This is a genomic window from Bartonella sp. CL266QHHD (assembly GCF_042195355.1).
Taxonomy (GTDB): domain Bacteria; phylum Pseudomonadota; class Alphaproteobacteria; order Rhizobiales; family Rhizobiaceae; genus Bartonella.
In genome coordinates, this window is the sequence record NZ_JBHIOD010000035.1 from 1 (window position 1) to 115,343 (window position 115,343).

Genomic DNA, 115,343 nt, shown 5'->3' on the forward strand with positions numbered 1-115,343 from the left:
TTCTTTGACCCTTGAGGGGCGTCCCGAAGTCATGGCGGATCAACCTCTTTTATTGCAAGGGTTTCGTGGGCAAATCAATGGGCCATGGAAAGCTTCCACTGTCACCCACCGCTATGAAAAACAAAGCGGATACACAACAGAAATCACCTTTGAGGCACCAAACAAGGGAAAAGAGGCAGGAGAAAAGGAAACCTCTGAGTGACAGAAAATCAAAGGGGCAACTTGACCGAATTCTTTAAATGCTTCTCTTTTTAATTAATGTGCTTAGGATACAGAAAAATTATCAGTCAATTTGACTAAAAGAGGTCATTACATCTTATAAATGCTGCTTCTCAAATAATGCGATTCCAACTCAAGGAGTTGATCATCTCAAATTGCGATTTTGAGTAGAAAAGAAAAAGGAGCTTTAAATACCCTTTTAAAGGTCTTTGATGACCCTTTGAGAACCCCTTTAAAACTCTTTGAAAAAAAATGAATTGGTACAAAAACTAGTGTCAAAATATACAAAACCCGCTGGCAAGCTACAGGCAAGCTACACTGCTGACAAACTACACACAATAAAAAAGTAATGGTAGCGGAGGAGGGATTTGAACCCCCGACACAAGGATTATGATTCCTCTGCTCTAACCTACTGAGCTACTCCGCCAAAATAAGCAATCATAATTGTCAATAATTACATCTTTTGCGGATATAAGGGGTAGAATAGTAAGATGTCAAGCATCGTTTTTAAGCTTTTCTCTTGTCATTCTATATTATCCTCGATATGTAAAAGTGTAATTTTATATGATAAAGTAAGGTAAGGCATGAAAATGGTGCCACGTGTAGCGGTTTTAGGATGCGGTCATTGGGGTGAAAATCATATACGGACACTCCACTCTCTCGGAGCTTTAGCAGCAGTTTCTGATATTGATAATGATCGTGCTGCTAGTTTTGCAACACTGTATGGTGTAGAGGTTGTTACACCAGATGATCTTTTTACTCATCGAGATATTGATGCGTTGGTATTAGCGTTGCCGCCACAATTGCATACGCAAAATGTGCTCCGTGCTGTTAAAAATGGTAAAGATGTTTTGGTGGAAAAACCAATAGCCTTGAATGTTTCTGATGCTAAACGCCAAGTTCAGGAGGCTGAGGCCTATGAGCGAGTTTTTATGGTGGGCCATATTTTACGTTTTCATCCGGCTTTTGAAAAAATGTGTGAATTGGTGAAAAACGGAGATGTGGGAGATGTGCGATATATTTATTCTCATAGATTAGGCTTTGGAAAATTTCACACACACAGTGATGCTTTATGGGATCTTGCCCCTCATGATCTCTCAATGATTTTGGCGTTGACAGGATGCGAACCTTCCGAAATTCGCGGTGAGGGGGCTGCTGTCGTTGATCAGATTTCTGATTTTTCTCATATTCATATGATTTTTCCAAATGGTGTGCGTAGTCATCTTTTTACTTCACGCTTAAGCTCTTATCGTGAGAGGCGTTTAATTGTTGTTGGAACAAAGGCTATACTCGTTTTTGATGATATGGAACCGTGGAGTCGTAAATTGGCAATGCACCATTTTGCTGTTTGGAAAGAAAATCAAGAGTGGGCTTTTAGCATGGATGAGCTGAATTATATTGATGTTTGTGAAGACTTGCCGCTTACTTGCGAATTACGGCATTTCCTTCATTGTATTGAAACGCGTCAATCACCTCGTACAAATGGTGATGATGCTATTGCTGTTTTACGGATTTTAACAGCTGCTGATGTCAATTATGATAGATAAAAGAGATAGGTAGCGCTTTTGCATTCTTGTGATGATCAATGGAGTTAATATGCAATTCATCGACCTTGGGGCGCAGCGTGCGCGTATTGAAGATAAAATTAATTCTGCAATTGCGCATGTAGTCGCTAGTGGTAAGTATATTTTGGGGCCAAAAGTAACAGAATTTGAAGAGAAATTGGCAGAATATCTTGGCGTTAAACATGTGATTGCATGTGCTAATGGAACAGATGCTTTGAAGATGCCTCTTATGGCTAAAAATATTGGTCTAGGGGATGCTGTTTTTTGTCCTAGTTTTACATTTTCAGCAACGGCTGAAGTGGTTGCTTTGGTGGGGGCTGAACCTGTTTTTGTCGATGTTTTACCTGATACATTCAATATTGATGTTGAAAAACTTTCTCACGCTATCGAAATGATAAAAAAAGAAGGACGTCTAAAGCCAAAGGCTATTATTGCTGTTGATTTATTTGGGCTTTCTGCTGACTATGTGCAAATTGCTCAAGTGGCTGCCAAGGAAAATCTTTTTGTAATTGAAGATGCTGCTCAATCTATGGGGGGGAGAAGCGGTAATACTATGTGTGGTGCTTTTGGTGATGTGGCTGCTACAAGTTTTTATCCTGCAAAACCATTAGGATGTTATGGCGATGGAGGCGCTATGATGACCAATGATGATCATTTTGCAAAACTTTTACGCTCTATTTTGTTTCATGGTAAAGGTGAAACGCAATATGACAATGTACGTATTGGTATGAATTCGCGCCTAGATAGCATTCAGGCTGCAATTTTACTAGAAAAGTTTGTGATCTTTGAAGATGAAATGGAAAAGCGTGTAGAAATTGCTCAACGCTATTCCAATGGCTTAAGAGATATTGTTACAGTTCCAGAAATAGGAGAAAATATTCGTTCTGCTTATGCACAATATACGATTAAGGTAAAAGAACGGGATAAATTAAAAGATTTTTTACAAAAAAATTCTATCCCTACAATGATTTATTATAAAACTCCTTTACATCAACAGCCAGCTTATAAACACTTCCCTTATGTAAAAGATTCCCTTTCTGTTTCAGAGTCTTTGGGAGAGTGTGTTTTAAGTTTACCAATGCATCCTTACTTGACACAAACGGATCAGGATATGATTATCAAAAAAATAAGAGATTTTTATCACTCTTGAGAGCGTATTTTTATCCTTAAAATTATGGTCAAATCTCTATTGGTGATCCATCTTAGAAGGTATTTTTTGTTAGAGTGTGTGACCAATGTCTTTGGTATTATTTGCTTTCTAGAACCTATGAAATGTTGTTCTTTAGAGCGGAGATATGATTAGAAAGTGAATCTGCTAGACAAGAAGATATTTTTTAACAGAACGGTATGGGCTAAAAAACTTTGTCCTTTAGCTTAGCAGAAAAGTCACGTTTAATAAAAAGGATTTGGGTTATGAAAGTTACAATGAACCTTTGTTGATTTTACTCTTCATTTAAGGTGTTTTAAAAGATAACTTATTTAACAGGGCTTTTGGAGAGAAAAGTTATTTTTTTGCGAATACGTGAGGCTAGGTCATTTTTGTTTTTTGATTTTTGAATCAATGTGTTGATGGGTGATGTATTCCCCTCTTGTAGCGCTATTTGAGCTGCCAATGTTGCTGCAAGTTCTTTTGTTTCTTCACGGAGTTCTTCCAGCAATTGGTGGTTAGCAGTCGGGTCAAGCTCATGAGTTTGGATTTTTTGTAAGCGTTGCTGATAGAGTGCGATTTTTTCACGCATCATTTTTCTTTCCTTTGAAAGTGTGTAGTGTGGCGATATTTTGTTTGATTGCTATCGCTTCTTTGGTGAGAGTATCTTTTGTGGGGAGGCATAGCCGATAAAATTGTTCTGTTACTTGGCTCAGTTGTATTTTTTGTTGGGCATATTTTTTTTGCAAAAATTCGTACTTTTGTTGGTTGTTTGCTAATTCTACAGCATGTTGTGCACGAAGAAAATCGTGATTTGCTTCTATTTCCGCGAGTGATAATGGCATTTTCGCACAAACATCTTTATATGCAAAATGAACGGCTTTCCGCCAAATAAAAGGAGATAAAAGCACCAGTAACCAAGAAGTGAAAGCAACTCCGAGTATAAAAAAAAGAAATGATTGAATAAGCATAATACCCCTTTTCAAATAAGAATACGTTTAAAACGGATTCCATGTCGGTTTAGGTGTTAATTTTAAATATCCTACATTGATACCAAGGCGTGCGCCGACTCCTGTACGTATTGGGATTAACAAGGTATTATGGTATTTTAGGACATGAAAACCAACACCTGCAATTAAATAGGCCGAACCTGAAATACCACCATAGCGTCTCCATAAATTATTTATGCCATTAAGATTGTAAACTAAGATCATTAAACGGGAGCCTTGGCCGCCAAAATCCCATCCTACTGAGGGACCTTGCCAAAAAACTTTATGTTGACCATAGCTTTTGGTAAAAACCCTTCCTTCGCCATAGGTTAATCCAGCAAAAAAGGCACCAGAAGCTTCTTCTCCTAAAATATAGGCATTGGGATAACCGTATTTTGAAAAAATATTTTGAATTGCAACAGCCAAACCACTGGCTGTTTTTCCAAAAAAAATATGACCAGAATCAATAATTTCTTGGAGTGAATAATGAGGCTCGTTTTGCTCTATTGGTTTTAGTTGAGCATGTGTGGTGTTTATGGTGATGAATAAAAGGAAGATTAAAGATATAATATTTTTGTACCAGTATTTGAGCAGAGAGAGAGCCATGGAGTTTTCTCCTTTTATTAGTGATAAACAAAAAGATAATATTAGAATTTTCATGCTATTCAAATAAAAAATAAGATATAAGGTTATTTAAATTCTTGAATTTATTTCTGATTTTTTAGCATGATTGTTAATATTTCCTATTATGCATCAGATGTTAAGAGTTTTTCTTTAAAATAAAGTTTGTTTTTTTGAATCTAGGAGTTTTCAATCATTATGACGTTAGATATTTCTTTGAAGCCTATGGATCTTGCTGCTTTGCTTTGTAGTCGTATTTGCCATGATTTGATTTCACCTGTGGGGGCTATTCAAAATGCAATGGAGCTTTATGATGAAGGAGGAGCTGAAGAAGATGCTTTACAATTGGTGCGTTTATCCGTTGCAAGTGCTGCTGCACGTCTACAATTTGCGCGATTGGCTTTTGGTTTTGCTGGTGCAAGTGGAGGACAAATAGATACACGGGCTGCAGAGCAGGTTGCTCAACAATATATGAAAGAAGAAAAAGCAACATTAAAATGGCAAGCTTCTTCTTTATTGTTAGAAAAAGATGAAGTTAAACTTTTGCTTAATTTATTATTGATTGCAAATGCAACAGTTTCTCGTGGTGGTGAAATTGTTGTTATGATTTTGCAAGAAGAAAATAAACGTTCTTTTCGATTTGAGGTTTTCGGTAGAACTCTCCGTATACCCCCTCATTTTCTTGCGTTATTCCGTGGAGAAGTTCAAGAAGAGCTTGTTGATGCACATGTCATCCAATTTTATTACACAATGTTACTTGCTCAGATGACAGAGATGAAAATAAATATTGATGAAAGTGATGGTTGTATTGTTTTAGAAAGTATAAAAAAGCTTTGAATAAGAGAGAAGCGCTTAAGCTGTGTTGGGAAAAGTGGCTTCGATTGAATTTATGAGCGATAAGGTTATATGTGTAAATTTGGTGTGGTTACTTCTTAAGCTTTAAGCGCTTTCTATATGAGATTTTTGGTGTGCGAGTTTTCTACTTTTAACAGAGAAAAGATCTCGGGAAAAAATCTCGGCCCGCTAGACTCCGAGATTTTACAATGTGCATGTTCACTGCTTAAGCGGTTTTTCGTACGTTCTCTTCAACTGGATCACGTAATACATAACCACGTCCCCAAACTGTATCAATGTAATTTACACTAGAAGAGACTGCTTCCAATTTTTTCCGCAATTTACAGATAAAAACATCGATAATCTTTAGTTCTGGTTCATCCATTCCACCATAGAGATGATTGAGAAACATTTCCTTGGTAAGGGTGGTACCTTTGCGTAAAGAGAGAAGCTCTAACATTTGGTACTCTTTACCGGTTAAATGAACAGGGCGCCCTGCAACTTCGACAGTTTTTGTGTCAAGGTTAACGGTGAGATCTCCGGTAACAATAACCGATTGTGCATGTCCTTTAGAACGACGAACAACTGCATGGATACGTGCAATGAGCTCATCTTTATGAAAAGGCTTCGTCATATAGTCGTCTGCTCCAAAGCCAAAACCACGAACCTTGTCTTCAATGGCATTCATACCAGAAAGGATTAAGACAGGAGTTTTTATTTTTGCCAATCTTAGAGTCCGCAAGACATCATACCCTGACATGTCAGGCAAATTCAGATCAAGCAAAATGATATCATAATCATAGAGTTTTCCTAAATCGATACCTTCTTCACCCAGATCAGTGATATAAACATTAAAGTTAGCCGACTTTAACATCAACTCAATACTTTGAGTAACTGCTCTATCATCTTCAATTAATAATACGCGCATTTTAGATCCCTCACTTTGCTCCTTCACGAATCATAAGGAGCATTTCTATTTTATATCAGTTAGCAAAACCACTGTTATAAAAACAATTCATTAAATCAAACACTTATGACAAAGTGTTTATGAACATTTCAGTAGTACGCGTAACAATCACTACTAAATTCCCCACTATCCATGATAGTGGTTAACAAAATATTTTTATTTTTGAAAGAGGCTACAAAATTATTTTAGAAAAATCCCATATTTTTTAACATAATAAACAAAGAAGGGCTTTTTCTATAAACTTTAACTTAAAAAAAATTGTAAAAGAGCGTTATAAATTACTTTTTTACAATTTCAGTGTTTATTTACTGAGCTTTAAACCTCTTCATTTATAATGGGGGGAAAAGTTAAAGAAATAGTTATTGCTCTTTAAAGCAGATTGTATTTTCAGATGCTTTAATGCAAGGCAAAAATTATTATAATTTCAAGTTAATAGACTGTTTTTGTCGGATAGACATATAACTAAAAGATATTTATTGGGTGTGAATGCGAGTTTTGAGTTGGCGCAATCAAGGAGTAGTGAGTATGAAGCCACGAGAAAATATGGTGCGATTGAGGATGTTTCAAGTGCGTGGAAAGCGCCGTGAAATTGCACAGCTTGAGATGATGATCGCAGAATTTGAACGAATGGTGTTAGAGTTGGAAGCACAGATTACTCATGAAGAACGTAAATCTGGAAACAATGATGTTCACCATTTTGCTTATTCTGCTTTTGCGCGTGCAGCGCGGCAAAGACGTGATAATCTGATCAATTCAATTCGTGATTTAGAACTTCAAAAAACAAACGCTGAAATTGCTCTCCATGAAGCTAATACAGAGCTGCAACGTGCACAGCTTTTGGAAGCACGAGAAAAGAAGATTGTTGCGGATGATAAGGATATTTTGATTGAATCTAATTCAATGGTTGGCTAATTCAATGGTTGGCTAATTCAATGGTTGGCTAATAAAAGCAATTATTGAAGAATCCATTCTTTCAGGTTTATCTTTTGGATATAGTATAAAACAGCCAAACTTTTATCAAGTTTGGCTGTTTTATAGATTGCTTTATGTTATCAAATCGTAATCAATGGCAACTTAATGCCTGTAGTGTTGAATCTTGGTCGTTCGTAATCCCGCTAAACCGTGTTCATCGATTAAACTTTGCCATGAAAGAAATTCTTCTACAGTCAAAGTATAACGATGGCACGCTTCGTCAAGACTTAACAATCCACCTCTGACAGCCGCAACAACTTCAGCTTTGCGACGAATCACCCAGCGCCGTGTTGTTTGCGGCGGTAGGTCGGCAATTGTAAGCGGACTTCCATCTGGCCCAATAACATATTTCATTTGTGTTTTTATCAAGTTGCTCATTCGTATCCTCTACCTTTAGTCAAGGACTTGATTCGTTTATAGAGCATGAAATTTAAAAAAGAGCTAAAAGCGCTGAAAGAAAAAATTAATAAAGTGATTGGGTATGTAAAAAGAAGCTCAAGTTGAAGTGTGAAGAAGAGATTCTTGCAATATTTTACCGGATTTTTCAAAAGAGCAAAAAAGGATTTCTCCTAAACGATTACCATTATGCCTTATTTCCATCATTCTTTTTTTGTTTGCAGCAGCTCTTAAGAAAGTAATGCCTATGGTTGTGGAAAGGATAAAAAAATAATATAAAGACAATCAATCGTGTAAAAGTGCTGAAGAGCGTGCATCAGAATGTCAACATATGGGTAGCCATTAAACAGAGCAGTAAATAGAGAATGAATACATGTTTTTAAACAGTCTTGATTTACCAGGACAACCTGAAGATTCTCGCATTGTTGTTGCAATGTCGGGGGGGGTTGATTCATCGGTTGTTGCAGGTCTTTTGAAAAAGGAAGGATATAATGTTATTGGCATTACGTTGCAGCTTTATGATCATGGGGAAGCAACGCATCGGGTGGGGGCGTGTTGTGCAGGACAAGATATTGAGGATGCACGCCGCGTTGCAGAAACACTAGGAATTCCTCATTATGTTCTTGATTATGAAAAGCGCTTTCGCGAAGCTGTTATTGATCCTTTTGCAGAAAGTTATGCTCATGGAGAGACCCCAGTACCATGTATTGCATGTAATCAAACGGTTAAGTTTGCTGATTTATTAGCAACGGCACGCGAATTGGGGGCAGATGCTTTGGCTACGGGACATTATATTCGTTCGCGTTCCAACGGAGTGCATCGAGCACTCTTTCGTCCTCTCGATAATGATCGTGATCAGAGTTATTTTCTCTTTGCAACGACACAAGAACAGATTGATTATTTGCGTTTTCCACTTGGTGACCTTCCAAAAGCCCGCGTTCGTGAAATGGCAGCAGAAATGGGCTTTGTGGTTGCCAATAAGCATGATAGTCAGGATATTTGTTTTGTTCCACAAGGAAAATATTCAGATGTTATCGCAAAACTGCGTCCAGAAGCAGCTAATCCTGGCGTTATTGTCCATATTGATGGAAAGATTTTAGGTAAACATTCGGGAATTGTTAATTATACGGTTGGTCAACGTCGTGGTATTGGGGTGTCAACGGGTGAAGCGCTTTATGTGGTTTATCTCGATGTGGAAAATGCACGTGTTATTGTTGGACCGCGTGAAATGTTAGAAACGCATAAGCTTTTTTTACGTGATGTGAATTGGCTTGGTGATGAGTCGTTAGATAATTTCCCTTCTCAAGGTATTGAGGTGGCTGTAAAGGTGCGTTCAACGCGTCCTCCTCACCTTGCGCGCTTACATTATAAAGAAGGTATTTTTTCCGTTGATTTATTGGAATGTGAAAATGGTGTGGCACCAGGGCAAGCTTGCGTTCTTTATGATGGAAATGGTCATGAGGCGCGTATTCTTGGGGGAGGATTTGTAACACATTCAGAACGTGCAGCTGATACTGAAATGATGTTGAAGCGCGTTTTATGCAATCTCGAAACAAAAGATCCTGTTTCCTCAGAACTAAAAACAACAGCTTTATAAAGCATAGTAAATTGATTTATAATGATATTTTTTAATCTTAAACTTGAATGAGAGACTTCCGGAAGATTTTTTCATTGAAAGTTTGTTTTATGATTGAATCCATCAAAATTATATCTTTTGCACGTCATAAGTGGGTTAGGGTGTGGAAAGTGATGATAAAGAAAATGTAAAAATGTTTTTTATCAATGCTTTCAAAGGCTAGGGAACGGCAATATTATTGGAGACTGATAGATAACATACAACATTGGGTATGTTTTATAACTTGAAGTGTTATCATCTTTAGTGGTCAAAGTTGGTAAAATGAGCAAGTGCAATACCTGAGGCTGTGGCAACATTAAGGCTGTCAAAACCGTCAGTCATGGGAATACGTAAGGTGTTTGATTGTTGTAGTATATGGGGTGGTAAGCCATCGCCTTCTGTTCCAAAAATAAGTGCTATTCTTTTGGTTTTGTTGGCTTGCTTGAGAGTGTGTGAGGCAGAAGGGGAGAGTGCATAAAGATGAAAGTTTTCATCGTTTAGAGCAGCTATAATGTCATCTATATCAGCGTTTTGCGTATAGGGTACTTTTAAAGCAGCGCCGGCAGACACTCTTATTGATTTGCGATAAAGTGGATCGCATGAGGTTTTGTCGACAATAATGCCATTACTGGCAAAGGCTGCTGCATTACGAAAAATTGATCCCATATTATCGTGATTCGAGATACCACATAAAACAAGAATCAAAGCTTTTTCTGGAAGATGTTGTAAAAAACTTTGTAAGGATGGCAGTATTTTGCGTTTACCAATACCCAGAACACCACGATGAACATGGAAGCCGGTGATATTATCCATAACTTTTTGTGGAACGCAATAAATGGGACATAGAGGCTGTGTTTTTTCTAAAAGCGGTAGAAGTCCAGAGAGACGGTTTGCTACGATGAGCAGTGAGATGGCAGAAAACTCTTTCGAATGTAGTAATGCGGACAATGTTACTTTGCCTTCAGCAATAAATTGATGTTGCCGTCCAACAAGATCTTTTTCACGGATATTATGATAGGCTTTTAGGCGTGGATCATCTGTTTCATTGATTGTTGTGATATTCAAATGCATGCGAGATTTTTAGTGCTTTTTTCTTATGATTTCCAGATGTTAGAATTTGTTTTATTTAAAAAAAAGAGATAAAAAAACATTATTTTAAAACTTATGGTAGAATTTGTATTGACAATATGCAACCATAGGTATAATGTAAAAATACTGATACGGAATCATATATTTTTTCTCGTATCGGGTGCAGTGTCTTGGGTCCCCGCTATTTCCCAAGTTCTGTATGCCCTTAATTTCTAAGGGAAAAGAATCTGGGTCCCCAATGCCCAGATTCTTTTTTTTTGAGGGTAATCATTGTTCTTCTTTTTATATCTAAATTTTTTAGTAAATCATATTTTAAAATCCAGTTGACCTGTAAAGTTACCGTAGAGTGCTAAGATATTTTTTCTAAGGTGCAACGATGGCTTATAGATGGGGTATAATGCACATCATAAGACTGAAAAATAATGCATGATCATGATAGATTTGAGCAAAAACAAGTTTTTCGTTTATGAGAAGTGAGATGGCTTTAAGTTATTCAGAAAACGATTAATAATGAAGGTTATGTGTTTGATTGCTCTTGGGAAAGCTCTTTTTTCTATTATTTTTTCTCTTCTTTATTTATTGATGCTGTTCGTGTAACTGAGCAGTTTTTACGATAATAATGGTGAGCTGAGGCGTTTATTGTATGATGAAGCTTCTGTAATATTGAGGAAAGATCGTCGTTATGCCAAAAGTATAATGATATGGTTGAAAATATTAATTCCCTATTTCGTGAAGAAAAGGATGAGGTTCATGGATGTAAAAATCAATATACAAAGCTTGACTTTATACTCTATTTTTATTGCGTGTATTGTTTTTGCTTTGAAATATTGGACATATCACATCACAGGTTCGGTTGCACTTTATTCTGATGCATTGGAATCAATTGTTAATATCCTTGCGTCATTGGCAGCATGGTGGGCTGTTAAAGTGAGTATGAAGCCAGCAGATCATGATCATCCCTTTGGGCATCATAAAGCGGAATATTTTTCCGCAATTCTTGAAGGGGTACTCATTATTATTGCCGCAATTGTTATTTTAAGAGAAGCATGGATAGCTCTTTCTACCGTTAAATTGTTGCAGAAACCTGGAATATGGCTTGTTATTCATCTTATTGCAACTGTCATAAATTGTATGTGGGGAATGGTTCTTATTTGGCAGGGAAAACTCCATCGCTCACCGGCTCTTAAAGCTGATGGAGTGCATTTTATAACAGATGTTTTTACTTCGCTTGCAATTTTAATTGGTTTGATTGCCGGTTTTGTCGGGGGATGGGGAGCTTTAGATCCAATTTTAGCGATAATCGTTGCCGTTAATATTCTCTTACAGGGCTGGAAGGTGATTAGAAATGCTGTTCAGGGATTAATGGACGTTGGCGTTGAATTGAATGAAAGCATGCGGATTCGGGAACTGATTTCTGCAAATGCATCGGGTGCGCTTGAGGTCCATGATTTACGGACGCGTGTTGCTGGAAGGGTTACTTTTATAGAGTTTCATTTGGTTGTGCCTGCTGTAATGCAGGTAGGAGAAGCACATAAAATTTGTGATAAAATCGAAGCTGTTCTTCAAAAAGAATTTGATAATGTGCGTATTTCTATTCATGTCGAGCCTGAAGATGAGGCAAAATTGCCTCCCGGTACAACGGTAATCCCTTTTATATAAAAAGTTTTTTTCAAATTGTCTGTTATGTTATGAGGACTGTTTTTTTATGATGGGGTGATTCATACCTCTCGAAAATACAATGATGCTCTTTTGTTGATTTAATTTTTGCATCAATCAAGTATACAAGGTTAAACAGAGTATTTAAGGCAAGATTTATTCTATTTCGTTAAAACACTGTCATTTAAGGTGTGGTGAGATAAGGCATATAAAATTTGATCTATTAAGTGTTTTTAGAGTATGGAGTAAATATTCAAAATAGGACTTGCCGGTGTATTCTTTTGTAAGTGAATCTCATGAAATGGTTAGCAGCTTAAATCCATTTAAGAAAACGGATCGTTTACAGACTGTCGGGAGTAGATGTTTCGTTTCTTAGGGCGAGGAGGAGTGAAGCCTTCGTAATAAGTTTAATGAGATTTAATTATAAATTTTGTATAAAAGTTATGAATAGGGTTTTAAAGTTTGTGATCATAGATTAATCGTCATTATTGTTGCTAATAAATGTGTTGTTTTATCGATACAATGTGTTCTGTTTAGAGTGTTCTTTATTGCATGAAGGATGGGGGACTCATTAAAAGATGAAAAAACAAAAATCATGCTCATAACTCTACTCTTTAAAGGATATTATTGTCGTTACTGTAGAAAATTGTAAAGCTGAACTAAAGAATGATGCTAAAGATAGAAACTGGTTTTTAATTGATGCCTTCATATTTTCATTCCAATCTGGCATCAAAATTTTACAAGGACTCGTACAGTACTGGTGCATCCTAATCATAATATGCTGCTATATCAGGGCTATTTTAATTTATAGATAATAACAAAAAGCAAAGACTTTATAAGGAAAAAAAAGCTATAAAGTCAAAAATTTATATGCAATAAATTAGAGAGGTAGATCGAATTTTTATAGAATACTTTATGAAACAACCACCAAACATATCTGGCTTTACTTTTACTTATTTTTACAAACGTTCGTTTGTGTCTTTTGCGTTATATTCGTAAAGATCAGATTAGCGGTAATCTAAAGATAACTCTTGGTTGAGAATATGAAAGGAAAGCGTGATACTATAATAGAGTTTTTTCTGTCTTTATCGTTCAACCAGTAAAAGTGATTACAAATCCGTAATTTCTCCAAAAATGATTTTGTCATACTTATAAACAAAGTTAGATCAAAACGACTTTTTTCTCTTAAAACTGTAAACAAATATATTGTATCCGTATAGCTTGAACGAAGTTAGATGTTTACCTGAATAACGACAGTATATATTTTAAGAATAGAGAAGATATTTCATATCGCTATGATGTTATTCAAGAGCCCTTAAAACAATGATTCCTGGTGTTTTTTCAACATAATTCATAAAAGGAGAATCAACGACTTTTTCGTTTTCTTTTCGTGAAGAAGCATTTCTTAACATTGGCCCTTTATCTGTCATGATAAAGAAGCCCACATGTGTTACATCCAATCCAGCAAGTTTCGTATAAATACCAATGAAATCACCAGACTGTAAACGACCTATAACCTCCTCATTAATAAAGTTACTTGGAATATACGTTATTGTGCGTTTCACAACTGGCAACCCAGGTAGATAGCTTCCACCATCAGCTTTTTTATTGAGATATTTTTCTATTTTTACCGCATGGGGACTTATTTCAGCGGTAATATCAGTGGCGAGTTTATATTCTCTATAAGCCCAATCCGTAAAAAAATGTTTCCGATTTAAAAAATGAACATTACCGTTAATATAACGCGTTTTTATGACGTTATTTATGAATTCTGTTTGGGATGTTGATTTGCGCAATGCTTCAACATAATCCAGATAAGTGAAGCAATCTAAGCCTCTAAAATCAATAATCAGTTTTTCTGGTGTATTTTCTGAGCCATGTAACATATTTGCTTGGTAAGGTGTCCCTAAAAAAGCTTCAGAAAGAAAGTCAATTAGTGCCCCTTTTTCCTGATAATTTGTTTCTGAACGTTTTTTGAGAAGAGCATTTAATTTATTTAGAGTATAGGGATCTAGGTTTACGTTGGTTGTTTGTTGTGTTTTTATTTTATTTTCTACAGTACTCTCTTGTGAATCAGAATCCTGAACATCACATCCTGTTACCAACATTAATATGAGAATTAATAGGGATATTTTTCGCATTTTATACACCATTTTGAATTAAAAATTCATGACGAACTATTTCTAAAAGTGCTATTTTTTAAATGCTTATCATGATCATCGTTAGATTTAATGCTAGCATACAATCATTAAGAGTATCAATGAATATAAAGATAAAATCATGGTTTTTAAGGTTACACAAATTGCAAACGATATGAATCTTTTCTAAGATTATAGAATTAAAGGATTTTTCTCTATAATATACTTATTTTTTAATCAAAATTATTGTCAAATAAATATTTTTAAAAATATGATGAGCTTTTTACGTTGTTAAGCTATTCTGGTGTTGCTGCTTTAACTTTATAGCATATTCTGAGGGTAAGAAAATTTTTTAAGAGCTTATCTTTTAAAAGGTTTCAATTACTATAGGATATCTAACGTATCCAATGGAATTGAGATTCCTGAAAACGGTGGGATGAGAGGGGAAAATGATGTCTGATAAAATTCATCGTAATGTCTCTAAAACTATTGGAAATACTCTGTGTTTCATGAAATTTTGTTCATGAGTTTGTCGCACAAATATTTTGTTCGTATAATGCAAAAAAAATTTTTATTCTTTGACAATGAGATAGCAACTAAAGATACACCAATTAAAACGTAATTTTACAGTTTTATCTTGACTCTTACTTAAATTTTTACTTTGTTATTATTTTGTATGTGAAAAGTATACGGTATAGAATACTTTTAAAAGGAAAAGGGAGTTAAAAGATAGCGGGGGAGTCATTGTATGCGTAAAATAGTGTGTATGTTATGCAAGACCAAATGCTCAATCCGAAATTTGTTCAGCGTGGGCTCATTTTAGTGTTCATCACTTTATTGTTAGATATTCTTTGTATTGCGATCATTTGTCCTGTTTTGCCTGAATATTTTTCTCAATTAACTGGAAAAGAGGTTAGTACATCTTTTGTAGAAAGAGGAAAATTACTTGCAGCTTATTCAGTGATGCAGTTTTTGTTTGCTCCTGTTATTGGCAATCTCTCTGATCGTTATGGTCGTCGTCCTATTTTGCTTCTCTCTATTATCTGCTTTGCTCTTGATAATCTCATATGTGCTATAGCATGGAGCTATTCTATGTTATTTATCGGGCGTCTTTTGTCAGGGATAAGTGGCGCTAGTTTTGCAACTTGTACAGCTTATCTTGCGGATATATCTGATGATAAAACCCGTACACGCAATTTTGGTTTGTTAGGCATTGCATCCGCATTGGGGTTTATTTTAGGATCGTTTATTGGTGGTTTTTTAGGTCAGTTTGGTCCGCGTATTCCGTTTTATTTTGCTGTTGGTTTTTCACTCATTAATTTTATTTTTTCTTGGGTTATGCTTCCAGAAACCCTTTCTTTATGGAATAGGCGCTTTTTTGATATTAAGCGGGCAAATCCCTTAGGTGCTTTTTGGCACCTGAAACAATATCCGATGGTTCTTTGGGTGTTATTGGTCTTTTTTCTTTATTGGTTTGCGGAATCTGTATGGTTAAGCATTTGGGCGTTCATTGCAAAAGAACGCTATGATTGGAGTTCTTTTTCTATTGGACTCTCCTATAGTGTTTTTGGGATAGGCCAATTTATTGTAGTCGCTCTCTTTTTGCCTTATTTTTCTAAACGATGGAGTGATTGGCATATTGTTATAGTGGGGCTTTTGTTTGCCTCTGTTGCTATGCTGGGCTATACATTCGCGACGCAGGGGTGGATGGTTTATATGGTTTGTATGTGTACAATGCTTGAATATCTTGTTCATGCACCTATACGTGCGATTGCTTCAGCGCAGGTACCGACAAATGTACAAGGAGAACTGCAAGGAGCGATGACATCTGTTATTTCATTAAGTTTAACATTTGGTTCTGTTTTTTATGTGTTTCTTTTTGAATGTTTTACAGATAAAAATGCACTGTTTTATTTTTCAGGTGCTCCTTTTGTTGGAGGCTTTTTTCTTCTTGTCGTTGCGACAGTTATTTTTGCCTTGCGGGTACGTTAATTTGTTGAGAGAGGCCGGTACGTACTATTTTGCTAGAAGAATGCACAAGATAAACAAAATGTATCATTTTATAGGCAGAAAGTTTTTTGTGATATTTGTTTAACAAAGTGTTATATAAAATATCGATATATCCTTCTCATTTAGTGCAAATAATTTTTTTTATTTTGTGATATTGTTTGTATAGGGGAGTCCGTATTTTTTCTATTGCTTGCAAATTAATATCCAGTGCTAATGCAGCAGCATATTGAAAACAAAAGATTAAAACGTATCTGCGTTAGATGTATCAGTATTGTATGAACAATTCCAAATTTTATATGGCAAATTGGAAGTAAATATTGCTTATATTTGTTGGCATAACTTCTGGAATCGAAAGAAAACCTCATTTTGGAAGAATATAAAGTTGTAAAATTGAAAAGATGTTTTCTGTTTTGCTATTACTTTTTTATTTGGCTTTACAGTTTTCAAAACCATCTACGGCAATATCTTTTAAAAAGTAGAGATTTGTTGCATTGTTTCACACTTTAATTTCTTTATTCTTTAGGAGGAGTTATGCTTCTCATGCAAAATAGAATGCTTAAAATTGTATTTTCGAAGGTTAGACACTTTACTCTTTTTAAAAATAGTTTTTATCGATACACTTACCTTGCTTGGGGGGAGAAGCCAATGATTTTGATGGATACGACCTTAAGAGAAGAGGAAGGAGAAAAATTTAAGCTATTCAGTGCGCTCTTTTTAGTTTCAGAATGATAAATAATAATACAACTTCAATAAGTTGTAGGTATAAAAATAATATAATTGTGCGTAGGAAGATGATATAATTTAAAGGAGAGAAGTTAAAAGGTGAGGCTTTTTATTTTAAGATATTTTTTTATAATTCATAATGAGATCACAAAAATGCTGAAAGAGGTAGTGGCTATCTTGTGGTCCAGGAGAAGCTTCGGGGTGATATTGAACAGAAAAAACAGGTTTTCCAATGATTCGAATACCACAGTTTGAACCATCAAAGAGAGAAATATGTGTTTCTTGAACATGTTGTGGTAAAGAGGAAGAATCTACGGCAAAACCGTGATTCATCGATACAATCTCAACTTTTCCAGTGTTAAGGTCTTTAACTGGGTGGTTGGCACCATGATGTCCTTGGTGCATTTTCACGGTTTTTGCACCAACCGTAAGAGCGAGAAGTTGATGACCAAGACATATTCCAAAAATTGGCAAATTATGATCAATTAATGTTTTAATTGTTGGAATGGCATATTGAGCCGTAGCTGCGGGGTCTCCTGGTCCATTAGAAAGAAAAATGCCATCAGGGTTCATTGCCAGAATTTCTTTTGCAGTTGTGTGGGCAGGCACAACAGTAATGCGGGCTTTTTGTGTTGCCATAAGGCGAAGAATATTGCGCTTAATACCGTAGTCAATTGCAATGATATGAAGATTGTGCACATTGTTTGTACCGTATCCTTTATTCCAACTCCATGGTTTTTCATTCCATTGCATTGATGATTGAGATGTCACGTCTTTCGTAAGGTCAAGATTGACGAGACCGTGCCATTTTTGCGCACGTTTCTTTAAAGAAGGAATATCAAAGTTTCCATTAGCATCATGTGCAATGACAGCATTTTGTGCACCTTTTTCACGAATAAGAATTGTGAGTGCACGTGTATCAATACCACAAAGTGCAATAATTTTACGCGTTTTAAGCCATTGATGAAGATTTTCATTGGATCTATAATTTGAGGGATGTGTAATATCTGCTTTGAAAATAGCGCCAACAGCACCATGACAATTGAGAGGAGAGAGATCTTCAATATCTTCGCTATTTGCCCCTACATTTCCTATATGAGGAAAAGTAAAATTAACGATTTGTTGTGTGTATGATGGGTCGGTGAGGATTTCTTCATAGCCTGTGATGGCGGTGTTAAAACACACTTCAGCTTCAGCGATACCTGTAGCACCTGCTCCTTTGCCTTCAATAACGGTTCCATCTGCTAAGACTAAGAGGGCTGTCGGTTTTTTGATACTCCAAGGGTGGCTGGGTGAAGTTGCTTGTATCATAGTATGTATCCACAATTTATTCTCTGAAAGGTATAATGACCAACTTTACACAAAAATCATACCTTTAACAGATGCTGTGTATATTATTCTGGTAACGTTTCGCTTGAAATAGGCAGTATAAGTACATTCCATGAAGAGGTAAAGTCTTGTTTTAGCTTTTCGAAGATCGAGTCCTTAATTATTTTTTTATCTTCCATTGCAAGATGGATAAAGATTGGTTAAAAGGCATATTCTTCTTGAACAAAATTGGATAAATTTATGTTGCGTAACCAGATTGATGGGGCTCTTAGGGCTGCTTTGAAAGTGCAAGATAGTGCGCGTCTTGCTACACTTCGTTTAATGAATGCTGCAGTTAGGGATCGTGATATTCTTTATTATGATGAGGGGAAGCTAGAAGTGGATGATCAGCAGATACAGTCTGTTTTCACTAAAATGCTTCAACAGCGTGAAGAATTGATGCGAGCCTATAAAGAGTCTGGTTGCTTGGAATTGGCAGAGAGAGGACAAGCAGAAATAGAAGTTATTCGTGAATTTCTTCCCTATCAACTTAAGGAGATGGAAGTAGAACAGGTTCTTTGTGAAGCTTTGGCACAAACAAAGGCTGAAAAATTACGCGATATAGGTAAGGTGATGGCGTGGCTTAAGGAACGGTATGCGGGGCAAATGAATTTTTCTAAAGTGTGCAATAGTCTTCGTAAAAAATTGCAATAGATCTTGTTAATTCAATGGGATGGGAAAATATTTTTTATTGTGCGTCACCTTTATAAATCAGTAGGATTTTGATAAATATCATTCATTTTTTATATACATACTATTATCAAAAAAATATTTTTTTGAAATCAACGAAGTTTTTTTGGCTCTTATAGAGCAATAAACATTCTTTTATGTATTATATTTCTCTGTTCTTCAAAGCTGTTAGATCATTAAAAAACAAAAAGGTTATAGAGTTTTTACTTTTTAAAAAAGATCTATTATTTGCACTGTTAAAAATTTTAAAACAGGATGATTAAGTTAATTGATACAGATTTCCAATTTTGGGGAGTGTATTATTGTCTTTTTTTGCTGTTTCAAAGCATTTGTTTGATAAAGAGTTACCATATTTAGAGTAGTGATTATTCGGTAAGAAATTTAAATATAGATGGTTTTATCAATATGGCGTGTATCTTTTTAATTCAAGTGCTGGTTTTAATGATAAGAAAATCAGAATTTTAGAACGTTTTTTCTAGGGAAGAGATTTTTTAAGCTGAGTTTATGAAATAAAAGGATATTTTGAAAAGAAATCTTTGTTTTTAATGTGTTCTTGAGATAATTTTGAAATTCTTTTCTCTGATTAAATCCCTTATAAGCTATATAAAATCTATAAATTATGCAGAATAAAATGAGTAACCTCTATTTGTGGGGATACAGTGGTGAATCTGTTAAAAATAGTTCAGTTAGCAACAATGGCTTACCCGTTAACCGCAAACGGGAACGGCGTGCCCATAGTGCACCTTGTTGACCAATATGAATGTAATCGCGGGTTAATTTGTCATTGTTAAATAAATAATGTCCTAGAGGTACAGTTCCCAAATGCATCAAGGCTTGATTGTGTAGGAGGGTTTCTTGTGGAATTACAGTGCGTCCAAGGAGCCAAGGTTTATTATCTCCCATTAATATGATTTCGCGTAGCCAATAACGCGCACTTTCGGGGAGATGCTCTGCTTCTTCTGTTAATTTATCTCGCGTAATAAAACATTCGCGTTGTGGTTGAACTTGGAGGCAGGTACAATATTTCTTTAATCGAAGCGTCATCGAGCCCGATTCCATGAGCCAATCGCGAACGTTTTCTGGTATTGGAGGATTTTGATCAGAGAACCACTTTAGAGGCGGTAAGATGGAATCTTCAAGATCAGACATCGTTTTACTCCACAGCTAAAGTCTTATTCCATATGTTATGTTGGGTTAAATAGATAGCTCTATTGTAATACAAGGAGTATAAAAGCAGCAAGATTTTAACAGGAAGATATCAAAGGGAAAGTCGATTGCAAAGGTCTTTAAAAGAAGATATGCGGGAAGTATATATTATAGGATTATTTTCATTAAAAAAGCAAAATAAGGTATTATGTTTTATCCAAGGCGCTTTCACAATGCGTTACGGAAATTTCTTTATCGCATGAGAGCAATGGGAAAAATGTTTCGTACTTTAAAATTCGTTTGTAACGCATATAAAGAAGAGCTAAAAATTCATCTATGCAAGATGATATAAAGAGGAAGTTTTAAGAGGAATAAAATTTTATTTTATACTTTAGAAAGTGAAGAGATATTCAAATCTTTTGAATTGAGATGTAAAGGGGATCGTATTCTTTATAATCAAGAAGTTTATATTAATGCATATATTTTTGAAAAATTTAAAATATATTATATTATTAAAATTGTTAAAAATTACTTCACATAACATAATGTGTATTAATTCTATAATAAAGTTACATTAATATTATTTCATATTTATTTTATATACTATTTTCTTTCATAGATTAGAAAAAATTCTTTATCATTTTGTTCTTACCGTCTCTCTTTATTTCTTAAGATGCAAAAAAGCTCTTCGAGTTTTCTTGGTAAAAAGGGTATTGTTGATAGAGTGTATAGGTATTAGCATTATACGGTAGAATTTTTAATCATCGTTAGTGATTTTTGTAACCTTATGAATTGTTATTACAGTGAGATATGCTGGATTTGCGCACGTGGTACAAAAATCAGTTCGTATTTCGTTAAAATAACGCAACATATCTCTCCTGATATGCGTAAGTTTATATAGGTATGAAATGGTGCGTTATAAAGTTCTTTACTGCATTTCGTTTTATAATACGGTGATGGTGTATGCCTAAAATCGCAGCTTAAGCATCTCACCATCATATCAAAATTGGTAACAACAAGTTACAAGGAAATATTTCAAACTCTGCTAGTTGTTTCCTAGTTTTGTATTGAATCCCAAAAGGTGTAAAAAATAAATACTCTATGATCGAATTTTTTGTCCTATCCATATAAGAATACAGGCTCCTATAAAACCTGAAATAAGATAGCCAAGCCAACCAGCAAAACTTACACCTAAAAGACTAAAAAGAAAGCTTGCTAGCGCAGCGCCAATAATCCCTAAGATAATATTTAACAATATTCCTGTTTGGCTTTTCATAATATACTGTGCAGCCCAACCTGCAATCCCGCCGATAACAATAGCTGCAATCCAGCCGATGTTTGCATTTTCCATGATACCCTCCTTTGCCTGAATTTAAATTGTAACTAGAGTAAACTTTGTAAAAATCAAGGTTTATTCCTTTTTTACCCAGTGGAAAGGATATTGCTTTTAGATATTTTACTTATTACTTTCCTTTATATTAAAATAATATTCACATTTGTATCATAATAATACTTAATAAGTATAAATATATAATACATTTTAATTTATAAACAAATTAATTAATTTAGAAATACGAATAAAATAAGAAAATATTAGTGAAAATGTTTTAAGAACTCATAAAGTGTATTTATAAGCTTTTTAAAGCTCTCTCTTAAATTGAAAAAAACAACTGTGATTAAAGCAATAAGTAAAATGGATATTTAAAAGTTTGGAGCTTGCCAATTGATATCAATGATGTTTGAAATTAAAACTGCTTTGTTGACACGTTATAGCGTGGCTGTATAGGTTTAACCTCTACAGATCTTGATATAAATATTGCATTTTTGTGGGGTTTTGCATTCCTTATAGAGCATTTCTGTTTTGCTGCTACTGTGAAGCGATCCCCTTTTTACAAGGCGAGTTTAGGTTGGAACTATCATACTCTTGACCTACTCTTTATGTGTTTAACAGTCTTGGCTTTGAGATGGTTAGGCATTTTTATGTCTTTCTTCAAGAATTCTATTCTACATGCTGCTTTGTTTGTAATGTGCAAGCAAATGACTTTGAGCAATTCATCATGAATAGATTTTAAATGAAAGAAATTTACGATGAAGAAAGCTCATTTAAATTGTCAAATAATAAGATGTTTTGATTAAATCAATATCTTGACCATATTCAAAATTGAATAATCGATGTGATGTGTGTTTTATTCAAGTTATTTGAAAAGTTTAAGTTTTTTCTGTTTGTTCTTCAGCAGGGGTGCGTAGACGAGAACTTTGAAGAAGTCCCTGTTCTTCTAAAATGGGGTAGATCATTGAGGTCAAAAGAGAGTTGATTTGTTTGAGGTCGCGCACAGTGTCGAGATGAAGACTGGATGATTCTACATTTTTGAGATCCCCTTCACGCAGACGTTTAAAATGTTTTAAACTCATCTCTTTTTCTAAGTTTCGTAGTTGATCTTTTTTTTGTACCAATAGGTGTGCAGTATGTGTATCACGTGAGACGAGAACGTTAAATGCTATATGCGCGTTGGCTAGTACAATGGCGTGGAAACGAAGGAGATCACTCCAGCCCTCGCTGCTGAACTGTAAACCTTTTTGTTGTTTCTTTTTAACCAGCATCAGCATATTATGAATAATGATATCGCCTGCTTGGTCTAATTTTATACAGGCGCCTAGAAGTTCTTGCGTTTGAAGAGCTTCTTCGTCAGATAATTTTTGTCCCGCTAATCGTGCAAGATAAAGTTTGATGGCGATATGTTTTTTGTCCAATATGGTGTTGAGTTGGTTGAGTTCACGAATAATATTGGGATCAGGATTTTCATAAAGTCCCATGATTTTTTCTAGCATGATGTCTACAAGATCACAAATATGAATGACTTCACGCATGACATTTGAGAGAGCGAGAGTTGGGCGTTCAAGAACACTGTCATCAAGAGCTGTTTGATCGGATAAATTGAGCGTTTTGTTAGCTTGCATTTTTTTTGCACTTATATTCACGATCTGAGTGGTTAATTTTAAAACCCATTTTGAAAGTGGTATTCCAGCAAGGAGAATGAAAACATTAAAAATGATATGGGCGTTGATTACTTGAGTAGGGGCGTTATTGCCAAGCCATGTGATGGGAGGGTGAAAGGAGAGAAATAAGATAAGTATAAGGATTGAACCGGCCCCACGCATGAGTAAATTTCCTAAGGGAACGAGGCGGGTATTAGGAGAGGCGTTGCGCGTTAAAAGTGGTGCTATAAGAGAAGAGCCAAAGTTGACACCAAGAACCATGACAACACAGAGTTGCGTATGAATAAGATCGTAATTGGCAAAATTGACCAGCAAAATGATTCCTGCTATGGATGAATGTAAGAGGTAGGTTAAGCCAGCAGCCAACAAAAAAGAGGAAACAGGATCGGTTGAAAGATAACGAATGATGCTAGGCAAAATTTCGCTTTCACGTAAAGGTTCTGTCGCTGTACTTATCATCTCTAAAGATAAAATCAAAAGACCAATACCGATGACAATACGTCCTATTTGACGCCATTCACGTTTTTCTGTTGTCATGAAGATACAAGTGCCAATTAAAAGACACAAGGGCACAACAAGAGTGAGGTCATAGGTGAGAATTTTTACAACGATTGCTGACCCTAATTCTCCTCCACGTACAGCCATAAGTCCTGCTACTCCAGAGACAAAACCAGATTCAACGAAAGAACCAACGAGGAGCGTTATTGCTGTAGAGCTTTGTAAAATCATTGCTGTAAAAAGTCCAAAACTTACAGCAAACAATGGTTTTGAAATAACGTGGCACATTTTATATTTAAGTCTGTCACCATAGGCGCGTTCAATTCCTGTGCGCACCATGCGTGTGGCCCAGAGAAGTAAAGAAATAGCGCCGGCAAGATGAAGGAGTACCAATGAACCATTCATGATACTTTATTCTTTCTTTGTTGTTGTGAATGTGGTTACTTCAAAATTAATAAATTGAAGTTTATTGTTTTTATTTCACTTTTGCTTTTAATACTTGATTAAAATCATAACCGCTTGGATTTTGAAAAACCTTTAGACCAAAACAGGGCAGAATAGAATAAAGGTGATCAAAAATATCGCCTTGAATTTGTTCATAGTCTATCCAAACGGTGGTGTTCGTAAAGCAATAGATTTCTAAGGGTAAACCATTTTCTGTAGGAGGTAATTGCCTTGCCATATAGGTCATATTAGGGTTGATATTTAGATGCTGTTGTAGATAAGCAAAAACATAAGCACGAAAAGTTCCAATGTTGGTTAAACGGCGCGTATTGGCTAAGACATCATGATTTTTATCTAATTGAGCATTCCATTGATCAATTTCTGCTACTTTTTGCGTGAAATAATTTTCTAATAAATTAAATCGAGAAAGATATTTTTGTTCTTCTTCTGTGAGAAAATGGATACTTGATTGATCAATAAAAAGGGAGCGTTTGATGCGTCTGCCACCTGATTCTTGCATGCCACGCCAATTTTTAAAAGGGTCGGTCACAAGTTTACGGATAGGAACTGAGGTGATGGTGTTGTCGAAATTTTGAACTTTAACAGTATGCAAGGCAATTTCAATAACATCACCATCGGCACCGAGATTGGGGATTTCAATCCAATCTCCAACGCGAACCATATCAGTGGATGAAATTTGAATACCGGCAACGAGAGAAAGGAGCGTATCTTGAAAAATTAACATGAGAACCGCGGCCATTGCACCAAGACCGGAGAAGAGAATAAGAGGGGAGCGGTCAATCAATGTAGCAACCATTAAAATTGTTGCAACAGCAAAAAGTGCAATTTTAGCAATTTGAATATAACCTTTTATTGGTTTTAGTCGTGCTGTTGGTCGTTGTTCGTAAAGGATGTTAATGACATTGAGACAGGAAGAAATTGTCAGGACAACAAAAAAGATAATGAAGGCGTTGGCAACATTACCGATGACAGTGCTAAATGCATCGGGCAATGTTGGAATAAAATTAACACCAATTGAAAGAATAAAAGCTGAAGTGATATTTGCCATGTATTGAATAGCATTATTAATATCGATCGTTGTATTTTTGGGGAGAAAAGAAGAGAGTTTTTTTGCTCCGTGAATAAGTAATTTTCGTCCTAGAAAGTTCACTAAAAGGGCAGCTATAGTAAGAATAATAAGCCAAGAAATAGCCTCTAACCACGGATATTGAACAATAAATTCGATCACTTTTTTATTCTCCATTTCTAAAAATATATGCAGTTGAGGGTTTAAAATTTTACAACTGCTTAAGAGGAAGTATTGGAATTATGCTCTAAAGTCGTTAAATATGCAAAAAAGAATTTTCAAACTCTGTGAGAGATAATGCGTTTTCCGCCCGATTTCCTTAATGAACTGCGTACGAGACTCCCAATTTCAACAGTGATTGGGCAACGGGTGGATTTTGATCCTCGAAAAAGTAAGCCTTCACGGGGAGACTTTTGGTGTTGCTGTCCATTTCATGGTGAAAAAACGCCAAGTTTTCATTGTGATGATCATAAAGGGCGCTATTATTGTTTTGGTTGTGGTGTAAGTGGAGATATTTTTACCTTTTTGTGTGAGCTTGATGGATTGCACTTTTCAGAAAGTGTAGAGCGTTTGGCTGATTTTGCGGGAATGAAACTCCCTATTTTGGATTCACAAAGTCATAAACGTCAACTGGAAAAAGCTGACCTTTATGATGTGATGAAAATTGCTACAGATTTTTTCCAATATAATTTACGCGATAAAGAAGGTACGCAAGCACGTCGTTATCTGGATGCACGTGGTGTTACACCAGAGCTTGTAGAGCGTTTCCGCATTGGTTTTGCACCGGTAAGGCGTACAGCTTTGAAAGAAGCTTTGAGTGCACGGGGCATTTCAATAAAGCAAATGGAAGAATGTGGGCTTCTCTCAGTGCATGAGGAGAGCGCGGATTCTTATGACCGATTTAGAAATCGCATTATGTTTCCTATCGAAGATTTGCGCGGACGTGTGGTGGCTTTCGGAGGGCGTGCATTAGAGAAAGTGACACGAGCAAAATATCTCAATAGCCCTGAAACAGTGCTGTTTCATAAAGGAAATATACTTTATAACGCGGCAGCAGCTCGCAAAAATAGTCGCTTTGTTGGCGATGAAAAAATTCATTCACTTCTTGTTGTTGAGGGGTATATGGATGTCATTGCATTGACTAAAGCTGGTTTTGAAGGAGTCGTAGCGCCCTTAGGGACAGCATTAACGGAAGCGCAAATTGAGCTTTTATGGCAGATGGGGAAGGAGCCCATTTTGTGTTTTGATGGTGATGATGCTGGTTTAAAAGCTGCTTTTCGTGTTGCTGATCGTGTGTTGCCTCTTTTAAAGGCTGGGGTTTGTGTACGCTTTGTTTTGTTGCCACAAGGGAAAGATCCTGATGAAATTGTTTGTGCTGGTGGAGCACAGCTTTTTTCTTCTTTTTTGCAAAAGGCAATTCCTTTGAGTGAGCTTTTATGGTGGCGAGCTACCTATGGAAAGCATTTTGAAATTCCAGAGACACGAGCAGCGCTAGAAAAACAACTGAAACAACAAATTTTTACGATTAAGGATGAAGATGTCCGCCGTTATTATTTGCAAGATGTAAAAAAACGCCTTTTTGATTTTTTTCGTCCCTCTTTTTCGAAAAAAAAGGGGGGAGGGCGATATGATCAATCTTCACCAAATAGGACCTTTAAAGATCAAACCTTTTCTCTGTTAGCAAATTCTGAAATAGTACGAAATTCTTCGCAATCTATTCCTTTGCGTGAAGCAGTGATTTTACTCACTTTAGCTTACTATCCTGAGTTGTGGTATGAAAATTTTGAAATTCTTTCTGAGTTAGAATTAAAAAATACTCAATTGATAACTCTTCATCAAGCTATGTTGGAAATTCTTGGGGACCAACAGCTTCATGATAAAGAGACGATGGTTGCATTCTTAGAGAAAAGAGAACAAAAAGCTCTGTTAGAGCGTATGAAACATCTTGTGCAAAATATTGGTATGCGTATTATCCTTGGTGGAGCCCCTATAGAAGATGCACGTGCTATATTAAAACAAGCTGTCTACTTGCATCTTCAAGAACACCACCTACATAAGAGATTACAGGATATTGAAGAGCAACTTGTAGAAAATCCTAAGAGTGAGGTTTTTGATCTGCTTCGTGAGGTAAAAAATGAGCTGGAGCAGATGCAGGCAACAGAAGCGTTAATTGAAGGGTTTGGAAGTTGGTTGGATGAAAAAATAGACGGGAATACACAAGATACGATAAAATGATTCGCTTTTTTAATGCGAATCAGTCACTTAAATTTTAGATGAGGAACTTTATGTGGAGTGACATTTTTATAAAGATGACAATTAAATTTTAGAAAAAGCGGGTAAATTTTAGGAAAAGCGGGAAATTGGTTCTTACGATAGGGTACAGAGATTATCTCAGAAGGGCTGAGAGGTGTCGGGGAAACTTCTGGAGTTTTCCCGCGTTTTTGTCTGGATGTCGAGTTTGTCTGGATGTCAGGGCATATACAAAATGTATTCTTTCCAATAGTAATCTCTTAAAAGGAAGTATATATGAGTAACTATTGGTAGATTTTAGTGAGAACAAACAAACTGGTCACATGGAAACTATGGTTACATGGAAACTGTGAAGTGATCGAGTGGAGTTATGGTATGGCAACAAAGGTTAAACAGAAAGATAATGCAGAAGTAACAAGCCAAGCGAGTTTGGATAGTCCTCTTCTTGATTTTTCTGATGATGCCATCAAGAAAATGATTAAGCTTGCCAAAAAAAATGGTTACGTAACAATGGATGAACTCAATGCAGTTCTTCCTTCTGACGAGGTTACATCCGAACAAATTGAAGATATCTTGGCGATGTTCTCTGAGATGGGGGTTAATGTTGTGGATGATGAGGATGAAGTTGAGTCTGAAAATTATGAAGAAGAAGTTACGGTAGAGGGTGGTGATTTAGTAGAAGCCTCTAGCCACGCAATTGCAACGACAACGAATAAACGCGAAGTAACAGATCGTACGGATGATCCGGTGCGTATGTATTTGCGTGAGATGGGAGCTGTTGAGCTTCTTTCGCGGGAAGGCGAAATTGCCATTGCTAAGCGTATTGAAGCAGGGCGTGAGACAATGATTGCGGGACTTTGTGAGAGTCCTTTGACTTTTCAGGCTCTTATTATCTGGCGTGACGAGTTAAAAGAGCAGCGTATTCTTCTTCGTGAAATTATTGATCTTGAAACGACTTATGCTGGTCCAGAAGCAAAGCAGGCTCCTATTATTGAGCGAAGTGAAGTTGATAAGACGGTAGAAGAAAAAATGTCTTCTGGTATACGTAATATGGGGGAGAGCGCAGGAGAGAGAAATATTGAAGACGATGATGAAGAAGACGATGACGATGTTAACTTATCGCTTGCTGCAATGGAAAATGAGCTTTGTCCTCAAGTTATGGAAACATTGGATTTTATTGCTCAAACCTATGTGAAATTACGAAAATTACAAGATCAGCATGTTGAAAGCAGTTTGGCAGAGCGTAAAGAGGGGGCCCTTACTTCTTCTCAGAAGAAGAAATATATTCAATTAAAGGGTGAGTTGATTCAAGCAGTAAAATCTCTTTCTTTAAACCAAAATCGTATTGAAGCTTTGGTTGAACAGCTTTATGACATCAATAAGAGATTGATTCATAATGAAGGTAAACTGAAACGGATTGCCAATAGCTATGGCATTGGCCATGAGGACTTTTTAAAAGAATACCAAGGGCGTGAATTGGACGCAGATTGGATGAATTATATTGCTGCTTTGCCTACACCTGGTTGGAAAGAGTTTTCGGTGCGTGAAGCAAAAGAAATCCAAAAACTGCGAAGTGAGATACAAAATCTTGCGCAAGAAACGGCTATTTCGATTGGTGAATTTCGTCGGATTGTTATGCAGGTGCAGAAAGGTGAACGCGAATCAACTATTGCGAAAAAAGAGATGGTAGAATCTAATTTGCGTCTTGTTATTTCAATTGCAAAAAAATACACTAATCGTGGTTTGCAGTTTCTTGATCTTATTCAAGAAGGCAATATCGGTTTGATGAAGGCTGTGGATAAGTTTGAATATCGGCGCGGCTACAAGTTTTCAACTTATGCAACATGGTGGATTCGTCAGGCTATTACACGTTCAATTGCAGATCAGGCACGTACAATTCGTATCCCTGTTCATATGATTGAAACAATTAATAAAATCGTTCGTACCTCGCGTCAGATTCTCCATGAAATTGGACGAGAACCAACACCAGAAGAATTATCTAGCAAGCTTTCTATGCCGTTAGAAAAAGTACGAAAAGTTCTTAAAATTGCAAAAGAACCTATTTCTCTCGAAACGCCTGTTGGTGATGAAGATGATTCCCATTTGGGTGATTTTATTGAGGATAGGAATGCGTTATTACCAATTGATGCAGCTATCCAAGCTAATCTGCGAGATACGACAACACGCGTTCTTGCTTCATTAACACCGCGGGAAGAACGTGTTTTGCGGATGCGTTTTGGAATAGGGATGAATACAGATCACACGTTGGAAGAAGTAGGACAACAATTTTCAGTTACAAGAGAGCGTATTCGTCAGATTGAAGCAAAGGCACTTCGTAAATTGAAACATCCTAGCCGTTCACGAAAATTGCGCAGTTTTCTCGATTCTTAAATAAAGGAATTCTTGTGCATTTTAATAACTTCCTCTTTCTTCTTAATGAAGGGGGGGAGGTGCGTCATGTTGTACTTGGATACTTTCTTGAGAAAAACATGGGAAGAATTTGAATAATCTAGAAAGTTTGCGATGTTTAATGTTTTTCTTAGCTTTGGGGCTTTATACTTCTCTGTCTCAAAAGAATAGATATAGGGCAAAGGGTGTTTATGGAGTAGAGAGTAGGGGGGCTTTCAAGAAATGAACGATAAAAACATTACCTTGCGTATAGCGCAGCTCGTTTTTTAAGAAATTGGATCTATTAGGAATAAACTTATATTGCAACATACGGACTTTTTGATGAAAAATGTGTATTCTTTTGCGGGATTTTTCTATCATTTTAGGTGACTCATTTTATTCTTTGTCAGTTTATAAAGGGATGTTTCAATAGGTTATGTTCATTTATATGCGCTATTTTTGAATATTCTCTTTTTATTTAGATAGATTTTAAGAACATGGTTTAAAGTATACATTGAGTTGAATCTTTTTAAGAGACAGAAATAGATGAAATTATAGAAATTAAACGTTTTATTTTTATAGATCGTCTTAATTAAAAAAGGTGTGTCTGAGTTTATGAGTGGAGAACTCCCCTTTTGGAAAGTAAAAAAATTAGAAGAGATTTCCATTTCTGAGTGGGAGAGCCTTTGTGATGGCTGTGGCCGTTGTTGTCTCCATAAAGTTGAGGACGACGATACGGGTGACCTTTATGCAACCAGTATTGCTTGTCGCCTTTTAGATGGGGAAACTTGTAGGTGTCGAGATTATGCTCATCGTAAATCAATAGTACCAGATTGTATGTCGCTAGACATTACGACAGTTAAAACAGCGCGTTGGCTTCCAGAAAGTTGTGCTTATAGATTAATTTATGAGGGAAAAGATCTTCATTGGTGGCATCCATTAGTATCAGGAGATTGTCAGACGGTACATACAGCGCGTATTTCTGCACGCGGACAAATAGAGGTTTACGAAGACGAATTATTATCTGAGGAAGAATATCTTTATCACATTACTGGTCTTCTACGTGAAGGCCAGTAATGTAATTTTTATACAACTGTTTGTGACTTAATCGATCGCAAAGACTACAGTGACGCTCACGTTATAATTTAACTCACCACCTGCAAAATTTGTATTTGCGTAGCTGACATCTGCTGCTCTACTCATGAGACGTGGTGTTGGGTGATAGTAATCATCCTTTTCATTGATTTCAATAATTTTTCCTAATTTTAAATCGGCCGCTTGCGCTATCGTTTGCGCTTTTTCAATGGCTTCAGTAATGGCTTTTTTACGTGCTTCTTGATAAAATGGCTTTGTATCTGCGTTGGTAAAAGTAATGCCGTTAACTGAATTAACACCTAGTGACATCGCTTGATCAAAGATTTTACCAGCATTGGTAAGATCACGAATGCGTACGGTTAAAGAATTTGAAACATGATAGAGTTTTTCATTATTCTTTTTTTCGTGCTGTTTATCAGAGGTTGACTGATAAATGGATAAGCCTGATGTTTGCAAATCATTTGCTTGGATACCATTGTTTTTAAAAGCTTTTATAATATCATTGATGGATTGATTATTGGAAGCTAATGCCTTTTGGGCAGTTTTATCATAGGTAACAACGGCTAGATTAATAATTGCCATATCCGGTGCGGCTTGACTTTCTCCGATTGCTGTCACTGTAATTGTTGCATTTTTCATTTTATTTTCTTCAGCATAAACACGTACAGTCAACGATGTGGTTAAGAGTGTAAATGCTAATATAACTGTTTTAACCAGAGAACCCTTCAGTGGTTGAATTTTCTTTTCTATCATATCTATACCTTTATATTTGTCAGTTAATTATTCTCTCATTTTTAAGAGTTTTTGTAAAGAAATTAGAGCACTGAAAAAAAAACCAATAGAAAAGAGAAAAAGATGGGTTATAATCTTTGTCAGCTCTTGTATCATAGGGCATTTTAGTTTAGAGAGAAACAACCTATGTGGGGCCTGTAGCTCAATTGGTTAGAGCCAGCGGCTCATAACCGCTTGGTTGGGGGTTCGAGTCCCTCCGGGCCCACCAATAGGGAAATATCCAATAGAAAAATGGATCGCTTATATAAAAGTTTTGAGATTCTACCTTTTTCGTTTTTTTTTATTTATTTTCCTGTTTGTTCTAAAATCCTTTAGTCGTTGTTTGTTTCATTTTTTTTCTCTCAGTCACTTTAATATAAAGTGAGGGTATATTTTTTTAGTCTCATCAAAGAAGTTCTCTCATTTGCAACATTGTAGCATTTTGATTAACTGATATGTGTCGCTATTTACTTGCTTAATTCATATACTGTTTTGTACTTTTCCTGTGTGATGTGCTTCATAAAATAGAAGACTAAAAGCTTCATTAGATAAATTTATTTATACTTGTTCTGCAAATAAACAGATCTCAATAAAACAAATTTTAAAGATTGGACCTGTTCAGAACAAATGGCTCAAAAAACATTTAGTGTAAATTTGCTTTTTTCTAAGTGATGTTAATGTCTTTTAGACGTTCGAATAGCATCATCGTGATGAAAGGTTGTATATAAGAGAATGTGATCTATAGGCGTTCATATGTATCATGGGGTCAACGATGATAACATTTGTTGATATTTTCTTTTTCCCAAGAAAGGAGTTCTATTTGATTTTTGAGAAATATTGTTCATAGTGACGGAGGCGTGTTCTTTGAAAAGAATTTCATCAATTGTTCTTTGAAAAATCAATTGAGTGATTGTTTCTATCGCTTTGCATCATCCAGATTTTATTGTAATAAGCATTTTATTATTCTGTAAGAAATGTTTTCTATGATATTAAAAAAATCGTTAAAATGCCATTTTCTGTCTTTGTGTATTTTTTTCTTAATGTTCAAATTATAGAGTTTTCATGTGATCCGAATTATTATTGAAGAGCAGATGTCTTTTTTAATTTTACTCTCATAAGGGATTGGCAATATTGCGGTAAACCTACCACTTTTTTGTATTGCTAACCTTTTTCTCGTATTGATCGTGTAGAGAGTTTTATCTTTGTTATGAGTTTTCTCTCTTATGAAAAAGTATTGGCAGAGAGGGGGATTTTTTTGTAAAAGTACACTTCTTCTTCAAAATCATACTTTGAAAATATAATTCTTCATTTGCATAAGGGAATTTCTCTTGCATAAGGGAATTTCTCTCTTGTTGTAAATCTGTATACAATTTACGTACAAAGATTGTGCGTGGTGATTCGTTTTATTTTTTAAGAATATCATTTTTGCTCATGATAGAGACTTATATTAGTATTTACAAGGTGTGTTTAGAGGGGAGGTTACCTGTAAACGTGTTACAGAGTTTTAGGTAGTGTGGCTCTGTTTATAAGAATTTATTCCTATAACATTGTTATATTCTTGCTTTGCAATATTGTTTAAAAAACATAGATAGTGCTATGTAGCATAAAATTGTGATGTATTTTTTCAAAAAGCTTTTTCGTGTTCTCTTATATAGAGTTCAGGAGTGTCTTCAGGGATATTTTCACATTAGTTTTCATTGGTCCGAATCGCAAGATCTGCGTAACATTATTCGCGTTTTTGATAGATTATACCAATTTTCATAAGTAAGGTCTGGATCGTGTGATGCCTTTTGTTTCACCATGGTACATGACTAATAGAACTTCATCTGATTTTGTAAAATAAGTTTGTACACAATTGCTTCCATACTGCCTATTGCAAATATTTTTTTCTAAGGTATGAGATATATTTGAACGCTTTAGCGTTATATAGTTTGACTACATGGAGTATGACTATGAAGAATGATAAAAAATTTGAAACAACTTTATCTGATATTATTGTGAAATGGGAGTCTTTATCGACGTCTCAAAAGCAAGCGATATTGGATAAAGTAGAAAATTCTACAGATTCTGCTCATTCAACAGAACATTTAAGGCTTCAATCTTCTTTTTATCTCCAGACGAAATCAAAGTTATGAGTTTTAAATCTTCATCGGAGATGTTGAAACCAGTTATTACATATATGGCACTAGCATTTCCCAGTGTGTTCAAAATAGCCATGAGTTTATCTACAGAAGGCCTCTTTCCCCCATTTATCATTTGTTGGACGTAATTTTGTCCACAGCCTGCAGCTCTGCTTATTTCAATCATTGTTCGTCCGTCACTTTTTATCAATTCAACTAAGCGTTGGAACCAATCTTTTTCAGTCTTTGTCATTTTTAGACCTTTACATATTTACGCTATAGCGTTAATATTGCGTTGCGAATCCAGAATATATGATACAAGGAGCGTGAAAATATCCATGTGTAGCTCTTCGCTAAGGAAGCATATAGAGTTGTTTTTAACTAATAACAAAATGTCCCCATACACTTTCAGATTCGAATCAATAAAAATGGTTGCTTAGTTCCACGGTTGTGAAAAAGTAAATGTGTATACCAGAAAGGGCGATACACACTCGTATGTTTATGAGATTTCACTGTGATAGTATACGTAGCAGCATTATAAATCAAGATATACCCCAACATCAGAATTTGTAAAAAAAATTCTGCGTTGAGGTAGTATGTGAATATAACGAAGCTTTAGAGCCTTAAGAGATAGGATAATGGCTGTAGAAAAAATGTAAATTCATAGGCAAAGAATACTGATTTCTCCTTTATTGTAATAAATTAGATCACTATCAGATGGTATATCGTATATATGCATTAAAAAATTGGGAAATATCAAAAAAGTGATCTTGGATATTTTATTAAATAGGAAGGTAATCTGATCCACAAAGGTGGTTGTTTGGTGGAATTATACATTCGATCAATGCCCTTATGGGGATGAGTGTGTTTTTATGATGCTGCGGTTTATAATGAAGTCTGTGTTTACAATGATATTGTTATTTATAACAATGCATTAACATATGGTTGTGTAGTCGTTCGTAAGAGTTTGCATGTTTATGAAAAATAAGAACTTTATCGTTATTTGAATATGAGTGGAGATGCATATGTTTACGCTAATGCGGTCTTTTTTGATCAAGTTTTGAATGTTCAATGTATTGAATTTTATGGTGATACTCGTGATTGTAGAAAGGCTCGAGTTTATAATGATGCTTTAGTTTATGGTGATGTAAAGATTTGTGGGAAGGCAAAATTTTACAGAAATGCTGTGCTTTATGACAGTGAAGATTTTTGTAATAATGAAAAACTTTCATATAGCCGCATTCCACATGGCGTAAAAAGGAAGATAGGAACGATTTGGGCAAGGCTTTTATGATTGCATTGCGTCGTTAGTTTTATTTGACGTTCCTTATTTTTTGTATTTTGTGTCAATAAATGTGTCGCAAATAATTGGTGTGAGTGTAGATTTAGCCGCTTTCAGAGATTTGTTTGCGCCATTGATCAATGCTTTAATGGAGAAAATAAGAATGCCGAGAGTGATTGTTCACACTTGGAACATGCAATTTATTGCATTCTTTTTTTGATTGAGGATGAAATAAATTGGTCAAGATGATCACTTGAGCGACAATTAAGGGAGATCCAAATGAGTGTAAACGAAATTTTATTGGGAGCAATGGTTGTTGTTTTGTTGTGCAGCGGGGTTATATTTCGGTTTTCTTTATATTATCGCAGTCAAGTGAAAATTTTAAAAGAGGAATCTAGAAGAATAAAGCATGAGTTTTTAAGAGATTCTATGAAGATGACTGAAGAACGAGATAGAGCTATTAGAGAGCAAAGTATGGTGATTAAAAGACGTGACCAAGCAATTGAAAAACTGAAAAAACAAATTAAGCAATATGAAAAAAATGAAAAGAAATATAAAAAAATGCTTAAATCTGAAGATGATAAAGAGTGATTGTATTCATATTTTGCATTAAAGGGTTTGAAAATGTGTTAGGAAGATTGGAATGACGAGAGAGATAAACTTTAATGAAGCCAATTATGGTGCTGATGGAAATATTGTATTAGAAGAGAATATTCAAGTTTACTCTGATTTTATGAAAACATTTAAGTTTATAAGACAGAGCGTCGTTGGTCATAAAATAAGAGTTTATGATGATAAACCAGTTTATAGGTAGGCTGGTTATTAAAAAGCGCGTCTATACAATCCAGAAATTTTATATTATTGCTGGAAACAATTTTGCACGTTCCTTTTAGATGTAAGGTATAAATGCTACGATAGTTTCAGCTAATAGGTATAAAAAATTGCATGATAATAGGAAGAAAGAGATATTTGCTTTTTATGAAGATGAAATGGGTAAGTCAGTTATGATTATCAGATACAGAAGAGGAATATGAACGTAAAAGATATTAATATCTTGTAGAGTAATTATATCTCTCATTGATGTTTATCTTCTCTTCATGTGCGTTTATTTTTTATGAAAAATACAAGACTTAAGAGATTTTCTTTTTGATAAAGGCTATAGAGATTTGTGTGTGATTGAAAATAAACACATAATCTGTAAGAATATGACTGTTATTTGTAAGCGTCAAAAATAATACAAAAAACACCCTCCCATTGAGGGAAAAACAATCACTGTTCATTTGTCACAAAAATAACTCAACATACCATTATACAAAATAAACGCTTGTTTTAATGGTAAAGAACGTTAGGATTGTAGTTCTCTAATAAGAGCCTTATGTGTAACTTCTTTTATTTGCTCAATATTGATTAGGATATCTTGTTTTGTTGGATAGCCTTTACTAGAAAAAGCAATTTTTTGTGCATCTCCTGAGATTAAACGCCAGTACCATTGATTGTGAACTCCTTGAAACACCTCAAAATACATGTTTCTCACCTCATAAAATAGCTGATAATTTTCAGGATAAATATTTAACTAATCCGTTTGTAAACATTAATGTATGTCTCTATAGGAAGTCGTCAATATATTCCCCTTAAATTTTCTGACTTAAAAAATAATTTCTATGAGAGCTATTATTCTTTTAACAAGAAAAAATTTCTTGTCAATAAGATATGAATGAGAATTTTATACTATAAAATTATTTTTTTAAGTTAAAGACACTATACTTTCACTTACAACGCAAATATTTTTATTGTCGTTACAGAAACAAAATTTATAAATTATACAAAATTTCACCAGCACGGATAAAGTAAAAACACTTTTCTCCATACTGGTAGAGTTTAATCATTTCTTGTTTTTTCTTTTGAAATAGACGTTTATTGATTAGCTATAACCTCTTTTTGGGATACGCTTCGAATGAGTAAATCAATGAATAAGCTAAGGGTGTAAGAATTGGCCATTTTAGCTTTCATATCGATAAGAGAGGTTGTAGTTTTAGGGTTAAAACTATTTGATAAACCTTGTCTTGACAAATATTGCTGCAATTTTTCATAAGAACTGTCGATTTTTTCTTGATTTAGTTTTTCGTTACGATCACTATCGGCAAGTGTTTCTTCCAGTCCCTCGATTTTTTTAATAAAATAATTCCAGTCAAAATCACCTTTTGTATATTCGGTGTCAAACATTTTTCCTTGTCCAGTTAAAAGCCAATTAATATTGACACCGTATAACGTGCGGTATGTTTGTAAGACACTAAGATTGGGTTCTCTCTCTCCACGCTCATAAAAAGCAATGGAATTTTTTGTCATGCTAAAACTTTTAGCTAAGGTTTCACGTGATGGATCGCCTAAAGCAAGACGTACATAACGTAAACGTTTTCCAAATATGGTTTTTGATTCAGTTTCAGGACGTGCCACGAATTATCTCCCTCGGTAAATCATCATGGTATAAATCATTAAATAATAAAAGCACACTATGTATTAATATTCTATGATATAATGTCAATATTATAGCTTTAATTTCTTTTTATTTTTTTATTTTCGTGGATAGAAAGCAATCTTTCACTTATTGTATTGACAATTGATATTCACTTCAAAACAAAATTCCTTGTTTGCTACATTTGTCTCTTGCTTTTTTTGAGAGAATTTTCATGTAACTTTACCATATATATTCTATACACCTCTGCATTAATAGATGCAACTTTAAAGAGATGCAAACTTTGGATTTGTACTGGGTGTGCTTTAGATGAAGTAGAAAATAAACTTTGAGGAATGATCATGGCCCTATTACGCTATTTTGGGTTTGCTTTTTTTTTCACGATTATTGGTGTCTTTTTAGGAGGGGTTATTGGTTGGTTTGAAACGGAAAGTATTACTGGTTTTCTTAAATATTTTTTTATTTGCGTTGTTTTAGGAATTTTGGAAATTTCTTTATCTTTTGATAATTCTATTATCAATGCGCGTGTTCTTAGTAGAATGAGTCCATTGTGGCGTCGTCGTTTTCTTATATGGGGCATTTTGATAGCTGTATTTGGGATGCGAATTGTTTTTCCATTATTGGTGGTTGTCGTTGCTGTTGGGATTAATCCAATTGCGGCAGTCAAATTAGCGATATGGGAACCACATCGATATGCTGAAGTTCTAACCGATGCGCATATGGGGATTGCTGCTTTTGGAGGAACTTTCCTTATGATGGTTGGCTTAAAATATTTTTTTGATTCTGAAAAAGAGGTGCATTGGCTTAATGTTATAGAGAGACCTGCTCAAAAGTTTGGGGCGCTTGTTGGAATTGATATTGCAATTGTTTTGATTTTGATCTTATTTGTTTCAGGTCAGATTGACGCAGAAAATAAAATAACTTTTTTATTGGCAGCCCTTTATGGACTTTTGACCTTTATCGGTGTTGAAGTTGTTGGTCATCTCTTGGATACTCCTCAAAAGACTTTAACAACAGTAGCTCACGGGGGAGTAGGGGCGTTTCTTTATTTAGAAGTTCTTGATGCTAGTTTTTCTTTCGATGGCGTGGTTGGTGCTTTTGCCTTTTCACATAACCTTTTTATTATTGCGATAGGTCTTGGTATTGGTGCATTTTACGTTCGTTCTATGACAATTATGTTGGTTGAATCGGGAACATTATTGCATTATCGTTATTTAGAGCATGGTGCTTTTTATGCAATTCTAGTTCTTGCAGTGATTATGTATCTGCAAACGATTATATCGGTTCCTGAAGTTTTAACAGGACTTGTGGGAATCTGTATTATTGGAATGGCATTATATTCTTCGATTCGTTTTAAGAATCGTCAATTGTATAAACATGTTGTGTCTAAGTAATGGAGATTTTCACGCTTTTGTTGATCGCATATCTTTGAGTAAAAAGAGGTCTTTCATGCAAAATAAAATACTATTTTATTGCTTATTTGCGTTTTTTTAAAGTTGAGTTCATTGCATGATACTACCCATGAAGGGAATAATGTACAATCTCTAGGATACTTTTTGACCTAAATATAAGACAGAAAGTTGATGTTATACTTTTTATCAGCTTTCAATATTATGACAAGCTCTTGCATTTAATGGGGCATAAGAAGCATTCTTACTGTTTTTTTGAATGATTTATTCATACATTGATTCTCTTTGTAACGTGTAAGAGAATGTTTTTGAAACAGGTTTGAAATGAGAGAATTTACGATATTCTGGACTCTTACTTAAATATGTGTAAAATAATTTATCCTTTATAAATCAGTGTATTATAATGGTAGATTAGAGAAGGATATTTTAAGAGACCATTAAAAGTTCTATACCAGCTTCGTTCATCGTTTTAAGCATAGTGTTTAGTGATCCGTTTACATCAATACCAGCACAGGCATTTAATGAAACACTGACTTTAAAACCGCATTGCATAGCGTGAAGAGCAGAAAATCCGACACAAAAATCAGTTGCTAAGCCACACATAATGAGCTTAGTAAAACCATGTTCTTTGAGATAAACTTGTAAACCTGTTGGTGTTTTTTGATCATTTTCAAGAAAAGCAGAATAGCTATCCATTTTTTGATTATAGCCTTTTCTAAGGATAAGTTGTGCCTTTTCTACTCTAAGAGATGGATGGAATTCTGCTCCTTGTGTTCCTCGTATGCAATGATCAGGCCAAAGTATTTGAGGACCATAGTCAAGAATGACTGTATCATAGGGCTTTTTTTCAGGATAGCAGGAAGCAAAGCTGCAATGGTTTTTGGGATGCCAGTCTTGGGTTAAGATAACGTGGTCAAAATGATTTATGAGATTATTGACGGCGGGTAAAATAGCATCACCTTGTGGTACGGCAAGTGCTCCACCTAGTAAGAAGTCATTTTGAACATCAATGACGATTAAGGCTTTTTTTTCCATAAATATATTCCTATACGAGATGAGCTTTTATCGTATTTTTAAAAAGCTATATGTCGTCTTGAAGTTTTGAAATGATGTGCTGGATATTGATATTATTTTTATAATTATCAAGCCAAAAGAGGGGGATGGATAAGTTTTTACAATTGGTTTTATAATTTTTTACGAATTGTAACCACGTACCAATGGGAAGTGCACTGTATTCATTTGTTGCTACGTGTTGATGCAAAGCTTTCATGATCATTGGGCTTGGGACGTCAGATCCCATAAGGCGGCGGTCGTTTTGTAAACGTAATTTAAGCCATATCAAGGCAAGGGGTGAAGTCCATTGCTTTCCGTAGCAAAAAATCGATGAAAAAAGAGAAGGATTTTTTACTGCGTAATATAAAGCCCATAAAGCGAGAAAAGAAGGCGCATAGAGAATTGCTTTTCTTTGTGGTACCATATTACATTGATAAGTTGGTTTAATACGATAAAAATACAATGTTATATCTGGTATGGAAAAGAGAGGTAATGTTTGATAACAGGTTTCAGGTACAGCTAAAAAGATTTGCTTTTTGCTTTTTAGGGAGATGTTTTTTTGCATTCAGGACCATACTGGGGCTTGTGAGATTAGAAAAAATGTACCAATATAAAGCGAAAAGCTTTTGATACGATGTAAGTGCTATTTACTGTACAGTTTCAAAAAGCAAAAGCAGTTTTTTCAAAATCCTAATCTTTAATATCGCACAATATAAAGAGAAATTTATGGCACGTCAATTTATCTATCATATGGCTGGGCTTAACAAGTCTTACGGCAATAAAAAAGTTCTAGAAAATATTCATTTGTCTTTTTATCCAGATGCAAAGATCGGTATTTTAGGGCCAAATGGTGCGGGGAAGTCAACTATTTTACGTATTATGGCTGGGCTAGATAAGGAATATACGGGAGAAGCATGGATTTCTGAAGGAGCACGCTGTGGTTATCTACCACAAGAACCTTTGCTTGATGCGAGCAAAGATGTGCGTGGCAATGTAATGGAAGGTGTTGCAGATAAACAGGAAATTCTTGAGCGTTATAACGAATTGATGATGAATTATAGCGAGGAAACGGCTGATGAAAGTGCACAGCTTCAGGACATTATTGACAGTCAGAATCTTTGGGATTTAGAAAGTCAAGTGGAAATGGCTATGGCTGCTCTTGGTTGTCCGCCAGCCGATGGGGATGTAACAAAACTTTCGGGTGGTGAGAAGCGGCGTGTTGCACTTTGTAAATTGCTTTTGTCAAAACCTGATTTATTACTTTTGGATGAACCGACAAACCATTTAGATGCTGAAACGACGGCTTGGCTTGAGAGGCATCTACGTGAATATCCAGGGGCTGTGCTTTTGATAACCCATGATCGTTATTTTCTCGACAATGTAACGGGTTGGATTTTAGAGTTAGATCGCGGTAGAGGTATTCCTTATGAGGGGAACTATTCTGCTTATTTGGGGGCTAAAGCCAAGCGTTTGGCTCAAGAAGGCCGTGAAGAGGCAGCGCGTCAACGTGCTTTATCACGTGAGCAAGAATGGATCGCTTCTAGTCCAAAGGGGCGACAAGCAAAGTCAAAAGCTCGGATTAAGGCTTATGATGAGTTGGTTCAAGCAGCACGTGAGCGCCGTCCTGGAGAGGCACAAATTATTATTCCTATTGGAGAAAGATTAGGACAGGTTGTTATTGAGGTTGATAATCTCTCTAAAGCTTATGGTGAACGTGTATTGATTGATTCTCTTTCTTTTAAACTTCCTGCTGGTGGCATTGTCGGCGTTATTGGGGCCAATGGTATGGGAAAGTCGACCTTGTTTAAAATGTTGACGGGACAGGAACAGCCCGATTCAGGTCAAATACGTATTGGTGAAACAGTTCACATGAGTTATGTGGATCAGAGTCGCGATTCTTTGGTGGGGGATAAAACTGTTTGGGAGGAAATTTCTGGTGGAAATGACATTATTAAATTAGGTAAATATGAGATGAATAGCCGCGCTTATTGCGGGGCTTTTAATTTCAAGGGGGCAGATCAGCAGCAGAAGGTGGCAAATTTATCAGGAGGGCAGCGCAATCGCGTACATTTGGCGAAACTTCTAAAAGAGGGGGGGAATGTGCTTCTTCTTGATGAACCGACAAATGATCTTGATACTGAAACATTAGGTGCATTGGAAGATGCATTGGAAAATTTTGCTGGTTGTGCAGTTATCATATCGCATGATCGTATGTTTCTTGATCGATTGGCAACACATATTTTAGCCTTTGAAGGTGATGGTCATGTAGAATGGTTTGAAGGTAATTTTGCTGAATATGAGGCTGATAAAGTTCGTCGTCTTGGGGCGGAATCTCTTAATCCTAAGCATGCAAATTATAAACCTCTTACACGCTAGAAATTTTTTTCTTATCTCAACTTTGTTGGAATAATAGTGTACTTTATTGCGTTTGTTATTTCATAAATAAAGTGTGTATACTCTGTGTAAGTTTTTATTCATTAAACAAAGAGTAAGAGACACTTTATGAAATTATGACCTAAATAGGGTTATTCTACTCATGATATATAACCGGTTATTGCTTGTAAAATTGAAATGAAAAGGAGGGGATGAAGAGTATAGTACTATTTCTACAAATGCTCTGGTCATTGAGCATTATTATCTTTACTTAATAAAAATGCAAGCTGGCACTATCATGTTATTTATTTTTTCTCAATGGTATGCAGTTCTTGTTTTGAGGTGGGTATAAAAGATATTTTTATCCATATGTCCCCTCCGTTTATGAGCTGTAAGAGAATGATTTGGATTGATTTATCATGAATAGATTTGAAATGAGAAAAATTTACGGTATTCCGGTTTTTTATTCAAGTTAACAATGAATGAATTATTATTATAAATCAATGCATTCTCATTATAACGAGCTGCAGGGAGATAAGATCTGTTCGTTTTTTACATTAGCCTATTTTTTTCATAGTATGATAAAATAGAGAGAACAAAATAGATGAGAATATGCGTTGTATGCTTGACTTTTTTTCCTATAAACAAATGTTTATAGGAATGTTTAGGGGATAATTATGCAAAAAAGTGCAAGTTTAGATGCAATGATTGTGCTGCTGAAAGCGGTCGCAGAAGTAAGCCATTTACGTGTTCTTACGCTCTTGCGTCATGAAGATTTAACAATTCCTGATTTTATTTTTATTCTTGATCAGTCGCAAGCGTGTATATCACGATATTTACGTTTCTTGTACGAAGCTCGATTGATTGAGCGTTATCAGAAGGGAGATAGCCTTTATTTTAAGCTTTGTCATGATTTTTGGGGTAAAGACATTGTGATGGGTGTTCTTTCGGCTTTGCCAAAGCATGATGTGTTGTTAGCGCATGATTTAGAACGTTTGAAGGATGTCAAAAAGCAGCGTCAAAAAACGAGGAAGAAGCATTTCTTACAAAATGTGTTGCAATGGGATGTATTACGGTCATCCTATATGGCAGATCATGGTGTGGAAAACGCTTTACTTGAAATCATTGGCGATAAACCATTTCAGACGATGCTGAATATTGGAAGAGGTGGAGGCTCTATCTTAAAATTGTTTTCTAATCTTTATACGCATGCGGTTGAAGTCGTGCTTGATAGCAATGTTTTGCACTTGTCTGTTGGAGATACAACTTTTGATTTAGTTATTCTTCATTGGGTTTTACATTTTCTTGAAAATCCTGAAATATTTCTTCATGAAATATCAAGAGTTTTGCGTCCTCATGGCCGTTTATTGATTGTGGATTTTGGTTATCATGAAATTGAGCCTTCATATTCCGATCAAGCGCATATGCGTCTTGGATTTTCGGCTTTACAAATAGAACAATGGCTTAAAAATGCGGGACTTGTTCTAGAACAAACGGTTTGTCTTACTCCTATACAAAATGAAAACAGTGAGGAGGGTATGGTTACGCTTTGGCTTGCTCGTGATCCGCGTTTATTGGTTGACGATATCAAAGATAAACAAGTAGATTTTGCATAAATCGCGTTTGTTAACGTGCTTTATTCTCTGATTTTTCTCAAGGAATAGCGTAGAGATAAAACTTTATTCAATCATTGATAAGCTATTGTTTTTTACATTTGTATTATGTTTTTATATGGGAGTATTGGTGTTTTATAGCGGCGTGTAGGCTGTATAATGAAAGCACCTTCTATAGAGTTAAGCCTATGAGGATCATTATTTAAGGTGTTCTTGATATCATATTTATGTTATTAGCCAATATATTGATTTTAAAAGATCATTGATTTTTTTAGACTCAATGAGAGGTTTGAATACAGGAATATTTTTTCATTTCAAATTTCCTGTTTCAGAATCCAAAAGAGTCTGTTTGTCTGTTACAAAAGAAGGTATTTATCTTAATGATAACGTTTGTAAAAAAAATACATCTTTGCGGCTGCAATATGATATTGTGCCGCACAATATAATATAGTGATGGCTCATACCTTCATAAATGTCAAAGGTGGTGTGCCCAATAGATCTTAAAATATTTCTTTAAAACAGGTTCTTAGATAAGAAATGCCTTGGAACTTTTAGTGAGGAGTGCAAAAAGATGCTCTAAAAAGACGAAAAAGTAAAAAGGTGAGGCAATGCATGATTTTCATTATTTAAAATACAGCGTTATGAGCGTGTTTGAAAGTCGTAAAGGCAAATGAAAGGGATGGTAAAGATGGCAATAGTTTTATCTTTGGGCTTTTATGTTTCTTCCAAAATGAATGATGGCTTTTTTAAGATTTCTCAACCAGACGTAAATATTTTTACTCTAATTGGGCATATAAAAGCTGGGATTTTTCACATGGCTCTTATTTTCTCTAATCTTTATTTCAAACATATTGCTATGTTTAGAGCAGGTGTTGATTTACAAGTAATAGAAAAAGTAAAAGCTTGGTAGATGACGCCATAAAATTACTCATAAATTGGTAATGGATTGGAGTGATATTCTGAATTTTAAAAACATTTTGTACAACAACGGTTATAATAACGCATCTGGCTTTACGTTTATTTCTTCCTATAAGCATTCATATATGGTGTTCATCTATGTGTTTTGCATTATATTCATAAAAATAAGATCGGCGATGATCTATGGATAGTCCGTGGCTGAAAGTAGGAAAGAAAAGCGTGATATTACACTAAAGTTTCGTATCTCTTTATCATGAGAAGTTATGAAGGTTATTAAATAAGTCCATTGTTCTTGCCAAACGTATTTTCTTTCTTTTTATGTTTGCCGCTCATCTTATGACGCAGTCCGTGGGTATAGCGTAAAATTGATAGGGCACCATCGTCTTTAGTTTAAATAAAAGTTGTAAGCCGGCATTATCGTTTTATGTTTTTTATCCATACGCTTCTTCTTGTTTGTGATGTGCGATAGTATGGCTATTCATTGATTCAATAGATGAAGATTGAAAATAAGGGAACCTTACGTTCTTGAGATCTCTCATGTAAATTGTAAATGATGAGTTATGATTGTAAATCAATGAATTGTTTACGTTAGAAGAACAGACTATACAATTTTTTATCACAGAAACTACTGTGTGTATTATTTTACGGGATCATTTAAATGATAGAGATTAAGAGAAAATGTCTGCATTGATTTCGGTTTGTTATGTTAAAATGCGTTAGGGACTGTTGGTTATTGTAAAATGATTTATCGTTATTTGGAATGACGATGGGGCGTGATTCGAAACAAATACCTTCAGAGTTCTCATTTTTTCATAAGATTAAGCAGTTTAAATTCTTCATTGATTGTTACATGAGGGATGTAACAATATTTTAATGATCATTTACAGAAATTTTTTATAAAAATAGATAAGATTTTATTTCTCTAATTTATTGTTTTATATGAATAATTCATAGATTTCTTGCAAGAAGATGTTTTTCATTTTTTACGGTTATTTGTGTAAGATTTTAAAAATCTACGTTTTTCTTTTTGTGGTGATTGCTGTTGGAAAAATGATTCTACTTTTACGTAGTTTGATTTTTATAGGGTGGATACGTAGAAATTACTGTTTTTTTAAATTATGATCATCAGAGTTATGAAAGAAACTATTTAAAAGTTATAATGATCGTAGATTCTAATTGGTGCTTCTAGAAATAAAATTGCTTCAAATTGGGTCATTTTGAACTTTTTTTGCCTAAATTTAAACATTTTTAAATAATTTATAATTCTTTTATGTTTTTTTGCGTAGAAGATGATAAGAATTTCTTGTTGTTTAAAAAATTTTATTCCATAGCAAGAATATTGCATCGGCTATCTTAGTGGTTGATGTAAGAGGACAATCGGGGAACCTCCTCCCCCCCCCCCGCGTGGATCCCCTAGATTGTCTGGCCTGACTGAGGATTTCCTCAGTCAGGCTTTTTGTAATTATTTTAGGAAATGTAAAGTGTTATTAGGGGGGGAAGTGTAAGATCTGTTATTGTTTCGCCTATAGTACCTAAATATATAGAGGGGCGGGTCTTATTGGGCGGAGAGTGTTAGCGTATTCATTTTTAATAATTTGATTTTTCTTTATTGAGGCATTGTTGAATGCTATAAGGGGAATCATAAAAGGAATCTATGTTTGTATTCTGTGATCTTTAGGTAAGAGATAATGGGATCTTTTTCGCATCGTATTATTTTTATTTTATTCGTATTTTTTATTTTTGGCGCTGTCTTTTTTGCTTCTCAAAGTAGTGTTGTTTATCAGTTTTTTTCCGGTCGTTCTTCTTCTTCTCAGAACCTTGATGTAACAGAGGAGGAGTTGTTAGAGAGATTGTCCGTGTCTTTTCCAGATATTATCAAGCATCTTTCTAAGATGGACCCTCAACAGCAAGAGTTGTTTATTGCGCAGCTGCGTCGTGATGTAATTGCGCTTGCTGCTAAAAGTGGTCAGAGTCGTGAGCAGGCTCAAAAATCTGGTGAAACTGTTGCTATGGCTCTCTCAAAAGCGATTTCTCGTCCTTCCATTGCTAATGCTTATTTTTAGCTATTTTGTAATTGCGCTTTTGGGTTTTAAAGGAGAAAGAGCTTTTCGTGAAGTTTTGAAAAGTGCGAGGAGATAATCAATTTGTAAGATAATTAACAAATTTATCTTACTCAAAAGGTATGCAGTCGGAGTATAACGGTAATGTTGCAATCGTTACAGGAGAGATAGAAAATCTATCAAGGGTATTGGTCAAGTTAATTGCATTATCAATCGCTACAGTGACAAAAGCAGTATTGACTATCATAAAATACGTTAATCGCATTTTATATGCCAGTTATTTTTTTATTTGATATGAGAAAATAAAATTTTTTTAAAGGATTTAAGCTTTCTTTGTTCTACGGGTTTTAGGATATTTGTCCACTTGTATGATTTCTGAAAATGAGGTGCAAGGCTGATAAGGTGATAGTCTGTGACAAAGAAAAAATATTTGAATGAAGATGAGAGGTCTATTTTTATTTAAAAAGGCTTTGGGGGTATTGAGTTTTCTAACATTTTTCAAAAAAACAGACACAAGTAATTGTTAAGCTTTATTGTAGAGACAAAGACGGATATAACTTTTTTAGTATATTGTTTTATAATGATAAATTATCATTTTATCTTGAATAAGAATCTTAAGAATTGTAAAATTTTCTCATTTTAAATTTATTCATGGTGAAAAAATCAAAATTAGTTTCTAGTACACTACCAGTGGGAGGACTGTGTGGATAATAGCTCTTTTAAAAAGGAATTAAAAAGCTTCTTTGAGACATCTTGAGAGCTAAAAGTCTGTTGCAATATTTTGAATTGGTAAAGAGTATGATGGTTTTAGTATATTTATGAATTTTTTATGTGCGATAATGGGGGGATTTGTTTTGTGATTTGTTGAGGTTTTATCGGATATAAAGAGTGCTGTGGGGGGGGGTATTAACCAGAGAGAAGCGTTGATAGCGGTTTATATTTTTATGAAACTTTCTTGATATTGAGCATCTTCGGTAAAAAGATGCTCTTGTCTCTCTTACTTTGTGGGATTGATCCCAATAAAAAAATTAATAATTTTATGTAAAAAATGTTACATCTAGTTAAGATGCGATTTTTTTAATATAAAAATTAAGTGATACAATAGCGATAGCAGCAATTTATAGATTATATCATTTTATTTAATACGCTATAAGCTTAACCATAGTTTCTTTATTTTTTTATTTTATGATATAGAGAAATCTATGATTTGTGAATAAAGAGATATTCTTTTGTTACATGATTTTATCTTGAAATTGTCTTACTCTTTCCTTTTTCAAGCCGTTCTTTTGCTTTCTTTTTTTGTATAATACGTTTGCAAATTACTTGCGGCTAGAATTTGAGAATGTTTGAGTGAAGAGAAAGAAAATGCAATTTTTGAAAATCTTGTTAAATACAGCGTGTGCTGTATTTTTTGTATTTGACATAAGTTGGACTCATAGTGTCTTAAATGTTGCGGAATCAGGAGAAGCCTCAGTGATTGTTGCTCCTAAGATTCCTGATCGCCCTTATGAGTTTCTTATTCAGAAACTTGCGAATAAATATAATGTTCCCGTTAATTTAGCACATGCTGTTGTAAAAGTTGAAAGTAATTATAAGGCAGGTATAAAGGGGGCTGCTGGCGAAATAGGTTTAATGCAAATTAAACCCTCTACGGCACGAGGGTTGGGCTTTAGTGGTTCTGTACAGGATTTGTACGATCCTGCGACCAATCTTGAATATGGTATGCGTTATTTGGCACGGGCGTATAAACTCAGTGGTGGAAGTACGTGTGGTACAATCCTTAAATATAACGCAGGTCATGCTGCAAAAAAAATGAATTCCATTTCGGCGAAATATTGCGCAAAAGTGAAAACTTATCTGGCTTCATTAAAATAAAAACATCTGTCGAGAGAGGTTTGTCATAAAATATTTTAAGATGCTATTTTCATTGAGCAGAAAATGTTTTATAAATTAATGCGTCAGTCGGCTGGGCAGCCGCGCTTGTCTGATGCTGAAATATGGCAGGTGAGGAAAGTCCGGGCTCCATGGAAAGACGGTGCCGGGTAACACCCGGCGGGGGTGACCCTAGGGAAAGTGCCACAGAAAGTAAACCGCCTATTTTTATAGGTAAGGGTGAAAGGGTGGAGTAAGAGCCCACCGCGCATTCAGTAATGAATGTGGCAAGGTAAACCCCACCGGGAGCAAGACCAAATAGAAATGACGTGCAAAATTTAATTTGCAGCCGATTTCCGGGCGAGTCATTCGGGTAGGTTGCACGAGGCGGATGGTAACATCCGTCCCAGATGAATGGTTGCCATGTAAAGTGTAAGCTTTACTCTACAGAACCCGGCTTATAGGCCGACTGATATTTCATGATGATACGCGATATTTTATAAGATCGATTATATATGATCTTTTATGGAGTCTATGTGTTTGAAATGGACACTTGAGCAAAGTGTTTTAAAAAATTATAACATTTCTTTAAGTATAATGCGTTAGGATCTGTTTTGGGATAACTTTAGTTTTTTCGTTCATTGTGATTAATATGAAAGTTGAAGGCTAGGTTATTCTAAGATCAGTTGCCATGAGAGAGCTGTTGATTTGAGACAGCATAACTTCAAGACGGATTATTTTGATAAATCAGGATCAAAGAGCTGAACGCCATATTCCAGTGTTGTTGCAGCCAGTTTTGACTGGGCTTATGCCATTGGTTGGAGCAAAAGTAATTGATGGTACCTTTGGTGCTGGTGGTTACACGCGCGCTTTGTTAAAGGCAGGGGCACAGGTGATCGCTCTTGATCGTGATCCTCATGCTATCAGTGCAGGACAATCGCTTGTTGAAGAATTTTTTCCACGTCTTCGTTTGGTCCATATGGCATTTTCACAGCTCGATCGTGTCGTTGAAGAGAAGGTGGATGCAGTTATTTTGGATATTGGTGTCTCTTCAATGCAGCTGGATGAAGCAGAAAGAGGTTTTTCTTTTCAAAAAGATGGTCCATTGGACATGCGAATGGCTCAGACTGGTTTTACAGCCAGCGATGTTGTCAATCATTTAAAAGCAAGGGATTTGGCACGTATTTTTAAGATATTAGGAGAAGAGCGTTATGCGGGGCGAATTGCACGGATGATTGAAAAGCGTCGTGTTGTACAGCCTTTTTTGCGTACAGGTGATTTGGCGTATGCTATCGAAGCGTTGATAGGACGTAAACCGGGAGATCGTATTCATCCAGCAACACGTGTATTTCAGGCTCTTCGTATCTATGTTAATGATGAAATTGGTGAATTGGCATGTGGTTTATTTGCTGCTGAACGCGTTTTAAAAGCTGGAGGCCGTTTGGGGGTTGTCAGTTTTCATTCTCTTGAAGATCGTATGGTCAAAAGATTTTTTTCGGCTCGTTCTGGAGAATGTATGAGATCACGCTATCTGCCTGAAATGAAGGCTGCTCCAGCAACATTTTTTCCTTTGTTTAAAGGTGGGATCACGGCAACTAAAGAGGAGTTACAGAAAAATCCTCGTTCACGTTCTGCGAGGTTGCGTATTGGTGTACGGACTGAAGCAGAGGCTCTTGCAGCAGATATGAAATTATTTGGTTTAGCAGAGATTGCCAGTTTTGAAGGCAGCAAAAAATGACAGTTTTTCGTACATTTGATATGATTTTAGTGTTGATTATGATTTGTATGGCAGGACTTACTTATAAGGTAAAATATGATGTTCAAAAACGAATGAACGAAGTTCTTCATCTTGAGCATGAAATTGCTGCAGCAAAAAATACGGTAAGTTTGCTTCATGCTGAGTGGGCTGTGATGATAAGGCCTTCACGCATGCAAAAACTTGCGAAACGTTATCAGAAAGAACTTGGGTTAGAGGTTATACAGCCGCGTCAAATCGTGGAGTTTAAAGACATTCCGGTACAGGTACATGATCAAATTGAAGAAGTGATTAAACAAAATATCTTGGAAGATAATCAGGATATTTTGACAAATAATCGAGCTTCTCAGATCAATAGTGTTGTCCAAAAAGGCGCGCAGTAATGAAATCGACTTTTTTATTCTCACAGAAGAAAAAGCGCTTAAAGAATTCGTTGAATAATCATAATGTTTCTGTTCGTCGTCCCTATTCTAGTCGTCCACGTTTGCTTTTTTCGTTGTTCTGCTTTTTAATTTTATATGGAATCATGGGGGCTTGCCTTATTTCTTATGGGTTGGAAGGTGGACAGATTGAAGAAGCAAAGGGGCCAGGAATGCTTCAATTGATGGCACGGCCTGATATCGTTGATCGTAATGGTCGTTTATTGGCAACAGATATTAAAACTTATTCACTTTTTGCTGAGCCACGGCGTATTATTGATGTGGATGAAACAATTGAATTGCTCTCAACAGTTTTGCCTGATCTTAATTGGCAGGAAACCTATAAGCGCTTAAAAAGAAAATCTGGTTTTTCTTGGATACAGCGTGGGTTAACACCAATGCAGAAGACGCAAATTATGGCTCTTGGTATACCAGGAATTGGTTTTCGGACTGAAATTCGTCGTTTTTATCCTGATGGACCTGTAACTTCCCATATTCTCGGTATGGTGAATGTTGATAATCAGGGCATTGCAGGTATGGAAAAATACATTGATGATGCGGGGCTGAGTGCTTTGCGTGCCGCTGGTCTTGCCATGGAAGAATCATTAAAACAAGTTCAGCTTTCGATTGATGTGCGTGTTCAGTCAATTGTTCATGATGAACTTATTCAGGCTATGAAGCGTTATAAGGCAATTGCTGCAGGAGCTGTTATTTTAAATATACATACGGGGGAAGTTTTGGCTTTGGCATCACTACCAGACTTTGATCCTGGAAATCCTGTTGAAGCTTTAAAAAGTGATCGTCTCAATCGGATGACGGCAGGAGCTTTTGAAATGGGATCGATCATTAAAAGTTTTACGACCGCTATGGCTCTTGATTCCGATATTTTTCATTTAAACAGTATTATTGATGCTTCAAAGCCAATAAAAGCAAGTAGTGGCTATACTATTCATGATTTTCATGGAAAAAATCGACCCTTAACGTTATGGGAGGTTTTTATTTATTCTTCTAATATTGGTTCTGCTAAAGAGGCGTTGGCGATAGGGATTGATAAACATCGTGGTTTTTTGCAAAAACTTGGATTACTGGATCGTCTCACAACAGAGTTGCCTGAAGTTGCCCACCCTATTGTGCCACATCATTGGAAGGATATACATTCTATGACGATTTCTTTTGGGCATGGTATGGCAACAACACCCTTGCAAACAGCTGTCGGGGCTGCTGCTTTAATGAATGGTGGTTGGTTAATTGCTCCGACATTTTTAAAACGGCCAAAAGAACAAACTTTGCACCATGCAAAACGGGTTTTGCAGGCTAAAACAAGTCAAAATATGCGTTACCTTTATAAATTAAATAGTGATATTGGTTCTGGACGTAATGCAAAAGTTGAAGGCTATCGTGTAGGTGGTAAGACAGGAACAGCTGAAAAAGTTGAAAATGGAAAATATTCTAAAACAAAAAATTTTAATAGTTTTCTTGCTGCTTTTCCTATTGAGGATCCTGCTTATGTTGTTTTAACAATTATTGATGAACCAAAGCCTGCTGAGGGACAGCGTTCAGCAACAGCGGGGATGAATGCTGGACCAATGCTTGCTAATATTGTTCGTCGCACAGCTAGTTTTCTTGGTGTAAAACCCGATTTTAAAAAAGAATATGAGCCTCTTTTAAGTAAAAAGAGCAATTCAAGTTTCGTTAAACAACGGTAAAATGAATATAAAGGTGCGTTATCATGTTGTTGGGAACAGTTTTTACAGAATGCGTTGAAGATGAAAGTCTTTCTTCAATAGAAATAACAGGAATAAGTGCGGATTCTCGACAAGTTTTGCCAGGCTATGTTTTTGTTGCTGTTCAAGGAAAAAAAAGTGATGGAAGACACTATATAGATGATGCGATAAAGCGTGGTGCACGAGCAATCGTTACAGATTGTCATGCTGTTCTTGAGGATTTATCTGTTCCCATTTTACGTGTTTCTAATGTTCGTCATAGTTTAGCGTTGGCAGCTGCACGTTTTTACGGTTCTCAGCCTGAAACGGTCGTTGCTGTGACTGGTACAAGTGGTAAAACATCTGTTGTCTCTTTTCTTCGGCAAATTTGGACTTATGTTGGATTTTGTGCTGCGAGTATAGGAACGGTTGGTGTTGTTTCTCCTAAACGGAATGTTTATGGTTCTCTCACAACACCTGATCCGGTCGTCTTGCACCGTCTTCTTTATGAAATTTCTCATGAAGGTGTGACACATGCAGCTCTTGAAGCTTCTTCGCATGGGCTTGATCAAGGGCGACTTGATGGAGTCCGTTTAACGGCTGGTGCCTTCACCAATTTAGGGCGAGATCACATGGATTATCACACGGGGGTAGAGGATTATTTGCGGGCTAAAATGAGGTTGTTTGATACACTTTTGCCTGTATCTGCTCCTGCTTTGATTTTTGCTGATGATGTCTATTCACAAAAGGTTATTGATGTTGTCACACAAGCGCGTCGCCGTGTTTTGACAATTGGTCGTAAGGGGCAATTTATCACGATTAATCGTGTCGAACATCAACGCTCAAAACAGTGTATTGAGTGTCGTGTGGAAAACAATATTTATACATTTGTTTTGCCTTTAGCTGGAGATTTTCAGGTAGCTAATGCGCTTATGGCAGCGGGGTTAGCAATTGCAACGGGTGCTTCACCTCGTAAGGTTTTTTCTGCGCTTGAAACTTTGCAGGGGGCACCTGGGCGATTAGAGTTTGTGGGAAAGACAGAAAATAATGCACTTGTTTATATTGATTATGCCCATAAACCAGAAGCTTTGGAGCAGGTTTTGCTTTCTGTTCGTCCCTTTACGCAAGGGCGCTTGATCGTTGTTTTTGGTTGTGGAGGAGATCGTGATCAAGGAAAAAGACCTTTGATGGGAAAAATTGCGGCGGATAAAGCGGACATTGTTATTGTAACGGATGATAATCCTCGCACAGAAATGCCAGAAAAAATACGCAAGGATATTTTACAGGCGGTGCCAACAGCAATAGAGATAGCAGATCGTGGTGAGGCTATTTCTTACGCGGTGGAGCTTTTGAAAGTTGGTGACACATTAATCATTGCTGGAAAAGGTCATGAGGATGGCCAAATTATAGGGCAGACAACTTATCCTTTTTCAGATCGTCTGAAAGCGATAGAAGCTTTAGAGGACCGAAAGAAATGACAGCTTTATGGGATAAGCAAGCACTTGTTGCTGCAATTAATGGTGTTGTAATGGGAAGCATGCCAGAAACTTTTTCTGGGGTTTCCATTGATAGCCGTACTCTTGCGGAAGGGGATGTTTTTTTCTGCATTAAGGGGCATCATCTTGATGGTCATGATTTTGCTGCGCAAGCTTATGAACGAGGTGCAGGCGTTCTTATCGTTGCGGAACACCGTTTGAGGGATATGAAAAAGATATCGGCTCCACTCATTGTCGTTCCTGATGTTTTGCAAGCCTTAGAACAACTTGCACAAGCTGCACGCAAACGTTCAAGAGCTAAGATTATCGCGGTAACAGGATCAGTGGGAAAAACAACGACAAAAGAAGCTTTGAAACAAGCTCTTGCAACTGCTGGGAATGTTCATGCGAATCTCGCTTCTTTAAACAATTGCTGGGGGGTTCCACTCACTTTAGCGCGGATGCCTATGGAGAGTGATTATGGTATCTTTGAAATTGGTATGAATCATAGAGATGAAATTCGCCCTCTGGTCAAACTGGTTTGTCCGCATGTTGCTCTCATTACGCATATTTGTGCAGGACATATGGGTTTTTTCAAAGATCTTGAAGAAATAGCAAAGGCAAAAGCTGAAATTTTTGAAGGATTAGATGAAAAAGGAATTGCCATTTTAAATGCGGATAGTGATTTTTTTTCTTATCTCGTTCAAAAAGCAAAGAAATGCGGTGTAAAGAAGATCTTAAGCTTTGGTGAGACTAAAGATGCTGATTATCAAGCGCGAGGTATACGTCTTCTAACTGATAGTACTTCTATGATTGTGCGTATTGGGGGGCGGGATAGGGAGGTTCAAATTGGTGCTCCAGGACGCCATATTGTGCAAAATAGTTTAGGGGTTATTGCTGCTTGTGATGCTATGGGGGTTGAGTTAGAGCCTGTTTTTCTTTCTTTTCGCCATTTTTCTTCTCAAAAGGGGCGAGGTGTTCGTTATCAATTGTCTTTATCAAATGGGGGTGAATTTTATCTCATTGATGAAAGCTATAATGCAAATCCTGCTTCTATGCGTGCTGCACTTGAGCTTCTTGCTACAGGACCTGTAGGGAAAGAGGGGCGGCGAATTGCTATTTTAGGGGATATGCTAGAATTAGGGGAGTATAGTGAAAAGCTTCATCGTGATTTAATAAAACCAATACGTCTTTCCGGTGCTAATCCGGTTTTTCTATTTGGTGAGGCGATGAAATCTTTAGTCAGTGATTTGTCTACTGGTGTTAAGGTTCATTATGCTGAAAATATTGAGAAAATTTTACCGCTTCTTTTAGCAGAAATTTCTTCTGGGGATCTGCTTATGGTTAAATCATCCAATAGCCTTTGTTCATCAAATATTGTGACTGCATTGCTTGATCGCTATAAAGCGGTTTCTTCATAGTTTTAAGAGGTTTTTTGTACAATGATGCTGTTTTTTTCTTCGTTTAGTGATTGGCTTCCAGGTGTGAATGTATTTCGTTATATTACTTTTCGCACGATAGCGGCTATGCTTACTTCGGGACTTATCGTCTTTTTGTTTGGACCTAGCATCATTGCTTCTCTTAAATTGCGGCAGGGTAAGGGACAACCGATTCGTGCTGATGGTCCTCAAACACATTTTAAAAAGGCTGGAACACCTACAATGGGTGGATTGATGATTTTAACCGGCATTGTGGTATCGGCATTTTTGTGGTGTAATTTATCGAATATTTACTTTTGGGTATCGCTATTAGTTATGCTTTCTTTTGGGGCAATTGGATTTTATGACGATTATCTTAAGGTCACAAAACAAACAGACAAAGGATTTTCTGGGAAAGCACGGTTAAGCTTAGAGTTTTGTGTTGCCGCAATTGCGGCTTTTGTTATTCTGAAAATTGGCTCATCTGGATTCGCTTTGCCTTTTTTAAAAGATTATCTTATCAATTTGGGCTGGTTTTTTATTCCTTTTTCTGCGTTTGTCATTGTCGCGACGGGTAATGCGGTTAATTTAACGGATGGACTCGATGGGCTTGCTATTGTTCCTGTGATGGTTGCAGCTTTATCTTTTGCTCTGATTGCTTATCTTTCTGGTAATATGAATTTTGCTGATTATCTCCAAATCCATTATGTATCGGGTACAGGTGAATTGGCTGTTTTATTGGGAGCTGTTGTTGGGGCAGGGCTTGGTTTTTTATGGTTTAATGCACCACCTGCAGCTATTTTTATGGGAGATACTGGTTCATTGGCTCTTGGAGGACTCTTAGGGACTGTTGCGGTTGCTACGAAACACGAAATTGTTTTGGTTCTTATTGGTGGGCTTTTTGTTGTGGAAGCTTTTTCGGTCGTTATTCAGGTTGGTTATTTCAAATTAACAAGAAAACGCGTGTTTCTTATGGCACCAATACATCACCATTTTGAGAAAAAAGGCTGGACTGAAAGCCAAGTCGTGATACGCTTTTGGATTATTTCGATTGTTCTCGCTCTCATAGGTCTTTCAACACTTAAATTGCGGTGAGAATGTGATTTCTGTTACGTGTTATAAAGGTCAAAAAGTTGCTCTGTTTGGATTGGGACAGTCTGGACTAGCAACGGCACAAGCATTGATGTGTGGTGGTGCAGAAGTGGTGGCGTGGGATGATAGTCCTTCAAGCGTGCAAATGGCTTTTCGGCACAATATTCCAACACGAGATCTCCGTTATGAAGATTGGTCAGAATTTGTTGCATTGATTGTAGCTCCTGGAGTTCCTTTAAGTTATCCTCAACCCCATTGGGTTGTTGAAAAAGCACGAAAAAAAAATATAGAAATTATCGGTGATATTGAATTATTTGTTCGGGCGCGCCATCAATTTTTACAGCATTATGGTTTTTGTGACAAAGACGTTCCTTTCATTGCGATTACGGGGACGAATGGGAAGTCAACCACAACATCTTTACTTGCGCATTTGTTGGAAAAAATGGGCTATGATGTGCAGATGGGGGGCAATATTGGAAAGGCAATATTGACGCTTAAGCCCTTTGTTAAAAAACGTATCTATGTGATTGAATGTTCATCATTTCAAATTGATCTTACTCCCTCTCTTCAGCCGACTATTGGACTTTTATTAAATCTCACACCTGATCATATTGATCGACATGGAAGTTTTGCCTGTTATGTGCAAACCAAAAGGCATCTGATTGCTCAGGCTTCTCAGGCTTTTATTTCAGTTGATGATGCAGCTTGCCGAGTTTTATATCAACAGTTACTTCATGAGGGGAAGCAAATTGAGGCAATTTCCAAGGATCATTTTGTTGAAAATGGTTTTTATGCAGATGGGACCAAGCTCTTTTCTGTTCGTCAAGGACAGCGTCATATGCTTGCAGATCTTGCTCCTATGGCGGTGTTACGTGGGAGTCATAATGCGCAAAATGCCCTTATGGCATTAGCAACGTTGCAGGCTTTAAAAATAACCGATCCTTCTATGAACAAGCATTTAGCAGGTTATAAAGGGTTGGATCATCGTATGCAGCAGGTGCGTAAAATGGGGGCGGTTTTGTTTATCAATGACAGCAAGGCGACTAATGCAGATGCAACAGCTCCTGCGCTTTCCACCTTTAATGATATTTTTTGGATTGTTGGGGGACAGGCAAAAAAGGGAGGAATAGAGTCTCTTAGAGAATTTTTTCCTAAAATTCGTAAAGCCTATTTGATTGGGAGCGCGGCGGAAGAATTTGCTCGCACTATTGGATCTTCTTTTCCCTTTTCTATGAGCTTAACTTTGAAAAATGCGGTGCGTGAAGCAGCTGTTGACGCAATAGGCTGTAAGGCAAAAGAGGTGACGGTTCTTTTGTCACCTGCTTGTGCAAGTTATGACCAATTTAAAAATTATGAAATGCGAGGCGAAGCATTTGTCTCTTTTGTGATGCAGTTACAATAAAAAAAGCATCAATTATAAAAAATATTTTTGCGTTAAGACTCCAGAATCTTTTTTTGTGTAATTTAGTTTTTAAAGTGTTTGTTAAACAGGCTGGGAACTCATATCACTTTGAGACAATTTATAAAATGGATAAGGTGTGTATATCATGGTGACGCGTGCAGATAGAGATCCAATTGCTAATTGGTGGTGGACGATTGATCGCTCTATCTTTGCAGCTTGTTTAATTTTAATGGGAATTGGCATTATGCTGTCTTTTGCTGCCAGCCCCATTATTACAAAAAAAATCGGAATTGCTGATAGTTTTTATTTTGTTCGGTGGCATATTATTTTCAGCATTTTAGCATTTTTTACGATGGTTACCATTTCTTTTTTTTCGCTTTCTAATATTCGTCGTTTATGTGCTCTTTTGCTCATTGTAACGCTTGCTCTTATGGTTGCAACCTTATTTTTGGGTCCAGAGTTAAAGGGAGCACGGCGATGGATTCAGCTATTTGGTTTTTCTGTACAGGCTTCAGAGTTTATGAAGCCAGCTTTTGTGGTTATGTCCGCTTGGCTTTTTTCGGAACAGATACGCAAGAGGGGAATTCTAGGTTATACGTTAGCGATTGTACTTTATGGCATTTGTTGTGTGCTTCTGGTTTTGCAGCCTGATATTGGACAAACAGTTTTAATAAGTGCAACATGGGGGGGGCTGTTTTTTATTGCTGGTGTACCTCTTACTATTATTTTTCTCTTTCTCATTTTAGGCGTTGTAGGAATTATTTTAGCTTATTTTTTTCTGCATCATGTGCGCGAGCGGATCAATGGTTTTTTGACAGGTGAAGGAGATACTTTTCAAGTGGATGTAGGACGTGAGGCTATTTTGAATGGTGGTTGGTTTGGGCAAGGTCCTGGGGAGGGAACAGTAAAACGTATCATTCCTGATAGCCATACAGATTTTGTATTTTCCGTTGCTGCTGAAGAATATGGTATTATTCTTTGTTTATTAATTATGATGCTGTTTGGCTTTATCGTTATGCGTTCATTGTATATAGCCATGAATACACGTGATTCCTTTATACGTCTTGGTATTACTGGCATAGCAATGATGATTGGCTTTCAATCAGCTATTAATATGGCCGTTAATCTTCACTTAATTCCTCCAAAAGGCATGACATTGCCTTTTATTTCTTATGGTGGTTCTTCGATGGTGGCGATTGCGTTTTCAATGGGCATTTTGCTTAGTTTAACACGTCGTTGGCCAGAAGCACGCCTTTCAGCTTTTTCTTCCTCTTCTGTATTGGATACCCCTTATGAATGATAAAAAAGTTATTGTTTTGGTGGCTGGTGGTACAGGTGGACATCTTTTTCCTGCTGAAGCCCTTTCTGTTGAATTAAGGAAGCGTGGATATGATGTTCATTTAATAACAGATGAAAGAGCACGACCTTTTGTTCGGTGCTTTGATGAAGAGCATATTCATATCGTTTCATCGGCAACGTTTATACGACGTCACCCTTTTGCTCTGATAAAGACGTTTTGGTCTTTGCTAAGGGGAATGGGGCAATCGTTGGCGTTGTTTTATAAATTACGTCCTGTTCTTGTTGGAGGATTTGGGGGGTATCCGAGCTTTCCTCCTCTTTTTATTGCAGCTTTAACGAGGCGTGTGACATTTATTCATGAACAAAATGCTGTTATGGGGCGTGCCAATCGGGTGTTGGCAATTTTTGTGCGTGCAATCGCTGGTGGTTTGTTGTCGCCAAATGGCGCTTATGCTCATAAAATACTTTTGACGGGGAATCCTGTCCGTGAGGCTGTGTTGAAGGCGGCCAAAATTCCTTATCATTCTTCAGAGGGGGAAAAGCCATTTAATTTTTTGATTTTTGGAGGTAGCCAAGGGGCTTCTGCTTTTTCACATATTGTTCCAGAAGCGATTGCTTTATTCGATGATAAGAACCGTAAACGTTTACGAATTGTACAGCAAGTCCGCGGTGAAGCAGGAGGGTTGATCAAAATCTATCGTGATATGGGCGTACAAGCAGAGGTTGCTCCTTTTTTTGATGATATGGCTGAACGTATGGCACATGCTCATTTTATTTTGTCGCGCGCTGGGGCTTCGTCCGTTTGTGAGATAGCGGTGATTGGTAGACCTGCTTTGCTTGTTCCCTATCCCCATGCTTTAGATCATGATCAGGCTGCCAATGCAGCTCTGCTTGCTCGTGTAGGTGGTGCGCAAATTGTATCAGAAAAAGATTTGAATGCACAAAAGCTTTTTTCTCTTTTAATGCACGCTTGTTGTGCACCCCATTTATTAGAAAAACAAGCGCTTGCTGCAAAAAAAGTTGGGCAACCTCATGCAACCCGTTGCCTTGCTGATATGGCTGAATCCTTAATTGCAGGGCGATTGTTGTCAGATATAAAAGAGGAGCTTTTAAATGAAAATGCCACTTGATATAGGCGTTATCCATTTTATCGGAATCGGGGGGATCGGTATGAGTGGAATTGCGGAGGTTTTTTATAATCTTGGCTATAAAGTTCAAGGGTCAGATCAAGTTGAAAGTGCAAATGTTGAACGTTTGCGGAAAAAGGGAATTAACGTTCATATAGGTCATTGTGCTGAAAACTTAGGGAATGCAGAGGTTGTTGTTTTTTCTACTGCCGTTAAAAAAACAAATCCTGAGTATATTGCTGCAAAGGAAAGACATTTACCGCTTGTTAGACGTGCAGAAATGCTGGCGGAGCTGATGCGGTTTCGGCGTGCAATTGCGGTGGGTGGTACACATGGTAAAACAACAACCACATCAATGGTTGCAGCCCTTCTTGATGCTGGTCATTTTGATCCAGTGGTGATTAATGGCGGTATTATTAATGCTTATGGTACGAATTCTCGTACAGGAGATGGCGATTGGATGATTGTTGAAGCTGATGAAAGTGATGGTACATTTTTAAAGCTGCCTGCTGATATTGCTGTTATTACTAATATTGACGCTGAGCATTTGGATCATTATGGAAGTTTTGATGCTGTGCGTGAGGCTTTTCGGCAATTCGTAGAAAATGTTCCCTTTTATGGTTTTGCTGTTTTGTGCCTTGATCATCCAGAGGTTCAGTCATTGGCGGGCCGTATTGATGATCGTTGGGTGATCACTTATGGTGCAAATCCACAAGCAGATGTTCGTTTTCTTAATCTTTCGATGGATGGTCAAAAAACGCATTTTGATGTTCTTGTTCGCTCACGCAAAACAGGAAGAAAGATTGAGTTGAAAAATATGCTTTTGCCTATGGCAGGGCAGCATAATGTTGCCAATGCAACGGCGGCGATTGCTATTGCGCATGAACTTGGCATTTCAAATGAAGCTATAAAAAGGGGCTTAGCAGAATTTGGCGGAGTAAAACGGCGTTTTACGCGAACAGGAAGTTGGCGTGGCATTGAAATATTTGATGATTATGGACATCATCCTGTCGAAATAAAGGCTGTTTTGCGTGCTGCACGTGAGAGTGCAAAAGGGCGTGTTATTGCGATTGCACAACCCCATCGGTATTCACGGTTGTATCATTTATTTGATGATTTTGCTGCTTGTTTTAATGATGCAGATACAGTGTTGATTACGCCCGTTTATGCGGCTGGTGAAGAGCCTATTGTAGGATTTGGTTCTCAAGAATTGGTAGAGCATATTAAAATGGCGGGTCATCGTGATGTGCGCTTGATACATGGTTTGGAAGATGTTGTGTCTCTTGTCTCAAAATTTGCTCAGGCAGAGGATTATGTTGTTTTTCTTGGTGCTGGCAATATCACACAATGGGCTTGTGCGTTGCCTCATCAGTTAGCGGTATTGGATGGTCATGATAAATTTTCAGCACATTGATGGTGAGGCGCTATTGGCGCAATTGCAACCATTGTTGGGTGGCGTGAGAGGAAAACTTACACCTAATGTTGAGATGCGTAAGGTAACGTGGTTTCGCACGGGCGGATTGGCAGAGCTTTTTTATCAGCCTGTTGATGAAGAAGATTTGGCTCTCTTTCTTCAAAATTTGCCTGAATTTGTTCCTGTAACAATTGTCGGTATCGGTTCTAATCTTCTGGTGCGTGATGGGGGGGTTCCTGGTGTTGTGATTCGTCTTTCGCCAAAAAGTTTTGGGCAAGTGAAGCAGGTTTCTCCAAAAGGCTTTTTAGTTGGTGCTGGTGCGGCGGATAAACATTTAGCTGCTGCCGCTTTAGAAGCTGAGATTGCAGGTTTTCATTTTTATCATGGTATTCCTGGAGGTCTTGGAGGAGCTCTCAAAATGAACGCTGGTGCGAATGGTGTTGAAACCGCAGCGCGTGTTGTCGAGGTCTATGCGCTGGATCGTAAAGGGCAACGTCATATCTTGAGTGTGAAAGATATGCATTATTCCTATCGCCATTGTGATGTTCCTAAAGATTTTATTTTTACGGCTGCTTTATTGGAAGGAAAACTCGGCAATAAAGATGATATTCGTGCTGCTATGGATGAAGTTGCCCTCCACAGAGAAACAGTGCAACCTATTCGTGAAAAAACAGGGGGGTCAACTTTCAAAAATCCTGGGAATGGATCTGCGTGGCGCGTGATTGATGAAGCAGGGTGTCGTGGTTTACGGATTGGTGGCGCTCAAATGAGTGAAATGCACTGTAATTTTATGATTAATACAGGGCACGCAACAGGATATGATCTTGAAGCATTGGGAGAAACAGTGCGTGCACGTGTTTTTGCAAATTCAGCCCACCTTTTACAATGGGAAATAGAGCGTATTGGTCAATTTGAGCGTGGTCGAAGTGTTTCTCCTTTTGATCCATTTCATTGATTTATTGTTCACTAAAAAAGTGAAAATAAAAAATTGAGTCATTTCAAAGAGATAATAAAAAATTTCTATTAAGAATCAATAAATTAACAAAGAATCTCTTGCATCAGGCTTTTGAGTCTGATTCATTATGCAAAATGCTAGGTTATTGATTCGCAAGGATAAACTTTGTTTTTCCTGTATATGGTGCTGATGTATTCTATATAGACTACATATAGTATGCGAAAGAGGGTGATTTATTATGAAAGATAAACATATAGCTGTGTTAATGGGAGGTTTTTCTTCTGAGCGGTCTGTAAGTTTATCTTCAGGGGCGGCTTGTGCTGATGTTCTAGAGGTACAGGGGTATCGCGTGAGCCGCGTGGATGTTGATGCTCGTATTGCTTCTGTTCTTGAACAGTTGCAGCCCGATATTGCCTTCAATGCATTGCATGGTCCATTTGGTGAAGATGGCCGGATTCAGGGGATTCTTGAATATTTAAAAATTCCTTATACTCATTCTGGCGTGATGGCATCTGCTTTGGCAATGGATAAGGGACGTGCAAAAATTATCGTTGCAAATGTTGGGGTTTGTGTTGCTCCTTCTCGTATCATGAGCCGCTTTGCTTTGGGCCGAACGCATCCCATGGAGCCTCCTTATGTAATTAAACCTGTGTGTGAAGGATCAAGTTTTGGTGTTGTCATTGTCCAAGGAAATGAAGCTGTACCGCCGCATAATATTGGGGGAGCTGAGTGGGGATATGCCGATGAGGTGATGATTGAAAAATATATTCCTGGTCGTGAATTGACTTGTGCTGTTTTGGGGAATGAAGTGCTGGATGTGTGTGAAATTCTTCCCGATAAACACTTTCCATTCTACGATTATGACTCAAAATATAAAACGGGTGGTTCTCTTCACATTTGTCCTGCACAACTTTCACTAAATATTTACCAAAGTGTGCAAAGAATGTCTTTAGCAGCCCATCAGGCGATAGGGTGTCGAGGTGTTAGCCGTTCTGATTTTCGTTTTGATGAAAAAACGGGAGAGTTGGTTTGGCTTGAAATTAATACGCAACCCGGTATGACATCGACGTCTCTTCTTCCTGATATTGCAAAAGCGAGCGGCCGTACTTACGGCGATATTGTTCAATGGATGGTGGAGGACGCATCATGTATGCGTTGAATGTTAGTAAAACAAATGTTCCGATGGAGGTGCTTTCAGTGCCGGCTTTGCCACGTCTTTATCGTCGTTTTCTTCGGTTTATGTTTGAGTTTGTTTTTGTTAATATTCACATTCCACGCCATTTTGGCTCTTTTGCTGTTGTATGGTTTTTCTTTGTTACGGCTTTTTATGGACTTTCATCAAGTGGTCAGATGACTGTGATCGTAAACACGATCATATTGGATAGTAGTTTTGTGGTCACTCATGTTGATATAAGCGGTAATAAGCGCTTGGCAAAGCAGGATATTTTTAAAATTTTAAAACTTGATGTTGCGCCTTCTATATTCACTTTTGATGTTGAAAGAGCGCGTTCTCTTTTGGAAAAACAGGCTTGGGTGCAATCGGCTAATGTTCAGAAAATTTATCCTAATAAAATGCGCATTTCCATCGTGGAGCGTGAACCCTATGCCATTTGGCAACATGATGGCATAATGGATATTGTTGATCATACAGGTCGTGTCATTGTGCCTTTTAAAGGGGAAATTGTTCGGGATTTACCTCTTGTGGTTGGGCAGGGGGCACAAAATGCTGCTAAAGTGTTTATTCAAGCGCTGTCAGTCTATCCGGAAGTATATGATCGTATTCGTGCTTTTGTGCGGGTAGGTGATCGACGTTGGGATCTTGTTTTGAATAATGGAATGCGCGTTATGTTGCCTGAAAATGGTGCTCTTGAAAGGCTTTCTTCTCTTTTTTCGTCCGGTACAATGCAAGATCTTTTATCTCGCGATATTCTCAGTGTTGATTTACGTCTTGCTGATCGAATTACTGTTTCTTTATCAGATGAAACGTTGGAGCGTTATCATGCTACTGTAGCAGAAGAAGAACGTATTTTAAAAGCGCGAAAGGCAGGAAGCCTATGATGCTACTCAGATCACATCATTTGAAGGGGCGTAAAACACGTTTTTTAACGGTACTTGATGTCGGTTCAAGTAAGATTGTTTGTCTTATTGCTTGTTTGCGTCCTTTGAAGCATGCACACTATTTACATGGTCGTACACATTCTACGGAAATTCTAGGCTTTGGAGTGCAGCGTTCACGTGGTATTAAATCCGGTGTTGTCATGGATATGTTTGCAGCAGAACAATCAATAAGATTGGCTGTTGATGCGGCAGAAAAAATGGCGGGTTTGGTGGTGGATTCAGTGATTGTGAATTTTTCCTCAAGTCGATTACAAAGTGCTTTGATTAATGGAAAGGTCCATTTGAATGGTCGTGAAGTCACCAAGCGTGATATGCGTATGGCCTTTTCAGATGTTTCGCGTAAAGCCTTTGATGCTGAACGTCATGTTATGCACTCAGTTCCAGTTTCTTATGTATTGGATGGAGATAAAGGAATTTTTGATCCTATTGGCATGGCAGGGGAAACATTTGGTGTTGACGTGCATGTGGTAACAGCAGAAACAGCCTCTTTGCGTAATTTAGAAACTTGTATTAATCGTGCACATTTGAGTGTTGAAGCAATGGTTGCTACTCCCTTTGCAAGTGGTCTTGCTGTCTTGATGAATGATGAGGCGCATTTAGGGGCTGCATGTATTGATTTTGGTGGTGGAACAACAACATTTTCAGTGTTTTTTGAAGGAAAATTTATTCATGCGGATGCTCTTGCTGTTGGGGGGCATCATGTCACTCTTGATGTTGCGCGCGGATTTTCTATGTCTTTAACAGAGGCGGAACGTTTAAAAGTTGTTTATGGTTCAGCACTTTTAACAAGTGCTGATGAGCGGCAAATGATTAATGTAGCAGAAATTGGGAGTGAACAGCGTGAAACTCAATATCCTCGCGCGGTTCTTGGGCGTATCATTCGTGCGCGTGTTGAAGAAATTTTAGAAATGGTCCGTGATTGTTTAAATCGTTCTGGTTTTGGTCACATCATTGGTAAACGTGTTATTTTGACGGGGGGAGCAAGCCAGTTAACAGGATTGCCAGAAATGGCACGTACTATATTAGGAAGAAATGTTCGTATCGGGCGGCCTTTAGGTATTTCGAGGCTTCCTTCTCTTGCAAAAGGGGCGGCGTTTACATCTGCTGTTGGGTTGTTAATTTATCCGCAATTGGTGGGTTTTGAAGAAAAAACAATGCAGGCGGCAGGAAATCATTTATCGATGGGCACGCGTGGGTATTTTCAGCGTGTTGGTGAGTGGTTGCGTGAGAGTTTTTAGTTAAGTCTAGTTGGATAAATTTCATCGCTTTGGCTTGCGGTGTCTTATGAGAAGGAAAAGAAAATGACGATTAATCTGCATCGGCCAGATATCGCGGAATTGAAGCCACGCATTACCGTTTTTGGTGTTGGAGGTGGTGGCGGGAATGCCGTGAATAATATGATAAATGCTGGTCTTCAGGGAGTTGACTTTGTTGTTGCAAATACGGATGCACAGGCTTTGGCTATGTCAAAGGCTGAACGTGTTATCCAACTTGGGGCAGCTGTGACAGAAGGTTTGGGTGCTGGGGCTTTGCCGGAAGTTGGACAAGCGGCAGCAGAGGAATGTATTGATGAAATTATTGATCATCTTGCAGACTCTCATATGGTTTTCATTACTGCTGGTATGGGGGGAGGAACTGGAACAGGAGCTGCTCCCGTTGTTGCTCGCGCAGCGCGTGAAAAAGGTATTTTGACTGTTGGTGTTGTGACAAAGCCGTTTCAGTTTGAAGGCGCACGTCGTATGAAAACGGCAGAGGCTGGTATTGAAGAATTACAAAAGTCTGTCGATACATTGATTGTTATACCCAATCAAAATCTTTTCCGTATTGCAAATGATAAGACAACGTTTGCTGATGCTTTTGCTATGGCTGATCAAGTGCTTTATTCTGGTGTTGCTTCCATTACGGATTTGATGATTAAAGAGGGTTTAATTAACCTTGATTTTGCTGATGTTCGTTCTGTTATGCACGAAATGGGGCGAGCCATGATGGGAACGGGTGAGGCATCTGGTGATGGGCGTGCTTTGGCTGCGGCTGAAGCTGCTATTGCAAACCCACTGTTGGATGATACCTCTATGCGTGGGGCGCGTGGTTTATTGATTTCTATTACGGGTGGTCGTGATATGACTCTCTTTGAGGTTGATGAAGCTGCTAATCGTATTCGTGAAGAAGTGGATGCTGATGCGAATGTGATCTTTGGCGCTATTGATGATGAGTCATTGGAAGGTGTTATTCGTGTTTCTGTGGTTGCCACCGGTATTGATCGTGAAGTTAGTGATGTTGTTCAGTCCTCTCATCCTCAGATTCAAAGACCTGCTTCTTCAATACGCAAGAGCGATCCTGGAACGTCACACAGTTCTTTTCATGTTCAGTCATCGCCTCTGCGTTCTGAGTCAATGGTAGAAGTGATCGAATCACTTGAAATAGAGAAGGGTAAATCAACCGGAGAACAGTTCCGTCCCAAAAGTCAAATTTTTGCACAACCTGCAGAAGCAATGACGACACGAAGTGCCACGAATGCTGTTGCGTATGGTTCAAATGCTGTTCAGGAACAGAGATCCAATGTGCCTCGTATGCAAGTAAGCCGTGGTTCTCAACAGGCGATGACGGTTCCTGTGAGTATGGAGGCAACAGCACATGTTCTTGATGAGATGACAGGGGTTGTGAAGCAAAAAGAAAAGCCAGTGCAACCAAAACAAATGCAACAAATGCAAGCGCGCGCTCCAATGCGTATGCCTGAGTTAAAGGATTTTCCTCCTGTTGCTCATGGACAAAGTCAAAGAACATTTGTGACTGATCAAGGTCCTCGTAATCTTTGGCAGCGTTTGAAACAGAGCTTGACACATCGTGAAGAAGCTGAGCCAGAAGCGAGGCTGGAGCCTGCTGTTAGATCATCTCAGCAGAAAGAGTCTCATGTTTACAATAAAAATTCTCAGGCGCTTTCTCAAGATGCTTCTGTGTATGTTCCACGTCGTTCTGGTGAGCTGCACCCTCAGGTACCACAAGATCAACGTACTTTTATAAGTGAAGAAGATCAGTTGGAAATACCAGCATTTTTACGTCGTCAGGCAAATTAATTGATGAAAAGTGAGATAAAGTAAGAAAAATTATTATTTCTTTAATGATCAGTCAAAAATTATACAGTAAAATATATTGCTGTTTTTTTGATAAAATACTTTGTTTTAAAAAAAACCGCTTATAATAAGCGGTTTTTTTTTATTATTTACTATGAATATTCTTTATAATTTTATAAATTTTGTTAAAAGATGTACAAGCAATTTAATAAAATGATTATGATGAATTTAGTACCAAAATATCAGTCTACTCTTAAAAAAGCAGTAACATTTAAGGGGATTGGCGTTCACAGTGGCTGTTTGTCAGTGGTAAAGGTTTGTCCAGCGGATGTTGGGTGTGGTATTGTTTTTAAGCGTTGTGGATTAGACGGAACAGAGAAAATATTTCAAGCTCATGCATCGCAAACAGGAGAAACTGAATTATCAACAGTACTTGGAGATGGAGATGTAAGGGTTGAAACAATTGAACATTTGATGGCAGCAATTGCTGCTTATAATTTGGATAATCTTGTTATTGAAGTGTCACATAATGAGATTCCTATTTTGGATGGTTCAGCGTGGCTATATTGCCAAGCTTTTGAAGATGTTGGTATTGTACAGCAAAATGCGTTGCGTTCTTATTTCATTATAAAAAAGCCGGTGCGAGTTGAAGGATCTCATGGTGTTGCAGAGCTTTTGCCATTCGATGGACGTCGTTTTGATATAACGATCTCTTTTCCTTCTTCTGCTATTGGTAAGCAACATTTCAGTTTTGATCTTACCACACGAGGGTTTAGGGATGATTTGTCACGTGCGCGCACTTTTGGTTTTATCAAAGACGTGGAAGAATTAAGGCTTTCTGGAAAGGCGAGAGGTGCTTCTTTGGAAAATTCTCTTGTTATCGACCTTAATGATAAAATTTTAAATCCCGATGGTCCTTATTGGGAGAATGAATGTGTTCGGCACAAGATGCTTGATGCGATTGGTGATACTGCTTTGCTGGGAGCACCTTTTATTGGATTATTTCGTTCTTATTGTAGTGGGCATAGAATTAATGCGCAATTGGTGAAAGCTGTTTTGGCAGACGAATCATATTACGAAAAAAGCTTTTTAGAGAAAGAGTAAAAGAAAATTGACAAGATTTTTTTATCGTTTATTTGATTTTTAAGGGGATGATTGACCTAAACTGCTAAATTGGTTATGTGGATTTTAAAGTGATATGGTATAAAAACTTTAATAAATTGTTTTTGCTACAAGGTGATATTCTCTGGAGGCCGGAAAAACTATGAAAAAATCTCATGTGTGCATTGGAAATATGACATATAGAAAATCTAACATTGTACGCAAGATATTGGGGGTGGTACTTTTAGGAAGCACCTGTATGTTAGCGGGATGTCTCTTTAAAGAGAAAAAAACCCTTGATCCATCTGCTTATGTTTTGAAAATAGAGCCACCAGATGTTCTCTATAATCAGGCGCTTGCTAGCCTTGAAAGTGGGCGGCTTGGGGATGCATCGAAGAAGTTTTTGAAGATTGAAAAACAGTACGCTTATACAGACTGGGGGCGTAAATCTTTGGTCATGGGTGCTTTTACTAATTATCGACTCGGAAAGTATGATGATTCAATTAGTATGGCTCAACGCTATATTACTCTTTATCCAGGGTCGACTGACTCGGCTTATGCGTATTATATTATTGGTCTTTCTTCTTTCCGTCGGATTCCTGATGTTACACGTGATCAACGTGATACGAAACGTGCTATTGCTGCTATGCAGCTTCTTATAGAGCGTTATCCTAATTCTGAGTATGTCAAGGATGCTAAGGATAAAATCCGTTTTGGTCGCGAACAGCTGGCTGGTAAAGAAATGCAGATTGGCCGTTATTATGAAGAGGGGCGGCGTTACCTTGCGGCAAGTAGACGGTTTCGTACCGTGGTTGAAGAGTATTCTGATACAAATCAAATTGAAGAAGCGCTTTTCCGCTTGACTGAGGTTAATCTTGCTCTCGGCTTAACGGCGGAAGCACAGACGGCAGCAGCTATTTTAGGACGTAATTATCCCAAAAGTGAGTGGTATAAATTTTCTTATAATCTCTTGCAGAAGAATAAAATATCGCCACGTGAGCATAAATCTTCTTGGATCTCAAATGCTTTAGGTGGTGATAAGAAGAGGGTACGTTGATTCTCTATGTTGGTACAGCTTTCGATTCATAATATTGTTTTGATCGAAACGCTTGATATTCATTTTACCGCGGGGTTGACGGTTTTAACTGGAGAAACAGGTGCGGGGAAGTCTATTCTCCTTGATGCTTTATCACTTGCTCTAGGGGGGCGGGGTGATGCTTCGCTTGTGCGTCATGGTGCTGACCGCGGGCAGGTCACAGCTGTTTTTGATGTGTCTGTTTCACATCCTGCACGTCAACTTATTCGTGAGAATGGTCTTGATGATGAGGGTGATATTATTTTACGGCGTGTGCAATCAAGTGATGGACGTAGCCGTGTTTTTATCAATGATCAGGTGTCTAGTGTTGCATTGATGCGGAGTGTTGGCCGTTTGCTGGTTGAAATCCATGGACAACATGATGATCGTGCGCTTGTTGATGTTGTTACACATCGCCAATTATTAGATGCCTTTGGTGGTCTTGAAGATGAAGTGGAAAATTTGCGTCAGTGTTATCACTCATGGCGTGAATTTGAGGAGCGTTTGCAACGGCAGCGTCTTAAAGTAGAGAGTGCCGTACGTGAGGTTGATTATCTTCGTGCGTGTGTAGAAGAGCTTGAAAAGCTTGATTTTAAAGTTGGTGAAGAGGAAGCTCTTTCTCTTCGTCGTGCTGATATGCTTAAATTAGAAAAAATAGCGACAGATATTAAAGAAGCGGATGATCTTTTAACGGGTCAAAAATCACCAATCCCAGTACTTTCTAATTTGGTGAGGCGTTTGGAGCGGAAAATTCCTGAGGCGCAAGAACTTATTGTACCAGTGGTGAAATCTATTGATGAGGCATTGCATGCACTTGCAACAGCACAAGAAGGTATTGAGACGGCAATACGAGCATTAGATTTTGAACCTGATGAATTGGAACGGATAGAAGAGCGTCTTTTTTCTCTTCGGGGTTTTGCTCGTAAATATCAAGTTTCTGCGGATGAATTGATTCAGTTACGCGATAAAATGGACGCAGAACTCGCTGATTTTGAAGAGGCTCAGACTATATTGACACGTTTTGAAGATGAGGCAAGACAAGCACAAAAAAATTATGATATGTTAGCGCAAGCGTTGTCAATAAAACGTCAAGAGGTTGCAAAGCACTTGTCTGAAAGCGTGATGGCTGAGCTACCGGCATTGAAATTAGAGAGGGCTGAATTTATTGTTGAAATGCAAAGTGATATGGAAAAGCGGAGTGCAGAGGGATGTGATCGTGTTGAATATTGGGTACGAACAAATCCTGGCACACGGGCCGGTCCCATGCTTAGTGTGGCTTCTGGCGGTGAATTATCTCGTTTTTTGCTGGCATTAAAAGTTGTTTTATCTGATCGAGGATCAGCACCGACGCTGATTTTTGATGAAATTGATACAGGCGTTGGGGGGGCTGTTGCAGCGGCTATTGGGCAACGGTTGCAACGCTTATCAGAACATGTCCAAGTTTTCGCTATTACGCATGCTCCACAGGTTGCATCGAAAGCGCATGGTCATTTTCTTATTTCAAAAATTGAGAGTCATGATGAAGGACGCTTTGTTACTGCGATTCATAAAATGGAAGAGCATGAGCGTGCAGAAGAAATTGCCCGTATGTTGGCTGGAGAACAGATTACTGAAGAAGCGCGTGCAGCGGCTCAAAAGCTTCTAGCATAAAGGTAATTAGTCAGCGATAAAAATACTGGAAAGCTTGTATTTATTGAGATTCACTTGATGAGGATGCGTGTGGAAATCCTTGTGGCAGTGCTTGTAATTTGGAATAGATTTTATGAACAAAGATGCAGATAAAAATCTCACAGCTGTTGAAGCAGAACGTGAATTAGAGTGGTTGGCAAAAGAAATTGCACGTCATGATGTGCTTTATAATCGTGATGATCAGCCTGAAATTTCTGATGCAGAATATGATGCTTTGCGCCGCCGTAATGCAGAAATTGAAGCTCTTTTTCCAGAGCTTATACGTATTGATTCTCCTTCACATAAAATTGGGGCACCAATTTCTGAAAAGTTTGAAAAATCTGTTCATGCACAGCCTATGCTTTCACTTGATAATGCGTTTAGCTCTGAAGATGTTAGTGAATTTGTTGAGCGTATTCGTCGTTTTTTACGGCTTCCAGAAACACAAGTGTTGGAAATAACAGCGGAGCCAAAAATTGATGGTTTATCTTTGTCTTTACGCTACGAAAAGGGGCGGCTTGTGCGTGCGGCAACGCGTGGGGATGGAACTGTCGGTGAAAATGTGACGGCAAATGCCCGAACAATTGCTGATATTCCACAAGTTTTACAAAGTGATTTTCCTGATATCATTGAGGTTCGCGGTGAAGTTTATATGGGGCGGGAAGATTTCCAAGCACTGAATATCAGCCAACAAGAGAAGGGAAAGTTAACTTTTGCCAATCCTCGAAATGCGGCGGCTGGTTCACTCCGTCAGCTTGATTCACGGATAACCGCTAGCAGAAAACTTCAATTTTTTGCTTATGCTTGTGGTGAGGTGAGTGAAATATTGGCAGAAAGTCAAATGGAGATGATGAAAAAGCTAAAAGAATATGGCTTTGTTATCAATCCATTAACAAAAGTCTTTAAGACAGTAAAAGAAATTATTTCGTATTATCACGATATCGAAGAATGCCGTCATTCTTTAAGCTATGATATTGATGGCATTGTTTATAAGGTTAATGATTTGATGCTCCAAAAGCGTTTGGGGTTTGTTTCTCGTTCGCCGCGTTGGGCTATCGCCCATAAATTTCCAGCAGAAAAAGCGATAGCGCTTTTGGAAGATATTGACATTCAAGTTGGTCGCACGGGAGCTTTGACACCTGTTGCACGTCTTACGCCTATTACTGTTGGTGGAGTGGTGGTGACCAATGCTAGTTTGCATAATGAGGATTATATTAAGGGAATTGGTCATAAAGGAGAGCCCATTCGTGAAGGACGTGATATCCGTGTAGGCGATAGCGTGATTGTACAACGTGCTGGTGATGTGATCCCTCAAGTTATTGATGTTATCATTGAAAAACGCCCGAAAGATGCTGCTGTTTTTATTTTTCCTCATTTGTGCCCAGCTTGTGGGAGTCATGCTGTTCGTGAAGTGGGAGAAGCCGTGCGTCGCTGTACAGGGGGGCTTATTTGTCCGGCACAAGCGATTGAACGTATTCGTCATTTTGTTTCACGCAATGCTTTTGATATTGAGGGCTTGGGTAAAAAACAAGTGGAGTTCTTTTTCCATGTTCAAGATGAAGCGCTTTGTATTCATACACCAGCCGATATTTTTACGTTACAACGGCGCCAAGAAAAATCTTTGATACGTTTGGAAAATATGGAAGGTTTTGGTACTGTTTCAGTGCGGAAATTGTATGATGCCATTAATGCGCGCCGAGAAATTCCTTTGAGCCGTTTTTTGTTTGCATTAGGGATTCGTCATGTTGGCGAAGTGAATGCACGCCGCCTTGCACGTGCTTATAAAAATTATACAGCTTTTGAGACCGCGGCTATGGAAGCACTTATGCCATGTGATAAGAAAAATGAAGAAGGAAATGAGGCTTGGATGGAGCTTACCAATATCGAAGGAATTGGACCACAGGTAGGGAGCGCAATTGTTGATTTTTATCAAGAAGCGCATAACCGTGAGATTTTATCTGTTTTGCTTGAAGAAGTAACACCTCTTGATGAAGAGCCTATCATAGCAGATTCTTCACCAATAGCGGAGAAGATCATTGTTTTTACAGGAACTTTGTCGCATATGTCACGCGATGAAGCAAAAGCATTGGCAGAGCGATTAGGGGCTAAAACATCTGGTTCACTTTCTAAAAAAACAGATCTTCTTGTTGCAGGACCTGGAGCGGGCTCCAAATTGGCTAAAGCTGAAGAATTAGGTGTTGAGGTTATCGATGAAGAGGTTTGGCTACAGCTGATTGAGAAACATAATATTTAAAGGGTGTTTCCCAGAAGATCGTATACTGTTGATATGATTATCTTTCTTACATTTTTGGGGGGGATGAAATCAAAAAGGGGATAATAGGAGCTGTTTTTTGCAAAAATAGAGCGCCATATACTTTGATATTTATTAAGTTATTAAAATAATTAACGTTGAACTTAAATATTAAACTTAAACTATTATGATGAAGAATATGCAAGGTTATTATTAGTAAAAGATATAAATTATTACTGTGAAGAAAGGTAAAATTTTTGAACAAATATGTAGAATTTAATCCAAAATGCCGTAATAGAAATGTAACGCGGAAGATTACAAAATATAATAAAACATTCCGCTATAAATGAATAAGGGATATAAATGCGAGTTGTTTATTATGTTGAATTTATAAAAGATTACTGGTACCTATACTTATCAGGCATTATTAGATGGTACACTTGTCCAATTTCATTACAAAATTTCGGATATTCGCTAATGCGTCTAGCAGCATAATTTTTTTCCTGACTTCCTTCATCTCTCTCAAATTTCTCAGCATAGGAAATTTCGTTTATTAGAGCTAGTATTTGGATTGAGAATATTTCAGAATTAAATATCATTCGTGCGTATCTAAACATTGGATCTGTCGAGTTCATGACCAAATTTTTTGCCCAAATGAAATCGTTTTCTTTCCAATTATATTGAGAACGTAGCTTATGTATGTAGGTAGGTAGGGATAATGCTGGAAATTTTTTATTGTACTCTCCCTGTAATAAGTCCACAAGGCATGCACACCAAACAACTTTCGCATGGATAAGATTTATATTTTCAGGAATTAGTACTACCATCCCAGGGCTTAGAACATGATATACACCATAACTCTTATTATCCAGATATTTTTTTGCAATTTCTAGGCGCTCTTCGTATATATTATCAGGATATTGTGTCTTTACGTACTCTTCGTATAATTTATCGTACTGATTTGGAGTAATGACTTGATTTTCAGAAAATAAAGCAATAGGAATTCGCTTAAATTTAGTAATTTCCTTCAATACAGAAGGCCCAATATAGCATCCAAATAATAATATTACGGAACAAAATAAAATTATACGCATTAGGATAGTCACTTTATTTCTAAAATACTGGATAAGGAAAGGATATAGATTACTAAGATCTGTGCTTAAGATTTTGTTAACTAACAAGCTATAAGACACACGTTTTATTGTGTATTTTTCAGAGCATTTGTAAAACTCTGTAGAGAGTTTGAATCTTCTTTATTTACGTGACTGTTTTTGTGTTATCTAGTTTTTCATATCCTCTGTTATTGTTGTTAATTTTTAGCTGAATAACACATTCAGGTCAAAACACATGCCTCCATATATGTTGTTTTTATACTGTGTAGTTGGAAACTATCTATATTGTGGGTAACTTTTTTTCAACAGTAAGTAATAGTCTAGAAAATAATATTTTACTGTTAACTATGCAAATAAATAAAAAACTTTAACGCTGATGTTATCAGTATGCTCCTTCTTTTAATTCTAACTTAATTTTATTTCATAGCAGATTCTATTTTATTGTAGCAATATGTATTATAATGAATTACAACTATTGAAAATGATTCAAGAATTAAAATAATATAAATTATCATTGTGAAGCAAACAAAAAGGTAAAATTTATTCGAATAAATATGCAGAATTTTTGAATCCAAACAGCGTAATAAGCTGGTTATAATAGGTGTTTTAGAAATACGATGCGAAGGATTACAAAATATAACGAGAGTTTCCATATAAAGAAACTAGGGATATGGTAGTGTCTAGATGGTAATACCCAAAATAAGCATTATCACGTGCAGGCGTATCTCACTCTGCTTCACCTAGGTCAGTGTTTGACATATCAGAAAAAACGTGAAGTATCTTGTAGAAATATTTTTTGTATTTCCTGACGCAAGTACATATTTTTCTCTAAAAAAAGACGGTGCTGTTTTTGTAGAAAGGGTAAAAGTTATAGGTTGCTTGATTTAAAGGGGCATTGTTGCTTCTTTTGCCCATTTTTTATCTTCTTCATTTAAGTAAGGTGCATTCATCTGATAAACGCGCGCATGGTAATCATTGAGCCATTGCCGTTCTTCTTGTGTCAAAAGCTCTGGAAGGATTAACCGTCGATCAATGGGGCAATGTGTGAGTGTCTCAAACGAGAGCATTTCTATATCTCCACCATCAATTTTTTGTGCTGGCTTTACTATCATCAAATTTTCAAGACGGATACCAAAAGCGCCTTCGCGGTAATAGCCTGGCTCGTTTGAAAGAATCATACCGGAGATGAGTTCTTGGCACCCTTTGCGAGAAATATTTTGCGGTCCTTCATGGACAGAAAGATAAGATCCAACACCATGACCGGTGCCATGGGCATAATCAAAACCAGCTTTCCACAATGCAATGCGTGCTAGAATATCAATGTCTTGTCCACGGGTTCTTTTGGGAAAGCAAGCAGTTGAAAGAGCAATCATGCCCTTGAGGACAAGCGTAAAACAGCGTTTTTCTTCTTCTCCAATATTCCCAATTGCTACTGTACGTGTGACATCTGTCGTTCCATCACGATATTGGCCACCTGAATCAACAAGATAAAGTTCACCAGCATTGAGTTGTTTATTTGTTTGTGTTGTTACACGATAATGAATAATGGCGCCATTTTCTCCTGCTGCTGAAATTGTATCAAAAGAAAGATCTTTAAGTTTTTCTCCCATTTCGTTTGCTGTATTTATGCGAAATTCTTCTAATTTTTGAGCAGCAGAAATTTCACTTATTGACCCTGGTATTTGTTTATCTAACCAAGAAAAAAAACGGGTTAGGGCAACACCATCGCGTAGATGCGCTTTGCGTGCGCCATTGAGTTCTGTGTCATTTTTAATGGCACGTGGTAGAGCAGCAGGATCGGTAAGTGTGATAAAAGAGCTATTTTTTTCTTCAATAACAGTTCGTAATTTTTCGCATGTTAGCTGTGGATCTAAGGCAAACACGGTCCCTTTTTGAACATACTCTTTGATCTTGGGAATAAGCTGTTCTGGTTCATATAATTTTGCATAACGTTCCAGATATTGTTTCTGTTCTACACCAAGTTTTTTGCTGTCAATGAATAAGGCTGGTGTTTCGTTAAGTGGAATGAGAGCAAAACAAAGGGAAAAAGGCGTGTTGGAAACATCATTGCCCCGTATATTGAATGTCCATGCAATGGAAGAGGGGTCTGTAAAAATAAAAGCATTTGCATGAGTTTGCTGTATATCTTTGTAAATCAAAGCGAGTTTTTCATCTGTATCGCACCCAGCATATTTGAGAGGGTGAATTGATAAGGCAGATTGTGGTAACTTTGGTTGATTATGCCAGAGCAAATCAATGGGATTATGTTGAACTTCTACAAGTTTTCCACCTGCTTTCATTTCTAATGCGTTTCTCAATGCATCGGTGGCAGCAATCGTGTGGAGCCATGGATCAAAGCCAATAGAAAGTTTTTGACCATTTTTTTCAAGCCATTGTGAGGGAGGACAAGTTATGAGATCTTCATAATTAAAAATATCAGGATCAGTTTGTTGGCGAACTTGGAGCTTATATCGCCCATCTGTAAATATGATGGCTTTGTTTTTTAAAATCAGTGCAATCCCAGCTGATCCAGTAAAGCCGGTTAACCAGCTAAGGCGTTGAGCATGAGGGGGGACATATTCTCCTTGATGCTCATCGCACCGCGGAACAAGAAAACCATCGAGTCCAAGGTGATCGAGTTCTTTACGAAGGCAAGAAATGCGTTCTGCTGCATAAGCAGGATTTGTTGTCGCCTCAAAAGATTGATACATAACGACGTCCTTTTCTTTTATTTTATTTCAGATGTATCGTAACCCATCCTTGCCGGTGGTATGTTTCGATATGCTTGAGTCCTTGTTGTATATAAGTCTCTAAAACATGGGCATGTTGTTCTTCAAGAATTCCAGAGAGTATAAGTGATCCCCCTTTTTGAAGTGCTTTTACTACTTCTTGCGCAAGTTCAATAAGCGGATTAGCAAGGATATTGGCAACGATGAGATCAAAAGGGGCTCGTGATGCAATTGCATCATGGGCAAAATCTGTTGCTGTAATAGCTGTAATATATTCCTTGACACCATTGAATTCGATATTGTGTTGTGCAACTTGAACAGCAATTGGGTCAATATCGGATGCAAGAACAGTAATTGGTTTGAGCATTGCTATGCCAATGGCTAGTACACCGCTCCCAGTACCAAGATCAAGGGCATTTTTGGGATTTTCGTGTTTCATGACTTTGGCAATCATTTCTAAACAACCGGCTGTTGTTCCATGATGTCCGGTGCCAAAAGCTTGATTAGCTTCAATTTCAATAGGGAGAACATTTGCTGGAATGGCGTTTCGGTTGTGACTTCCATGAAGGAAAAAAGGACCGGCTTGCACAGGTTTTAGTCCTTCTAGGCTTTTTTGTACCCAATCAATGTTGGGTAAAACTTCCATATTAATTTTATCAAAATCTATAGAAAGGATTTGAGCAAAACGTTTCAATGCGTTCTCTTGATTGTCTTGATCGACATATAGAGAAAGCTCATATACAGCATTTTGTTCATCTATCTCTGTAAGAGCAAGAGGATACCCTTCTTCGTCAAAGGCTGTTTCTATAAGGGTATAGAACCGTTCTGCTTCATTTTTAGAAGCAGTATAATAGAGGCGAATTTGTTGCGACATGCTGTTCTTTCTTTTGATCGGTTTTTTTAGTTTAAGATGAGTTTTTTTAACCGTTCAATGGCGATTTCATCTTTTAATTCGCTATCGCTTTCTTTCGTGTCATAACGGATAACGCCAGCTAATTTTCCACCTTTTTTGAGTAAAAAAATTGCTGCTGTATGGTTATATGTATAGTTTCCATCTGTTTCAGGGACTTTTTCAGCAACGATGTTGAAAGAATTGACCATTTTATGAACTTTTTCAGGATCTCCGCTGATGCCAACAATTTTATTGTTAAAATTACTGAGATAATCATGGAGTACTTTTGGTGTGTCACGTTCAGGATCAACAGTCACAAACCATATACCTAATTTATCAGCTTCAGGCCCAAGGGCTGTAAGCCATCGATCAAGATTCATCAGTGTGGTAGGGCAGCTTTCAGGACACATAGTGAAGCCGAAAAAAATTATTGAAGGCTTGCTTCGAACATCAGCCTCAGTAATATTTTTTCCATTAGAATCAGTGAGAGTAAAGTTATCACCTAAAGGCTTATTTGTCAGCGTATCATAAATAAAAACACCTGCAAGAAATATGATTGTCAGCCCCAAGATGCGTATTACATTTTTCATAGTTTGACTCTCTTAAATAGATCGAGAAATTGTAACATCGGCAGGTTTGTTTTGCAATGTGTGTTTCATGGTTGATTTTATTGGCTTGATTGGTATGTCTTTCCATATCTATGATGAAACATTGGTGAAAGATGCATGAATATTGAGAACGATCTTCGGTTTCATGAAAGTGAGCCTCGTATCCATACGACGGCACGGCTGCATGGTTGTAAATTAGGGCGCTATGTGGAAATTAATGAGCGGGTGATTTTACGGGATGTAACCGTTGGAGATTTTTCTTATTTAGAACGTAATAGTGAGGCTATTTATAGCGATATTGGGCGTTTTTGTTCTATTGCATCTCATGTACGAATGAATGCGTTGGAGCATCCTATGGAGCGCGTTTCAACGCATAAAATAACCTATCGTCCAAACGAATATTTTCGTTATATGGCATTAGATAGTGGTTTTCGTGAAAGGCGTTGTGCAAAACGTGTTATTATTGGGCATGATGTGTGGATTGGATATGGTGCGGTTATTATGCCTGGGGTGACTATTGGTCATGGCGCTATCATTGGCGCGAACGCTGTTATAACGAAAGATGTTTTGCCTTATACGATTGTCGTTGGGGTGCCTGCTAAACGGTTGCGGATGCGTTTTCCCAATAATGTGATAGAATGCCTTTTAGATATGGCTTGGTGGGATTGGCCGCTTGATAAAATTCACAACGCATTGCCTGATATGCAAAATTTGCCTATTGAAGCCTTTGTTCGTAAATGGAAATGACATTCAGAATAAAATAAAGTGGTTTCTTGAAAAAACTGATCGTGGTTTACTTGTAATTAAGCTTTGTTTACAAAATTGTCTAGTACACGCTTTTCTCCGGCTTTTTCGAACATTATTGTCAATTTATGATCGTCTATTGCTGTAATATGACCATAACCAAATTTTATGTGAAAAATCCGATCATTGACAGAAAAATCTGATGGTGCATGAGAGATTGATTGAGAGATAACTTTCCCTTCAATATTCTTGTTTTTTTGTGCACGCTTTTGTCTTGCTGTTGCATAGTCAGTATAAAAGGAATCGTGATGTTGAAAGGAAGATTTTCCATAACCACCATAGGATGTTTCCATTTCTACAACTTCTATATGTTCTGCTGGTAATTCATCTAGAAAACGGGAGGGAAGAGCAGGTTGCCAAAGTCCATGAATTCTTCGATTAGATACAAACCATATATGCAAATGTTTTTTTGCTCTTGTTAGACCTACGTAAGCAAGGCGCCGTTCTTCTTCTAATCCTGAACGTCCACCTTCATCTAATGAGCGTTGGTGGGGAAAGAGTCCTTCTTCCCAACCTGGAAGAAAAACTGTTTCAAATTCAAGTCCTTTGGCTGAATGAAGTGTCATGATGTTGACTGCATCCATATTTTCATTATTTTCCGTTTCCATAACGAGTGCAACATGTTCCAAAAAACTTTGAAGATTTTCAAATTGTTCCATGGAACGAATCATTTCTTTAAGATTTTCTAGTCTTGTAGGAGCCTCTGGTGAGCGATCTTCTAACCACATGGTTGTATAACCAGAATCATCAAGGACGATCTCGGCAAGTTCTCTATGAGGAGTGTCTTGAAGCATATTTTGCCAGCGGCGGAAGCTTTCAATGAGGCTTCGTAACGCACTGCGTGCCTTAGGCTTTAATTCATCTGTTTCAATGATGTCAGCGGCAGCAGAAAAGAGAGGAACAGCACGTGCACGTGCACTCTCATAAAGAATGCGCAGGGTTGCATCTCCTATGCCGCGTTTTGGTGTATTAATAACACGCTCAAAAGCTAAATCATCAGTAGGTTGGACAACAACGCGTAAATAAGCCATGGCATCACGTATTTCCATTCGCTCATAAAAACGAGGACCACCAATGACGCGATAATTAAGGCCAAGTGTTACAAAGCGATCTTCAAATTCACGCATTTGAAATGATGCGCGTACCAATATAGCCATATGATTTAATGCATGACCGGTTTGTTGTGCGCGTTCGATTTCTTCTCCGATTGCTCGTGCTTCTTCTGCCGAATCCCATGCTGAATGAATTTTTACCTTTTCTTCCTCACTCTTTATTTGAGCAGAAAAAAGGACTTTTCCCAGCCTTTCTTCGTTATGAGCAATGAGATGGGAGGCGGTTTTGAGAATATGGGATGTTGAGCGATAATTGCGTTCTAGACGAATAATTTTAGCAGAAGGAAAATCTTTTTCAAAACGTAATATGTTTTCGACTTTTGCACCACGCCATCCATAAATGGATTGATCATCATCGCCAACACAACAAAGATTAACATGTTGACCTTGAGGATGTTGGGCCAAAAGGCGAAGCCAAAGATATTGTGCTGTATTTGTATCTTGATATTCATCGACAAGAATATAACGAAATTGAGAATGATATTCGCGAAGAATATCTGGATTATGTTGGAAGATAGAGATAGAATGAAGTAGAAGGTCACCAAAATCACAAGCATTAAGATCTTTTAATCGATTTTGATAATTGTGATAAAGTTCACGTCCCATGCCGTTACCAAAGGAATGAGCATCACTTTTTGAGATATGTTTTGGTGAAAGTCCTTGATTTTTCCAAGAATCAATCATCATGGCAAGGTTTCGTGCGGGCCAACGCTTATCGTCTAATCCTTCAGCTTGAATAAGCTGTTTTAAAAGTCGAAGAACATCATCGCTATCGAGAATTGTAAAGTTTCTTTTTAAATCAACAAGCTCTGCGTGACGGCGTAAAATTTTAGCGCCAGTGGAATGAAAGGTTCCAAGCCAAGGCATACCTTCAACAACTTCTCCAATAAGTTCACCAATACGTATTTTCATTTCACGTGCTGCTTTGTTGGTGAAAGTGACAGCAAGTACTTGCTGAGGAGAGGCAAGTCCAGAGCGTAAAATGTGAGAAATACGGGTTGTTAAAACGCGCGTTTTTCCTGTACCAGCACCTGCAAGAACTAAAAGAGGTCCCTCAGTATTCATAACAGCTTGTTGCTGTTCTGGATTGAGTTGTTCTAAATAATCTGTGTTATATGATTTTTGTTCTTTTAGAGTATGGGAGAAAAAACCAGAGCTCTTCTTATCATGGTCTGGAGGGGAATCTTCTTCAAAGAAAGGTATGGTGTGATCAGAAAAATTACTCATTATCTCTCTTTTGTAGTCTTTTTTTTATTGAAGTTCTAGATTAAAAAAACTTCTCTTAAAAAGTCACAACAGTTTCAGTTGAACAGACAGAAAGAGAACGTAAAAAATAAGCACAAACATTAAAGGCGTTGGGTGAGAACGCTTTGAAGGGCATAAACGCGTAACGAAGCCGAAAGATTTACTTGTTGTGGTCTTTTGCTATCAATATCGGTGATAATAAAGGCTAAAGATTGTCCTTTTTGGCGGGCTATATCTTTTAGAATATCTAAAAATGGTGGTTCTAAAGAGACGCTTGTTGCGTGTCCATCAACGCGAACAGATATCTTTCGTGGAATGACTTTTGACCAATCGATAGAATTATTTTCGTGCATTTTTCCACCTTTATTCGTCGTTTCGTAAACGATTTTGATCAAGAAATTTTTGCGTTTTTAAAGATTTTTGTTGCTCAAAATTTTTTTCAGTTTTTGTTCGTCCAAAACGATAACGATTTTGCTCAGCACGAAGAGATTTTTCTGTACGTTTTTTTTGTTTTCGAAATTGGCGAAGATTAATCAATTCAGTCATGAGAAAAATTATTTTTTCCGAAAGGAATCTAAAGATACAACATCAGCACTTTGACTTTGTTTTGCATCGTTATTTGAAGGTTCTTTGTTTGTACTGAGATTTTGTTCTTTTGTAAGCGTATTTTCTATTTTTTGTTTGTTTGATAAGGTAATGGGCGTAGTTGAGGTATTTTCTGAATTTTCACTTTCTCCAGAGGTCAGATTTGAGGGCAGATCAAATGCTGCTTCAAATGCTGCTACAGGATCATAAAAGACCTGAATGGAAGTAAAAGGAATCACGAGCTTTTCGGTTATTTCCCTGAAAGAGAGGGTTACTTCGAAAGCTGTTTCTGAAACACTGAGATCTCTAAATTGATGTTGTAAGACGATTGTCATTTGCTCGGGATAGCGATTTTTTAGCCGAGGAGAAATTTTAACGCCTGGGGCATTTGTCAAAAAAGTTATAAAAAAATGATGATTTCCCGGAAGACCTGCTTTGGCAACTTCCGATAAAACTTTACGGATAACTCCACGAAGCGCATCCTGAACGAGAATATCGTAACGGATTTGATCTTTAACCATCGAAGTTTATTCCTTTTATTTCACGTAGCAGAATGGGGCGTATTGATATTGTGTGACAGAATATATTTTAAATTAGCAGTATTTTTTCTACGATGCACCTCAATAAATCGAATAAATACGAAACTCTATGGTAAATAATGTCTGATAACGTCTGAAAGATCAATCAACAACATTTAAAAAAGTGAAGGCTTCTGTTGCCAGGTGCCTCCGAACCCCGCTTAAACCTGCGACGGTTTAAGGCTCAAATTGAAACATTCACACCACCTTAAGCGGCGAGACGTGCTTCCGCATAGTTGTCATTTGCAACTACTCATTTAGCCCGATAACGGTGGTACAATGCCGAGTAAAAGAGCGATCTTTACACCCTTGTCGATCCTATTTCGCCCCCACCAAAATATAACTTTGGTTTCTTATATTTTGGTGGAGGCGCCGGGTACCGCCCCCGGGTCCAATAGGTTTATTTCACCGTCCATTTATTACCATAGCTGGTAAACCAGCCCTCTAAATATAGATGAAGAACAGTCTTAGGAAAAGGGGGGGTTGTTAATATTTTTAATCCTCTAATTATTTATGGAGCTATATGATGCGGCTGTAAAGTATAGTCCGCTCATTTTTGGAGAGGAGATGATGCAAAATGACAAATAATTTAGCAGATATTAAACTATATGATTCAAATCCCGATGAAGCAGCAGTAGAACGACTTAGCCGTCGTTTAGCTTTAGTGATGAAAAAGCAGGATGCAGCGCTTGTTGCTACATCGGATCCAAAAGAGTTAGAACGTGTTGAAAAATGGGTTCAAGATGTTTTAGAAGCCGATGAGAAGAGTGCTAAAATGGCTGTTTCAAAAGTGGCTGAGATGATGTCTGGAGAGCGTAGAAAAAGTCGACTGACTTTTTATTATCTAGTTGCTAAGCACCTTAATGCACTTCATAAAATTTAAACAATATTAAATTTGTGATAATGATAAAAAAAGCCCAATTTCTTGGGCTTTTTCGTTGATAAAAAGGGTTAATGTTTTTCATCCTCTTGGAGGTAGCCTCCTTTACGCATACTCGGGACAAAGAGAAGAGCAATGAATGCCATGATCATCACGACGGTTATATAAAAATAAAAGAGTGATTCATGACCGTACTTTTTTAATCCAAGCGCGACGTATTCAGCAGAACCACCAAATAAGGCGTTGCCAATGGCATGAGAGATGCTAACGCCTAATGCGCGTATTGAAGAGGGAAACATTGCTGATTTGACGACACCAGAGATGGATGTATACATGCTCATAATGAAGAGCAAGCCAATAATGACGGAAAAGGCAACCCATATACTATGCGTATTACCGATTATCCAGAGTCCAGGAAATGTAAAGATGACAGAGAGTATACTCCAAATGATAAGTAAAGTTTTTGTTCCAATTTTATCGGCTATGATACCAGCTATGGGTTGGAATAGGATGAAAATAAATAGTACAGCTGTCATAATCGTTGTTGCGGTATGTTTATCAAAGCCGGTGGTTGTGATTAGATATTTTTGCATATAAGTCGTAAAGGTGTAAAATGTGAGTGATCCTCCTGATGCAAAGCATGCAATTACGACAACGGCTTTTGTATGCTTGGTGAGAAGTTCCTTAAGACTGCCAGAGTGTTTGTGAGAGCGGCTTTCTTTCGTGGTTGTTTCGTGGAGAGAACGACGCAGATAAATCGCAATCACTGCCCCGAAACCACCAATCACAAAAGGAATGCGCCATCCCCATGCTTTTAACTGATCTTCAGAGAGATAAGATGCTAGAATAAATATAATGAAGCTGGCAAGAAGTTGACCTGTAATAAGGGTGGCTGATTGGAAAGAAGCAAAAAGCCCACGATGTTTTTTGAGAGCAACTTCGCTCATATAAGTGGCTGCTGTACCATATTCACCACCCGCTGAAAGTCCTTGCATCATCCGAGCTAAAAGTAAAAGGATTGCTGATGTTATTCCTAAGGTTTCATAGGTGGGAAGTATGGCGATGAAAAAAGAGCCACCACACATCATAAAAATGGATATAAGCATCGAGCGTTTACGTCCATAACGATCGGCGACAAATCCTAAAAACCAAGCTCCAATAGGGCGCATAAGAAAGCCAATAAAAAACACACCCGCGGTTTTTAACAGTGGCGTAATCGTATCACCATCGGAGGGAAAGAATTGTGATGCAAAATAAATTGATGCAAATGAGTAAACGTAAAAATCATACCATTCTACGAGATTTCCTGATGCGCTTGCTATAATAGCAAAAACACGTTTTCTTGCATCCTGTGATGCTGAAGTTGTTTCATTTTTCATGAATTGTTCCCCTTTTGGATTTATATTTTATATTTTCTAAACATAATTGTTTATGATTTCCAGAAAAATTCAATTGTATTATAATAATTTCTTAGGGAAACTCTTTAAGATGATTTATTAGAGTTATGTTGTCATTCGTTTTAAGATTTTTACTTGTGTTATAGAATAAAAAGTTATCACGTTGCATTTAAAGGGAGAGAACATTGAAAAGTAGATCAAGATACCTTTAAACTTTATGAGAAGAATGCAATTATTGGCATACCGGAAGATTATAGAAGAGATGGTCTTTATGAGCAGAAAGCCCAAAAACTGAAGACATTTCATAAAGCTTAAATAATGTAAAAGGGGATTTTGTGTCCTTGCTTATCTTGTTGTATCACCACACATCATTATTTAGGAGGGGGAGGTAAGGCTCATATAAGGTTTTCCGTATGAGGTGTTTTTCAGATATCATGATAAATATTTAGGGTAGGGCTTGCCTATAGAATCTTATCAAGTAAATTACATAAAGAGGGCAGTAACTATAGACAATTTAAGAGAAACTGAGTTGTTTGTAAGACGAATGCGGGGCAGAATTTTCGTTCTTTGTTAGGATGGAGAGGAGATAAAAAAAGCCCAATTTCTTGGGCTTTTTTTTTTATCCAGAAAATAAGTTTAATGAAGTCTATCGTCTTTATCGAGATATCCTCCTTTATCTATATCGGGCATAAGAAGAATAGAGATGAGTGCAATGACCATCATACCAACTATGTAAAAAAAGAAAACAGATTCGTATCCCATATTTTTTAATCCAAGCGCTACATATTCGGCAGAACCGCCAAAGAGTGCGTTGCCAATGGCAAAAGCAAATCCAACACCAATTGCTCGGATTGAAGCAGGGAACAATTCTGCTTTTATGATACCAGCAATGGACGTATAAAAACTCATAACACAGAGTATTCCAATAATGATTAAGAGTGCTGTCCATGGATTATGGGCATTACCGATCATTTTAAGTACAGGGATAGTGCAGATAATGGATAATAGCCCCCAACTAATGAGTGAAGCTCTTGCTCCAATTTTATCGGCTAGGGAACCAAAAAGGGGTTGGAGTAGCACAAAAATAAAGAGGGCGGCAGTCATTATCGTTGTTGCAGTTTGTTTATCAAAGCCGGTGGTTGTGATCAGATATTTTTGCATATAAGTAGTGTATGTATAAAATGTGAGTGATCCACCAGCTGTAAAGCCAACAACCAAAAAGAAAGCTTTTTTATGATTGCGAAAAAGTTCTCGAAGACTACCAGCATGTTTTTCAGAGCGGCTTTTGTGGGTTGTTGTTTCATGGAGCAAACTACGCAGATAAATTGCAACGATTGCTCCAAAGCCACCAATCACAAAAGGAATACGCCATCCCCACGCTTTTAACTGATCTTCAGTAAGGTAAAGGGCTAAAATAAATATTATAAAACTTGCGAGAAGTTGACCTGAGATCGTTGTTGCATATTGAAAAGAAGCAAAGAGCCCGCGACGATTTTTGGGTGCAACTTCGCTCATATAAGTTGCTGCTGTACCATATTCACCTCCAACGGAAAGTCCTTGAAACATACGGACAAAAAGGAGAAGGAATGCTGCTGTTATTCCCAAGGTTTTATAAGTAGGAAGTATGGCAATGAGAAAAGAGCCACCACACATCATAAAAACAGAAATAAGCATTGAGCGTTTACGTCCATAACGATCCGCAATGAATCCAAAGAGCCATGCTCCAATTGGACGCATAAGAAAGCCAATAAAAAAGATTCCTGCTGTTTTTAACAGTTGTGTAACGATATCTTCATCTTCAGGAAAAAATTGTGAGGCAAAATAAACCGATGCAAAGGAGTAAGCATAGAAGTCGTACCATTCTACCAGATTTCCTGATGCGCTGGACATGATAGCAAAAATACGTTTCCTTGTATCATGTGGGTCTAAAGTTGTTTGATTATTCATGAAGTATTCCCCTTTTAGATTTATAACTTTTCTTCTTTTTAAAGCTATTTACGATGTGCATTATAAAAACGCCATTGTACCATGATAATTTTTCAGGGAAACATAAAGATTTTTTCTAGAGCTATCAGTGCTGTTTTGGGCTTATGGTGTTGTTATATTGCGTAAATCATGCGCTTTTTACTATCCTTAAGGAAATATTATTTTTTGTTTGATTGTGAATTATTTGCATATGCAGAGTGCTTATGAAGATATGATACTCTTTAGTTTATATGCTTGATGTTGTTTCGTAAAATGATGTTATTGACTATTGCATGCGAGGTTGGTGTATCAGTTAAAATACTTTTTAGGAATGATCTTAAGTGTTAAGGGGGAGTACAATATTAAGAGTTCCTCAATAGTATAATGATAGCGGCTTGCACTTTTATTAAGTGTAAAGAGAGTGATGCCCATGTTTATACTTTACGGGGCTTTTACGTTATGTCATTCACGGGTGTCGTTGTGAAATGGAGTTGGGTGCATTGAGAAATGTTTCTCAAAAAAGTGTGCGAATTCATAATATAATGGTATTTTCTATTTTTCATGAAAGGATTTGTTTTGCATGAGGGGGGTACTATTAAGAACGTATTAAACAAAATCATGAGTGTAATCTTTATTATTGATAAAATTTCTTGAAAGATAATCACTTTTCTTCAACGTTGAGTGGGAATGGGAATATTAAAATAAATCAAACGTTTTTTATCTTCAGTGAATTAAATTCAGCAAAAGAAGTATTTATTACATAATAATATGAAGCCATTTGTTTTTATAAGCGGCGTGTGTAGGAGGGAACATTGCTTCTTTAGAGTGTTTGAAGGGATAAAAAACTGTGAGCTTTAAACTTCTATTGGAAAGAATATAAAAAAGCCCAGAATACTGGGCTTTGCTTTTTTTGTTGAAACCCTTGTTTGTTAACATTAAAGGTTAATGAATATCGTCTCCTTGTAAATACCCTTTTTTGCGAGCATCTGGCATTAAGAGAACAGCAATGAATGCAATAATCATCATGCCGGTTATATAAAAATAGAAGACAGATTCATATCCAAGATCTTTTAATCCAAGCGCGACATATTCAGCAGAACCGCCAAACAGTGCGTTGGCAATAGCATAAGAGAGCCCAACTCCTATCGCTCGTACTGAAGCGGGAAACATTTCTGATTTTACAATGCCAGAGATAGATGTATAAAAGCTCATAATGCAGAGCATTCCAGTAATGACTGATAAAGCAATCCATGTACTATCAGTATTACCAATCATATTAAGTCCAGGAATGGTAAAGATAATAGATAAGACACTCCAAATAAGGAGAGAAGTTCTTGTTCCAATTTTATCTGCGAGAGAACCAAAGAGGGGTTGGAGTAACATGAAAACAAAGAGTGCAGCAGTCATTATAGTTGTGGCTGTATGTTTATCAAAGCCGGTGGTTGTGATCAGATATTTCTGCATGTAAGTCGTATAGGTGTAAAATGTGAGCGATCCTCCAGCGGTAAAGCCGATAACTAGAAAAAAAGCTTTTCGGTGGTTACTCAGAAGTCCCCTAATACTACCAGCTTGTGCACTAGAACGACTTTCTTTGGTCGTTGTCTCATGGAGTGTGCGGCGTAGATAAATCGCAACAATTGCGCCGCATCCACCAATGGCAAATGGAATACGCCAGCCCCACGCTTTTAGCTGATCTTCGGTGAGATAAAGCGCTAAAATGAATATAACGAGACTGGCTAGAAGTTGACCACCAATCAGTGTGGTATATTGGAAAGAGCTAAAAAATCCACGGCGATTTTTGAGGGCGATTTCGCTCATATAAGTTGCTGTTGTACCATATTCACCACCGACAGAAAGCCCCTGAAGCATTCTGAGTAAAAGTAAAAGAATTCCTGCTGCCACTCCAATGGTTTCATAGGTAGGAAGTAGGGCGATTAAGAACGAACCACCACACATCATAAAAACAGAGATAAGCATTGAGCGTTTGCGTCCGTAACGATCGGCAATGAAGCCAAAAAGCCATCCGCCGATTGGGCGCATAAGAAAACCAATAGCAAAGACACCAGCCGCTTTTAAAAGTTGCGTAACGACATTGCCATCTGAGGGAAAGAATTGTGATGCAAAATAAATAGATGTAAAGGAATAAACATAAAAGTCATACCATTCTACTAGATTACCTGATGCACTGGACACGATAGCCCAGATACGTTTTCTTGTATCATGTGGTTTTAAAGCTTCTTGTTTTTCCATAGTCGATCCCTTTATTTGATGTTTATCCATCTTTGTTCATTTATGTCATTTTTTTAGAAGCTGTCTATAGTATTTTATCTTTTGCATCAAAAATTTAGTCAGATCATGATAATTTCTTGTGTAAGATGTTTTTGGAAAAAGATTTGAATTATGTTTGTACGGATTTTACAGTTTTTATTTTCTATAATGAGAAGAATCGGACATAATAGCCCTATGAAGTCATATCTTGCTCTTTTATCTCATGTTTTAAATCAGGGTATTGATCGGACAGATCGAACGGGTGTTGGCACGCGATCTATCTTTGGGTATCAGATGCGCTTTGATTTACAAGCAGGATTTCCGTTGTTGACAACAAAGAAGCTACACTTACGTTCAATTATTTATGAGCTTTTGTGGTTTCTTAAAGGCGATACAAATATCGCTTGGTTGAAAGAGCATGGTGTGTCGATTTGGGACGAATGGGCTGATGAAAAGGGAAATCTTGGTCCTGTTTATGGTTATCAGTGGCGTTCTTGGCCTGCTCCTGATGGACGCCATATTGATCAAATTAACAATCTTTTAACGATGATTAAGGAAACGCCAGATTCTCGTCGCTTGATTGTATCAGCTTGGAATCCTGCATTAATAGAGGAAATGGCGTTACCTCCGTGTCATTGTCTTTTTCAATTTTACATTGCGGAGGGTAAATTATCTTGTCAACTTTATCAGCGTTCGGCGGATATTTTCTTAGGTATTCCATTCAATATTGCATCCTACGCATTGCTAACGATGATGATTGCGCAAGTAAGCGGTCTTAAAGTAGGCGATTTTATTCATACTCTGGGAGATGCTCATCTTTATTCTAATCATTTTGAACAGGCAAAATATCAATTGTCTCGTATACCAAATGCTTTGCCATGTATGCGCATAAATCCAGCGGTAACAGATCTTTTTTCTTTTCAATTTGAGGATTTTGAGTTGCTTAATTATGAAGCACAACCTCATATTAAAGCGCCGGTAGCAATATGACGATTTCCATTTGTTTAATTGCTGCTGTTGCAGAAAATGGTGTTATCGGTCGTGAAGGTGCAATGCCGTGGCATTTATCGACGGATTTGCAACGCTTTAAAGCTTTGACGTTGCGTAAGCCCATTATTATGGGAAGAAAAACTTGGGATTCTATCGGGAGACCTTTATCAGGGCGTACAAATATCGTCATTACGCGTGATTGTACCTTTTGTGCTGAGGGGGCTGTTGTTGCTCACTCTTTATCGCAAGCTTGTTCTCTTGCAACAAGCGTTGCTTCTCAAAATGATGTAGAGGAAATTTTTATTATTGGTGGTGGTGCAATTTTTCAACAAGGGTTGCATATGGCTGATAAAATATTTCTTACAGAAGTTTTAGCTTCTATAGAAGGTGATAGTTTTTTTCCTGTTTTTGATAAAGAAAAGTGGACTATTGTGCAAACACAAGATATTCCAAAAGGGGATAAAGATAGTCATCCGACACGTTTTGTTGTTTATGAGCGGAAATAATTTTTTGTAATATGAAGTGGAAGGGGTTATCAGTTGTATTGTAATGAGGTAAGAGACACCCTATAAGATCAAGCAAATGGTTGGTGTTCGAGTAGTGGTAATCAGTTAAAGAGGTGATAATGCCCTGGACAAATCAAAATGGTGGTGGCCCGTGGAGTGGCGATAAAAACAGTGGTGACAAAAAAACACCAGCTAAGAATCTCTTTGGTTCTGGTGGCGGTAATGGTGGCGAAAATGGTCCTAATCTTAATGATATTTTGCGCAAAGGGCAGGATCAGTTTAAACAATTCGGGAGAAGCAGTTTTTCTGTTTTATTCCTTCTGCTTATTGTGTTTTTTTGGCTATACCAGTCAATTTATATTGTTCAGCAAAATGAACAAGCGGTAGAGTTGCGCTTTGGCATCCCTAAAGAAGGCATTATTGGTGATGGGTTGCATTTTCATTTTTGGCCAATTGAGACCTATATGAAAGTACCTTTAACGGAAAAAACAATTGCGATTGGTGGGAAGCCTGGTCAGGCGCAACAAAGTGATGGCTTAATGCTTTCAAGTGATCAGAATATCGTTAATGTTAATTTTTCCGTTTACTATCGGATTTCATACCCTAGTCAGTTTTTATTCAATGTGAATGATCAAGAGGGAACAGTCCGCCAAGTTGCTGAGAGTGCAATGCGTGAGGTCATTGGTTCGCGGCCGGTTGATGATGTTTTACGTGACAAGAAAGAAGAAGTTGCTAATGACGTCAGAAAGATTATTCAGTTGACTGTAGATAAATATCAACTTGGTGTTGAAATAAGCCGTGTGTCTATCAGTGAAGCTGCTCCTCCGACAAAGGTTGCTGCTGCGTTTAATTCTGTTCAGCAGGCGGAGCAGGAACGTGGAAGAATGATTGAAGAGGGGAATCGTGTGCGTTTTACGAAAATTGGTTTAGCAAATGGTGAAGCTTCACGCACACGGGAAATCGCAAAAGGTGAAAAGGCACAAATGGTTGAAGAGGCAACAGGGCGTGCTGAACGTTTTCAGGCGATAGCTCGTGAGGCTGCGATTTCACCAGAAGCTGCTCGCTATCGTCTCTATATGGAGACGATGGGGCGGATTCTTTCTTCACCAAATAAGCTGGTTCTTGATCAGGCAAATTCTCCAGCGGTGCCTTATTTACCTTTGAACGAATTGTTGCGTAGCAAGTCATCGGAAAAAGTAAAGGCAACATCAGCGCGTCCTGCGTTACTCTTAGATTCTCGTATTTCTGGAGGAGATTAATTATGCAGCAATCTCGCTTTTTGTTTGTTTTTAGTGCTATAGTGTTTGTTTTGATGATTTTGTGGATGTCCGTATTTATCGTCTATCCTCGTCAACAAGTAGCAATTAAGCGTTTTGGACAAATTGTTCAGGTAGAATCTAATCCTGGAATCTATTTCAAGGCGCCCTTTATCGATAAGATGATCATTGTTGATAATCGGTTATTGCGTTACGATGTTCCTACACAATCTGTACAGGTTCGTGGTGGTGCGTATTATGAGGTGGATGCGTTCTTTATTTACCGTATTACAGATCCTAAGTTGTTTTTACAGCGCATTGCTTCTGGGCGTCCACAAATTGCGGCACGTGAAAACCTTGCACCACGGTTTATTGACGCTTTGCGTGCTGTTTATGGTAAGCGAGAATTTAAAGCAGCCTTATCGGATGAACGAGGCGCGATGATGGCTGAAGTACAGAAGCAGTTTTCTGTAGATGCAGGTTCGTTGGGTATTACCATTGTTGATGTGCGTATTCGTAAAACCGATTTGACTGATGCTGTTTCAGAAGATGTCTATCGGCAAATGGCAGCTGAACGTGAAGCTGCTGCGGAAAATATCCGTGCTCGTGGTCAACAAGAGCGAGATCGTATTGTAGCAGAAGCTAATCGTGAATATGAAGAAATTGTAGCAGCGGCAAAGCGTGATGCTGAAATTACTCGTGGTGAAGGTCAGGCTGAAAGTATTCGTCTTTTATTGAATGCGAGGGAGGCTAATCCGTCTTTTTACGATTTTTGGTTGGCGATGGAACAATACAAGAATTTAGAGAAAACACCGATGGTGATTTCTCCAAATGAGGATTTCTTTTTCTATTTTCGTAATCCGCCGCAGGCAAATAAAGCATTCTTACCGACAATGAATACTGGCATTAGTAAAACTGATCCAAAATCGGGAGAGAATAGATAAAATAATGGATTGCAGATACGAGATTTTGCATGAAAAGAATGATCTGTGACCATTTTCTTTTATGGTAAAAGTGGTAGAGAGTATCGAGCCGTGCTGGTTTTATGTAGATAAATTTAGTGGGGCTCTTTGCATCTTTGATTAAAGGCATGTCATGGATAGAAGTGTCGTGAGTAAAAATACGTTTTTAAAGTTTTTTATCACAAGAGTTGTTTTTTGTGTGACTTTGTTTCTATCAGGGTCAGGTTTGTCTTGGGGAGCAGAGACAAGCGAGGCATTGCTTTCTATTCCTGATTTAGCTTCTGAGCTTTTGGAAACAGTTGTGAATATTTCCACGGCACAGACTGTTGAAGGAACAGAACAGGATGAAAATACCTCGGTACCCGTTATCCCAAAAGATTCATTGCTGGAGGAATATTTTAGTGATTTTTTTACACCCAAGGATGCTCAAAAAGATAGTCAATTTCAAAAGGTGCGTTCTTTAGGGTCTGGTTTTGTGATTGATGCGCAAAAGGGGATTATTGTTACAAATTATCATGTTATTGTTGATGCTGATGATATTGAAGTTAATTTTACGGATGGTACAAAACTAAAGGCAAAGCTTCTTGGAAAGGATAGCAAAACTGATTTGGCGTTGCTTCAAGTCGATGCAGGAAGTAAAAAATTAAAAGCTGTGCGTTTTGGTGACTCAGAAAAAGCACGTATTGGTGACTGGGTTATGGCTATTGGTAATCCTTATGGTTTTGGTGGAAGTGTGACGGTTGGTATTATTTCTGCGCGTAACCGTGATCTTAATGCTGGTCCCTATGATAATTTTATTCAAACAGATGCAGCAATTAATCGGGGCAATTCTGGTGGTCCGTTATTTGATAGAAATGGTGAAGTCATTGGCATTAATACAGCAATTGTTTCACCTTCGGGAGGATCTATCGGTATTGGATTTGCTATTCCATCGGATATGGCTCTTTCTGTTATTAATCAATTGCGTGATTTTGGAGAAATAAGACGTGGTTGGTTGGCTATTCGTATTCAGCCGGTAACAGAGGATATTGCAAAAAGTTTAAAATTGGACAATGCTGTGGGAGCATTGGTGGCTGGTAAAATAGAACAGACGGAAGAAAATAATGTAGATAATAGCCAGTTACAAACTGGAGATGTTATTCTTTCTTTTGGTAATTCCAAAATTAAGCATGCACGTGATTTGCCGCGTTTAGTTGCAGAAAGTTCAGAAGGAAAGGTGGTGGATGTTACTGTTTTACGGAATGGGCAAGAAGAAACAGTAAAAGTTAAGCTTGGACGTTTGATTGAAACAGATCCAAATGAAGATACAGAAGAAGAAGTTGATGATAAAAAAAATCAAGATCTGTCGAAAAACGTGACAATGCAATTTATGGGAATGACGTTATCTGAACTGACGGAGGATTTGCGTCATCGTTATTCAATTTCAGATAAACTTCGAGGACTAGTGGTGACATCTGTTGCACAAAATAGTGCAGCGGATAAAAAGCGTATTCGCGTTGGTGAAGTGATTGTTGATATCAATCAGAGTTCTATCACAACAATTGATGAGGCTAAAAAACGTATTCATAAATTACGTGAAGCTGGACGCAAAAATGCTCTATTTATTGTAGCGCGTCCAGATGGAGAGTTACGGTTCGTAACGCTCCTAATGGATTGATCCTTAAAAATTATTTTTTGTTTTTTATCAGCCTTAGTATATGGGATATTTTGCAAGCTAGGCATGTGATGTCCAATATTTCTCAAATTCATTTCACGATAGAGAGCATGGGGTGTGCAATATAAAATTCATTGGGCAGCTCTATTTTTGCGTTAAATAAAAGTACAAGTTGCTACCATCATAGATTTGCTAGATTTCCAACTTTGCAACAGCTTAGGCTTTAAAATAGTGCATAGGAGATCTATGTTTTGTATTTAAGTCAATTATTATTATAAATAATGTTGTATCTAGTGAGAATTTTAGCACTTTGTGATTGTATTTTGTGTGCTATAGAGAACGTTTTTTCACTTCAGTTTGAAAAAAGCTCTCTCAGAGAAAAATCATATTAGACTAAATTAGTTATATATATATTTACACCTTTCTTGGTGATGGATGAAAAAATAGTTATAAAAAAAGAGCGTGAAGAAGACAATTTCTGAATCTCCTATTATAAATCAGAGTAGCATGCTGTTTTTATAGGAAAAAATAAAGCTGTTTGATTGTATAGGTTAAGCTCAGTATTATTTTTATAAATGATGACAAAGAGTATGTTTTTAATGGCCTAAACGGACAAAATTATTATAGCTGTGGTTTGTTATTGAATTATGATAGCAAAAAATGCTTGGAAATTCCTTTGGTGTTGTTCTTAAGTCTATTTTTTCTTTTTTATAAGTTTCATAAGGGGCTTTGTCTTAAGGGGAATTTGTGTTCGTATTTTTGTTTGAAGTATTTACTCTATGATAATGGAGAGAAGATAGTGGCTTTGGGGGTGTCTGTATGTTGCAATAAGTTATTGATTGGGAGAAATTGCTATTTATGGCACAAAGAACAATTACATTGATAGCAGGGCCAACGGCAAGTGGGAAGTCAGAACTTGCCTTGCAAATGGCTCAAGAAAAGAATGCTCTCATTATTAATACTGATTCAATGCAGGTTTATGATGTTTTAAATATTTTAACGGCACGGCCGGGGGAGGCTGACACCGCGATTGTTCCCCATTATCTTTATGGCCATGTGAGTCCTACTTTGAACTATTCAGTAGGGCAATGGTTGTATGATGTCGAGAAGCTATTGGCTACTTTTTCTTTAAGATCAGTTATTTTTGTTGGTGGAACAGGACTTTATTTTCGTGCTCTTTTAGAGGGGATTTCGGAAGTCCCTCATGTTCCAGATGTTGTGCGGCAGAAGTGGCGTTTGCTGCTTGATAAAGAGGGACCTGAAAGTCTTTATCGCCAGTTGTTGCAGATTGATGCTGTTGTTGCTGAAAAAATTTCTTCGCATGATAGACAGCGTATTGTCCGTGCTTTGGAAGTTTATGATGCAACCGGTAAGACGCTCAGTTGGTGGCAGAAACAAAAAACAACACCTCTCATTGCGCCGAATTTGACCGAAAAAATTCTTCTCATGCCACCACGTCCTTTGCTTTATGAACGTATTCATAAACGCTTGGATTCTATGATTGAAAGAGGAGCTTTAGAAGAAGTGGTGGCTATGAAAAAACTTAAACTTTCCCCTTCATTACCAGCAATGAAGGCTATTGGTATACCTGAGTTTATGGCTTATTTGGATGGATATAGAAGCTTTGAGAGTGCTCTTGAAGCGGTGAAAATACAAACGAGGAGATATGCAAAAAGACAAATGACATGGTTTCGTAATCAATTTGATGAAGAATGGATGCTTACTTTTTGATAAAAGAGCTGGAGCCTTGCAAAGAAATTTTCGAAAGATAAAAGATAATTCGTAAAAAAGAAATTTTTTAGAAAATATAATTTTTTATTGACGAATGGTATCAATGGAATTAGAAATCTGTCTACAAGGAATTTTTTATATATTTTATACGTTGGAATAATGGGGGGTAATCATACAGTATGTGTTGTGTAATGGGCTCCTTTGGGGGCTTTTTTTATGGGCTCCGTTAGGGGCTTTTTTATTGTCCTATAAAGTAGGTGAGTGGGAAAAATGAGAAATGATCAAAGAAAGCAAGAGAGTGCAGATGGAAAAATAATGTCGGGCGCTGAAATAGTGGTTCAGGCTCTTATAGATCAAGGCGTTGAACATATTTTTGGTTATCCTGGTGGGGCTGTTTTGCCTATTTTTGATGTTCTTTATCACCAAGATACACTCCAGCATATTTTGGTGCGCCATGAACAAGCCGCAGGGCATGCGGCTGAAGGCTATGCACGCAGCACAGGGAAGGTAGGGGTTATGCTTGTGACTTCTGGTCCAGGGGCAACGAATGCTGTGACACCTTTGCAAGATGCTCTTATGGATTCGATACCTCTTATTTGTTTTTCTGGGCAGGTGTCAACAACGGTGATTGGAACAAATGCTTTTCAAGAGGCTGATACAGTTGGAATTACAAAGCCTTGTACGAAGCGTAATTGGCTGGTTAAAAATGTCAATGATCTTGCGGCTATTATTCATGAAGCTTTTTCTCTTGCTCAATCAGGTCGTCCTGGGCCGGTTTTGATTGATATTCCTAAGGATGTTCAATTTGCTTCAGGACTTTATAGAGCACCTCAAGTTCAGGAGTCTTTACATTCTTTTCCCTCGTTGAAAGGGAATACTAAGGCTATTGAATCTGCCGTTTCTCTTTTAGTTGAGGCAAAACGCCCTATTATTTATTCTGGTGGTGGTGTTATTTCATCGGGGATGAAAGCTATACAGCTTTTACGTAATTTGGTTCAATTGGGGGATTTTCCGATTACTTCAACATTAATGGGACTTGGTGCTTATCCTGCTTCCGGTAAAAATTGGCTTGGAATGCTTGGAATGCATGGAACCTATGAGGCTAATATGGCCATGCATGATTGTGATGTCATGTTAGCTGTTGGAGCACGATTTGATGATCGTATCACGGGGCGCCTTGATGCATTTGCACCTCATGCGCGTATTATTCATATTGATATCGATCCTTCTTCCATCAATAAAATTGTAAAAGCAGAAGTTCCAATTATTGGTGATGTGGCTTGTGTTTTAGGAGATATGACGCAACTCTTAAAAATACAGCAACCAGCGTTTAACAGTGAAGTCCGTGAGGCGTGGTGGACGCAAATTAACCGTTGGAAAGCTCGTAATTCATTGGCATATGCGGAGAAAAAAGATGTCATTATGCCGCAATATGCTCTTGAACGACTTTATGCTCTTACCAAAGATGCGAATGCTTATATTACAACGGATGTCGGACAGCATCAGATGTGGGCAGCACAGTATTATCATTTTGATGAACCAAAACATTGGATGACTTCTGGTGGTCTTGGAACGATGGGGTATGGTCTTCCGGCGGCTATCGGTGTTCAAATAGCACATCCTGATGCGCTTGTTGTGTGTATTTCTGGTGATGCCTCCATTCAGATGAATATTCAAGAGCTTGCAACAGCTATTCAGCATGACACACCTGTAAAAATTTTCATTTTAAATAATCAGTATATGGGGATGGTTCGCCAGTGGCAGCAATTGCTGCATGGTAATCGTCTTTCTCATTCTTATACGGAATCTATGCCTGACTTTGTGAAATTGGCACAAGCTTATGGAGCCGTGGGAATTCATTGTTCAAAACCCGATGAACTTGATGATAAAATTCAGCAGATGATTGACTGTGATAAGCCTGTTCTTTTTGATTGTCGTGTTTATCATTTAGAAAACTGTTTTCCTATGATCCCATCGGGATGTGCTCATAATGAGATGTTATTACCCGATGAGGCAAGCGAAGAAGCTATTGCAAATGCTATTTCTTCCGAGGGAAAGATTCTTGTATAAAATTAATATGTTAACAAAATGGTGAAGGATAGTGATGATGAAGTCTTTGGAGTCCTCATCTCTGTCTCTTCTTTGTGGAGAGTTCCTATTATCCCTAGAGCTCATTTTATGATTTTCATTCTTTGTTTAAAGACATGGGGTGTATTATTATTTGTTTATCTAAAAAATGTTATAAGTCGTGTGCACAATTATGTTTGAATTTATTTGTACGCGATGTTTGTTTTTTTAATTCATATGTTCACATTAATAGCTATTTCGTTGCATTTTTTAGATAATACATTGAATTATCTGTTATAAATTAATTATGTTGTCTCATATATGAAAGATTCCATCGTGCAAGAAAAAAATCCACTATGCTTGAAGGGGGCAACCATGCAAACCGTCATACTTGTGAAAACAATAGAAAAGTTTGTCACTATGTTTTGGTTTCGCATTATGAAATTACTCCAAATCGCTTTTTCAAGGGCTTGATAGGGGAATCCCCCTAGCGGCTTGAAGGAAGGGCAAAAATAACAAAGATCAAATGCAGCCATAGAAAATCAATTGGCCACCATAGCTTATAATTAGGTAGTAACCTCACCTGATTATGCGGGAGAAACCTATACATATGAGATGTATCATCAATATATAAATCAGAATAATACTCAACATCATATCATTATCAGGATATTAACATTGAAAATTAAATACTCTTTCTTTTATTTGTTCTATATATCTATAATTCCATAAATCTGCAGACACAAACACTCTTTGAATCCACCGCATTGGATTTTCATAACTATCAAATGATCCAAAAAACTTATCTCTAGAGTGTAGAGCCATTCTATTATCAATGTATAATAATCTTCCTTAGTGGTACATCAATTCCAAAAGATACAGCCTTAATAGCTTCATAAAAATGATCTAAAGTTTCCTTGGCTTTTTTGACTGTGGTTCTAACATGCCAGGATAAAAAAACAGCGCTGATATCAGGGAATTCACTGTCCCTGTGAACTAGGGGCACTTTACTTGTAGAGGTTACCCCATTTTTTCTCCATCTATAGGGAACATTAATTATATATAAATTATCCCTTAAGCTCCTCAAATCCTCCTCACTTAAAAATTTTAAAGCTAGACGTGCATCAGACTATTCTCGTTAACGGGCCATCAACATCATTGCGAACACCAGATAAAAGTATCCCCTTTAAGAGATAAATTTAAACCCGTTATAAATTTTAGTGCAGCATTTTCTGTATGAAAATCTAACTCAACTTCAGATCCTAATTCTGTATAATCTTTTTTATTATCCTCTAAAGGAAGCAGGTTATTTACTATATGTTCGCCTTCAAACTTAATTGAATAAGGCTCTCCGATCACTACAGAAAACATCATAATTAAATTTTCGCTAATATAGTCACTTTTACAAGACGCATCTAAATTATAAGGATTAGGTGACGTATTAATTTGTCTATCAACAGGAAGGTTTTCAAAGATTAAATATGGTCTAGGGGTAATAGACCCCTTTTTGTTCATAAGAATTGTCAATATTCTATGTGGTAGCAGCGAAAATGCTATTTTTTTAACTCAACCGAATATTCAATACCACCGTATGGATACTCAATAATAATTAAGTCAATAAGTTATATTAATAGTGAGGGTTTTATTCGCTATTGATTCTATTACGTTTTTTTGCCTCTATTCCTCATCTTTTTGAAGTTTTTTTATAGCTTCAAGAGCGAGTTTTTTACGGTCTGCGCTCTTTGTGTAAAGAGATGACATGGCGTCATCTGTCCAGCCAATATGTGTCGTGCAAATTTGATAGGCTAGCGATATAAGATAAATTTTACAAACATTGGCTCAGCCGGCATTAAGCGCTCTTTATAAAAGACGCTATATTTTGGCAAGCTTTTTCAAAATAATTCTCAAAGCTTTCTTCAGTCACATAGCCCAGATGCGGTGTGCAAAGAACTCTATCTGATTGCAATAATTTGCTCTCATATACTGGCTCGCTGTCATAAACATCCAGTGCAAAGTAAGTTGAATTTTCCAAACTTAGTATTTTTTCTATCGCCCCTTTTTCAACCAAAGCTGAACGCGCTGTGTTGACAAAAATAGCATGAGGTTTCATGCTCAATAGATCATCTAATTTTATGATTTCTCTGGTTTTATCGCTTAAACGTAAATGGACGGATATAATGTCAGGACGTGTAAAAAATTCATCTTTTGAATGCGTAAAATGATAACCTAAATTTTTTGCTTCTTGCGTTGAACGCTCGCTCCCATAAACCAAAATGGACATGCCAAAAGCTTGAGCATATTGAGCAACCATTTTACCAATACGGCCAAACCCGAATATTCCAAGAGTAGCCCCTTTCATTTGGTTGCCAAATGTTGTTTGCCATCGTCCTTTTTTCATATCAGATACAGATTTACAGAGTTTTCTACGCGCAGACATAATTAAGAGCCACGCAAATTCAGCAGCAGAAGTTGGATCTCCACCACCGTCTAATATTTCAATTCCTAAGTCTCTACAAGTTTCTATATCAATATGTGAACCTATAGGGCCTGTTTGGCAGATTAATTTTAAATTTGGCAGTTTCAGGAGAAGATTTCTATCAACTATAGTCCGCTCTCTGATTAAGATAAGAATATCTATCTCTTTGAGCTTATCTTCTAAATCACATTCTTTAGCTAAATTATTTATAACCAGCACTTCATGCAATTTCATTAATTTTGTAATAGACTGTAATGTTAGGGTGGCTTTTTGATAGTCATCTGGAATTAATATTTTCAATTTAAACCTTCCGTTTCATTCATCAATATTTGAGCTCATTATTTCATTGTTATTTCTAGCAATAAGAATAGTATTAATCAGTTAGTTTTTATAAACTTTAAAACATTGCGACAAAAAGAAAAAGTTTGACTCAGTCGATGGAGAATTGCGCTTTTCTCATATTCTAGAGGACGAACCTGAAGTGCTACGCTGGACATGAAACCATGTCCCAGTTTTCTTATAATAGACTACCAAGAAGGCCATACTTACGAACCATATTTTATTGTTGAAACAGAAAAAGTTCCATATTTGTGCGAGATAAAGCGTGATGTCTCTCTTTATTCGTTGAGATATAACATATTTGTAGCATGAAGAGTAAATTTATTAAAATCATGATAAGAGGGAAATAGGAACCTTATAGGTGTATCATCATAGGATTAAGTCGTTTTGTTGAGAGCTATTTCTATTTTTGCCAAAAGGTTTTTGATATATTTATTATTATTTCGTAATAGTGGATGTACTTTATTTTTTATGTGCAAGAAAGCTGATTGATTGTGTAAAATAGCGTTCAAAAATTACATTATTCTTATCCTGTTAAGGACATTTTTTCTAGTGAGGGTTTTGCAATTGCAATGCTCTTTTTCTCATTCTAAATTTTGGTTAGAAAAAGCGTATAGAGGTGTTATTTTAAATTTAAGATATGCATCTTCCATTGTTGGTGTTACTGTTGTAAAAGATGATATTTTATTTGATACGCATAAAGTGTTACCAAGAAGATCGATGTATAGATAAAATTTAGATTGTTACAATATCTTGAAAAAGCAATGGGTAAATAATTGATAATTGTGCTACGAAAGTTGTTAGATGGGCGTGTATCAGCAATTCTTAATAAAAAATTTTTTCTTGATAGTCGTTTTTTTTCAAAATACTGCTCTTTTTATGCAAATCTTATGTTGGTAAGCTATGCAGTTTTCACGGGAACAGGATAATGCATTGAAGGCTGTTGCCGCGTGGTTGAAGGAAGGGCGTTCTCCTCTTTTTCGCCTTTTTGGCTATGCGGGGACGGGTAAGACGACGCTTGCGCGCTATTTTGCAGAAACAGTTGATGGTTCTGTTCAGTTTGCTGCTTTTACAGGGAAGGCGGCGCAGGTTTTACGTTCTAAAGGTGCAAGCAATGCTTGTACGATTCATTCGCTGATTTATTGTCCACGTGGTGAAGAGGAAGTTTCCGATGAAATAACAGGAAAAAAGTCTATCGCTCCAACATTTACATTAAATCGAAGAAGTGCTGCTGCACAAGCTAAACTCATTATTGTTGATGAGTGTTCGATGGTCGATGAAAAATTGGCGCGTGATTTAATGAGTTTTCGGACGCCAATTCTTGTTCTTGGTGATCCAGGCCAATTGCCTCCTATATCAGGTGGAGGATTTTTTTCCAGTGGAGAACCAGATTTTCTTCTTTCAGAAATTCATCGGCAAGCGCGAGATAATCCGATTATACGTCTTGCTATGGACGTGCGTGAAGGACGCGATATTGCTTATGGTGACTATGGTGAAGCCCGTGTTGTTACACGTAAAGAGGTCAATCAACAATTGGTTTTGGATGCTGATCAGGTATTGGTGGGGGTTAATCGTACGCGCTACCTTTATAATCAGCGTTTGCGTGTGTTAAAAGAATTTACAGCAGATTATCCGCAAGCAGGAGATAAGCTGGTGTGTTTGCGAAATGATCCTATTAAAGGTTTGTTGAATGGCTCTTTATGGAAGGTGATGACTTCACAGAAGGAGACAGTTAAACCGAGTATTAATCTTCTTGTTAAACCAGAAGAAAGTGAGCGTAGGGTAGCAAAGATTAAACTTTTAAAAGCAGCGTTTGAAAACCCTGATCAAGAAATTTCATGGCAATTAAAAAAGCGATATGATGATTTTGATTATGGGTATGCATTAACGGTTCATAAGGCGCAAGGTTCTCAATGGAATAATGTCGTTTTGTTTGATGAAAGTTTTGCATTTCGTGATATGTATGCGCGCTGGCTTTATACGGGAATTACGCGCGCAGCAGAACGTTTAATGATTGTTCGATAGAAAAAAATATGTATATCATCTAAGTTTCAGATGGAAAATGCCTTTTTTCTATCTTGTTACACACTATAAAAAAATGGAAATGGGCATGGCGGTAAAACTTTCGGTTAATCTTAATGCTGTTGCTGTTTTGCGTAATCGACGTAATCTTCCGTGGCCAAGTATAACGAATATTGGGCATATAGCGCTTGCTGCTGGAGCAGCAGGTTTGACGGTTCATCCACGCCCTGATGAAAGGCATATTCGTTTTGCGGATTTGCCAGATATATACTGTTTAATCAAGAACGCTTTTCCTACAGCTGAGTTTAATATTGAAGGTTATCCCAGTGATCAATTTTTAGATATCGCTGAAAACTACGCGGATCAGATTACCCTTGTTCCTGATGATCCAGATCAGTCAACGTCTGATCATGGTTGGAATTTTGCTCATGATGCAGAATTTTTAGCACCTATTATTCAGAATTTAAAAAAAAGAAAGATTCGTGTATCCCTTTTTGCTAACCCTACTGTCGATGGTCTTGATATTGCTAAAGCAATGGGTGCTGATCGTGTGGAATTTTACACGGGACCTTACGGTGGTGCATTTCAGGACAAAATAAAACAAGTTCAAGAGCTCAATAAACTTGTTTTAGCAGCAAGAAGAGCAAAAGAGTTGCAGTTAGGTATGAATGCAGGGCATGATCTAACAATTATGAATCTTCCTGCTCTTGTCAAAAAGATTCCTTGGCTTGATGAAGTTTCTATTGGCCATGGGCTCATTGCTGATGCGTTGGAGTATGGAATGCATGAGACTGTTCAGCGTTTTATCCGGTTATTATCGTAACCTTTTTTCTCTATAAAAATTGGAAGAGAAATTTTTATAGAGGTTTGTCAATTTATCTTAAAAAACAATTTTATACATGTTGAGATAAGTAGCACTATTAGCATACATTATAAAATATTCTATTTTCCTCTGTTTATTGGTAGCTTTCTATTTTTTGTGTTTTTTAGGGTATGAAATGCTTTTTTATATACCATCCATTATGAGGAAATTTTACCAAATCTACTTACTATAATTTCTTTGAAGGGAGAAGAAATAGGGTTTTGAAAGTATTTCCATTATAAAGGAGTGCGTAGGATTTTAATGGATCAATACACAAATTTTCTTGATATTTGAGCTCATTTTCGGGTTATCTGTAAATAGTATAACGTAAAATCTCCTATGAGTAAGCTTAATGCAATAGGAGCTGTTAAATAGAATGATGATATCGACTTGTAGCTTTATGAAGTAAAGAGAGTGGTGTGCAATAAATCTTAGACTATTATAGGGGATTCTTGAAAAGGGCTCGAGCATATTAAAATTTTTTTATAAGGCGCCATAAATGGATAACATAATGGCCGTATGGGGGTGTTCTTTTTTGCGTGAGAAGCGTGGATATTAAAGAACATAAAAAGTAAAAACATCCTCTCTATTATTCTAAAGATATTGTTGTATATGCTTTTGAAGGTTGTATTAAAACAATACTTGTTATTTTGTAATTTTTCTTGCTATCCATATTGATTTGGTTCATGTTAAAAATTGTATGTTGTATCTTAATTTTTAGAATATAGCGTTTTGTTGCACGATAGAAGAGTAGAATATTAGCTAAATTTTCTTTAGAAATCTTATTTTGTGTAATTATTATTTTTGTAGAATAGCAGTTGAAGTTATTTGGGGATCTGTATATGTTTTAGGAATGTTTGGGGATTACAGTTTTTTCTATGCAATATGTAAACTTTAAAATTATTCAATTGCTGTGTTTTTATAAGCGGTGTTTTTTGTCTTTATAAGTGTGTGATGCACTAAAGATAATGTTTCTTATTTAATAAAAATAATCTGAAATCCAGTTTAAATAGAGAAAGAAGGAATTTTTTTATGCGTGTTTATTATGATCGTGATGCGGATGTTAATCTCATTAAAGGGAAAAAAGTAGCCATTGTTGGTTATGGTTCTCAAGGGCGTGCGCACGCTTTAAACTTGAAAGATTCCGGTGTTAAAAATGTGCAAATAGCTTTGCGTTCAGGGTCGGAAACAGTTAAAAAGGCTATGGCCGATGGTTTTGAAGTGGTGAGTGTTGCTGAAGCAGCAAAATGGGCAGATCTCATCATGATGGCAACACCAGATGAATTGCAAGCTGATATTTATAAGGAACATATTCATGATCATTTACGCGACGGGGCAGCAATTGCTTTTGCTCATGGTTTAAGTATTCATTTTGGCTTGATTGAACCTAAAAAAAACGTTGATATTGTGATGATTGCTCCTAAAGGTCCAGGTCATACAGTTCGTAATGAATACCAACGGGGTTGTGGTGTTCCTTGTTTAATAGCGGTGGCGCAAGATGCTTCAGGGCATGCACATAATGTAGCATTGTCTTATGCATGTGGACTTGGTGGTGGACGTGCTGGGGTGATTGAAACAACATTTAAAGAAGAGTGCGAAACTGATCTTTTTGGTGAACAAGCGGTTCTTTGTGGTGGTCTTGTTGAATTGATTCGAGCAGGTTATGAAACACTAACGGAAGCAGGTTATGCACCGGAAATGGCTTATTTTGAGTGTTTGCATGAGGTTAAACTGATTGTTGATCTCATGTATGAAGGGGGCATTGCAAATATGAATTATTCGATTTCTAATACAGCTGAATGGGGTGAATATATGTCTGGTCCACGTGTGATTACGGATAAAACCAGAGCAGAAATGAAACGTATATTGAAAGATATTCAAACGGGTAAATTTACATCGAATTGGATTCAAGAATATAAAGCTGGTGCTGCTCATTTTAAAAGTATGCGGCGTTTAAATGATAATCATCCTATTGAAGAAGTTGGTAAAAAACTTCGTTCTATGATGCCTTGGATAAAATCGAATGCTTTGGTTGATAAAGAGCGTAATTGAAGATTCTACAGAGATATTTTGTCAATAGCTTTTATAATTTTATAGATAAATATCAAAAAAGGGTAACTTTAGTTACCCTTTTTTATATGTTTTTTGTAATATAAGCTTTATTTTTTAATTTTTTGCATAATTCTTTTTCCCAAAAAGAAAGTATACAATTCCTAAAAATATGAACCATGCTGGAGTGTATTTTAAAGCTATGGCAGTGTCAGCTTCTAATGACAATAAATAGATAATGAATGCAAAGAAAACAAGAAGCGCCCAACACATAACAACACCTCCTGGCATTTTATAAGGAGAGACAGTATGCTGGAGAGGACGATTGCGGCGATAGATGATATAGCTGATCAAAATGATAGACCATACAAATATAAACAAAGTTGCGGCAATTGTCGTAACAATTGTAAAAGCAGCTATGAGTGTTTGAGATAACGATACAACGGCATAACCAAATAAGATGCATATACATGAAAAGAATAATGCGTTGGCTGGAACGTGGTTACGAGAAAGTTTTCCTAAAAATTTAGGAGCACCTTTTTGTGTTGCTAGCCCATATATCATACGGCTGGTAGAAAAAATTCCACTATTTGCTGAAGATGCGGCAGCTGTGAGGACAACAAAGTTCATCAAACCTGCAGCAGTTGGAATACCAATAAGTGCATACATTGTTACAAATGGGCTTTTTTCTGGACTGATTTGATCCCACGGCGTCACAGACATAATCACAAGAAGAGAGAATATATAAAAGAATACAATGCGGATTGGTATTGAATTAACAGCCTGTGGTAAAGCTTTTTGAGGCTCTTTTACTTCAGCAGCAGCTGTTCCAGCGAGTTCAATGCCAACAAAAGCAAAAATAACAATTTGAAATCCAGCAAAAAAGCCTGTAATTCCTCGCGGAAAAATATTCCCACCGTTCCATATATGGCTAAGAGAAGCAACCGTACCGTTTGGAGAAACAAAACCGGTAAAGATCATATAAAATCCTACAACGATTAGGACTAGAATTGCTACGATTTTGATAAAACCAAACCAAAACTCAAGTTCGCCAAATAGTTTTACGGCGACGAGGTTAAGAATTAAAAAGGACATAAGACCAATTATAACAGGAATCCACGGATTGAGTTCAGGCCACCAAAAGTGTGTGTAAGTGACAATAGCAATAATTTCAGCAGTTCCAGTGACAATCCAACACAACCAATATGTCCAGCCGATAAAGAATCCGGCACATGGCCCTAGAAGATCGGTTGAGAAGTCAATAAAAGATCGGTATTGTGTATTAGAAAGCAATAACTCTCCCATAGCACGCATGACAAAGTATAGAGCACAACCAATAATTGCATAAACGAGTAGAATTGAGGGGCCTGCTACACTGATTGTTTTTCCTGATCCCATGAAGAGACCTGTTCCAATCGCTCCACCAAGGGCTATAAGTTGTATGTGTCGGTTATGTAGTCCACGTTGCAATTTCTTCTTAGGTTTTTTTTCTAAATTTTGTTTGTTCATTTTGGGGGAGTTCTCCTTAGTTATTTTTAAATAAAAATTACCCTAAAAAAGGTAATTCCTTCTATCGGAACACGCTATGGTTAAGGAGTAAAGGAATTTTTTTCTATTACTATATGTGAATAAAGCAAAAACATTATTAACTAATGGAATAATTATTTTATATATAAGAAACAAAAGATAAATTGTATTATATTTTTTTGATTTTTTATGTTTTATACATAAGTTATATATATAATATAATATATATTATATATTATATATTATATATTATATATTATATATAGTTGTATATAAATAATAATTTATATTTATGTATATTTATTTATAGTAATTTATTGTATAAATATCTTTATATTTAAAATTATTTATTAATGTAGATTTTTATATATAGAAAAATATAAATAAAATTGTAAATTTATTAAATATAAAACTTTATATATAAAGAAAATAAGTTTAAGTAGTTAAACTATTATTTAAAATATGAAAAAACATATTTAAAATTTATCTTTAAGTATTTATATTTAAAATTTATTACAAATAGAAAAATATTTTCATAGAATCTTTTTTTATTGCAGATAGCTATTAAGATATATTCTGTTTAGAGCTATATTTTTAATTTTGATAAAAAATTGAATATAAATTTTTTTGGGGGGGGGAAGTTTTAGATAAAATCTCATGTTTTATTAGTAAACAATGTCAGTGAAGTTTATAGAGAATTCTTTACAGAATAGCTCGTTCTTATCCTATTATACAGTAAAGTACTGTTGTGTAGAGTAGTGATATAAAGCATATAACATTTTACACATTAAGTATTTTTAGAATGGGTGGTGGTGTTCAGGGCAGGGCTAGCCCATAGAGCCTTATGTAGGTGAACCATATAAATGATCAGCAGCATTCCCCCTTAATAAGCCGGATTGTTTACAAACCGGTGCCGGTAGGAATCGTCGTTTTTTGATGTTTGGGGAGGAGGTTAAGTAGAAAAAGGGTAACTAAAATTACCCTTTTTTGAGATGTTTTTATGTATAGACTTTATTTGTTACCTTGAGTTATTTTTTTCTTTACAAACATAAAATACATTATACCCAAGAAAACAAACCAGAATATACTATATTTTAAGGCTAGTAGAGTATCAGCTTCTAATGTCAACAAATAGAGCATGAAAACAAAGAAAACTAAAATTATCCCACACATGACAACACCTCCTGGCATTTTATAAATGGATTCAGCGTGTAGATGAGGGCGATTGCGACGATACACAATATAGCTAATCAAAATTACAGACCATACGAATAAAAATGCAATAGCTGAAATGCTTGTCACAATTGTAAAAGCACTTATGAGGCTTGGAGAGAGTGAGGCAATTGTATACCCTATTAAAATACATAAACAGGAAAAGAATAGAGCATTGGCTGGAACATGGTATCTGGAAAGTTTACCTAAAATTGGAGGGGCACCTTTTTGTGTTGCAAGCCCATATATCATACGGCTGGTAGAAAAAATACCACTATTTGCTGAAGAGGCAGCTGAGGTGATAACGACAAAGTTTACCAAGCCAGCAGCTATCGGAATGCCTGCAAGCCAAAACATCGAGACAAAGGGGCTTTTATCTGGAACAATTTGATCCCAAGGTGTGACAGACATAATTACAGCGAGAGAAAAAATGTAAAAGAGTACAATACGGACCGGTATTGCATTAATTGCTTTGGGGAGAACTTTTTTAGGTTCTTTTACTTCAGCAGCGGTTGTTCCAGCAATTTCTATACCAACAAAAGAAAAAATGGCAATTTGAAATCCAGCAAAAAAACCTGTCATTCCTCGCGGAAAGATATTGCCATCGTTCCATACGTGATTGAGAGAAGCAACCGTACCATTGGGAGAGGTAAAGCCCGTAACGATCATATAAAATCCCACAACAATTAATGCTAAAATTGCGACGACTTTGATAAGACCAAACCAGAATTCAAGTTCACCGAATAGTTTCACGGCAAAGAGGTTAAAGATTAAAAAGACACTAATGCAGGTAAAAACGGTAAACCATGGATTGAGTGTTGGCCACCAAAAGTTCATATAAGTGATGATGGCAATAATGTCAGCAGCTCCAGTTACAACCCAGCTCAACCAATAGCTCCAGCCAACAAAGAAAGCTATTCCCGGTCCTAGCATATCGGTTGAAAAATCAATAAGAGATCGGTATTGTGAATTAGAAAGCAACAATTCTCCCATAGCACGCATGACAAAGTATAGAGCAAAACCGATAATAGCATAAACGAGTATGATGGAAGGACCTGCTACACTAATTGTTTTTCCTGCCCCCATGAAGAGACCTGTTCCAATAGCACCACCAATGGCTATAAGTTGTACATGTCGGTTGTGTAGTCCACGCTGCAACTTATTCTGAGAATTATCTTTTAAATTTTGTTTGTAGCTCATTTTTTGGGGGTTCCCTTTAATTATTTTGAGATTAAATTACACTAAAAAAGCATTATTTCGTATCGAAGCATGATATAAATGAGGTGTAAAGGAAAAAAACGTTTTTTATGATTTTGTGTGGATAAAGAAAAGAATATGTTTTAGGAATATGCTTTTGAAAAAAGAGAATGTTGTCCTCTTAAATAACGTAACAGATATTTGAATAGGGAGCTTTTTTTGTTATTAATAACAAATAAATTGTTCATTAAAAGACGTGGGGCTTTTAAAATTATTTCAGAAAGTTGTCAGGAGTTTTTATAATTTTTTGAAACTTATTATTTGTAATCAGTGCATTATTTATTATTATTCATAATGGTGAGAGTTTTACTTTTTGCTCAAATAGCACTCGAGAGTTCTCATCTTAGTTTAAGAAACAATTTTTAATGGAAAATTAAAATGATTTTTAAAATCATTTTTTTGTTTGTATGGTGCTATCATAAATCAAAAAGTTACTTTTGTTTCATAAACGAAAAGAGGAATATCATAGCTTATTTTTTTAAAAGTGATGAATAAGGATTTTGTTTAGATATTGGTAACATTTTATAAAATGTTGCGAGAAACTCACATTGTTTACACAAAGTTTACACAAACGTCCTTGAGAGTATGATAAAGAAATGCAACGTAATTCAGTTATATAAAGAAAAAAAGAACTGGGGATTGTATAAGCTCTGTTAGAGATTGAGCTATTCATAGTGAGAGACAGAATCAGGAAAAGATTGCTCTATTAACTTTACAATTTGTTATCAAAAGATAAAACTATCCAAAGAAAATGAAAAAAGAAAACAGAGATAAAACTGTTCCTGTCGCAATGTTAATCGAGCCTTTTACCCGCTGCTTTTTTAAGGCGGTACTGGCAAATGATATAAAAATGGTCATTAAAGTAAACCATGCAAAGATGTTGAAAGAATGTATTATGACAAGTTCAAAACCTTTTTTAATGCTACCTCCAGAAGCTAAGAATTTTGGAAAAGCTGCTATGTAAAATATAGATACTTTGGGGTTTAGTATTTGTGTCAGAAAACCGTCCATATAGCTGGTTAAAAGCTTTGTTTCACTCGTAGCATGCTTTTCATTCGTTGAACTTCTTTCTTTTGAATTTAAGCTGTGTATTCCAGATTTAATTGATTTAAAGCCCATGTATAATAAATAGCTGCTACCTATGAGTTTTACTAAAAAAAACAGCGTTTTGTTGTTGAGAATGAGCGCTGATACACCTAGGTGTGGAAAATGCCCCATGCACATATGTTGCTGTACACAATCCTAAAACGTTTACAAATGCGTTCTTTCTTCCCAATCTCGTTGCATTATCGATGATAAGGGCCATATTCGGCCCCGGTGAGATGACTAAAAAAAATGAAACAATGAAAAAGGTCAGTATTTGATGATTCATTTTACTTTTAGCTCTGAAATTAATTGATTTTCGAGATACAATTCTATTCTGTCAAACTGAGAAAGTTTTCCGACACCCTGTGGAGTGCCTGTGTATATGAGATCACCACGTCTTAGCTGAATGTAGTGACTTAAAAATGAGATTATCTTCTCAAAGTTAAAGATCATATTTTTCGTATTGCCAACTTGTCTTGTTTCGCCATTTAACTTCATTGCAAAGGTTATTGGGTTGTTTATTTTTTCCTTGTTTATGAAGTCAGAGACGTATGCGGCGCCTTTAAATCCTTTCGATAAAAGCCAAGGAAGCTTTTTTTCTTTCAGTTTTGTTTGCAAATCCCGCGCGGTGAGATCAAGACCTATTGCTACGGCATCATAGCATTCTTCTGCTTCTTCCTCCATGATCATGAAAGCGTCCTTTGAGATTTTGAGCACAATTTCGGTTTCAAAATGTATTTCTTTGGAAAAATTAGGGAGATAAATTTCATTGCCTAAAACGAGTGAACTTTTTGGCTTGCTAAAGATAACGGGTTCATCTTCAACAACATTACCTAGTTCATGAACATGTTCAACATAATTGTATCCAACACAGTAGATGTCATTTATCATAGGGCGCCCTCCAAATTTTTCATTTTCTCTTTGTATAGGCAAGCGAAAACTTTGCAAACAACATTTTTTCTTATATCGCGTTTTGCGTTTTCTGAAAAAGAAGCATTGTGTGGGTTGATGACTAACCATGATGACAGTTCTTCGCATTGGCTCTCTTTTGAAGAGTGCCCAATCTTATAGTCTTTGAGATTATTTTAATTTTGATTGCCAATTTCCTGAAATGATTTTATTACTTAAAGAGTGATTTTGGTCGTCTACGCAGCGATCAGTAGGGGTTGAAAGCCCTAAAGTTCGATCATAAATGAGCCCACTCTGTGGGTGTCTCGGAATTATGGGATATTTTTCTATGTCTAGGTGCGATGAGCACTAAAAGTAAAAAAAAGCTCACTCGAACTCAGTACTTTCAGGCTCTCGGAATACTAATGCGAGGGTGCTCGCACTCAGCGGGGGGAGCTTAAGAGTGAAAAGCAAAAGGCTACATTTTAACGACATTTCTATAGGCAAAAAATTCGCTTTCAAAGAACAATGCTGGGAATGTCGCAAAAGCAATTAGGGCATCAATTAGGGGTAACTTTTCAACAAATCCAAAAGTATGAGAAAGTCTCTAAGGGTTTAAAAGAAGCAGACCGTGGCAAACTTATTGTGGCATGTGGAACGGAGAAGATTTTTACCATCTTTAAGATAGCAGAACAAATAACTAGAACTGGCAAGCGTGTTTTGTTTTTCGTGCCTTCCCTAGCTTTGATGTCACAAACGATAAGAGAATGGACACGCTATACAGAAGTGCCGTTTCGTTCCTTTGCGGTGTATTCTGATACATAAGTTGGCAAGCATCGAAAAACAAAGATGCTGTTGTCGAACTTGATGTTTCAGATCTTGCTCTATCAGCTATCAACTGATGTTCAAAAGCTTTGAAAAAAACAAATAAAGTCTTAGCGAATGCAATGACCGTGGTGTTTGCTACTTACCAATTAATCCAAGTGATTGCGGATGCGCAAAAGAAATACGGTTTACCAGAATTTGATCTGATCATTTGTGAAGCAGTACAGGCTAAGGCAGTAAGGTAGAATCTTTGGTTGTAGAAGCCAAGGGAAGTAGCTGAGACTGCGAAGTCGACAGCGGAAGAAGCGAAGAGTGTTGCGGAGCAAGCAAAGGAAGAAGCTGATACGACGAAGCAAGGGCTTGGAGAGGTCAAGAGTTCATTAGACACGGTGACAGCAACGACAAATTCTGCGAATACAGCCGCCTCTGAGGCAAAAGTGTTAGCAGAAGAAGCAAAGAGTGCATTGACAGAAGTTCAAGAGAAGGCACAGAGGAACAGTGACAGTCTTTCTGAACTTCAAAGTAAGGTAGGTTCTCTTTCCACTAATTTTTTAGAGGATGTGCGTTTTAATCAACCTGACAGAATTCTGGAAGCCGATCCGGAAAATAGAAAAGGTCTTGTGATCAATAACGGTGCATGTTTTCGCGTTCATCATGGTGGTGAGAATTGGGGGTAGGTTCCTCTTTTACCACGTTCCAGGGCGTGGAAGGCTGTCTTTTATCGAAGATCCTGAAGCAGGAAAGGATTATTATATATATCTCATCTTAAAAGATCAGACGAATGAGATATCCTTTGAAATTTCGCAAAATCCGACAGCTCCTAATGGCTATACAGAGGAGCATTCTGAAAAGATTGGTGGGTTTCATACGCTATGTGCGGATGTTGGTGAGATTGAAGATCATCTCTTATCGGGTTATCAAGCGGGGGATGTTTTGCCCAATTCTATTTGGTGTTTAAATCACCGTCCACGTAGTGCCCCAGAGGGAATGGTTTACAATCCGTGGCATAATATTTGGGTTGATATTTATCTTCAATCAGGGACAGGTGTAAATGCAAAGTCGGCATATGGTGTTTCGATTACGATCAATCGTAGCTATGCAGATCATGCCTTTGATTTTTGGTCTGTTAATAAGAGATTTTTGACGAGTGATGAGTTCGCGTCTTGCATGTGTGGAATCAATTCGGGAACCAGTATTATAGGCAATAAAGCGCCTTCTCCCAAAACGTCTGGAGGACACGTTGATACAGAAAATTGTCGTATGATTT

Annotated in this window: 92 protein-coding genes, 2 tRNA genes, 2 other RNA genes and 2 pseudogenes (1 of these 98 running past the window's edge); 59 read left to right on the forward strand and 39 right to left on the reverse strand. The window is 37.1% G+C overall.

Features of this window, described 5'->3' with window-relative positions:
• Positions 1-202, forward strand: a pseudogene (locus tag ACFIK7_RS03780) (late control protein); the annotation flags it as partial.
• 367 nt (positions 203-569) lie between these two features.
• On the opposite strand, the gene ACFIK7_RS03785 reads toward ACFIK7_RS03780, so the two are convergent.
• Positions 570-646 (reverse strand) — tRNA-Met (locus tag ACFIK7_RS03785).
• A 163-nt stretch (positions 647-809) separates the two neighbouring features.
• On the opposite strand from ACFIK7_RS03785, the gene ACFIK7_RS03790 reads away from it, so the two are divergent.
• Both ACFIK7_RS03790 and ACFIK7_RS03795 read left to right on the forward strand, forming a co-directional pair.
• The gene (locus ACFIK7_RS03790) at positions 810-1,766 is read left to right on the forward strand and encodes a Gfo/Idh/MocA family protein (protein ID WP_273790823.1); all 957 of its coding nucleotides are present in this window, start codon (positions 810-812) and stop codon (positions 1,764-1,766) included.
• Between the two features lie 49 nt (positions 1,767-1,815).
• Complete coding sequence (locus ACFIK7_RS03795) at positions 1,816-2,934, forward strand: DegT/DnrJ/EryC1/StrS family aminotransferase (RefSeq protein ID WP_375631199.1); 1,119 nt, start codon at positions 1,816-1,818, stop codon at positions 2,932-2,934.
• A 325-nt stretch (positions 2,935-3,259) separates the two neighbouring features.
• On the opposite strand, the gene ACFIK7_RS03800 is transcribed toward ACFIK7_RS03795, so the two are convergent.
• From ACFIK7_RS03800 to ACFIK7_RS03810, 3 genes are read right to left on the reverse strand one after another with little or no spacing between them, the layout of a single operon-like run.
• Positions 3,260-3,526: a hypothetical protein gene (locus tag ACFIK7_RS03800; protein ID WP_375660011.1), complete on the reverse strand. Its 267-nt coding sequence runs from the start codon at positions 3,524-3,526 to the stop codon at positions 3,260-3,262.
• The gene (locus ACFIK7_RS03805) at positions 3,516-3,902 is read right to left on the reverse strand and encodes a hypothetical protein (protein ID WP_375631197.1); all 387 of its coding nucleotides are present in this window, start codon (positions 3,900-3,902) and stop codon (positions 3,516-3,518) included. Before ACFIK7_RS03805 ends, ACFIK7_RS03800 begins: the two co-directional genes overlap by 11 nt.
• A gap of 27 nt (positions 3,903-3,929) precedes the next feature.
• A complete protein-coding gene (locus ACFIK7_RS03810) occupies positions 3,930-4,526 on the reverse strand; it encodes a DUF1134 domain-containing protein (RefSeq protein ID WP_273790821.1) in 597 nt (198 codons plus the stop codon).
• A 213-nt stretch (positions 4,527-4,739) separates the two neighbouring features.
• Here ACFIK7_RS03810 and chpT point away from each other — a divergent pair, with 213 nt between their 5' ends.
• On the forward strand, positions 4,740-5,378 hold the full coding sequence (chpT, locus tag ACFIK7_RS03815; RefSeq protein WP_273790820.1) for a histidine phosphotransferase ChpT: 639 nt from the start codon (positions 4,740-4,742) through the stop codon (positions 5,376-5,378).
• 223 nt (positions 5,379-5,601) lie between these two features.
• Here chpT and ctrA read toward each other — a convergent pair whose 3' ends face one another.
• The gene (gene ctrA / locus ACFIK7_RS03820) at positions 5,602-6,303 is read right to left on the reverse strand and encodes a response regulator transcription factor CtrA (RefSeq protein ID WP_273790819.1); all 702 of its coding nucleotides are present in this window, start codon (positions 6,301-6,303) and stop codon (positions 5,602-5,604) included.
• 564 nt (positions 6,304-6,867) lie between these two features.
• On the opposite strand from ctrA, the gene ACFIK7_RS03825 reads away from it, so the two are divergent.
• The gene (locus tag ACFIK7_RS03825; RefSeq protein ID WP_375637668.1) at positions 6,868-7,254 is read left to right on the forward strand and encodes a flagellar export protein FliJ; all 387 of its coding nucleotides are present in this window, start codon (positions 6,868-6,870) and stop codon (positions 7,252-7,254) included.
• A gap of 162 nt (positions 7,255-7,416) precedes the next feature.
• Here ACFIK7_RS03825 and ACFIK7_RS03830 read toward each other — a convergent pair whose 3' ends face one another.
• Complete coding sequence (locus tag ACFIK7_RS03830; protein WP_273790817.1) at positions 7,417-7,692, reverse strand: DUF1153 domain-containing protein; 276 nt, start codon at positions 7,690-7,692, stop codon at positions 7,417-7,419.
• 391 nt (positions 7,693-8,083) lie between these two features.
• Here ACFIK7_RS03830 and mnmA point away from each other — a divergent pair, with 391 nt between their 5' ends.
• Complete coding sequence (gene mnmA / locus ACFIK7_RS03835; RefSeq protein ID WP_273790816.1) at positions 8,084-9,307, forward strand: tRNA 2-thiouridine(34) synthase MnmA; 1,224 nt, start codon at positions 8,084-8,086, stop codon at positions 9,305-9,307.
• 279 nt (positions 9,308-9,586) lie between these two features.
• Here mnmA and ACFIK7_RS03840 read toward each other — a convergent pair whose 3' ends face one another.
• On the reverse strand, positions 9,587-10,396 hold the full coding sequence (locus tag ACFIK7_RS03840; protein ID WP_273790815.1) for an RNA methyltransferase: 810 nt from the start codon (positions 10,394-10,396) through the stop codon (positions 9,587-9,589).
• Positions 10,397-11,164: 768 nt separating this feature from the next.
• On the opposite strand from ACFIK7_RS03840, the gene ACFIK7_RS03845 reads away from it, so the two are divergent.
• Positions 11,165-12,073 carry a cation diffusion facilitator family transporter gene (locus ACFIK7_RS03845; RefSeq protein WP_375631194.1) on the forward strand — a complete coding sequence of 303 codons (909 nt, stop codon included), beginning with the start codon at positions 11,165-11,167 and terminating at the stop codon, positions 12,071-12,073.
• A 1,298-nt stretch (positions 12,074-13,371) separates the two neighbouring features.
• Here the strand turns inward: ACFIK7_RS03845 and ACFIK7_RS03850 are convergent.
• Positions 13,372-14,211, reverse strand: coding sequence for a DUF1460 domain-containing protein (locus ACFIK7_RS03850; RefSeq protein ID WP_375623436.1), 840 nt, complete (start codon positions 14,209-14,211; stop codon positions 13,372-13,374).
• Between the two features lie 768 nt (positions 14,212-14,979).
• On the opposite strand from ACFIK7_RS03850, the gene ACFIK7_RS03855 reads away from it, so the two are divergent.
• Together ACFIK7_RS03855 and ACFIK7_RS03860 are read left to right on the forward strand one after the other, a co-directional pair.
• Positions 14,980-16,200 carry an MFS transporter gene (locus ACFIK7_RS03855; protein ID WP_273790812.1) on the forward strand — a complete coding sequence of 407 codons (1,221 nt, stop codon included), beginning with the start codon at positions 14,980-14,982 and terminating at the stop codon, positions 16,198-16,200.
• A gap of 558 nt (positions 16,201-16,758) precedes the next feature.
• A complete protein-coding gene (locus tag ACFIK7_RS03860; protein WP_375658182.1) occupies positions 16,759-16,947 on the forward strand; it encodes a hypothetical protein in 189 nt (62 codons plus the stop codon).
• A gap of 108 nt (positions 16,948-17,055) precedes the next feature.
• On the opposite strand, the gene carA is transcribed toward ACFIK7_RS03860, so the two are convergent.
• Positions 17,056-18,252, reverse strand: a complete 1,197-nt coding sequence (gene carA, locus ACFIK7_RS03865) for a glutamine-hydrolyzing carbamoyl-phosphate synthase small subunit (RefSeq protein ID WP_375662964.1) — start codon at positions 18,250-18,252, stop codon at positions 17,056-17,058.
• Between the two features lie 258 nt (positions 18,253-18,510).
• Between carA and ACFIK7_RS03870 the strand changes: the two genes are divergently transcribed.
• Entirely contained in the window at positions 18,511-18,963 is a 453-nt protein-coding gene (locus ACFIK7_RS03870) for a GatB/YqeY domain-containing protein (RefSeq protein ID WP_273790810.1), read from the forward strand.
• A gap of 678 nt (positions 18,964-19,641) precedes the next feature.
• On the opposite strand, the gene ubiC is transcribed toward ACFIK7_RS03870, so the two are convergent.
• The 4 genes from ubiC to ACFIK7_RS03890 form a co-directional block, all read right to left on the reverse strand.
• Positions 19,642-20,148, reverse strand: coding sequence for a chorismate lyase (gene ubiC / locus ACFIK7_RS03875; RefSeq protein ID WP_273790809.1), 507 nt, complete (start codon positions 20,146-20,148; stop codon positions 19,642-19,644).
• A 1,096-nt stretch (positions 20,149-21,244) separates the two neighbouring features.
• Positions 21,245-21,496: a GlsB/YeaQ/YmgE family stress response membrane protein gene (locus ACFIK7_RS03880; protein WP_273790808.1), complete on the reverse strand. Its 252-nt coding sequence runs from the start codon at positions 21,494-21,496 to the stop codon at positions 21,245-21,247.
• Positions 21,497-22,353: 857 nt separating this feature from the next.
• On the reverse strand, positions 22,354-24,045 hold the full coding sequence (locus tag ACFIK7_RS03885) for a Na/Pi cotransporter family protein (protein ID WP_375631191.1): 1,692 nt from the start codon (positions 24,043-24,045) through the stop codon (positions 22,354-22,356).
• Between the two features lie 70 nt (positions 24,046-24,115).
• Positions 24,116-25,333, reverse strand: a complete 1,218-nt coding sequence (locus ACFIK7_RS03890) for a mechanosensitive ion channel family protein (protein ID WP_375631190.1) — start codon at positions 25,331-25,333, stop codon at positions 24,116-24,118.
• Positions 25,334-25,468: 135 nt separating this feature from the next.
• Between ACFIK7_RS03890 and dnaG the strand changes: the two genes are divergently transcribed.
• The 3 genes from dnaG to ACFIK7_RS03905 all read left to right on the forward strand — a co-directional run bounded on the left by dnaG (position 25,469) and on the right by ACFIK7_RS03905 (position 30,886).
• Complete coding sequence (dnaG, locus tag ACFIK7_RS03895; protein WP_375662965.1) at positions 25,469-27,406, forward strand: DNA primase; 1,938 nt, start codon at positions 25,469-25,471, stop codon at positions 27,404-27,406.
• A gap of 390 nt (positions 27,407-27,796) precedes the next feature.
• Positions 27,797-29,812, forward strand: coding sequence for an RNA polymerase sigma factor RpoD (rpoD, locus tag ACFIK7_RS03900; RefSeq protein WP_273790804.1), 2,016 nt, complete (start codon positions 27,797-27,799; stop codon positions 29,810-29,812).
• A 612-nt stretch (positions 29,813-30,424) separates the two neighbouring features.
• On the forward strand, positions 30,425-30,886 hold the full coding sequence (locus ACFIK7_RS03905; RefSeq protein WP_273790803.1) for a YcgN family cysteine cluster protein: 462 nt from the start codon (positions 30,425-30,427) through the stop codon (positions 30,884-30,886).
• A gap of 27 nt (positions 30,887-30,913) precedes the next feature.
• On the opposite strand, the gene ACFIK7_RS03910 is transcribed toward ACFIK7_RS03905, so the two are convergent.
• A complete protein-coding gene (locus ACFIK7_RS03910; RefSeq protein ID WP_375662966.1) occupies positions 30,914-31,657 on the reverse strand; it encodes an SIMPL domain-containing protein in 744 nt (247 codons plus the stop codon).
• Between the two features lie 170 nt (positions 31,658-31,827).
• Here ACFIK7_RS03910 and ACFIK7_RS03915 point away from each other — a divergent pair.
• Positions 31,828-31,904: transfer RNA gene (locus tag ACFIK7_RS03915), tRNA-Ile, on the forward strand.
• Between the two features lie 1,723 nt (positions 31,905-33,627).
• Positions 33,628-33,810: a hypothetical protein gene (locus ACFIK7_RS03920; protein ID WP_273790801.1), complete on the forward strand. Its 183-nt coding sequence runs from the start codon at positions 33,628-33,630 to the stop codon at positions 33,808-33,810.
• On the opposite strand, the gene ACFIK7_RS03925 is transcribed toward ACFIK7_RS03920, so the two are convergent.
• Positions 33,734-34,048, reverse strand: coding sequence for a helix-turn-helix domain-containing protein (locus ACFIK7_RS03925; RefSeq protein WP_007347852.1), 315 nt, complete (start codon positions 34,046-34,048; stop codon positions 33,734-33,736). The two genes, ACFIK7_RS03920 and ACFIK7_RS03925, sit on opposite strands and share 77 nt — an antisense overlap.
• A 756-nt stretch (positions 34,049-34,804) precedes the next feature.
• Here ACFIK7_RS03925 and ACFIK7_RS03930 point away from each other — a divergent pair.
• The gene (locus ACFIK7_RS03930; protein WP_375645318.1) at positions 34,805-35,089 is read left to right on the forward strand and encodes a hypothetical protein; all 285 of its coding nucleotides are present in this window, start codon (positions 34,805-34,807) and stop codon (positions 35,087-35,089) included.
• A gap of 267 nt (positions 35,090-35,356) precedes the next feature.
• The gene (locus ACFIK7_RS03935) at positions 35,357-35,668 is read left to right on the forward strand and encodes a hypothetical protein (RefSeq protein ID WP_273790799.1); all 312 of its coding nucleotides are present in this window, start codon (positions 35,357-35,359) and stop codon (positions 35,666-35,668) included.
• A 754-nt stretch (positions 35,669-36,422) separates the two neighbouring features.
• Here the strand turns inward: ACFIK7_RS03935 and ACFIK7_RS03940 are convergent.
• Both ACFIK7_RS03940 and ACFIK7_RS03945 read right to left on the reverse strand, forming a co-directional pair.
• Entirely contained in the window at positions 36,423-36,602 is a 180-nt protein-coding gene (locus tag ACFIK7_RS03940) for a DUF1508 domain-containing protein (RefSeq protein ID WP_273790798.1), read from the reverse strand.
• A 389-nt stretch (positions 36,603-36,991) separates the two neighbouring features.
• Positions 36,992-37,531 carry a helix-turn-helix transcriptional regulator gene (locus ACFIK7_RS03945; protein ID WP_273790797.1) on the reverse strand — a complete coding sequence of 180 codons (540 nt, stop codon included), beginning with the start codon at positions 37,529-37,531 and terminating at the stop codon, positions 36,992-36,994.
• A gap of 360 nt (positions 37,532-37,891) precedes the next feature.
• Here ACFIK7_RS03945 and ACFIK7_RS03950 point away from each other — a divergent pair, with 360 nt between their 5' ends.
• Positions 37,892-38,944 (forward strand): DUF475 domain-containing protein, encoded by a 1,053-nt coding sequence (locus tag ACFIK7_RS03950; protein ID WP_375658186.1) that lies wholly within the window; start codon positions 37,892-37,894, stop codon positions 38,942-38,944.
• A gap of 441 nt (positions 38,945-39,385) precedes the next feature.
• Here ACFIK7_RS03950 and pncA read toward each other — a convergent pair whose 3' ends face one another.
• Together pncA and ACFIK7_RS03960 are read right to left on the reverse strand one after the other, a co-directional pair.
• Complete coding sequence (gene pncA, locus ACFIK7_RS03955; RefSeq protein WP_273790795.1) at positions 39,386-39,994, reverse strand: bifunctional nicotinamidase/pyrazinamidase; 609 nt, start codon at positions 39,992-39,994, stop codon at positions 39,386-39,388.
• Positions 39,995-40,040: 46 nt separating this feature from the next.
• Positions 40,041-40,577 carry a hypothetical protein gene (locus tag ACFIK7_RS03960; RefSeq protein ID WP_273790794.1) on the reverse strand — a complete coding sequence of 179 codons (537 nt, stop codon included), beginning with the start codon at positions 40,575-40,577 and terminating at the stop codon, positions 40,041-40,043.
• Positions 40,578-40,738: 161 nt separating this feature from the next.
• Here ACFIK7_RS03960 and ettA point away from each other — a divergent pair, with 161 nt between their 5' ends.
• From ettA to ACFIK7_RS03980, 4 genes are all read left to right on the forward strand, one after another.
• Positions 40,739-42,388: an energy-dependent translational throttle protein EttA gene (gene ettA, locus ACFIK7_RS03965; RefSeq protein WP_273790793.1), complete on the forward strand. Its 1,650-nt coding sequence runs from the start codon at positions 40,739-40,741 to the stop codon at positions 42,386-42,388.
• Positions 42,389-43,062: 674 nt separating this feature from the next.
• Positions 43,063-44,001: an ArsR/SmtB family transcription factor gene (locus ACFIK7_RS03970; protein WP_375662967.1), complete on the forward strand. Its 939-nt coding sequence runs from the start codon at positions 43,063-43,065 to the stop codon at positions 43,999-44,001.
• Between the two features lie 685 nt (positions 44,002-44,686).
• Positions 44,687-44,908, forward strand: a complete 222-nt coding sequence (locus ACFIK7_RS03975) for a hypothetical protein (protein WP_375662968.1) — start codon at positions 44,687-44,689, stop codon at positions 44,906-44,908.
• A 1,696-nt stretch (positions 44,909-46,604) separates the two neighbouring features.
• Entirely contained in the window at positions 46,605-46,979 is a 375-nt protein-coding gene (locus ACFIK7_RS03980; protein WP_375637660.1) for a hypothetical protein, read from the forward strand.
• A gap of 106 nt (positions 46,980-47,085) precedes the next feature.
• Here ACFIK7_RS03980 and ACFIK7_RS03985 read toward each other — a convergent pair whose 3' ends face one another.
• Positions 47,086-47,241 (reverse strand): hypothetical protein, encoded by a 156-nt coding sequence (locus ACFIK7_RS03985; protein ID WP_375660016.1) that lies wholly within the window; start codon positions 47,239-47,241, stop codon positions 47,086-47,088.
• A gap of 1,100 nt (positions 47,242-48,341) precedes the next feature.
• On the opposite strand from ACFIK7_RS03985, the gene ACFIK7_RS03990 reads away from it, so the two are divergent.
• The 21 genes from ACFIK7_RS03990 to ligA all read left to right on the forward strand — a co-directional run bounded on the left by ACFIK7_RS03990 (position 48,342) and on the right by ligA (position 74,195).
• Positions 48,342-48,851: a lytic transglycosylase domain-containing protein gene (locus ACFIK7_RS03990; protein WP_273790789.1), complete on the forward strand. Its 510-nt coding sequence runs from the start codon at positions 48,342-48,344 to the stop codon at positions 48,849-48,851.
• Positions 48,852-48,934: 83 nt separating this feature from the next.
• Positions 48,935-49,325, forward strand: an RNA gene (gene rnpB / locus ACFIK7_RS03995) — RNase P RNA component class A.
• A 262-nt stretch (positions 49,326-49,587) separates the two neighbouring features.
• Complete coding sequence (gene rsmH, locus ACFIK7_RS04000) at positions 49,588-50,586, forward strand: 16S rRNA (cytosine(1402)-N(4))-methyltransferase RsmH (protein WP_273790788.1); 999 nt, start codon at positions 49,588-49,590, stop codon at positions 50,584-50,586.
• The gene (locus ACFIK7_RS04005; RefSeq protein ID WP_273790787.1) at positions 50,583-50,987 is read left to right on the forward strand and encodes a hypothetical protein; all 405 of its coding nucleotides are present in this window, start codon (positions 50,583-50,585) and stop codon (positions 50,985-50,987) included. The genes rsmH and ACFIK7_RS04005 overlap by 4 nt, the downstream gene beginning before the upstream one ends.
• Positions 50,987-52,729 (forward strand): peptidoglycan D,D-transpeptidase FtsI family protein, encoded by a 1,743-nt coding sequence (locus ACFIK7_RS04010; protein WP_375662969.1) that lies wholly within the window; start codon positions 50,987-50,989, stop codon positions 52,727-52,729. Before ACFIK7_RS04005 ends, ACFIK7_RS04010 begins: the two co-directional genes overlap by 1 nt.
• Positions 52,730-52,752: 23 nt before the next feature.
• On the forward strand, positions 52,753-54,204 hold the full coding sequence (locus ACFIK7_RS04015) for a UDP-N-acetylmuramoyl-L-alanyl-D-glutamate--2,6-diaminopimelate ligase (protein WP_375631181.1): 1,452 nt from the start codon (positions 52,753-52,755) through the stop codon (positions 54,202-54,204).
• A complete protein-coding gene (murF, locus tag ACFIK7_RS04020; protein ID WP_375631180.1) occupies positions 54,201-55,622 on the forward strand; it encodes a UDP-N-acetylmuramoyl-tripeptide--D-alanyl-D-alanine ligase in 1,422 nt (473 codons plus the stop codon). The genes ACFIK7_RS04015 and murF overlap by 4 nt, the downstream gene beginning before the upstream one ends.
• 21 nt (positions 55,623-55,643) lie before the next feature.
• Positions 55,644-56,714: a phospho-N-acetylmuramoyl-pentapeptide-transferase gene (gene mraY, locus ACFIK7_RS04025; protein WP_273790783.1), complete on the forward strand. Its 1,071-nt coding sequence runs from the start codon at positions 55,644-55,646 to the stop codon at positions 56,712-56,714.
• Positions 56,715-56,718: 4 nt separating this feature from the next.
• Positions 56,719-58,113, forward strand: a complete 1,395-nt coding sequence (murD, locus tag ACFIK7_RS04030) for a UDP-N-acetylmuramoyl-L-alanine--D-glutamate ligase (RefSeq protein ID WP_375631179.1) — start codon at positions 56,719-56,721, stop codon at positions 58,111-58,113.
• Between the two features lie 145 nt (positions 58,114-58,258).
• Entirely contained in the window at positions 58,259-59,413 is a 1,155-nt protein-coding gene (locus ACFIK7_RS04035) for an FtsW/RodA/SpoVE family cell cycle protein (RefSeq protein WP_375662970.1), read from the forward strand.
• On the forward strand, positions 59,406-60,542 hold the full coding sequence (gene murG, locus ACFIK7_RS04040) for an undecaprenyldiphospho-muramoylpentapeptide beta-N-acetylglucosaminyltransferase (protein ID WP_375662971.1): 1,137 nt from the start codon (positions 59,406-59,408) through the stop codon (positions 60,540-60,542). Before ACFIK7_RS04035 ends, murG begins: the two co-directional genes overlap by 8 nt.
• The gene (gene murC / locus ACFIK7_RS04045) at positions 60,526-61,953 is read left to right on the forward strand and encodes a UDP-N-acetylmuramate--L-alanine ligase (protein ID WP_273790779.1); all 1,428 of its coding nucleotides are present in this window, start codon (positions 60,526-60,528) and stop codon (positions 61,951-61,953) included. Before murG ends, murC begins: the two co-directional genes overlap by 17 nt.
• Positions 61,931-62,908: a UDP-N-acetylmuramate dehydrogenase gene (murB, locus tag ACFIK7_RS04050; protein ID WP_375662972.1), complete on the forward strand. Its 978-nt coding sequence runs from the start codon at positions 61,931-61,933 to the stop codon at positions 62,906-62,908. The genes murC and murB overlap by 23 nt, the downstream gene beginning before the upstream one ends.
• Before the next feature lie 238 nt (positions 62,909-63,146).
• Entirely contained in the window at positions 63,147-64,067 is a 921-nt protein-coding gene (locus tag ACFIK7_RS04055) for a D-alanine--D-alanine ligase (RefSeq protein WP_375631176.1), read from the forward strand.
• The gene (locus ACFIK7_RS04060) at positions 64,055-64,966 is read left to right on the forward strand and encodes a cell division protein FtsQ/DivIB (RefSeq protein WP_375631205.1); all 912 of its coding nucleotides are present in this window, start codon (positions 64,055-64,057) and stop codon (positions 64,964-64,966) included. Before ACFIK7_RS04055 ends, ACFIK7_RS04060 begins: the two co-directional genes overlap by 13 nt.
• Positions 64,963-66,264 (forward strand): cell division protein FtsA, encoded by a 1,302-nt coding sequence (gene ftsA, locus ACFIK7_RS04065; protein WP_273790775.1) that lies wholly within the window; start codon positions 64,963-64,965, stop codon positions 66,262-66,264. The genes ACFIK7_RS04060 and ftsA overlap by 4 nt, the downstream gene beginning before the upstream one ends.
• Before the next feature lie 63 nt (positions 66,265-66,327).
• Entirely contained in the window at positions 66,328-68,100 is a 1,773-nt protein-coding gene (ftsZ, locus tag ACFIK7_RS04070; protein WP_375662973.1) for a cell division protein FtsZ, read from the forward strand.
• 216 nt (positions 68,101-68,316) lie between these two features.
• Complete coding sequence (gene lpxC, locus ACFIK7_RS04075; protein WP_273790825.1) at positions 68,317-69,201, forward strand: UDP-3-O-acyl-N-acetylglucosamine deacetylase; 885 nt, start codon at positions 68,317-68,319, stop codon at positions 69,199-69,201.
• Positions 69,202-69,361: 160 nt separating this feature from the next.
• The gene (locus ACFIK7_RS04080) at positions 69,362-70,255 is read left to right on the forward strand and encodes an outer membrane protein assembly factor BamD (protein WP_273790773.1); all 894 of its coding nucleotides are present in this window, start codon (positions 69,362-69,364) and stop codon (positions 70,253-70,255) included.
• A gap of 6 nt (positions 70,256-70,261) precedes the next feature.
• Complete coding sequence (gene recN, locus ACFIK7_RS04085; protein ID WP_375662974.1) at positions 70,262-71,923, forward strand: DNA repair protein RecN; 1,662 nt, start codon at positions 70,262-70,264, stop codon at positions 71,921-71,923.
• A 112-nt stretch (positions 71,924-72,035) separates the two neighbouring features.
• Positions 72,036-74,195 (forward strand): NAD-dependent DNA ligase LigA, encoded by a 2,160-nt coding sequence (ligA, locus tag ACFIK7_RS04090; RefSeq protein ID WP_375637655.1) that lies wholly within the window; start codon positions 72,036-72,038, stop codon positions 74,193-74,195.
• A 395-nt stretch (positions 74,196-74,590) separates the two neighbouring features.
• Here the strand turns inward: ligA and ACFIK7_RS04095 are convergent, their stop codons facing one another.
• The 4 genes from ACFIK7_RS04095 to ACFIK7_RS04110 form a co-directional block, all read right to left on the reverse strand.
• Positions 74,591-75,286 (reverse strand): hypothetical protein, encoded by a 696-nt coding sequence (locus tag ACFIK7_RS04095; RefSeq protein ID WP_375654486.1) that lies wholly within the window; start codon positions 75,284-75,286, stop codon positions 74,591-74,593.
• 902 nt (positions 75,287-76,188) lie between these two features.
• Positions 76,189-78,015 carry an aminopeptidase P family protein gene (locus ACFIK7_RS04100; RefSeq protein WP_375662975.1) on the reverse strand — a complete coding sequence of 609 codons (1,827 nt, stop codon included), beginning with the start codon at positions 78,013-78,015 and terminating at the stop codon, positions 76,189-76,191.
• Between the two features lie 22 nt (positions 78,016-78,037).
• A complete protein-coding gene (locus ACFIK7_RS04105) occupies positions 78,038-78,907 on the reverse strand; it encodes a 50S ribosomal protein L11 methyltransferase (RefSeq protein WP_375662976.1) in 870 nt (289 codons plus the stop codon).
• Between the two features lie 26 nt (positions 78,908-78,933).
• Complete coding sequence (locus ACFIK7_RS04110; RefSeq protein ID WP_273790767.1) at positions 78,934-79,515, reverse strand: SCO family protein; 582 nt, start codon at positions 79,513-79,515, stop codon at positions 78,934-78,936.
• 135 nt (positions 79,516-79,650) lie between these two features.
• Between ACFIK7_RS04110 and ACFIK7_RS04115 the strand changes: the two genes are divergently transcribed.
• Entirely contained in the window at positions 79,651-80,280 is a 630-nt protein-coding gene (locus tag ACFIK7_RS04115; RefSeq protein ID WP_375643457.1) for a DapH/DapD/GlmU-related protein, read from the forward strand.
• 56 nt (positions 80,281-80,336) lie between these two features.
• On the opposite strand, the gene ACFIK7_RS04120 is transcribed toward ACFIK7_RS04115, so the two are convergent.
• From ACFIK7_RS04120 to ssrA, 5 genes are all read right to left on the reverse strand, one after another.
• Complete coding sequence (locus tag ACFIK7_RS04120; RefSeq protein ID WP_375662977.1) at positions 80,337-82,676, reverse strand: ATP-dependent helicase; 2,340 nt, start codon at positions 82,674-82,676, stop codon at positions 80,337-80,339.
• A 119-nt stretch (positions 82,677-82,795) separates the two neighbouring features.
• Positions 82,796-83,047, reverse strand: coding sequence for a ribbon-helix-helix domain-containing protein (locus ACFIK7_RS04125; RefSeq protein ID WP_273790764.1), 252 nt, complete (start codon positions 83,045-83,047; stop codon positions 82,796-82,798).
• 10 nt (positions 83,048-83,057) lie between these two features.
• Positions 83,058-83,240: a DUF4169 family protein gene (locus tag ACFIK7_RS04130; protein ID WP_273790763.1), complete on the reverse strand. Its 183-nt coding sequence runs from the start codon at positions 83,238-83,240 to the stop codon at positions 83,058-83,060.
• An 8-nt stretch (positions 83,241-83,248) separates the two neighbouring features.
• Entirely contained in the window at positions 83,249-83,800 is a 552-nt protein-coding gene (locus tag ACFIK7_RS04135; RefSeq protein ID WP_375631167.1) for an SspB family protein, read from the reverse strand.
• Between the two features lie 180 nt (positions 83,801-83,980).
• Positions 83,981-84,337, reverse strand: a transfer-messenger RNA (tmRNA) gene (gene ssrA, locus ACFIK7_RS04140).
• 97 nt (positions 84,338-84,434) lie between these two features.
• On the opposite strand from ssrA, the gene ACFIK7_RS04145 reads away from it, so the two are divergent.
• Positions 84,435-84,740: a DUF2853 family protein gene (locus ACFIK7_RS04145; RefSeq protein WP_273790761.1), complete on the forward strand. Its 306-nt coding sequence runs from the start codon at positions 84,435-84,437 to the stop codon at positions 84,738-84,740.
• A 68-nt stretch (positions 84,741-84,808) separates the two neighbouring features.
• Here ACFIK7_RS04145 and ACFIK7_RS04150 read toward each other — a convergent pair whose 3' ends face one another.
• From ACFIK7_RS04150 to ACFIK7_RS04160, 3 genes are all read right to left on the reverse strand, one after another.
• Positions 84,809-86,116 carry an MFS transporter gene (locus tag ACFIK7_RS04150; protein ID WP_273790760.1) on the reverse strand — a complete coding sequence of 436 codons (1,308 nt, stop codon included), beginning with the start codon at positions 86,114-86,116 and terminating at the stop codon, positions 84,809-84,811.
• Positions 86,117-86,770: 654 nt separating this feature from the next.
• Positions 86,771-88,081 (reverse strand): MFS family transporter, encoded by a 1,311-nt coding sequence (locus ACFIK7_RS04155; RefSeq protein WP_273790759.1) that lies wholly within the window; start codon positions 88,079-88,081, stop codon positions 86,771-86,773.
• Positions 88,082-89,041: 960 nt separating this feature from the next.
• On the reverse strand, positions 89,042-90,349 hold the full coding sequence (locus ACFIK7_RS04160; RefSeq protein ID WP_375643461.1) for an MFS family transporter: 1,308 nt from the start codon (positions 90,347-90,349) through the stop codon (positions 89,042-89,044).
• 213 nt (positions 90,350-90,562) lie between these two features.
• Here ACFIK7_RS04160 and ACFIK7_RS04165 point away from each other — a divergent pair, with 213 nt between their 5' ends.
• From ACFIK7_RS04165 to ACFIK7_RS04195, 7 genes are all read left to right on the forward strand, one after another.
• A complete protein-coding gene (locus ACFIK7_RS04165) occupies positions 90,563-91,357 on the forward strand; it encodes a thymidylate synthase (RefSeq protein ID WP_273790824.1) in 795 nt (264 codons plus the stop codon).
• Positions 91,354-91,863, forward strand: a complete 510-nt coding sequence (locus ACFIK7_RS04170) for a dihydrofolate reductase (RefSeq protein ID WP_273790757.1) — start codon at positions 91,354-91,356, stop codon at positions 91,861-91,863. The genes ACFIK7_RS04165 and ACFIK7_RS04170 overlap by 4 nt, the downstream gene beginning before the upstream one ends.
• Before the next feature lie 119 nt (positions 91,864-91,982).
• A complete protein-coding gene (gene hflK / locus ACFIK7_RS04175; RefSeq protein WP_273790756.1) occupies positions 91,983-93,122 on the forward strand; it encodes an FtsH protease activity modulator HflK in 1,140 nt (379 codons plus the stop codon).
• Positions 93,123-93,124: 2 nt separating this feature from the next.
• Positions 93,125-94,063 (forward strand): protease modulator HflC, encoded by a 939-nt coding sequence (gene hflC / locus ACFIK7_RS04180; protein WP_273790755.1) that lies wholly within the window; start codon positions 93,125-93,127, stop codon positions 94,061-94,063.
• A 151-nt stretch (positions 94,064-94,214) separates the two neighbouring features.
• On the forward strand, positions 94,215-95,738 hold the full coding sequence (locus ACFIK7_RS04185) for a Do family serine endopeptidase (RefSeq protein ID WP_273790754.1): 1,524 nt from the start codon (positions 94,215-94,217) through the stop codon (positions 95,736-95,738).
• An 855-nt stretch (positions 95,739-96,593) separates the two neighbouring features.
• Positions 96,594-97,466, forward strand: a complete 873-nt coding sequence (miaA, locus tag ACFIK7_RS04190; RefSeq protein ID WP_375643463.1) for a tRNA (adenosine(37)-N6)-dimethylallyltransferase MiaA — start codon at positions 96,594-96,596, stop codon at positions 97,464-97,466.
• A 270-nt stretch (positions 97,467-97,736) separates the two neighbouring features.
• Positions 97,737-99,536: an acetolactate synthase 3 large subunit gene (locus tag ACFIK7_RS04195; RefSeq protein ID WP_375662978.1), complete on the forward strand. Its 1,800-nt coding sequence runs from the start codon at positions 97,737-97,739 to the stop codon at positions 99,534-99,536.
• A 1,152-nt stretch (positions 99,537-100,688) separates the two neighbouring features.
• Here the strand turns inward: ACFIK7_RS04195 and ACFIK7_RS04200 are convergent.
• The 3 genes and pseudogenes from ACFIK7_RS04200 to ACFIK7_RS04210 form a co-directional block, all read right to left on the reverse strand.
• Positions 100,689-101,048, reverse strand: a complete 360-nt coding sequence (locus ACFIK7_RS04200) for a hypothetical protein (RefSeq protein ID WP_375637646.1) — start codon at positions 101,046-101,048, stop codon at positions 100,689-100,691.
• A gap of 162 nt (positions 101,049-101,210) precedes the next feature.
• A pseudogene (locus ACFIK7_RS04205) lies at positions 101,211-101,312 on the reverse strand (integrase); the annotation flags it as partial.
• A 70-nt stretch (positions 101,313-101,382) separates the two neighbouring features.
• Positions 101,383-102,309: a D-2-hydroxyacid dehydrogenase family protein gene (locus ACFIK7_RS04210; RefSeq protein WP_375637645.1), complete on the reverse strand. Its 927-nt coding sequence runs from the start codon at positions 102,307-102,309 to the stop codon at positions 101,383-101,385.
• Positions 102,310-103,251: 942 nt separating this feature from the next.
• On the opposite strand from ACFIK7_RS04210, the gene ACFIK7_RS04215 reads away from it, so the two are divergent.
• The 3 genes from ACFIK7_RS04215 (at position 103,252) to ilvC (ending at position 107,284) form a co-directional block, all read left to right on the forward strand.
• Positions 103,252-104,373, forward strand: a complete 1,122-nt coding sequence (locus tag ACFIK7_RS04215) for an ATP-dependent RecD-like DNA helicase (RefSeq protein WP_375631484.1) — start codon at positions 103,252-103,254, stop codon at positions 104,371-104,373.
• A gap of 85 nt (positions 104,374-104,458) precedes the next feature.
• Positions 104,459-105,193: a pyridoxine 5'-phosphate synthase gene (locus tag ACFIK7_RS04220; protein ID WP_273790748.1), complete on the forward strand. Its 735-nt coding sequence runs from the start codon at positions 104,459-104,461 to the stop codon at positions 105,191-105,193.
• Positions 105,194-106,264: 1,071 nt separating this feature from the next.
• On the forward strand, positions 106,265-107,284 hold the full coding sequence (ilvC, locus tag ACFIK7_RS04225; protein ID WP_375631483.1) for a ketol-acid reductoisomerase: 1,020 nt from the start codon (positions 106,265-106,267) through the stop codon (positions 107,282-107,284).
• Positions 107,285-107,398: 114 nt separating this feature from the next.
• Here the strand turns inward: ilvC and ACFIK7_RS04230 are convergent, their stop codons facing one another.
• The 4 genes from ACFIK7_RS04230 to ACFIK7_RS04245 form a co-directional block, all read right to left on the reverse strand.
• Positions 107,399-108,790: an amino acid permease gene (locus ACFIK7_RS04230; RefSeq protein WP_273790746.1), complete on the reverse strand. Its 1,392-nt coding sequence runs from the start codon at positions 108,788-108,790 to the stop codon at positions 107,399-107,401.
• Between the two features lie 1,029 nt (positions 108,791-109,819).
• Complete coding sequence (locus tag ACFIK7_RS04235) at positions 109,820-111,220, reverse strand: amino acid permease (protein WP_273791432.1); 1,401 nt, start codon at positions 111,218-111,220, stop codon at positions 109,820-109,822.
• A 795-nt stretch (positions 111,221-112,015) separates the two neighbouring features.
• The gene (locus ACFIK7_RS04240; RefSeq protein ID WP_375662979.1) at positions 112,016-112,495 is read right to left on the reverse strand and encodes a LysE family translocator; all 480 of its coding nucleotides are present in this window, start codon (positions 112,493-112,495) and stop codon (positions 112,016-112,018) included.
• 150 nt (positions 112,496-112,645) lie between these two features.
• Positions 112,646-113,254 carry a fumarylacetoacetate hydrolase family protein gene (locus ACFIK7_RS04245; protein WP_375612032.1) on the reverse strand — a complete coding sequence of 203 codons (609 nt, stop codon included), beginning with the start codon at positions 113,252-113,254 and terminating at the stop codon, positions 112,646-112,648.
• 534 nt (positions 113,255-113,788) lie between these two features.
• Here ACFIK7_RS04245 and ACFIK7_RS04250 point away from each other — a divergent pair.
• The 4 genes from ACFIK7_RS04250 to ACFIK7_RS04265 all read left to right on the forward strand — a co-directional run.
• Complete coding sequence (locus tag ACFIK7_RS04250) at positions 113,789-114,076, forward strand: DEAD/DEAH box helicase family protein (RefSeq protein WP_375660026.1); 288 nt, start codon at positions 113,789-113,791, stop codon at positions 114,074-114,076.
• A 122-nt stretch (positions 114,077-114,198) separates the two neighbouring features.
• Positions 114,199-114,321: a hypothetical protein gene (locus tag ACFIK7_RS04255; RefSeq protein WP_375643592.1), complete on the forward strand. Its 123-nt coding sequence runs from the start codon at positions 114,199-114,201 to the stop codon at positions 114,319-114,321.
• Positions 114,322-114,465: 144 nt separating this feature from the next.
• A complete protein-coding gene (locus tag ACFIK7_RS04260; RefSeq protein ID WP_375643593.1) occupies positions 114,466-114,753 on the forward strand; it encodes a hypothetical protein in 288 nt (95 codons plus the stop codon).
• Positions 114,731-115,343, forward strand: the 5' portion of a protein-coding gene (locus ACFIK7_RS04265) for a hypothetical protein (RefSeq protein WP_375662980.1). 251 nt of this gene lie beyond the right edge of the window; the window shows 613 of its 864 coding nt (coding positions 1-613); its start codon is at positions 114,731-114,733; its stop codon lies beyond the right edge, outside the window. The genes ACFIK7_RS04260 and ACFIK7_RS04265 overlap by 23 nt, the downstream gene beginning before the upstream one ends.

Bases quoted from the DNA above. Each gene is read 5' to 3' on its own strand.
- ACFIK7_RS04130 (WP_273790763.1), bottom strand. From the start codon at position 83,240: ATGACTGAATTGATTAATCTTCGCCAATTTCGAAAACAAAAAAAACGT.
- ACFIK7_RS04100 (WP_375662975.1), bottom strand. From the start codon at position 78,015: ATGTATCAATCTTTTGAGGCGACAACAAATCCTGCTTATGCAGCAGAA.
- ACFIK7_RS03975 (WP_375662968.1), top strand. From the start codon at position 44,687: ATGGCAATAGTTTTATCTTTGGGCTTTTATGTTTCTTCCAAAATGAAT.
- lpxC (WP_273790825.1), top strand. From the start codon at position 68,317: ATGATGAATTTAGTACCAAAATATCAGTCTACTCTTAAAAAAGCAGTA.
- ACFIK7_RS04150 (WP_273790760.1), bottom strand. From the start codon at position 86,116: ATGAAAAATGAAACAACTTCAGCATCACAGGATGCAAGAAAACGTGTT.
- ACFIK7_RS03810 (WP_273790821.1), bottom strand. From the start codon at position 4,526: ATGGCTCTCTCTCTGCTCAAATACTGGTACAAAAATATTATATCTTTA.
- ACFIK7_RS03825 (WP_375637668.1), top strand. From the start codon at position 6,868: ATGAAGCCACGAGAAAATATGGTGCGATTGAGGATGTTTCAAGTGCGT.
- ACFIK7_RS03960 (WP_273790794.1), bottom strand. From the start codon at position 40,577: ATGCAAAAAAACATCTCCCTAAAAAGCAAAAAGCAAATCTTTTTAGCT.
- ACFIK7_RS04165 (WP_273790824.1), top strand. From the start codon at position 90,563: ATGAAGTCATATCTTGCTCTTTTATCTCATGTTTTAAATCAGGGTATT.
- ftsA (WP_273790775.1), top strand. From the start codon at position 64,963: ATGATGCTACTCAGATCACATCATTTGAAGGGGCGTAAAACACGTTTT.
- ACFIK7_RS03970 (WP_375662967.1), top strand. From the start codon at position 43,063: ATGCAAAAAAGTGCAAGTTTAGATGCAATGATTGTGCTGCTGAAAGCG.
- ACFIK7_RS04060 (WP_375631205.1), top strand. From the start codon at position 64,055: ATGTATGCGTTGAATGTTAGTAAAACAAATGTTCCGATGGAGGTGCTT.
- ACFIK7_RS04005 (WP_273790787.1), top strand. From the start codon at position 50,583: ATGACAGTTTTTCGTACATTTGATATGATTTTAGTGTTGATTATGATT.
- ACFIK7_RS03905 (WP_273790803.1), top strand. From the start codon at position 30,425: ATGAGTGGAGAACTCCCCTTTTGGAAAGTAAAAAAATTAGAAGAGATT.
- ACFIK7_RS03910 (WP_375662966.1), bottom strand. From the start codon at position 31,657: ATGATAGAAAAGAAAATTCAACCACTGAAGGGTTCTCTGGTTAAAACA.
- ACFIK7_RS03935 (WP_273790799.1), top strand. From the start codon at position 35,357: ATGAGTGTAAACGAAATTTTATTGGGAGCAATGGTTGTTGTTTTGTTG.
- mraY (WP_273790783.1), top strand. From the start codon at position 55,644: ATGATGCTGTTTTTTTCTTCGTTTAGTGATTGGCTTCCAGGTGTGAAT.
- ctrA (WP_273790819.1), bottom strand. From the start codon at position 6,303: ATGCGCGTATTATTAATTGAAGATGATAGAGCAGTTACTCAAAGTATT.
- ACFIK7_RS04035 (WP_375662970.1), top strand. From the start codon at position 58,259: ATGGTGACGCGTGCAGATAGAGATCCAATTGCTAATTGGTGGTGGACG.
- ACFIK7_RS03800 (WP_375660011.1), bottom strand. From the start codon at position 3,526: ATGATGCGTGAAAAAATCGCACTCTATCAGCAACGCTTACAAAAAATC.
- ACFIK7_RS04230 (WP_273790746.1), bottom strand. From the start codon at position 108,790: ATGAACAAACAAAATTTAGAAAAAAAACCTAAGAAGAAATTGCAACGT.
- chpT (WP_273790820.1), top strand. From the start codon at position 4,740: ATGACGTTAGATATTTCTTTGAAGCCTATGGATCTTGCTGCTTTGCTT.
- ACFIK7_RS04010 (WP_375662969.1), top strand. From the start codon at position 50,987: ATGAAATCGACTTTTTTATTCTCACAGAAGAAAAAGCGCTTAAAGAAT.
- ftsZ (WP_375662973.1), top strand. From the start codon at position 66,328: ATGACGATTAATCTGCATCGGCCAGATATCGCGGAATTGAAGCCACGC.
- ACFIK7_RS04105 (WP_375662976.1), bottom strand. From the start codon at position 78,907: ATGTCGCAACAAATTCGCCTCTATTATACTGCTTCTAAAAATGAAGCA.
- ACFIK7_RS04195 (WP_375662978.1), top strand. From the start codon at position 97,737: ATGAGAAATGATCAAAGAAAGCAAGAGAGTGCAGATGGAAAAATAATG.
- ACFIK7_RS03855 (WP_273790812.1), top strand. From the start codon at position 14,980: ATGCAAGACCAAATGCTCAATCCGAAATTTGTTCAGCGTGGGCTCATT.
- ACFIK7_RS03940 (WP_273790798.1), bottom strand. From the start codon at position 36,602: ATGTATTTTGAGGTGTTTCAAGGAGTTCACAATCAATGGTACTGGCGT.
- ACFIK7_RS04125 (WP_273790764.1), bottom strand. From the start codon at position 83,047: ATGCACGAAAATAATTCTATCGATTGGTCAAAAGTCATTCCACGAAAG.
- ACFIK7_RS03850 (WP_375623436.1), bottom strand. From the start codon at position 14,211: ATGCGAAAAATATCCCTATTAATTCTCATATTAATGTTGGTAACAGGA.
- ACFIK7_RS03950 (WP_375658186.1), top strand. From the start codon at position 37,892: ATGGCCCTATTACGCTATTTTGGGTTTGCTTTTTTTTTCACGATTATT.
- ACFIK7_RS03980 (WP_375637660.1), top strand. From the start codon at position 46,605: ATGGGATCTTTTTCGCATCGTATTATTTTTATTTTATTCGTATTTTTT.
- ACFIK7_RS03870 (WP_273790810.1), top strand. From the start codon at position 18,511: ATGTTGCGTAACCAGATTGATGGGGCTCTTAGGGCTGCTTTGAAAGTG.
- ACFIK7_RS04095 (WP_375654486.1), bottom strand. From the start codon at position 75,286: ATGCGTATAATTTTATTTTGTTCCGTAATATTATTATTTGGATGCTAT.
- pncA (WP_273790795.1), bottom strand. From the start codon at position 39,994: ATGGAAAAAAAAGCCTTAATCGTCATTGATGTTCAAAATGACTTCTTA.
- ACFIK7_RS04145 (WP_273790761.1), top strand. From the start codon at position 84,435: ATGACAAATAATTTAGCAGATATTAAACTATATGATTCAAATCCCGAT.
- ACFIK7_RS03985 (WP_375660016.1), bottom strand. From the start codon at position 47,241: ATGCGATTAACGTATTTTATGATAGTCAATACTGCTTTTGTCACTGTA.
- ACFIK7_RS04170 (WP_273790757.1), top strand. From the start codon at position 91,354: ATGACGATTTCCATTTGTTTAATTGCTGCTGTTGCAGAAAATGGTGTT.
- ACFIK7_RS04200 (WP_375637646.1), bottom strand. From the start codon at position 101,048: ATGAACAAAAAGGGGTCTATTACCCCTAGACCATATTTAATCTTTGAA.
- ACFIK7_RS04155 (WP_273790759.1), bottom strand. From the start codon at position 88,081: ATGAATAATCAAACAACTTTAGACCCACATGATACAAGGAAACGTATT.
- ACFIK7_RS03885 (WP_375631191.1), bottom strand. From the start codon at position 24,045: ATGAATGGTTCATTGGTACTCCTTCATCTTGCCGGCGCTATTTCTTTA.
- ACFIK7_RS04245 (WP_375612032.1), bottom strand. From the start codon at position 113,254: ATGATAAATGACATCTACTGTGTTGGATACAATTATGTTGAACATGTT.
- ACFIK7_RS03990 (WP_273790789.1), top strand. From the start codon at position 48,342: ATGCAATTTTTGAAAATCTTGTTAAATACAGCGTGTGCTGTATTTTTT.
- ACFIK7_RS03790 (WP_273790823.1), top strand. From the start codon at position 810: ATGGTGCCACGTGTAGCGGTTTTAGGATGCGGTCATTGGGGTGAAAAT.
- ACFIK7_RS04240 (WP_375662979.1), bottom strand. From the start codon at position 112,495: ATGGGGCATTTTCCACACCTAGGTGTATCAGCGCTCATTCTCAACAAC.
- ACFIK7_RS04135 (WP_375631167.1), bottom strand. From the start codon at position 83,800: ATGGTTAAAGATCAAATCCGTTACGATATTCTCGTTCAGGATGCGCTT.
- murC (WP_273790779.1), top strand. From the start codon at position 60,526: ATGAAAATGCCACTTGATATAGGCGTTATCCATTTTATCGGAATCGGG.
- ACFIK7_RS04110 (WP_273790767.1), bottom strand. From the start codon at position 79,515: ATGAAAAATGTAATACGCATCTTGGGGCTGACAATCATATTTCTTGCA.
- rpoD (WP_273790804.1), top strand. From the start codon at position 27,797: ATGGCAACAAAGGTTAAACAGAAAGATAATGCAGAAGTAACAAGCCAA.
- ACFIK7_RS04115 (WP_375643457.1), top strand. From the start codon at position 79,651: ATGAATATTGAGAACGATCTTCGGTTTCATGAAAGTGAGCCTCGTATC.
- ilvC (WP_375631483.1), top strand. From the start codon at position 106,265: ATGCGTGTTTATTATGATCGTGATGCGGATGTTAATCTCATTAAAGGG.
- ettA (WP_273790793.1), top strand. From the start codon at position 40,739: ATGGCACGTCAATTTATCTATCATATGGCTGGGCTTAACAAGTCTTAC.
- mnmA (WP_273790816.1), top strand. From the start codon at position 8,084: ATGTTTTTAAACAGTCTTGATTTACCAGGACAACCTGAAGATTCTCGC.
- ACFIK7_RS04220 (WP_273790748.1), top strand. From the start codon at position 104,459: ATGGCGGTAAAACTTTCGGTTAATCTTAATGCTGTTGCTGTTTTGCGT.
- ACFIK7_RS03830 (WP_273790817.1), bottom strand. From the start codon at position 7,692: ATGAGCAACTTGATAAAAACACAAATGAAATATGTTATTGGGCCAGAT.
- hflK (WP_273790756.1), top strand. From the start codon at position 91,983: ATGCCCTGGACAAATCAAAATGGTGGTGGCCCGTGGAGTGGCGATAAA.
- ACFIK7_RS04215 (WP_375631484.1), top strand. From the start codon at position 103,252: ATGCAGTTTTCACGGGAACAGGATAATGCATTGAAGGCTGTTGCCGCG.
- ACFIK7_RS03930 (WP_375645318.1), top strand. From the start codon at position 34,805: ATGAGTGGAGATGCATATGTTTACGCTAATGCGGTCTTTTTTGATCAA.
- ligA (WP_375637655.1), top strand. From the start codon at position 72,036: ATGAACAAAGATGCAGATAAAAATCTCACAGCTGTTGAAGCAGAACGT.
- ACFIK7_RS04055 (WP_375631176.1), top strand. From the start codon at position 63,147: ATGAAAGATAAACATATAGCTGTGTTAATGGGAGGTTTTTCTTCTGAG.
- ACFIK7_RS03860 (WP_375658182.1), top strand. From the start codon at position 16,759: ATGCAAAATAGAATGCTTAAAATTGTATTTTCGAAGGTTAGACACTTT.
- ACFIK7_RS03840 (WP_273790815.1), bottom strand. From the start codon at position 10,396: ATGCATTTGAATATCACAACAATCAATGAAACAGATGATCCACGCCTA.
- ACFIK7_RS04185 (WP_273790754.1), top strand. From the start codon at position 94,215: ATGGATAGAAGTGTCGTGAGTAAAAATACGTTTTTAAAGTTTTTTATC.
- murB (WP_375662972.1), top strand. From the start codon at position 61,931: ATGATAAATTTTCAGCACATTGATGGTGAGGCGCTATTGGCGCAATTG.
- ACFIK7_RS04235 (WP_273791432.1), bottom strand. From the start codon at position 111,220: ATGAGCTACAAACAAAATTTAAAAGATAATTCTCAGAATAAGTTGCAG.
- ACFIK7_RS04255 (WP_375643592.1), top strand. From the start codon at position 114,199: ATGACCGTGGTGTTTGCTACTTACCAATTAATCCAAGTGATTGCGGAT.
- ACFIK7_RS04080 (WP_273790773.1), top strand. From the start codon at position 69,362: ATGAAAAAATCTCATGTGTGCATTGGAAATATGACATATAGAAAATCT.
- ACFIK7_RS04160 (WP_375643461.1), bottom strand. From the start codon at position 90,349: ATGGAAAAACAAGAAGCTTTAAAACCACATGATACAAGAAAACGTATC.
- ubiC (WP_273790809.1), bottom strand. From the start codon at position 20,148: ATGTCTGATCTTGAAGATTCCATCTTACCGCCTCTAAAGTGGTTCTCT.
- carA (WP_375662964.1), bottom strand. From the start codon at position 18,252: ATGATACAAGCAACTTCACCCAGCCACCCTTGGAGTATCAAAAAACCG.
- murF (WP_375631180.1), top strand. From the start codon at position 54,201: ATGACAGCTTTATGGGATAAGCAAGCACTTGTTGCTGCAATTAATGGT.
- miaA (WP_375643463.1), top strand. From the start codon at position 96,594: ATGGCACAAAGAACAATTACATTGATAGCAGGGCCAACGGCAAGTGGG.
- ACFIK7_RS04120 (WP_375662977.1), bottom strand. From the start codon at position 82,676: ATGAGTAATTTTTCTGATCACACCATACCTTTCTTTGAAGAAGATTCC.
- dnaG (WP_375662965.1), top strand. From the start codon at position 25,469: ATGCGTTTTCCGCCCGATTTCCTTAATGAACTGCGTACGAGACTCCCA.
- ACFIK7_RS03925 (WP_007347852.1), bottom strand. From the start codon at position 34,048: ATGACAAAGACTGAAAAAGATTGGTTCCAACGCTTAGTTGAATTGATA.
- recN (WP_375662974.1), top strand. From the start codon at position 70,262: ATGTTGGTACAGCTTTCGATTCATAATATTGTTTTGATCGAAACGCTT.
- ACFIK7_RS04250 (WP_375660026.1), top strand. From the start codon at position 113,789: ATGTCGCAAAAGCAATTAGGGCATCAATTAGGGGTAACTTTTCAACAA.
- ACFIK7_RS03845 (WP_375631194.1), top strand. From the start codon at position 11,165: ATGGATGTAAAAATCAATATACAAAGCTTGACTTTATACTCTATTTTT.
- ACFIK7_RS03920 (WP_273790801.1), top strand. From the start codon at position 33,628: ATGAAGAATGATAAAAAATTTGAAACAACTTTATCTGATATTATTGTG.
- hflC (WP_273790755.1), top strand. From the start codon at position 93,125: ATGCAGCAATCTCGCTTTTTGTTTGTTTTTAGTGCTATAGTGTTTGTT.
- ACFIK7_RS03795 (WP_375631199.1), top strand. From the start codon at position 1,816: ATGCAATTCATCGACCTTGGGGCGCAGCGTGCGCGTATTGAAGATAAA.
- murG (WP_375662971.1), top strand. From the start codon at position 59,406: ATGAATGATAAAAAAGTTATTGTTTTGGTGGCTGGTGGTACAGGTGGA.
- ACFIK7_RS03880 (WP_273790808.1), bottom strand. From the start codon at position 21,496: ATGGAAAATGCAAACATCGGCTGGATTGCAGCTATTGTTATCGGCGGG.
- ACFIK7_RS04015 (WP_375631181.1), top strand. From the start codon at position 52,753: ATGTTGTTGGGAACAGTTTTTACAGAATGCGTTGAAGATGAAAGTCTT.
- ACFIK7_RS03805 (WP_375631197.1), bottom strand. From the start codon at position 3,902: ATGCTTATTCAATCATTTCTTTTTTTTATACTCGGAGTTGCTTTCACT.